The organism is Microbacterium sp. Cr-K32 (genome assembly GCF_000708345.1).
In the GTDB taxonomy this organism is placed as follows: Bacteria; Actinomycetota; Actinomycetes; order Actinomycetales; family Microbacteriaceae; genus Microbacterium; species Microbacterium maritypicum_A.
The window spans coordinates 1-112,144 of the sequence record NZ_JARD01000018.1 but is presented as its reverse complement, the minus strand read 5'-3'; the positions used below and the strand labels follow the sequence as shown (position 1 = coordinate 112,144).

Annotated in this window: 113 protein-coding genes and 3 tRNA genes (1 of these 116 cut by a window edge); 76 read left to right on the top strand and 40 right to left on the bottom strand. The window is 68.3% G+C overall.

Annotated features, from left to right (window positions below; all coding sequences use genetic code 11):
* Positions 1-712, bottom strand: partial view of a siderophore-interacting protein gene (locus tag GZ64_RS0108855; protein ID WP_021198087.1) — the 5' portion only. It extends 56 nt beyond the left edge of the window; the window shows 712 of its 768 coding nt (coding positions 1-712); the start codon lies at positions 710-712; its stop codon lies off the left edge, out of view.
* Positions 713-812: 100 nt separating this feature from the next.
* On the opposite strand from GZ64_RS0108855, the gene GZ64_RS0108850 reads away from it, so the two are divergent.
* Genes GZ64_RS0108850 through GZ64_RS0108835 form a run of 4 tightly spaced genes read left to right on the top strand, consistent with a single transcriptional unit; the run spans position 813 to position 4,631 of the window.
* Positions 813-1,808: a siderophore ABC transporter substrate-binding protein gene (locus GZ64_RS0108850; RefSeq protein ID WP_029259750.1), complete on the top strand. Its 996-nt coding sequence runs from the start codon at positions 813-815 to the stop codon at positions 1,806-1,808.
* A 48-nt stretch (positions 1,809-1,856) separates the two neighbouring features.
* Entirely contained in the window at positions 1,857-2,843 is a 987-nt protein-coding gene (locus tag GZ64_RS0108845) for an ABC transporter permease (RefSeq protein WP_029265990.1), read from the top strand.
* Positions 2,844-2,859: 16 nt separating this feature from the next.
* Positions 2,860-3,879, top strand: coding sequence for an iron chelate uptake ABC transporter family permease subunit (locus GZ64_RS0108840; RefSeq protein ID WP_029265988.1), 1,020 nt, complete (start codon positions 2,860-2,862; stop codon positions 3,877-3,879).
* On the top strand, positions 3,876-4,631 hold the full coding sequence (locus GZ64_RS0108835) for an iron ABC transporter ATP-binding protein (protein WP_021198083.1): 756 nt from the start codon (positions 3,876-3,878) through the stop codon (positions 4,629-4,631). The genes GZ64_RS0108840 and GZ64_RS0108835 overlap by 4 nt, the downstream gene beginning before the upstream one ends.
* A 14-nt stretch (positions 4,632-4,645) precedes the next feature.
* Here GZ64_RS0108835 and GZ64_RS0108830 read toward each other — a convergent pair whose 3' ends face one another.
* From GZ64_RS0108830 to GZ64_RS0108820, 3 genes are read right to left on the bottom strand one after another with little or no spacing between them, the layout of a single operon-like run.
* Complete coding sequence (locus GZ64_RS0108830) at positions 4,646-4,843, bottom strand: hypothetical protein (RefSeq protein ID WP_021198082.1); 198 nt, start codon at positions 4,841-4,843, stop codon at positions 4,646-4,648.
* Between the two features lie 22 nt (positions 4,844-4,865).
* The gene (locus GZ64_RS0108825) at positions 4,866-5,825 is read right to left on the bottom strand and encodes a DNA-3-methyladenine glycosylase family protein (RefSeq protein ID WP_029265986.1); all 960 of its coding nucleotides are present in this window, start codon (positions 5,823-5,825) and stop codon (positions 4,866-4,868) included.
* 43 nt (positions 5,826-5,868) lie between these two features.
* Positions 5,869-6,576, bottom strand: coding sequence for a winged helix-turn-helix domain-containing protein (locus GZ64_RS0108820; protein WP_021198080.1), 708 nt, complete (start codon positions 6,574-6,576; stop codon positions 5,869-5,871).
* A gap of 332 nt (positions 6,577-6,908) precedes the next feature.
* Between GZ64_RS0108820 and GZ64_RS0108815 the strand changes: the two genes are divergently transcribed.
* The 4 genes from GZ64_RS0108815 to GZ64_RS0108800 all read left to right on the top strand — a co-directional run bounded on the left by GZ64_RS0108815 (position 6,909) and on the right by GZ64_RS0108800 (position 12,163).
* Complete coding sequence (locus GZ64_RS0108815) at positions 6,909-7,217, top strand: GNAT family N-acetyltransferase (RefSeq protein WP_021198079.1); 309 nt, start codon at positions 6,909-6,911, stop codon at positions 7,215-7,217.
* A gap of 52 nt (positions 7,218-7,269) precedes the next feature.
* On the top strand, positions 7,270-7,752 hold the full coding sequence (locus GZ64_RS0108810) for a DIP1984 family protein (RefSeq protein ID WP_021198078.1): 483 nt from the start codon (positions 7,270-7,272) through the stop codon (positions 7,750-7,752).
* Between the two features lie 256 nt (positions 7,753-8,008).
* The gene (locus GZ64_RS0108805; protein WP_029265984.1) at positions 8,009-9,178 is read left to right on the top strand and encodes an exonuclease SbcCD subunit D; all 1,170 of its coding nucleotides are present in this window, start codon (positions 8,009-8,011) and stop codon (positions 9,176-9,178) included.
* A complete protein-coding gene (locus tag GZ64_RS0108800) occupies positions 9,179-12,163 on the top strand; it encodes an AAA family ATPase (RefSeq protein WP_029265982.1) in 2,985 nt (994 codons plus the stop codon).
* Between the two features lie 56 nt (positions 12,164-12,219).
* On the opposite strand, the gene GZ64_RS0108795 is transcribed toward GZ64_RS0108800, so the two are convergent.
* A complete protein-coding gene (locus GZ64_RS0108795; RefSeq protein WP_021198075.1) occupies positions 12,220-12,777 on the bottom strand; it encodes a phosphorylase family protein in 558 nt (185 codons plus the stop codon).
* Positions 12,778-12,885: 108 nt separating this feature from the next.
* On the opposite strand from GZ64_RS0108795, the gene nadE reads away from it, so the two are divergent.
* From nadE to GZ64_RS0108780, 3 genes are all read left to right on the top strand, one after another.
* Positions 12,886-13,704, top strand: coding sequence for an ammonia-dependent NAD(+) synthetase (nadE, locus tag GZ64_RS0108790; protein ID WP_029259755.1), 819 nt, complete (start codon positions 12,886-12,888; stop codon positions 13,702-13,704).
* 82 nt (positions 13,705-13,786) lie between these two features.
* On the top strand, positions 13,787-17,257 hold the full coding sequence (locus tag GZ64_RS0108785; RefSeq protein WP_029265980.1) for a TM0106 family RecB-like putative nuclease: 3,471 nt from the start codon (positions 13,787-13,789) through the stop codon (positions 17,255-17,257).
* Positions 17,254-18,048 (top strand): GNAT family N-acetyltransferase, encoded by a 795-nt coding sequence (locus tag GZ64_RS0108780; RefSeq protein ID WP_029265978.1) that lies wholly within the window; start codon positions 17,254-17,256, stop codon positions 18,046-18,048. Before GZ64_RS0108785 ends, GZ64_RS0108780 begins: the two co-directional genes overlap by 4 nt.
* Before the next feature lie 21 nt (positions 18,049-18,069).
* On the opposite strand, the gene upp is transcribed toward GZ64_RS0108780, so the two are convergent.
* Positions 18,070-18,702 carry a uracil phosphoribosyltransferase gene (gene upp / locus GZ64_RS0108775; protein WP_021198071.1) on the bottom strand — a complete coding sequence of 211 codons (633 nt, stop codon included), beginning with the start codon at positions 18,700-18,702 and terminating at the stop codon, positions 18,070-18,072.
* Positions 18,703-18,782: 80 nt separating this feature from the next.
* Here upp and tadA point away from each other — a divergent pair, with 80 nt between their 5' ends.
* The gene (tadA, locus tag GZ64_RS0108770; RefSeq protein WP_021198070.1) at positions 18,783-19,238 is read left to right on the top strand and encodes a tRNA adenosine(34) deaminase TadA; all 456 of its coding nucleotides are present in this window, start codon (positions 18,783-18,785) and stop codon (positions 19,236-19,238) included.
* Positions 19,239-19,250: 12 nt separating this feature from the next.
* Here tadA and GZ64_RS0108765 read toward each other — a convergent pair whose 3' ends face one another.
* Complete coding sequence (locus tag GZ64_RS0108765) at positions 19,251-20,222, bottom strand: cation diffusion facilitator family transporter (protein ID WP_021198069.1); 972 nt, start codon at positions 20,220-20,222, stop codon at positions 19,251-19,253.
* 59 nt (positions 20,223-20,281) lie between these two features.
* Here GZ64_RS0108765 and proC point away from each other — a divergent pair, with 59 nt between their 5' ends.
* Both proC and GZ64_RS0108755 read left to right on the top strand, forming a co-directional pair.
* Positions 20,282-21,121, top strand: a complete 840-nt coding sequence (gene proC, locus GZ64_RS0108760; RefSeq protein ID WP_021198068.1) for a pyrroline-5-carboxylate reductase — start codon at positions 20,282-20,284, stop codon at positions 21,119-21,121.
* A gap of 3 nt (positions 21,122-21,124) precedes the next feature.
* The gene (locus tag GZ64_RS0108755) at positions 21,125-21,412 is read left to right on the top strand and encodes a DUF1905 domain-containing protein (RefSeq protein WP_029259759.1); all 288 of its coding nucleotides are present in this window, start codon (positions 21,125-21,127) and stop codon (positions 21,410-21,412) included.
* 16 nt (positions 21,413-21,428) lie between these two features.
* On the opposite strand, the gene GZ64_RS0108750 is transcribed toward GZ64_RS0108755, so the two are convergent.
* The 4 genes from GZ64_RS0108750 to GZ64_RS0108735 all read right to left on the bottom strand — a co-directional run bounded on the left by GZ64_RS0108750 (position 21,429) and on the right by GZ64_RS0108735 (position 25,950).
* The gene (locus GZ64_RS0108750) at positions 21,429-22,955 is read right to left on the bottom strand and encodes a hypothetical protein (protein ID WP_231479856.1); all 1,527 of its coding nucleotides are present in this window, start codon (positions 22,953-22,955) and stop codon (positions 21,429-21,431) included.
* A gap of 47 nt (positions 22,956-23,002) precedes the next feature.
* Positions 23,003-23,779 carry an ABC transporter ATP-binding protein gene (locus GZ64_RS0108745; RefSeq protein WP_029259761.1) on the bottom strand — a complete coding sequence of 259 codons (777 nt, stop codon included), beginning with the start codon at positions 23,777-23,779 and terminating at the stop codon, positions 23,003-23,005.
* Positions 23,780-23,855: 76 nt separating this feature from the next.
* Positions 23,856-24,527: a potassium channel family protein gene (locus tag GZ64_RS0108740; RefSeq protein WP_021198064.1), complete on the bottom strand. Its 672-nt coding sequence runs from the start codon at positions 24,525-24,527 to the stop codon at positions 23,856-23,858.
* Complete coding sequence (locus GZ64_RS0108735; RefSeq protein WP_021198063.1) at positions 24,520-25,950, bottom strand: TrkH family potassium uptake protein; 1,431 nt, start codon at positions 25,948-25,950, stop codon at positions 24,520-24,522. The genes GZ64_RS0108740 and GZ64_RS0108735 overlap by 8 nt, the downstream gene beginning before the upstream one ends.
* Before the next feature lie 106 nt (positions 25,951-26,056).
* On the opposite strand from GZ64_RS0108735, the gene GZ64_RS0108730 reads away from it, so the two are divergent.
* Positions 26,057-26,467 (top strand): ArsR/SmtB family transcription factor, encoded by a 411-nt coding sequence (locus GZ64_RS0108730; RefSeq protein ID WP_029259762.1) that lies wholly within the window; start codon positions 26,057-26,059, stop codon positions 26,465-26,467.
* Between the two features lie 70 nt (positions 26,468-26,537).
* On the top strand, positions 26,538-27,248 hold the full coding sequence (locus tag GZ64_RS0108725) for a DUF2071 domain-containing protein (RefSeq protein WP_081859707.1): 711 nt from the start codon (positions 26,538-26,540) through the stop codon (positions 27,246-27,248).
* 194 nt (positions 27,249-27,442) lie between these two features.
* On the opposite strand, the gene GZ64_RS0108720 is transcribed toward GZ64_RS0108725, so the two are convergent.
* Both GZ64_RS0108720 and GZ64_RS0108715 read right to left on the bottom strand, forming a co-directional pair.
* The gene (locus GZ64_RS0108720; RefSeq protein WP_029259764.1) at positions 27,443-28,270 is read right to left on the bottom strand and encodes an ABC transporter permease; all 828 of its coding nucleotides are present in this window, start codon (positions 28,268-28,270) and stop codon (positions 27,443-27,445) included.
* Positions 28,267-29,160, bottom strand: a complete 894-nt coding sequence (locus GZ64_RS0108715; protein ID WP_029259765.1) for a daunorubicin resistance protein DrrA family ABC transporter ATP-binding protein — start codon at positions 29,158-29,160, stop codon at positions 28,267-28,269. The genes GZ64_RS0108720 and GZ64_RS0108715 overlap by 4 nt, the downstream gene beginning before the upstream one ends.
* Before the next feature lie 102 nt (positions 29,161-29,262).
* Between GZ64_RS0108715 and GZ64_RS0108710 the strand changes: the two genes are divergently transcribed.
* The 9 genes from GZ64_RS0108710 to GZ64_RS0108670 all read left to right on the top strand — a co-directional run bounded on the left by GZ64_RS0108710 (position 29,263) and on the right by GZ64_RS0108670 (position 34,299).
* Positions 29,263-30,195: a TetR/AcrR family transcriptional regulator gene (locus GZ64_RS0108710; RefSeq protein ID WP_029265969.1), complete on the top strand. Its 933-nt coding sequence runs from the start codon at positions 29,263-29,265 to the stop codon at positions 30,193-30,195.
* Positions 30,196-30,304: 109 nt separating this feature from the next.
* Positions 30,305-30,496 carry a helix-turn-helix domain-containing protein gene (locus tag GZ64_RS0108705; protein ID WP_017204627.1) on the top strand — a complete coding sequence of 64 codons (192 nt, stop codon included), beginning with the start codon at positions 30,305-30,307 and terminating at the stop codon, positions 30,494-30,496.
* A gap of 156 nt (positions 30,497-30,652) precedes the next feature.
* Positions 30,653-30,751, top strand: a complete 99-nt coding sequence (locus tag GZ64_RS19680; protein ID WP_003792170.1) for a 30S ribosomal protein bS22 — start codon at positions 30,653-30,655, stop codon at positions 30,749-30,751.
* A 78-nt stretch (positions 30,752-30,829) separates the two neighbouring features.
* Positions 30,830-31,132 (top strand): rhodanese-like domain-containing protein, encoded by a 303-nt coding sequence (locus GZ64_RS0108695; RefSeq protein ID WP_029265967.1) that lies wholly within the window; start codon positions 30,830-30,832, stop codon positions 31,130-31,132.
* Positions 31,129-31,425: a glutaredoxin family protein gene (locus tag GZ64_RS0108690; protein WP_029259768.1), complete on the top strand. Its 297-nt coding sequence runs from the start codon at positions 31,129-31,131 to the stop codon at positions 31,423-31,425. Before GZ64_RS0108695 ends, GZ64_RS0108690 begins: the two co-directional genes overlap by 4 nt.
* Positions 31,422-31,724 (top strand): Dabb family protein, encoded by a 303-nt coding sequence (locus tag GZ64_RS0108685; RefSeq protein WP_029259769.1) that lies wholly within the window; start codon positions 31,422-31,424, stop codon positions 31,722-31,724. Before GZ64_RS0108690 ends, GZ64_RS0108685 begins: the two co-directional genes overlap by 4 nt.
* Before the next feature lie 172 nt (positions 31,725-31,896).
* The gene (locus GZ64_RS0108680) at positions 31,897-32,715 is read left to right on the top strand and encodes a basic amino acid ABC transporter substrate-binding protein (RefSeq protein ID WP_021198054.1); all 819 of its coding nucleotides are present in this window, start codon (positions 31,897-31,899) and stop codon (positions 32,713-32,715) included.
* A gap of 34 nt (positions 32,716-32,749) precedes the next feature.
* Complete coding sequence (locus tag GZ64_RS0108675; RefSeq protein WP_029265964.1) at positions 32,750-33,547, top strand: amino acid ABC transporter permease; 798 nt, start codon at positions 32,750-32,752, stop codon at positions 33,545-33,547.
* Positions 33,544-34,299 (top strand): amino acid ABC transporter ATP-binding protein, encoded by a 756-nt coding sequence (locus tag GZ64_RS0108670; protein ID WP_029259770.1) that lies wholly within the window; start codon positions 33,544-33,546, stop codon positions 34,297-34,299. The genes GZ64_RS0108675 and GZ64_RS0108670 overlap by 4 nt, the downstream gene beginning before the upstream one ends.
* A gap of 98 nt (positions 34,300-34,397) precedes the next feature.
* Here the strand turns inward: GZ64_RS0108670 and GZ64_RS0108665 are convergent, their stop codons facing one another.
* From GZ64_RS0108665 to GZ64_RS0108640, 6 genes are all read right to left on the bottom strand, one after another.
* Positions 34,398-34,577, bottom strand: coding sequence for a YegP family protein (locus tag GZ64_RS0108665; protein ID WP_017828129.1), 180 nt, complete (start codon positions 34,575-34,577; stop codon positions 34,398-34,400).
* Between the two features lie 90 nt (positions 34,578-34,667).
* Positions 34,668-35,759: an ABC transporter ATP-binding protein gene (locus GZ64_RS0108660; RefSeq protein WP_021198049.1), complete on the bottom strand. Its 1,092-nt coding sequence runs from the start codon at positions 35,757-35,759 to the stop codon at positions 34,668-34,670.
* A complete protein-coding gene (locus tag GZ64_RS0108655; RefSeq protein ID WP_029265962.1) occupies positions 35,756-36,550 on the bottom strand; it encodes an ABC transporter permease in 795 nt (264 codons plus the stop codon). The genes GZ64_RS0108660 and GZ64_RS0108655 overlap by 4 nt, the downstream gene beginning before the upstream one ends.
* Positions 36,547-37,485 (bottom strand): ABC transporter permease, encoded by a 939-nt coding sequence (locus GZ64_RS0108650; protein WP_231479855.1) that lies wholly within the window; start codon positions 37,483-37,485, stop codon positions 36,547-36,549. The genes GZ64_RS0108655 and GZ64_RS0108650 overlap by 4 nt, the downstream gene beginning before the upstream one ends.
* A complete protein-coding gene (locus GZ64_RS0108645) occupies positions 37,482-38,621 on the bottom strand; it encodes an ABC transporter substrate-binding protein (protein WP_021198046.1) in 1,140 nt (379 codons plus the stop codon). Before GZ64_RS0108645 ends, GZ64_RS0108650 begins: the two co-directional genes overlap by 4 nt.
* 134 nt (positions 38,622-38,755) lie before the next feature.
* Positions 38,756-39,271 carry a GNAT family N-acetyltransferase gene (locus GZ64_RS0108640; protein WP_029259774.1) on the bottom strand — a complete coding sequence of 172 codons (516 nt, stop codon included), beginning with the start codon at positions 39,269-39,271 and terminating at the stop codon, positions 38,756-38,758.
* Positions 39,272-39,349: 78 nt separating this feature from the next.
* On the opposite strand from GZ64_RS0108640, the gene GZ64_RS0108635 reads away from it, so the two are divergent.
* Positions 39,350-40,180 carry a sulfite exporter TauE/SafE family protein gene (locus tag GZ64_RS0108635; RefSeq protein ID WP_081859706.1) on the top strand — a complete coding sequence of 277 codons (831 nt, stop codon included), beginning with the start codon at positions 39,350-39,352 and terminating at the stop codon, positions 40,178-40,180.
* 120 nt (positions 40,181-40,300) lie between these two features.
* On the opposite strand, the gene aspS is transcribed toward GZ64_RS0108635, so the two are convergent.
* On the bottom strand, positions 40,301-42,082 hold the full coding sequence (gene aspS, locus GZ64_RS0108630; protein WP_029259776.1) for an aspartate--tRNA ligase: 1,782 nt from the start codon (positions 42,080-42,082) through the stop codon (positions 40,301-40,303).
* A 136-nt stretch (positions 42,083-42,218) separates the two neighbouring features.
* On the opposite strand from aspS, the gene GZ64_RS0108625 reads away from it, so the two are divergent.
* Both GZ64_RS0108625 and GZ64_RS0108620 read left to right on the top strand, forming a co-directional pair.
* The gene (locus tag GZ64_RS0108625; RefSeq protein ID WP_331280734.1) at positions 42,219-42,599 is read left to right on the top strand and encodes a DUF5684 domain-containing protein; all 381 of its coding nucleotides are present in this window, start codon (positions 42,219-42,221) and stop codon (positions 42,597-42,599) included.
* Position 42,600: 1 nt separating this feature from the next.
* On the top strand, positions 42,601-43,230 hold the full coding sequence (locus GZ64_RS0108620) for a histidine phosphatase family protein (RefSeq protein WP_021198041.1): 630 nt from the start codon (positions 42,601-42,603) through the stop codon (positions 43,228-43,230).
* Between the two features lie 18 nt (positions 43,231-43,248).
* On the opposite strand, the gene GZ64_RS0108615 is transcribed toward GZ64_RS0108620, so the two are convergent.
* Positions 43,249-44,154: an NAD(P)/FAD-dependent oxidoreductase gene (locus GZ64_RS0108615; protein WP_029265957.1), complete on the bottom strand. Its 906-nt coding sequence runs from the start codon at positions 44,152-44,154 to the stop codon at positions 43,249-43,251.
* Positions 44,155-44,211: 57 nt separating this feature from the next.
* Between GZ64_RS0108615 and GZ64_RS0108610 the strand changes: the two genes are divergently transcribed.
* The 5 genes from GZ64_RS0108610 to ccsB all read left to right on the top strand — a co-directional run bounded on the left by GZ64_RS0108610 (position 44,212) and on the right by ccsB (position 48,948).
* Positions 44,212-44,616 carry a MerR family transcriptional regulator gene (locus tag GZ64_RS0108610; protein ID WP_029265956.1) on the top strand — a complete coding sequence of 135 codons (405 nt, stop codon included), beginning with the start codon at positions 44,212-44,214 and terminating at the stop codon, positions 44,614-44,616.
* 63 nt (positions 44,617-44,679) lie between these two features.
* Positions 44,680-45,330 carry a TlpA family protein disulfide reductase gene (locus GZ64_RS0108605; protein ID WP_029259780.1) on the top strand — a complete coding sequence of 217 codons (651 nt, stop codon included), beginning with the start codon at positions 44,680-44,682 and terminating at the stop codon, positions 45,328-45,330.
* A 16-nt stretch (positions 45,331-45,346) separates the two neighbouring features.
* The gene (locus GZ64_RS0108600) at positions 45,347-46,132 is read left to right on the top strand and encodes a cytochrome c biogenesis CcdA family protein (protein WP_029265955.1); all 786 of its coding nucleotides are present in this window, start codon (positions 45,347-45,349) and stop codon (positions 46,130-46,132) included.
* Positions 46,133-46,184: 52 nt separating this feature from the next.
* Entirely contained in the window at positions 46,185-47,969 is a 1,785-nt protein-coding gene (resB, locus tag GZ64_RS0108595; RefSeq protein WP_081859705.1) for a cytochrome c biogenesis protein ResB, read from the top strand.
* A gap of 4 nt (positions 47,970-47,973) precedes the next feature.
* The gene (gene ccsB, locus GZ64_RS0108590) at positions 47,974-48,948 is read left to right on the top strand and encodes a c-type cytochrome biogenesis protein CcsB (protein ID WP_021198980.1); all 975 of its coding nucleotides are present in this window, start codon (positions 47,974-47,976) and stop codon (positions 48,946-48,948) included.
* A 120-nt stretch (positions 48,949-49,068) separates the two neighbouring features.
* On the opposite strand, the gene GZ64_RS0108585 is transcribed toward ccsB, so the two are convergent.
* The 3 genes from GZ64_RS0108585 to GZ64_RS0108575 all read right to left on the bottom strand — a co-directional run bounded on the left by GZ64_RS0108585 (position 49,069) and on the right by GZ64_RS0108575 (position 54,469).
* The gene (locus GZ64_RS0108585; protein ID WP_231479854.1) at positions 49,069-49,659 is read right to left on the bottom strand and encodes a 2'-5' RNA ligase family protein; all 591 of its coding nucleotides are present in this window, start codon (positions 49,657-49,659) and stop codon (positions 49,069-49,071) included.
* Between the two features lie 131 nt (positions 49,660-49,790).
* The gene (locus tag GZ64_RS0108580; protein ID WP_029265949.1) at positions 49,791-51,671 is read right to left on the bottom strand and encodes a YhgE/Pip domain-containing protein; all 1,881 of its coding nucleotides are present in this window, start codon (positions 51,669-51,671) and stop codon (positions 49,791-49,793) included.
* Positions 51,668-54,469 (bottom strand): MMPL family transporter, encoded by a 2,802-nt coding sequence (locus GZ64_RS0108575; protein WP_029265946.1) that lies wholly within the window; start codon positions 54,467-54,469, stop codon positions 51,668-51,670. The genes GZ64_RS0108580 and GZ64_RS0108575 overlap by 4 nt, the downstream gene beginning before the upstream one ends.
* Before the next feature lie 131 nt (positions 54,470-54,600).
* Here GZ64_RS0108575 and GZ64_RS0108570 point away from each other — a divergent pair, with 131 nt between their 5' ends.
* Positions 54,601-55,224 carry a TetR/AcrR family transcriptional regulator gene (locus tag GZ64_RS0108570; protein ID WP_029259786.1) on the top strand — a complete coding sequence of 208 codons (624 nt, stop codon included), beginning with the start codon at positions 54,601-54,603 and terminating at the stop codon, positions 55,222-55,224.
* 42 nt (positions 55,225-55,266) lie between these two features.
* On the opposite strand, the gene GZ64_RS0108565 is transcribed toward GZ64_RS0108570, so the two are convergent.
* Both GZ64_RS0108565 and GZ64_RS0108560 read right to left on the bottom strand, forming a co-directional pair.
* On the bottom strand, positions 55,267-56,250 hold the full coding sequence (locus tag GZ64_RS0108565) for an o-succinylbenzoate synthase (RefSeq protein ID WP_029265944.1): 984 nt from the start codon (positions 56,248-56,250) through the stop codon (positions 55,267-55,269).
* A gap of 40 nt (positions 56,251-56,290) precedes the next feature.
* The gene (locus tag GZ64_RS0108560; protein ID WP_029265941.1) at positions 56,291-57,310 is read right to left on the bottom strand and encodes a GNAT family N-acetyltransferase; all 1,020 of its coding nucleotides are present in this window, start codon (positions 57,308-57,310) and stop codon (positions 56,291-56,293) included.
* Between the two features lie 119 nt (positions 57,311-57,429).
* On the opposite strand from GZ64_RS0108560, the gene GZ64_RS0108555 reads away from it, so the two are divergent.
* The 11 genes from GZ64_RS0108555 to GZ64_RS0108505 all read left to right on the top strand — a co-directional run bounded on the left by GZ64_RS0108555 (position 57,430) and on the right by GZ64_RS0108505 (position 67,228).
* Positions 57,430-57,762 carry a PadR family transcriptional regulator gene (locus tag GZ64_RS0108555; protein ID WP_029259789.1) on the top strand — a complete coding sequence of 111 codons (333 nt, stop codon included), beginning with the start codon at positions 57,430-57,432 and terminating at the stop codon, positions 57,760-57,762.
* A gap of 1 nt (position 57,763) precedes the next feature.
* A complete protein-coding gene (locus GZ64_RS0108550) occupies positions 57,764-58,723 on the top strand; it encodes a permease prefix domain 1-containing protein (RefSeq protein ID WP_029265939.1) in 960 nt (319 codons plus the stop codon).
* An 87-nt stretch (positions 58,724-58,810) separates the two neighbouring features.
* A complete protein-coding gene (locus GZ64_RS0108545; RefSeq protein WP_021198989.1) occupies positions 58,811-59,731 on the top strand; it encodes a 1,4-dihydroxy-2-naphthoyl-CoA synthase in 921 nt (306 codons plus the stop codon).
* A gap of 28 nt (positions 59,732-59,759) precedes the next feature.
* Entirely contained in the window at positions 59,760-60,914 is a 1,155-nt protein-coding gene (locus GZ64_RS0108540; protein WP_029259791.1) for an AMP-binding protein, read from the top strand.
* Positions 60,915-60,940: 26 nt separating this feature from the next.
* Complete coding sequence (locus tag GZ64_RS0108535) at positions 60,941-61,732, top strand: class I SAM-dependent methyltransferase (protein ID WP_029259792.1); 792 nt, start codon at positions 60,941-60,943, stop codon at positions 61,730-61,732.
* A gap of 61 nt (positions 61,733-61,793) precedes the next feature.
* On the top strand, positions 61,794-62,972 hold the full coding sequence (locus GZ64_RS0108530) for a sensor histidine kinase (RefSeq protein ID WP_021198992.1): 1,179 nt from the start codon (positions 61,794-61,796) through the stop codon (positions 62,970-62,972).
* On the top strand, positions 62,969-63,604 hold the full coding sequence (locus GZ64_RS0108525) for a response regulator (RefSeq protein WP_021198993.1): 636 nt from the start codon (positions 62,969-62,971) through the stop codon (positions 63,602-63,604). Before GZ64_RS0108530 ends, GZ64_RS0108525 begins: the two co-directional genes overlap by 4 nt.
* A gap of 103 nt (positions 63,605-63,707) precedes the next feature.
* Entirely contained in the window at positions 63,708-64,469 is a 762-nt protein-coding gene (locus tag GZ64_RS0108520; RefSeq protein ID WP_021198994.1) for an ABC transporter ATP-binding protein, read from the top strand.
* The gene (locus tag GZ64_RS0108515; RefSeq protein WP_029265936.1) at positions 64,466-65,926 is read left to right on the top strand and encodes an ABC transporter permease; all 1,461 of its coding nucleotides are present in this window, start codon (positions 64,466-64,468) and stop codon (positions 65,924-65,926) included. Before GZ64_RS0108520 ends, GZ64_RS0108515 begins: the two co-directional genes overlap by 4 nt.
* 18 nt (positions 65,927-65,944) lie before the next feature.
* A complete protein-coding gene (locus GZ64_RS0108510; protein ID WP_029265934.1) occupies positions 65,945-66,604 on the top strand; it encodes a 2-phosphosulfolactate phosphatase in 660 nt (219 codons plus the stop codon).
* A gap of 138 nt (positions 66,605-66,742) precedes the next feature.
* Positions 66,743-67,228 carry a DUF3054 domain-containing protein gene (locus GZ64_RS0108505; protein WP_029265931.1) on the top strand — a complete coding sequence of 162 codons (486 nt, stop codon included), beginning with the start codon at positions 66,743-66,745 and terminating at the stop codon, positions 67,226-67,228.
* Positions 67,229-67,235: 7 nt separating this feature from the next.
* Here the strand turns inward: GZ64_RS0108505 and GZ64_RS0108500 are convergent, their stop codons facing one another.
* The 4 genes from GZ64_RS0108500 to GZ64_RS0108485 all read right to left on the bottom strand — a co-directional run bounded on the left by GZ64_RS0108500 (position 67,236) and on the right by GZ64_RS0108485 (position 70,612).
* Complete coding sequence (locus GZ64_RS0108500; RefSeq protein ID WP_021198998.1) at positions 67,236-67,724, bottom strand: SprT-like domain-containing protein; 489 nt, start codon at positions 67,722-67,724, stop codon at positions 67,236-67,238.
* A gap of 46 nt (positions 67,725-67,770) precedes the next feature.
* Positions 67,771-68,298, bottom strand: a complete 528-nt coding sequence (locus GZ64_RS0108495) for a hypothetical protein (RefSeq protein ID WP_029259796.1) — start codon at positions 68,296-68,298, stop codon at positions 67,771-67,773.
* Positions 68,299-68,455: 157 nt separating this feature from the next.
* Entirely contained in the window at positions 68,456-69,316 is an 861-nt protein-coding gene (locus GZ64_RS0108490) for a spermidine synthase (RefSeq protein ID WP_029265929.1), read from the bottom strand.
* A 30-nt stretch (positions 69,317-69,346) separates the two neighbouring features.
* The gene (locus tag GZ64_RS0108485; protein ID WP_029265927.1) at positions 69,347-70,612 is read right to left on the bottom strand and encodes an LCP family protein; all 1,266 of its coding nucleotides are present in this window, start codon (positions 70,610-70,612) and stop codon (positions 69,347-69,349) included.
* Positions 70,613-70,762: 150 nt separating this feature from the next.
* On the opposite strand from GZ64_RS0108485, the gene GZ64_RS0108480 reads away from it, so the two are divergent.
* Genes GZ64_RS0108480 through GZ64_RS0108460 form a run of 5 tightly spaced genes read left to right on the top strand, consistent with a single transcriptional unit; the run spans position 70,763 to position 76,262 of the window.
* Positions 70,763-72,052, top strand: a complete 1,290-nt coding sequence (locus GZ64_RS0108480; protein WP_029265925.1) for a sugar ABC transporter substrate-binding protein — start codon at positions 70,763-70,765, stop codon at positions 72,050-72,052.
* A 15-nt stretch (positions 72,053-72,067) separates the two neighbouring features.
* Positions 72,068-73,042 carry a carbohydrate ABC transporter permease gene (locus GZ64_RS0108475; protein WP_029265923.1) on the top strand — a complete coding sequence of 325 codons (975 nt, stop codon included), beginning with the start codon at positions 72,068-72,070 and terminating at the stop codon, positions 73,040-73,042.
* Positions 73,039-73,872, top strand: a complete 834-nt coding sequence (locus tag GZ64_RS0108470) for a carbohydrate ABC transporter permease (RefSeq protein ID WP_017828171.1) — start codon at positions 73,039-73,041, stop codon at positions 73,870-73,872. The genes GZ64_RS0108475 and GZ64_RS0108470 overlap by 4 nt, the downstream gene beginning before the upstream one ends.
* Complete coding sequence (locus tag GZ64_RS0108465) at positions 73,869-75,380, top strand: glycoside hydrolase family 3 N-terminal domain-containing protein (protein ID WP_029265921.1); 1,512 nt, start codon at positions 73,869-73,871, stop codon at positions 75,378-75,380. The genes GZ64_RS0108470 and GZ64_RS0108465 overlap by 4 nt, the downstream gene beginning before the upstream one ends.
* A 15-nt stretch (positions 75,381-75,395) precedes the next feature.
* Positions 75,396-76,262: a MurR/RpiR family transcriptional regulator gene (locus tag GZ64_RS0108460; RefSeq protein ID WP_029259801.1), complete on the top strand. Its 867-nt coding sequence runs from the start codon at positions 75,396-75,398 to the stop codon at positions 76,260-76,262.
* Between the two features lie 102 nt (positions 76,263-76,364).
* Here GZ64_RS0108460 and GZ64_RS0108455 read toward each other — a convergent pair whose 3' ends face one another.
* Positions 76,365-77,285 (bottom strand): sugar kinase, encoded by a 921-nt coding sequence (locus tag GZ64_RS0108455; protein WP_021199006.1) that lies wholly within the window; start codon positions 77,283-77,285, stop codon positions 76,365-76,367.
* Positions 77,286-77,448: 163 nt separating this feature from the next.
* On the opposite strand from GZ64_RS0108455, the gene GZ64_RS0108450 reads away from it, so the two are divergent.
* The 6 genes from GZ64_RS0108450 (at position 77,449) to rpoC (ending at position 90,640) form a co-directional block, all read left to right on the top strand.
* Positions 77,449-79,122, top strand: coding sequence for an ABC transporter substrate-binding protein (locus GZ64_RS0108450; RefSeq protein ID WP_021199007.1), 1,674 nt, complete (start codon positions 77,449-77,451; stop codon positions 79,120-79,122).
* A gap of 88 nt (positions 79,123-79,210) precedes the next feature.
* The gene (locus GZ64_RS0108445) at positions 79,211-80,215 is read left to right on the top strand and encodes an ABC transporter permease (protein WP_017828176.1); all 1,005 of its coding nucleotides are present in this window, start codon (positions 79,211-79,213) and stop codon (positions 80,213-80,215) included.
* Positions 80,216-80,249: 34 nt separating this feature from the next.
* A complete protein-coding gene (locus tag GZ64_RS0108440) occupies positions 80,250-81,215 on the top strand; it encodes an ABC transporter permease (RefSeq protein ID WP_021199008.1) in 966 nt (321 codons plus the stop codon).
* Positions 81,212-82,936 carry an ABC transporter ATP-binding protein gene (locus GZ64_RS0108435; protein ID WP_029265918.1) on the top strand — a complete coding sequence of 575 codons (1,725 nt, stop codon included), beginning with the start codon at positions 81,212-81,214 and terminating at the stop codon, positions 82,934-82,936. The genes GZ64_RS0108440 and GZ64_RS0108435 overlap by 4 nt, the downstream gene beginning before the upstream one ends.
* Positions 82,937-83,181: 245 nt before the next feature.
* Positions 83,182-86,685, top strand: a complete 3,504-nt coding sequence (gene rpoB / locus GZ64_RS0108430; protein ID WP_021199010.1) for a DNA-directed RNA polymerase subunit beta — start codon at positions 83,182-83,184, stop codon at positions 86,683-86,685.
* 79 nt (positions 86,686-86,764) lie between these two features.
* Positions 86,765-90,640 carry a DNA-directed RNA polymerase subunit beta' gene (gene rpoC, locus GZ64_RS0108425; RefSeq protein ID WP_021199011.1) on the top strand — a complete coding sequence of 1,292 codons (3,876 nt, stop codon included), beginning with the start codon at positions 86,765-86,767 and terminating at the stop codon, positions 90,638-90,640.
* Positions 90,641-90,852: 212 nt separating this feature from the next.
* Here rpoC and GZ64_RS0108420 read toward each other — a convergent pair whose 3' ends face one another.
* Positions 90,853-91,443: a hypothetical protein gene (locus GZ64_RS0108420; RefSeq protein ID WP_029265916.1), complete on the bottom strand. Its 591-nt coding sequence runs from the start codon at positions 91,441-91,443 to the stop codon at positions 90,853-90,855.
* 87 nt (positions 91,444-91,530) lie between these two features.
* Here GZ64_RS0108420 and GZ64_RS0108415 point away from each other — a divergent pair, with 87 nt between their 5' ends.
* From GZ64_RS0108415 to GZ64_RS0108370, 10 genes are all read left to right on the top strand, one after another.
* On the top strand, positions 91,531-92,460 hold the full coding sequence (locus tag GZ64_RS0108415) for a PfkB family carbohydrate kinase (RefSeq protein ID WP_029265913.1): 930 nt from the start codon (positions 91,531-91,533) through the stop codon (positions 92,458-92,460).
* Between the two features lie 86 nt (positions 92,461-92,546).
* Positions 92,547-92,631, top strand: a tRNA-Tyr gene (locus tag GZ64_RS0108410).
* A 153-nt stretch (positions 92,632-92,784) separates the two neighbouring features.
* Positions 92,785-93,420 carry a DUF2510 domain-containing protein gene (locus tag GZ64_RS19440; RefSeq protein ID WP_051667905.1) on the top strand — a complete coding sequence of 212 codons (636 nt, stop codon included), beginning with the start codon at positions 92,785-92,787 and terminating at the stop codon, positions 93,418-93,420.
* Positions 93,421-93,459: 39 nt separating this feature from the next.
* Positions 93,460-93,951: an FBP domain-containing protein gene (locus GZ64_RS0108400; RefSeq protein ID WP_021199015.1), complete on the top strand. Its 492-nt coding sequence runs from the start codon at positions 93,460-93,462 to the stop codon at positions 93,949-93,951.
* 46 nt (positions 93,952-93,997) lie between these two features.
* Positions 93,998-94,798 carry an enoyl-CoA hydratase/isomerase family protein gene (locus GZ64_RS0108395; RefSeq protein WP_029265908.1) on the top strand — a complete coding sequence of 267 codons (801 nt, stop codon included), beginning with the start codon at positions 93,998-94,000 and terminating at the stop codon, positions 94,796-94,798.
* 117 nt (positions 94,799-94,915) lie between these two features.
* Positions 94,916-95,935, top strand: coding sequence for a hypothetical protein (locus tag GZ64_RS0108390; RefSeq protein ID WP_051667904.1), 1,020 nt, complete (start codon positions 94,916-94,918; stop codon positions 95,933-95,935).
* On the top strand, positions 95,932-96,732 hold the full coding sequence (locus GZ64_RS0108385) for an inositol monophosphatase family protein (RefSeq protein ID WP_029265904.1): 801 nt from the start codon (positions 95,932-95,934) through the stop codon (positions 96,730-96,732). The genes GZ64_RS0108390 and GZ64_RS0108385 overlap by 4 nt, the downstream gene beginning before the upstream one ends.
* Positions 96,733-96,853: 121 nt before the next feature.
* Positions 96,854-98,062 (top strand): M23 family metallopeptidase, encoded by a 1,209-nt coding sequence (locus tag GZ64_RS0108380; protein ID WP_029265902.1) that lies wholly within the window; start codon positions 96,854-96,856, stop codon positions 98,060-98,062.
* A 68-nt stretch (positions 98,063-98,130) separates the two neighbouring features.
* Positions 98,131-98,202 (top strand) — tRNA-Thr (locus tag GZ64_RS0108375).
* 35 nt (positions 98,203-98,237) lie between these two features.
* Positions 98,238-98,311, top strand: a tRNA-Met gene (locus GZ64_RS0108370).
* A 57-nt stretch (positions 98,312-98,368) separates the two neighbouring features.
* Here the strand turns inward: GZ64_RS0108370 and GZ64_RS19435 are convergent.
* Positions 98,369-99,079: an META domain-containing protein gene (locus GZ64_RS19435; RefSeq protein ID WP_051667903.1), complete on the bottom strand. Its 711-nt coding sequence runs from the start codon at positions 99,077-99,079 to the stop codon at positions 98,369-98,371.
* 161 nt (positions 99,080-99,240) lie between these two features.
* On the opposite strand from GZ64_RS19435, the gene GZ64_RS0108360 reads away from it, so the two are divergent.
* Positions 99,241-100,305, top strand: a complete 1,065-nt coding sequence (locus GZ64_RS0108360; protein WP_231479853.1) for a zinc-binding alcohol dehydrogenase family protein — start codon at positions 99,241-99,243, stop codon at positions 100,303-100,305.
* Here the strand turns inward: GZ64_RS0108360 and GZ64_RS0108355 are convergent.
* From GZ64_RS0108355 to GZ64_RS0108335, 5 genes are all read right to left on the bottom strand, one after another.
* Positions 100,294-101,082 carry a CPBP family intramembrane glutamic endopeptidase gene (locus tag GZ64_RS0108355; protein ID WP_021199032.1) on the bottom strand — a complete coding sequence of 263 codons (789 nt, stop codon included), beginning with the start codon at positions 101,080-101,082 and terminating at the stop codon, positions 100,294-100,296. The genes GZ64_RS0108360 and GZ64_RS0108355 overlap by 12 nt on opposite strands.
* A complete protein-coding gene (locus GZ64_RS0108350) occupies positions 101,079-101,906 on the bottom strand; it encodes a CPBP family intramembrane glutamic endopeptidase (protein WP_029265894.1) in 828 nt (275 codons plus the stop codon). Before GZ64_RS0108350 ends, GZ64_RS0108355 begins: the two co-directional genes overlap by 4 nt.
* 88 nt (positions 101,907-101,994) lie before the next feature.
* A complete protein-coding gene (locus tag GZ64_RS0108345) occupies positions 101,995-102,303 on the bottom strand; it encodes a hypothetical protein (protein WP_029259824.1) in 309 nt (102 codons plus the stop codon).
* 105 nt (positions 102,304-102,408) lie between these two features.
* Entirely contained in the window at positions 102,409-104,088 is a 1,680-nt protein-coding gene (locus tag GZ64_RS0108340; protein WP_029259825.1) for an MDR family MFS transporter, read from the bottom strand.
* Positions 104,089-104,727: a TetR/AcrR family transcriptional regulator gene (locus tag GZ64_RS0108335; RefSeq protein WP_021199036.1), complete on the bottom strand. Its 639-nt coding sequence runs from the start codon at positions 104,725-104,727 to the stop codon at positions 104,089-104,091.
* A 178-nt stretch (positions 104,728-104,905) separates the two neighbouring features.
* On the opposite strand from GZ64_RS0108335, the gene GZ64_RS0108330 reads away from it, so the two are divergent.
* The 5 genes from GZ64_RS0108330 (at position 104,906) to GZ64_RS0108310 (ending at position 107,242) form a co-directional block, all read left to right on the top strand.
* Positions 104,906-105,346: an Asp23/Gls24 family envelope stress response protein gene (locus GZ64_RS0108330; RefSeq protein WP_231479852.1), complete on the top strand. Its 441-nt coding sequence runs from the start codon at positions 104,906-104,908 to the stop codon at positions 105,344-105,346.
* A 59-nt stretch (positions 105,347-105,405) separates the two neighbouring features.
* Positions 105,406-105,579: a CsbD family protein gene (locus tag GZ64_RS0108325; protein ID WP_029259828.1), complete on the top strand. Its 174-nt coding sequence runs from the start codon at positions 105,406-105,408 to the stop codon at positions 105,577-105,579.
* 120 nt (positions 105,580-105,699) lie between these two features.
* Positions 105,700-106,266: an RNA polymerase sigma factor gene (locus tag GZ64_RS0108320; protein WP_021199039.1), complete on the top strand. Its 567-nt coding sequence runs from the start codon at positions 105,700-105,702 to the stop codon at positions 106,264-106,266.
* Positions 106,263-106,883, top strand: coding sequence for an Asp23/Gls24 family envelope stress response protein (locus GZ64_RS0108315; protein WP_021199040.1), 621 nt, complete (start codon positions 106,263-106,265; stop codon positions 106,881-106,883). The genes GZ64_RS0108320 and GZ64_RS0108315 overlap by 4 nt, the downstream gene beginning before the upstream one ends.
* Positions 106,883-107,242 carry a hypothetical protein gene (locus GZ64_RS0108310; RefSeq protein ID WP_029259830.1) on the top strand — a complete coding sequence of 120 codons (360 nt, stop codon included), beginning with the start codon at positions 106,883-106,885 and terminating at the stop codon, positions 107,240-107,242. The genes GZ64_RS0108315 and GZ64_RS0108310 overlap by 1 nt, the downstream gene beginning before the upstream one ends.
* 66 nt (positions 107,243-107,308) lie before the next feature.
* On the opposite strand, the gene GZ64_RS0108305 is transcribed toward GZ64_RS0108310, so the two are convergent.
* Positions 107,309-108,157, bottom strand: coding sequence for an SDR family oxidoreductase (locus GZ64_RS0108305; RefSeq protein WP_029265890.1), 849 nt, complete (start codon positions 108,155-108,157; stop codon positions 107,309-107,311).
* Between the two features lie 93 nt (positions 108,158-108,250).
* Here GZ64_RS0108305 and GZ64_RS0108300 point away from each other — a divergent pair, with 93 nt between their 5' ends.
* The 4 genes from GZ64_RS0108300 (at position 108,251) to truA (ending at position 111,625) form a co-directional block, all read left to right on the top strand.
* Entirely contained in the window at positions 108,251-108,616 is a 366-nt protein-coding gene (locus GZ64_RS0108300; RefSeq protein ID WP_021199043.1) for a winged helix-turn-helix transcriptional regulator, read from the top strand.
* A gap of 99 nt (positions 108,617-108,715) precedes the next feature.
* Positions 108,716-110,257, top strand: a complete 1,542-nt coding sequence (locus GZ64_RS0108295; protein ID WP_021199044.1) for an APC family permease — start codon at positions 108,716-108,718, stop codon at positions 110,255-110,257.
* Between the two features lie 2 nt (positions 110,258-110,259).
* On the top strand, positions 110,260-110,727 hold the full coding sequence (gene rraA, locus GZ64_RS0108290; RefSeq protein WP_029259832.1) for a ribonuclease E activity regulator RraA: 468 nt from the start codon (positions 110,260-110,262) through the stop codon (positions 110,725-110,727).
* Positions 110,728-110,770: 43 nt separating this feature from the next.
* Entirely contained in the window at positions 110,771-111,625 is an 855-nt protein-coding gene (truA, locus tag GZ64_RS0108285) for a tRNA pseudouridine(38-40) synthase TruA (protein ID WP_029265888.1), read from the top strand.
* Between the two features lie 120 nt (positions 111,626-111,745).
* Here the strand turns inward: truA and GZ64_RS0108280 are convergent, their stop codons facing one another.
* A complete protein-coding gene (locus GZ64_RS0108280; RefSeq protein ID WP_028501988.1) occupies positions 111,746-112,033 on the bottom strand; it encodes a WXG100 family type VII secretion target in 288 nt (95 codons plus the stop codon).
* Positions 112,034-112,144: the final 111 nt, after the last annotated feature.

The window sequence follows — 112,144 nt, the reverse complement described above, 5'->3', positions numbered from 1 at the left end:
CTTTCGCGGTGTCGACGCTCCAGCGCTCGAGCAGCGCTCGGCCGGGCTTCACGATCGACTGCTCGGCGGCGATAAAGACGAACGGGTCGGCACCGATCGCGTGCTCGGCGGTCAGCCCCTCGAGGAAGGCGATGAGGGCGGAACCGGAGGGCGCCTCGCCACGATGCAGCCACTCGATGTCGACGGGCGCGTCGATGTCGACCTCTCGGCCGGGGTTCACGGTCTCGATCACGATGCGTGCGGGCGTGCCGTCGGGGATCAGTGCGGCGAAGCGACGGATCGCCGGAATAGCGGTTTCGTCGCCCACGAGGAGCCACGAGCCGGGCTCACCGGACAGAACGGCCGCTCCGCGGGGACCGCCGACACCGATCGTCGATCCGAGCGGTGCCGTCGCCGCCCACGGCGCGGCGACGCCCTGGTCACCGTGCACGGCGAACTCGACGTCGAGCCAGTCCTCGCCCCAGGCGAGCGGTGTGTATTCGCGGCTGGGTGACGCTCGGAGCTCCTCGACGGATTCGGTGGGGCCCGCGGGGAAGAACAGGCGCATGTGGTCGTCGGAGCCGGGAGAGTCGAAGCCGGCGAGATCGGAGCCCGTCAGGCGCACACGCACGAAGTCGGGGGCCAGCCACTCGCGGGCGCTCAAGGTGACGTTGCGGAAGCGCAGCTCGAGGCCGCGACGCTCGATCGAGAAACCGGATTTCGTATCGCTCATAAAGTAAGGCTAACCTAAATGTGCCGAGGGGAGTCGCCCTCCACTCTCGGCTTCCGGCGCCGCAGCGTGCGCATCGATCCCGCAGAACAGGAGTCTCTCCATGTCCGTGCCCAGAACCCTCACCGCCACGAGCGCCGCTCTCGTCGGCCTCCTCGCCCTCGCCGGCTGCACCTCCGGCGGCTCGGCGGAACCGGAGAAGACCGAACCCGCAGCAGCGACCGTCACGATCGAGGACAACACCGGCACGCACGAGATCGCGACGCCTCCCACATCCGTCGTCGCGCTCGACAACCGCACCTTCCAGACGCTTTCCGACTGGGACGTCGAGCTCTCCGCCGGGGCCGTCGCGCTCATGCCGGAGACCGTGTCGTACGTGAAGGACGACGCGATCGTCGACATCGGACTGCACAGCGAGCCCGACCTCGAAGCGGTCGTCGCCGTCGAGCCTGACCTGATCATCAGCGGCCAGCGGTTCACTCAGCACAACGCCGCGATCGCCGATCTGGTCCCCGACGCCACGATCGTCGACCTCGAGCCGCGCGAAGGTGAGCCCTTCGGAGACGAGCTCAAGCGCCAGGTCACCGTCCTCGGCGAGATCTTCGGCAAGCAGGACGAAGCCAAGAAGCTCGTGGACGACTTCGACGCCGCTGTCGAGCGCGCCAAGGCGGCGTACGACGATGCCGACACCGTCATGGCCGTGAACACCTCCGGCGGACAGATCGGCTACCTCGCCCCGACCGTCGGACGCTCGCTCGGACCGATCTACGACATGCTCGGCTTGACCCCCGCGCTCGAGGTCGACGACGCGACCGACGACCACCAGGGCGATGACATCTCGGTCGAGGCGATCGCCGCCTCGAACCCCGACTGGATCCTCGTGCTCGACCGTGACGCCGTCTTCGCGGCCGACACCCCCGACTACGTGCAGGCCGCGGAGATCCTGGAGAGCTCCGAGGCGCTCGCCGGCGTCACCGCTGTGAAGCAGAAGCAGATCGTGTACATGCCCACCGACACGTACCTGAACGAGAGCATCCAGACGTACACGACGTTCCTCGACGACCTCGCCGACGCCCTCGAGAAGAGCGCGAAGAACTGAGGTACGGCGGCGGCATCCGGACGATCCGGGTGCCGCCGCCCCATCATCATGGTCTCCACCGACATCGCTCCGCCGCCCCGCTACGCCGGGCGGCTCTTCGACGTGAAACTGCTCATCGGCGTGCTGATCGTCGTCGTCCTGCTCGCGATCTCGCTCTTCACGGGTGTGTACGACGTCACCGGCGCGGACGACGGCGCCCAGATGTTCCAGATCACCCGAGTGCCCCGCACGATCGCCCTGGTCCTCGCCGGCGCCTCGATGGCCATGGCGGGCCTCGTCATGCAGCTGCTCACCCAGAACCGCTTCGTCGAACCGACGACCACCGGCACCACCGAATGGGCCGGCCTCGGGCTCCTGATGGTCATGATCCTCGTGCCGCAGCCATCGCTTCCCCTCCGGATGGCCGGCGCGGTGCTCGCAGCGTTCATCGGCACGATGGTGTTCTTCGCGTTCCTGCGCCGGGTGGCACTCAAGTCGTCCCTGATCGTCCCGATCGTCGGCATCATGCTCGGGGCCGTGGTCGGCGCATTGTCGACGTACCTCGCGCTGGCCACCAACTCGCTGCAGATCATCGGCGTCTGGTTCGCGGGCAGCTTCACCTCGGTGATGCGAGGTCAGTACGAGATGCTCTGGATCGTGGCTGTCATCGGGGTGATCGTCTTCATCGTCGCCGATCGGCTGACCATCGCGGGGCTCGGCGAGGAAGTCGCCACCAACGTCGGCGTGAACTACAACAGGATCATCCTGCTCGGGACGGTGCTGATCGCGGTCACCACCGGCGTCGTCACCGTCGTCGTCGGCAATCTGCCCTTCCTGGGGCTGATCGTGCCGAACATCGTCTCGATGGTGCGCGGCGACGATCTGCGCAGCAATCTTCCGTGGGTGTGCCTGCTCGGCATAGCGATCGTCACCGTGTGCGACATCATCGGACGCACGATCATCATGCCGTTCGAAGTGCCGGTGTCGCTGATCCTCGGGGTGGTCGGCGCCGTGGTGTTCGTCCTTCTCCTGCTCAGGCAGCGTCGACGTGGCTAGCGGGGGGACGGGCGACGTGACGACCACCGGCGTGCTCCGGTCGTCGGGCTCGTTCACGACCCCAGGGGCGCGCCGGCGTTACGCCGTGGTGCTCGGGATCCTCCTGGTCCTCGCGGCAGGGTCGGGCTTCGGTCTGCTCGCCTGGGCGAATCCGATGCCGGTCGGCTCCACCGGGTTCTGGCGGATCGCGCAGCATCGCGCCACCGACGTCACGGTGATGGCCCTCGTCGCGGTCGCTCAGGCCGTCGCCACGGTGAGCTTCCAGACCGTCACCAACAACCGCATCATCACGCCGTCGATCATGGGGTTCGAATCGCTCTATCGAGTCGTGCAGACCTCGACCGTGTACCTGTTCGGAGTGGCAGGGATCGTGGCGATCCAGGGAATCGGGCAGTTCGCGATCCAGGTCGCGATCATGGTCGGTCTCGCCGTCGCCCTCTACGGTTGGCTGTTGTCCGGACGCTACGGCAATCTGCAGATCATGCTCCTGGTGGGCATCGTGATCGGAGGCGGCCTCGGGGCGATCGCGACGTTCATGCAGCGCCTGCTCACACCCAGTGAGTTCGACGTGCTCGCCGCGCGTCTGTTCGGCAACGTGTCCAATGCCGACCCCTCGTACCTCCCGCTGGCGATCCCGCTGGTCGTCGCGGCGTCTGCGTTGCTGTGGCTCCGTTCGCGCCGGCTCAACCTCATGGCACTCGGCCCGGACGCTGCGCGCTCCCTCGGCGTCGATCATCGCCGCGAACTGTTCATCGTGCTGTTCCTCGTCGCCGTGTTGATGGCCACCTCCACCGCGCTGGTGGGACCGATGACGTTCCTCGGCTTCCTGGTGGCGACGCTCGCCTACCAGTTCGCCGACACGCACGACCATCGGCTGATCTTCCCCGTCGCGGTGCTCACGGCCTTCACGATCCTGGCCGGGGCCTACTTCGTGATGAAGAACATCTTCTACGCGCAGGGGATGGTGTCGATCCTGATCGAGCTCGTCGGCGGCACCGTGTTCCTCATCGTCATCCTCAGAAAGGGCAGACTGTGATCGCTCTCGACGGCGTCCGCCGCGAATACAGCAGCGAGGTCGCGATCGGCCCCGTCGACCTCGAGATCCCCGCCGGCGGAATCACCGCCCTGATCGGTCCGAACGGCGCGGGCAAGTCGACGCTGCTCACGATGATCGGGCGTCTGACCGGGATGGATGCCGGTGCCATCGAGATCGCGGGGCTCGACGTGGCCTCGACGAGATCGAAGGATCTGGCGAAGGTGGTGTCGATCCTCCGTCAGGAGAATCACTTCGTCACCCGCCTCACCGTTCGCCAGCTGGTCGGTTTCGGGCGCTTCCCGCACTCGAAGGGCAGGCTGAACCGGGCCGACGAGGAGATCATCAGTCAGGCGATCGACTTCCTCGACCTCGGCGCTCTGGAGGGGCGTTACCTGGACGAGCTCTCCGGCGGGCAGCGTCAGCGCGCCTATGTCGCCATGGTCCTCGCCCAGGACACCGAGTTCGTGCTGCTGGACGAGCCACTGAACAACCTCGACATGCGGCACGCCGTGCAGATGATGAAGCATCTGCGCCGGGCCGCGGAGGAACTCGGGCGCACGATCGTGATCGTGCTGCACGACATCAACTTCGCCGGGCACTACGCCGACCACATCTGCGCGATGAAAGACGGTGCGGTCGTGGAGTTCGGCTCGCCGGCGGCGATCATGACGGACGACGTGCTCACGCGGGTGTTCGACACCCCGGTGCGCGTGGTCGACGGACCGTCGGGCCCGCTCGCCGTCTACTACTGAGTCGGGGCGACCACTCAGAGCTCGATGCCGTGGTCCTCGTCGTTGACCCCGGCGTTGTTGCCGCGGCGCGACTCGTATCCGAGGAACCAGCCGAGCCACACGATGGCCGCGAGCAGGACGCCGAGCCAGACGTTCTGGAAGATCAGCCCGATCACGACGCCGACGATCAGCAGGCCGACGGTGACGAGGATGCGCAGCATGGAACGGGACATGTCACCAGCTTAGGTGCCGACATCAGCGGCGGCGATGGTCTTCGGGTGCGAGACGAGGCCCCCGGCGCGGTTCCTGCACACCACTCGCATAGATGAGGCGGACGACGCGTTGTCGCTGTCCGGCCCACGGCGCGAGGAGCTCGATCATCCCGGTGTCATCGGTGCGTGCACCCGTCAGCGCGTGGCCGACCTCATGGGCGAGGTGGTAGTCGCCGATACTGACCGCGTCCGGATCCCCGAGAGCGCGGATGCGCGTCTCCGCCGACGTCCAGACCCCCACGCCGGGAAGGCTCGTGAGCACGCGGTCTCGGTCATCCCCCGAGGCGGCGGCTCGGACGGCTCGGGAGATGCGATCTCCGCGCTCGGCTGCACGCACGATGGTGCGCGACTGGGGCGGCTCGACGCCGGCACGATGCCAGGCCCAGGACGGGATGCGATGCCACTGGTCGGGGGACGGCGCGGCGAACATCGGCCGCGGGGTGGGACCCGGAGCGGGTGCTCCGAACCGCGAGATCAGCCAGCGCCACGCGCCGAAAGCCTGCATGCCGGTCACCTTCTGCTCGATGATCGCGCACGCGAGCGCATCGAACACCTCGTCGGTACGCGTCAGACGCAGCCCCGGGTGGCGTCGTGCGGTGTCGGCGATGAGCGGGTGCAGGGAAGGATCGAAGTCGGAGGCGTCGTCGTGGGCACCGCAGAGCGCGGGCACCAGATCGAGGGCGATGCCCGATCCCGGGCCCCACGCGGTCGCGTGGACCTCGCCGCCGAGCATGCGCAGAGCGAGGGTCGTCGGTCCGAGGGGTGTGCGCAACGCGCGCCAGATGACGGTTCCGTCGATGACCATCGTCGGGTCGTTGCGACCGCGGCGGAGCATGCCGACCGTTCGGTGGAGATCGAGCTCGTGCGGCGGGCGGTAGACGGTCTCCTGAGCAGTGTCCGCGGGGGCGGCGTCCGCCGAGGCGGAGCGCGCTGTCAGGGTCATGCGCCCACCCTACGCGCAGCTGCTGACACCGGCTCCCGGCGACTCAGAAGCGGTCGGGCGAGGGGGTTCCGTGGCCGTAGCGGATGACGACGTCGGCGTGGCGGTCGAAGCGGTAGCCGATGCCGCGCACGGTGCGGACGATGTCCTCATAGCGACCCAGCTTCGCGCGCAGGCGGCGCACGTGCACGTCGATCGTGCGCTCACCGGGCGTCTCGTCGTCCTGGGCCTGCCAGAGCGCGGAGACCAGCTCGCTGCGTTCGATCGTGCGCCCCTCGCGGAGCACGAGGTACTGCAGCAGCTCGAACTCCTTGTATGTGAAGGCGGCGGACTCGCCGTCGATCAGCACGCGCTTGCGGGAGATGTCGACGGTGACGCCCGTCTCCTCGTCCGTGGTGTCCTCTTCCGCAGCGGCCTTGGTGCGCGCGATGGCACCGGGCTCCTGCAGAGCGAGACGGACCACGTCGAGGTCGCGGCCGCCCGATCCGTGCGGGGCGAGGGCGACCGTCGCGTGCGTCTCGGCTCCCGGGGCGAGCTCGGCGAGGGTGCGGCGCAGCGCGTCGACGAGAAGGGGGAGGCTGACGCCGGCTTCGGCGGCCTTGATCTCGTCCAGCCCGACGTAGAGGGCGAAGCCACGGGGTGAGCGCACGGCGGGAAGATCGGCTCCTGCGGCGGACAGGGGCGCGGCGGCTTCGTGCTGCGTGCGGATCGCGGCGGTGGTGGCGGGACGCTCGAGAAGTGCGGTGTTCGACATGATGATGAAGTCCTCAGGACGTGAGCCCGGATCGAGCGGGGCTCTGATGCGTTGCATGAATGACCGGCGGAGCCGGGAAGCGAGCAAGGGTGGATGCTCGGAGACGCTGACCTCGCAGATCGCGAGGAGTTCAGGTCAGGCGGGGTGGCTGTTCGTTCAGCGACACATTCGGCAACACATGCCAACGCGACCGGGCATCATCATCCCGGCAGTCCCGTTCGCCTCCTGGGCGGACAAAGGGCGTGCGTTGGTGGTCATGGGGGGATTATGTCCGATCGTGACGCCCCATGTCAAAACGCCCGGCGGCTCCGGGCGGGCGTAACGTGGTTCGAATGACGATCTCGCACACCGTCGGAGGCTTCATCCTGACCGACGAGAAGGACGCTTCGCGCTACACGCTCATGCGCGACGGGACGCTCGTGAGTGTTCTGGACTACCGGGACGACGGGCGCACCATCGCGCTCACCCGAGCCTTCACGATCCCGACTTTCCGGGGCAACGGCTACGCGGGAAAGGTCGTCGAGGGTGCGGTGGCCGACATCGAGGAGCGCGGTGATCGCAAGGTCGATGCCGTGTGCTGGTACGTGGCCGACTGGTTCACCGCGCACCCGGAGCACTCGGGTCTGCTGCGCTCCCGCTGACTCCCCGGTCATATGACGAACTGTTACGGTCGCTCCCTGCGAGGATGAGCTCATGAAACTCGCCGAGGCCCTCACCGCACGCGCCGACCTGCAGCGCCGCATCGAGCAGCTGCGGGCGCGTATCGTCGCGAACGCCCGCTACCAGGAGGGCGAGGAACCGGCGGAGGACGCGGCCGCGCTGATCGTCGAGGCCGATGCCGCGCTCACGCAGCTGCGCGATCTCATCCGCCGCATCAACGCCACCAACGCGCGCCTCGACCTGGGGGCGGACGGCACCATGACCGATGCGCTCGCCGCCCGTGATGTCCTGCGCCTGCGGCATTCGGTGCTGACCGATGCCGCGACCGCCGCCTCGGGGGCCAACGACCAGTTCCTCCGCCAGATGAGGTCGGAGCTGCGTCAGGTCTCCGCGCTGCCCGTCGCGCCGCTGCGCTCCCGTGCCGACGCCGTGGCTCAGGAGCTGCGCGAGCTCGACAATCGGATCCAGCAGGCGAACTGGTCGAACGACCTCGAGGAGGAGAGCGGAAGTCGGTAGTCACGACGAGGCGGGCACAACCCTCAGCCGGCGGGGCAAGCCGGCACCTGTCGGGCGGAGGGCAGCCCAGATATCGCATCGCGCAGCCCCGCACGCCGCACAGGTGAAGGTGCACACGGCATCTCGCATCACCGCGTGCCGATCATCGTGACGAGGGTGGGTCAGGGGACCTTCCGCTTCCTCCTCCGCAGGGCGTGAGAGCGGTGCTGCGGCACGCCTCGGATGAAATGTCGGAGGGGGTTCGTACGGTGTGAGTATGCGCATCCTGCACACCTCCGACTGGCACATCGGCCGGACGTTCCATGGCAACTCGACCATGGACGCCCTCGCCGAGGTGCTCGGGGCGCTCACCGCGCAGGTTCGCGAGAACGCGGTCGACGTCGTCGTCGTCGCGGGAGACGTCTTCGACTCCGCCACGCCCTCCGGAACCGCATACACCCTGCTCGGCGATGCGCTGGTGGCGCTGCATGAGACAGGGGCGCGGGTGATCGTGACCAGCGGCAACCACGATTCGGCCGCGCGCCTCGGCTTCCAGGCGCGGCTGCTCCGCGAGGGCATCCACGTGCTGACCGACCCGCTCGCGGTGGGAGCGCCTGTGACCGTCAACGATGCGCACGGGCCCGTGCACTTCTTCGGCATTCCCTACCTCGAACCCGCCATCGTGCGACAGCACTGGCCCGATGGTGACAGCTCCGGGCGCCCGTTGCGCACGCAAGCGCAGACCATGGCTCACGCGATGCACCTGGTCCGCGCCGGCATGGAACAGCACCCGGGGCGCTCGGTCGCGATCGCGCACTGCTTCGCCGCCGGTGTCGACGCCACCGCCGGGCTCGAACGCGAGGTGCGTCAGGGCGGCCTCGACGTCGTGCCGCTGAGCGTCTTCGACGGTCCTGACTACGTGGCGCTCGGCCACATCCACGGGCGTCAGCAGCTCAGCGATCGGGTGCGCTACGCGGGCGCTCCTCTGCACTACAGCTTCGGCGAGCAGCACAAGCCCCGCGGTTCCTGGCTCGTCGACATCGATGCCGACGGGCTCTCCGGAGTCGAATGGTTGGAGCTGCCGGTGCCGCGCCGCCTCGTCACACTCACGGGCGCGCTCGACGATCTCCTGTCGACCGAACTGGTCGCAGAACACGCGGGCGACTGGGTCTGCGCCGTCTACACCGACGCCGTGCCGCAGACAGAGCCGATGCGGCGTCTTCGCGAGAGCTACCCGTACTGCGCCATGGTGCAGCACCAGCCCTCGGTCACCGCCGAGGCGGACAAGCGCTCCTATGTGCAGCGTCTGCGCACCGCGGTCACCGATGCCGACCGCATCGAGGCCTTCCTCGAGCACGTCAGGGCGGGGCACGGAGCGACAGAGGCGGAGGGCGAGCTGATCCGCGCGGTGCTCGACGAGCGAGTTCGTGCCGAGGCTCTCGTCTAGATGCGTCTTCATCGCCTGGAGGTCGAGGGGTTCGGCCCCTTCCGGTCACGTCAGATCGTCGACTTCGACGCGTTCGCCGACGACGGCATCTTCCTGATCGCCGGACGGACAGGGGCGGGCAAATCCAGCATCCTCGACGCCGTCTGCTTCGGGCTCTACGGCGGAGTGCCGCGCTACGACGGTGGCGAGAAGCGGCTGCGGAGCGACCACTGCGAGCCCGACGATCCCTCCGAGGTCGTCGTCGAATTCAGCACGCCGACCGGCCGCTTCCGGGTGACCCGGTCGCCCGAGTACCTGCGCCCGGCCAAGCGCGGGGGAGGGATGACCAAGCAGGCCTCGGCCGTCGCCCTCGACGAGTGGACGGATGTCGGGTGGATCGGTCGTGCGGCACGGGCCGTCGATGTCGCCGGAGAGCTCGACGAGATCCTGCAGCTCAGCCGTGAGCAGTTCCTGCAGGTGATCCTGCTCGCGCAGAACCGGTTCTCGGAGTTCCTCCTCGCGGGCAGTCGAGACCGCCAGGCGCTTCTGCGCCGCCTGTTCGGCACCCAGAGGTTCGAAGATGTGCAGGCGCGGTTCGACGAGCGTCGTCGTGTGGCCGAGCACGCTCTGGGCGCCCGGCTCGCGACGGTCGAGGCCCGCGTCGAGGAGGCCGAGCGGCTGGTGTCCGCCGATGGCCTGTCAGGAGAGGGCGATGAGACCCCGCCCGAGACGGTTCGCGCCCCGTCGTCGATCGAAGATCGACTCGACGCCCTCCGACGTGCGAAGGCCCGCGCCCACTACCGCGCAGAGCGTCGAGCATCCGAGCAGGTCGACGCGGAGAAGCGGTCGGCCGCAGCCGACGAGTCTCTCGCCGTGGCGCGGGACGAGCAGCGGGCGCAGCGCGAGCGCGACCGCGCGAGGTCGGCGCTCGAACGACTCGAGGCCGAAGCGCCCCAGATCGACGATGCCCGCGCAGAGCTCGCTGCGGCCCGAGCCGCGGAGGCGCTGCGGTCGACGATCGCCGCAGTGGCGCGCGCGCATTCCGCGCTCGCGGTCGCCTCCCGAGACGAACAGGACGCCCACGCGGCGGGCGAGGCGCTCGGTCTCGACGTGGACGGCGACCTCGAGGCCTGGACGGCGGCGGCGACCAGAGAGAGCGGTGCCTGGCAACACGCGCGAGAACTCGAGGAGAGCGCGCCGACGCTCGACGCCGAAGTCCGCGCAGCGGAGGAGGCGGTCGTGGCAGCGACCGCGCGCATCGAAGCTGCGAACGTGAGGCGTGCCGCGCTTCCCGACGAGATCGCCGCGTTGCACACGCTGCGCGACGAGACCCGTCGCCTCGCCGATCGGGGGGAAGACCGGCAGGCCGCGCAGCAGGCGGCAGAGCTACGCCTCACGGCGGCGCACGAGGTGGAACGGCTGCGAATCGCCGAGATCTCCCTCGAGCAGGAGCTCTCGCAGGCCACCGCGCTGCACGCGGATACGCAGTCAGCTCTGGCGCGACTGCGTCAGCGACGAGCCGACGGCATGGCCGGAGAGCTCGCCTCGACGCTCCGCGACGAGCACCCCTGTCCGGTCTGCGGCTCGCTCGATCATCCGGCGCCGGCCACGCATTCGGATCCGGTCTCGCCCGAAGACATCGCCGCCGCAGAGGGCGCGCGAGATGCCGCATCGCAGAAGGAGCGTGATCTGGCGTCGAGCTCCTCGACGTTGCGCGCCGAACTCGCCGCCGTCACCGCCCGCGCCGACGGTCGGGATGTCGAACAGGCCGAGAGCGAGTACGCCGAGGCCGCTGCGGCACTCTCGAGCAGCCGTGCCGCCGCCGAGGCGCTGAAGACGCTCGACGGTCGCATGGACGAACTCGTCGCCCGTGTCGAACTCCTCGACGCCGAGCGGGAAGACGATGCCAGGGCTCTCGCAGAACTGCGCGAACGGCATGCGCTCCTCCGCCAGCGCAGCGCGGAGGCACACGAGCTGATCGCCGAGGCGCGGGGCGGTTTCGACACGGTTGCCGCACGGATGTCCGACACCGAGGCGAAGATCGCCGCGGCCCGCGCCGTGATCCATGCGATCTCGGAGCGGGCACGCAGGGTCGAAGCTCTCGCCGAAGCCGAGGCGGAGCGCGAGGCGGCGCTCGCAGACTCCGTGTTCGATGACGAGGCGGCGGCGGAAGACGCTCTACGCTCGGCCACAGAGCAGGAGGCGCTCGACACGCGGATCGCGCAGCATGCGGTGCAACGAGAGAAGGAACGGGCCATCCTGTTCGACCTCGAGTTGCGCACGCTGCCGGAAGAGCCGATAGACCTCGCGCCGGCCGAGCAGGCATCGGCGGACGCACGCAGCGTCTGGACGCGCGCGGTCGACGAAGCCGCCAGAGCCGCGGCAACCGCAGAGCGGCTCGGAGGGCTGATCGACTCGGCTTCGGACGAGCAGGCTCGCACCGCCGACGATGCCGCGGAGTTCGAGGTGCTGCAGAACCTCGCCGACACGATCGCGGGGCGAGGTGCCAACACCCGCAAGATGACGCTGGAGACGTTCGTGCTGGCCGCGGAGCTCGAGGAGATCGTCGAGGCGGCCAACCGTCGACTGCACGACATGTCCGCCGGTCGGTATCAGCTGCAGCACTCCGATGCGCTCGCTGCCCGCGGGGCGGCATCCGGACTCGGCATCGTGGTCTTCGACGCCTTCACCGGGCAGACCAGGCCGCCGCAGTCGCTGTCAGGGGGCGAGACGTTCCTCACATCGCTCGCCCTCGCCCTCGGACTGGCCGAGGTCGTGACCGCGCGCGCGGGCGGCATCCGTCTCGACACGCTCTTCATCGACGAAGGATTCGGTTCCCTCGACGGCGACACGCTCGATGTCGCCATGCGCACTCTCGACGAACTGCGGCAGGGGGGCCGCACCGTCGGAGTGATCAGTCACGTCGAGGCCATGCAGGAGCAGATCCCCGCCCAACTCACGGTGCGCGCACTGCCGAACGGACCGAGCGTCATCGAGGCGCGCTGACCCGAGACCGAGACCGAGATCGAGGCTGACGCGAGCGCGGGAGGGCGCCCCCTTCGTCAGACGCCGTACTCGCTGCGGATGAAGTCGCGCAGCTGCACGCTGCATCGTGCGACGGCCTCGCGCCAATCCGTCAGCGCACCGTCCTCGGCCTGATCGGAGACGGCGCGGAACACGCGGATCGGCACATCGAACTGTGCGGCGACCCAGATGAAGGCGTACGTCTCCATGTCGACCAGGGCAGCCCCCGACGGACGGATCACGGCGGTGACTTCGGCGTCCTCCACGAAGTGGTCACCGGTGGCGATCAGAACACCTTCCCTTCCGGTGCTGACGCGCGCCGGAAGGGAGACGTGCTGGCCACGGACGCCGTCGAGGTCGGTCACGTCGTGCTGGAATGCGGTTCCGACCTCATGCACGGTCGCCTCGAGAGCGGGGTCGATCGCGCCCGCCGTGCCCACGACCACGATCTCGTCGTAGACCCGGGCATCGAGCGCGCGGGTGAGCGCATACGTCGCCGGCAGCTTGCCGGGGCCGGTCACGAGTCGGTCGAAGCCGTCCAGCTCTTCCGGGAAGGCGGACAGTTCGGAATCAAGGGCAGCGACGAGGAGCTTCACCGCCCCATTCTCTCAGGACTTCACTGGCAGGAACGTGCGAACGCCGCGGCGTCACCCGTGCGTAACACAGAGGGGCGATACTGATTCGAGGACAAGACGGAGGATGACATGTCGTTGCAGCAGCAGATCTCTGAAGACCTCGGCGTCCGGCCGGAGATCGACCCGGAAGCCGAGGTCGAGCGCCGGGTCGGGTTCCTCGTCGAGTACCTTCGCTCGACCGGCGCGAAGGGCTTCGTGCTCGGCATCTCCGGTGGGCAGGACTCCACGCTGGCCGGACGCCTCGCACAGCTCGCGGTCGAACGGGTGCGGTCCGAGGGAGGCGAGGCGAAGTTCCTCGCCGTGCGTCTGCCCTACCGCGTGCAGCACGACGCGGCAGACGCCGAGGCCGCCCTCGAGTTCATCGCACCCGACTCCTCGGTCGAGGTCAACATCCAGAACGGTGTCGACGGGGTCGAGGAGGACATCGAGTTCGCGGTCACGAGCGACATCAGCGACTTCAACCGCGGCAACATCAAGGCCCGCGTCCGCATGGTCACGCAGTACGCCCTCGCCGGCCACGACGGGATGCTCGTCATCGGCACCGATCACGCCGCCGAGGCCGTGACCGGCTTCTACACGAAGTTCGGCGACGGTGCGGCTGACGTCCTGCCGTTGTCGGGGCTGAGCAAACGGCAGGGGCGTTCGCTGCTGCAGTTCCTCGGTGCTCCGGACCGCCTCGCGTTCAAGGTGCCGACCGCCGACCTGCTCGACGGCCAGCCCGGCCGTGCCGACGAGGACGAGCTGGGGCTCACCTACGAGCAGATCGACGACTTCCTGGAAGGGCGCGACGTCGAGCCCGAGGTCGCCGGCCGCATCGAGGCGAGGTACCTCGCGACGCAGCACAAGCGCCATCTTCCGGTGACGCCCGACGACACCTGGTGGCGCTGACCCGCTTTCCCGGGAGGCCCACGCTTTCGCCCGTGTCGGATGCCGCGGATAGTGTCGAAGCATCCGACAGAACGGGAGCATCGTGCGGATCGACACTCAGGCGCAGCGCGTCATCTGGAGCGCGAGCGACCTCAAGGCGGCCGCGGAGTGCGAGTTCGCGTGGTGTCGAGCGATCGACGCGAAGCTCGGAAGAGTGCCGGCGGTCGAAGAGCCGGAAGACGCGACCCTGAAGCGGGCCGCGGAGTTGGGCGATGTGCACGAGCAGAACGTGCTGGCCCGCTACATCGACGACCTCGGTGACGAGAACGTCCACCGCATCGAGAAGGTCTCTTCCGTCGATGCCGATGCATTGGCGGCTGCGGTCGACGAGACCATTGCCGCCCTCCGCTCGGATGCGGAGGTCGTCTTCCAGGCGGCTTTCGCGACCGAGGAGTTCGTCGGTTTCGCCGACTTCCTCCGCAAGGATCACGACGGCCGCTGGCGGGTGCAGGACTCCAAGCTCGCCCGCAAGGCCCGCGTCACGGCGCTCATGCAGCTGGCGGCATATGTCGACCAGCTCGATCGCCTCGGCATCCCGCGCTCCGACGAGGTCGACCTCATCCTCGGCGACAGCACGCTCAGCACGCACGCCGTCGACGATCTCCTTCCGCTGTTCCAGGTGCGGAGGGCGCGACTGCGCGCCCTCATCGCCGATCGACGCATCGCCGAGGGTGCGACGGGCGCGCCGCTCGCATGGGGCGATGATCGCGGCGACCTCCAGATCGTGGCCTGTGGCCGCTGCGCCACCTGCGAGGAGCAGGTGCTCGCGCATCGCGACCTCCTGATGGTGGCGCGGATGCGTCCGGTGCAGCGAGCACGTCTGCGGGCATCCGGCATCGAGACGATCGACGAGTTGGCCGTGGCACCCGACGCTCCCGCGGGCATGAACGTCGACACGTTCGAGACTCTCCGAGCCCAGGCGCGTCTGCAGCTGCGTGCTGACGCCGAGGGAGCACCGACATTCGACGTCCACTACGCGCAGGCGATCCACACACTCCCGCTGCCCAGTCACGGCGATATCTTCTTCGACTTCGAGGGCGACCCGCTCTACACCGAACCCGCTCCCGACGGCGAGGCGCTGTGGGGGATCGACTACCTCTTCGGCTGGGTCGACAACGCGGACCAGTACTCGGCGTTGTGGGCTCATACCTTCGCCGACGAGAAGCGGGCTCTCGAGATGTTCCTCGACTTCGTCAATGCGCGCAGGCTGGCGCATCCCGGCATGCACATCTACCACTACGCGCCGTACGAGACCTCGCACCTCGTGGCGATGGCCGCGCGGCACGGCGTGCGCGAGGGCGAGGTCGATCGGCTGCTGCGCGAGGGCGTGTTCGTCGACCTCTACCCGCTCGTGCTGCGGACCGTCCGGGTCGGCTCCCGGTCGTACTCGATCAAGAAACTCGAACCGCTCTACATGGGCGATGACGTGCGCACCAGCGACGTGCAGAAGGGCGACGACTCGATCGTGCAGTACGTCGCCGCTCGTGAGCTCGCGGCGGCGGGGGAGAAAGCCGAGGCCGACGCAGTGCTGGCCGACCTCGCCGATTACAACCGCTATGACTGCGTGTCGACACGACGCCTGCGCAACTGGCTCATCGACATCGCACGCCGGAAGGGCGTGACGCCCGCGCCGCCCGACGATGCCGACGAGGTCATCTACGAGCCGTCCCCCCGTTCCGTCGCGCTGCTCGCCGATGCGGAACGCGCCGTGGAAGACGGCGGCGACGGGCTCGTGCACCGTATCGCCGCCGCGGCCATCGACTACTTCCCCCGCGAGGCGAAGAGCTTCTGGGTGTCGCATTTCCAGCGGCTGCGAGAGCCGGTGACGATGTGGGACGGCACGCGTGATGTGGTGAAGGTCGATCGCCCGTCGTCGGTCGTGCGCCGCGAGTGGAGCATCGGCGAGGGACGACGTGTGATGTCGCGTGACATCGAGATCCGCGGCGAGGTATCGCCCGGCACGACGCTCGGCCCGGGTGCGCAGCCGTTCGCGCTCTACGAGGTCCCGGCCCCCTTCGACACCGAGGTGCCTTCACGCGCCGTCCACGTGCCGCACACCGTCACGGTGGTCGAGGTGCTCGACGACGGCTACCTCGTCTCCGAGTCGGCAGTGCAGGGTCAGACCTGGGACGAGCTGCCGCTCGCTCTCACCCCGGCGGCGCCTCCGCGAGTGGTCTCACTGCAGGGAGCGATCGACGAGTGGGCCGATGCCGTGCACGCGGCCGCGCCCGGCTTCCCGCACGACGCGGCGACCGACATCCTGCGTCGAATTCCCCCGCGCACGACATCGGGCGAAGCACTGCCCCCGGCCCGCGACGATACGATCGATGCCATCGTGCGTGGTGTGCTCGACCTCGACCGCAGCTACCTGGCGGTGCAGGGCCCTCCGGGGACAGGGAAGACCTATACCGGATCGCGTGTGATCGCGCGCCTGGTGAACGAACACGGTTTCAAAGTCGGCGTCGTGGCGCAGTCGCATGCGATCATCGAGACCCTTCTCGCGCGCATCGTCGCCGACGGCGTCGCGCCGGCGCAGGTCGCGAAGGCGCCGAAAGATCCCGAGGCAGAGCCGCCGTACACCGTGATCCCGAAGAACGGCATGGCATCGTTCCTCGCCGAGCATGCGGGCGAGGGGGCCGTCGTCGGTGGCACGGCCTGGGACTTCAGCAACACCCAGCGTGTCGATCGTGCCGGCCTCGATCTTCTCGTGATCGACGAGGCGGGTCAGTTCTCGCTCGCCTCGACGATCGCCGTCGCGGCTGGGGCGAAGCGGCTGCTGCTCCTCGGCGATCCGCAACAGCTCCCGCAGGTGAGCCAGGGCGCGCATCCCGAGCCCGTCGACACCTCGGCCCTCGGCTGGGTGATGGACGGCGACCCCGTGGTGCGGCCCGAATACGGGTACTTCCTCGCACGGTCGTGGCGGATGCATCCGTTCGTGGCTGGGCCGGTGTCGAAGCTCGCCTACGCCGGACAACTCGCCTCGGCGCCGGGAACCGAGCGCCGCTCACTCGACGGAGTCGATCCGGGGCTGCACGTCGTGCCGCTGCGCCACCGCGGCAACGCGACGCAGTCACCGGAGGAAGCCGCCGAGGTCGTACGACTCGTGCGCGATCTGGTCGGGAGAACGTTCACCGACAACGACCCCGACGCCTCGACGAGGCCGCTCACGCCGTCCGACATCATCGTCGTCACGCCTTACAACGCGCAGCGTCAGCTGGTGCTCGACGCGCTTTCCGACGCCGGCTTCCCCGACGTTCCGGTGGGCACTGTCGATAACTTCCAAGGCAAGGAGGCTGTCGTCTCCATCACGTCGCTCGCCGCCTCGAGCGGACGGGACGCTCCCCGCGGACCCGAGTTCCTGCTGCTCCAGAATCGGCTCAACGTGGCGATCTCCCGCGCGCAGGTCGTCGCCTATCTTATCCACTCGCCCGCGTTGCTCGACGATCTGCCGTACACGCCGGAGGGAGTGGCTCGGCTCAGCGCCTTCGCCCGCTTGGTCGGTGCGGCGGAATGAGCGAGCCGACGCACGCGCACTCGACAGACGAGATCCTGCGCGCGGCTGCGGCCTGGGTGTGGTTCCCGCGCGACAGCGAGCACGAGCGCAGTGAGCTGCTCCTCGTGCGGGATCCGTCGAGATTCGGCGGCGGAGTCCGCGGTTCCCAGGTGAGCTCCGTCCTCGAGCCCACGGAGATCGTCGACCATGCTCTGGAGCGGACGAGAGCGTGGGGCGCGTCGAGATTCACCTTCTGGACGAACCCCTCCGACCGTCCGGACGTCGAGGAGGAGCTTCGTCGGCGGGGAGCGGAGCATATCGACACGGTGGCGGTGTTCGCTCGACCGGTCGATGGCGCCGCAGCAGTCGATGTGCCGGACGACATCACCGTCGAGGTCGTGCGCACGCTGGAGCAGGTGCGTGACGTCGACGCGGTCAACGTGCCCGTGTGGCAGCAGGAGCCCCTCGACCCGCAGGGACTGCGGGCGGAGCTCGCCGAGGTGACGACGGCGCTCGAGACTCGCGAAGGCTTCCGGATTCTCGCGCGGATCGGCGGCCGGGCGGTCAGCACCGGCGGGTGCACGATCGACGGTGGATTCGTCCGGCTCTGGGGTGCTTCGACACTGCCGGAGTACCGTGGTCGCGGCGCGTACCGCGCGGTCCTCGCCGAACGCCTCCGAGAAAGCGCAGCCTGGGGAGCGACGACGGCGCTCGTCAAGGGGCGCATCTCGACGTCGGCGCCGATCCTGGCGCGCGCCGGCTTCACCCACTTCGGCGATGAGCGCGCCTACCGCCTGACTCTCGAGGCCTGACCCCGTCGGGGCAGGTCCGCGTCAGACCGTGCCGTAGAGCCGATCGCCGGCGTCGCCGAGTCCGGGCACGATGTACCCCTTCTCGTCGAGGCGCTCGTCGAGCGCGCCGAGCACGAGGGTCACATCGCGGTCGCCCGCCATCGCCTCGATCGCGGCGACGCCCTCCGGGGTGCCGAGCAGGCAGATCGCCGTGACGTCCTTCGCACCGCGGTCGAACAGGAACTGGATCGCGGCGGCCAGCGAACCCCCGGTCGCCAGCATCGGGTCGATCGCGAAGCACTGACGGTCGCTCAGATCATCGGGCAGACGCTCGGCGTAGGTCGTCGGCTCGAACGTGGTCTCGTCGCGCACCATGCCGAGAAAGCCGACCTCGGCGGTCGGGAGCAGCTTCACGAGGCCTTCGAGCATGCCGAGACCGGCACGCAGGATCGGCACGACGATCGGTCGCGGTTCCGAGATCTTCACGCCCGTCGTGGTGGTCACCGGGGTCGTGATCTCGATCGGGCTGACCTTCACGTTGCGTGTCGCCTCGTACGCGAGCAGCGTGACGAGCTCCTCCGTGAGCTGCCGGAAGACCGGCGACGGCGTGCGCGCATCGCGCAGTACCGAGAGCTTGTGAGTGATGAGAGGGTGGTCGGCCACGTGAACACGCATGGATACAGGGTAATGCGCCGCGCGGTCGGGCACGACATCGAAGCTCCGCCCGCGCTCGGCGGCTGTCGTAGGCTCGACGCATGACCGCTGCAGACGACCTCGCGATGCAGCGCGCCCTCGTGCTCGCCGCCGAGGCGGCCGCGGCATCCGAGATCCCCGTCGGCGCCGTGGTGATCGACGGGGGAGGGCGGATCATCGCCGAAGGGCGCAACACCCGCGAGGAGACCCACGATCCGACCGGTCACGCCGAGATCGAGGCGCTGCGGCGCGCGGCGGCGTCCGTCGGTTCCTGGAACCTCGACGGGCACACGCTCGTGGTCACCCTCGAGCCGTGCATCATGTGTGCCGGTGCCATCCTGCAGTCCCGCGTCGGCCGTGTGGTGTTCGGAGCCTGGGACGACAAGGCCGGCGCGGCCGGGTCCATGTACGACGTGCTGCGCGATCGCCGGCTGCCCTACCGGGCCGAGGTCATCGGCGGCGTCCAGGCCGACGCGGCCACAGCGGTGCTGCGTTCGTTCTTCGAGCAGCGTCGCTGAGTCGAGCTCCGCTCAGTCGGACGACTTCAGCACGAAGACGTCGGTCGAGGGCTCGGGGTCGATCGCCGGGCGGTACACGTCGGGCTCGATGTAGACGATCCGCGCCACCGGAACGGCCTCGCGGATACGGGCCTCGATCGCGTTGATGTCGTCGGCGGCCTCGCGCAGCGGCTTGTCGGCGTTCAGCGCGATCTTCGCGGCGACCATCAGCTCGTCCGGGCCGAGGTAGAGCGTCTTCATGTGGATGATCTTCTCGATCTCATCGCCCGCGTTGATCGCGTCCACGATACGGTCGTGGTCCGCCTGCGTCGCGCCTTCACCGACCAGGAGGCTCTTCGTCTCGACGCCCAGCACGATCGCGATCAGCACCAGCAGCACACCGATCATCACGGTGCCGAGTGCATCGAACATCGGGTTGCCCGTGATGAGGGTGAGGCCGACGCCGAGAAGGGCGAACGTGAGGCCGGTCAGCGCTCCCACGTCTTCGAGCAGCACGACCGGGAGCTCAGGTGCCTTCGAACGACGCACGAACGACACCCACGACTGGCCCTTCTCCCGCACGAGGTTGCTCTCGCGCACGGCGGTGCGCAGCGAGAAGGATTCGAGCCCGATCGCGACGACGAGCACGACGAGCGGCAGCCACCACCACGTCTTGTCGAGCTCGTGCGGATTCGTGAGCTTCTCGACGCCTTCGTAGATCGCGAAGAGACCACCGACCGAGAAGAGGATGATCGAGACGACGAAGGCGTAGACGTAGCGCTCTCGCCCGTACCCGAACGGGTGCGCACGGTCGGCCTCGCGTCGGGCCTTGCGCCCTCCCAGCATCAGCAGCAGCTGGTTTCCGGAGTCGGCGACGGAGTGGATCGCCTCCGCGAGCATCGAGGCAGACCCGGAGAGGGCCCAGGCGATGAACTTCGCGAGGGCGATGCCCATGTTCGCCAGGAACGCCGCGACGATGGCCTTGTTGCCTCCGGATGCACTCATGGGACGAGTCTAGAACCGCCCGCCCGAGGATGTCGGAGTGCCCGCCGTAGGATGACGACATGGCTGACTCGCTTCCTTCGCTCGCTTTCCTCGGTGCCGGCTCGATGGGTGGTGCGATCCTCCGTGGGGTGGTCGCCTCGGGTATCCCCATCGACGGCGGCATCGCCGCGACGAACCGCACCGCGGAGAAGGCGGAGGCATTCGCCGGGCTCGACGGCGTCACGAGCATCGCGCTCGCCGAGCGGCCGGACGGCAACGCCGAGGCGGTGGAGGGCGCCCGCATCGTGCTGGTCGGCGTGAAGCCGGCCATGGTGCCCGACCTGCTCCGCGAGATCGCCCCGCACCTCGCCGCCGACACGATCGTGGTGAGCGTCGCCGCCGGCGTCACGCTGCAGACCTTCGCCGACGTGCTCGGTGCGGATGCCCGCGTCATCCGCTCCATGCCCAACACCCCGTCGACCGTCCGCAAGGGGGTCACGGGAATCGCGGCAGGCGCCGCGGTCTCGGACGATGACCTGGCTCTGGTGCGTCGCCTCTTCCAGACCGTCGGAGCCGTGGTCGAGGTGCCCGAGTCGCAGATCGATGCGCTGTCGACGATCTCGGGCTCCGGTCCGGCGTACGTCTACCTGCTGATCGAGGAGTTCACGAAGGCCGCGGTGGGCATGGGGTTCGACGACGCCGACGCCCGCCTGATGGTCGAGCAGACGTTCATCGGCGCGACGGCGCTGCTCGACGCCTCGGGCGAGGACCCGACGGAACTTCGTCGTCGGGTCACCAGTCCGAAGGGGACGACCGAGCGTGCGGTCGCCGTGCTCCAGGACGCGCATCTCGAACGCACCTTCGCCGATGCCGCCGCTGCGGCTCTCGCGCGTGCCAGGGAACTCGCCGCCGGGGCGTGAGTGATGCGACTGCGGATCGAGGGCGCGATCTGGTACTGGCGCGGTCCCGCGCCCTTCCATTTCGTCACGGTGCCAGCCGCCGAGAGCGAGCTGATCCACGAGATCGCTTCCGTCGTCACGTACGGGTGGGGCATGATCCCCGCATCGGTCACTGTCGGTGAGACCACGGTGACCACCGCCCTGTGGCCGAAGGACGGCGGGTACATCGTGCCGATCAAGAAGGCGCTCCAGGACCGCGAGGGCGTCGGAGTGGGCGACGTGGTCGAGATCACCCTCGACATCGACGCCTGACGGGTTCCGGTCTCGCTCAGCTCTCGCTGGACACGTCGGCGAGCACATCGGGCCAGCGACGATCCAGGACCCTCCCGCCGAGCACGGTTCCACCCCAGATCGTCAGTCCGCCGAACGCGATGCCGCATGCGAGGCTGACCCAGCCGAGGGCGGGGTTCCAGATCGCCGCGATCGCGAATCCGAGTGCGGGGGCACCGAGGGCGAGCGTGATCGGACCGATGATGATCATCGCGAGCAACGACTGCACTCCTCCGGACGAGCCGCGTCCGAAGGGATTCGCCTCCGGGGCGGGTGCGCGTCCGGGGAGGAAGCTCCCCACCCATGCACCGGCGCCGCCGGCGATCGCCGTCAGGCCGAGAGCGGCGCCGAGACTGCCCGGCAGCAGGTCGGGACGTCCGGCGAGGAGGCAGGTCGCCACGCACAGCACGATCGTCACCGGAACCGCGATCAGCCCGAAGCCGAGCAGGCGTCCCGCGCGGTCGGCGGCACCGCTGACCCCGGTGAGGATGTGGATGGCGACGGCATCGTTGTCGTAGGCGATCGCCATCTGCACGATTGTTCCGGCGAGCAGGGCGTTGATCGCGGGGATCAGGGTGATGGCCGGGGCGAAGCCGATCGCCTCCTCCTGCAGACCGTTCATCAGCGCGATGCCGATGAAGATCGCCGGCAGCAGCAGGAGCATCACGATGTTGACCAGTTGGCGCGGATCACGACGGAAGTAGCGCAGCGACCGTGCGGCGATCGCCCCCATCGAGTTCGCCGGCAGCACCCGGTCGAGCAGACCGCCGGAACGCACCCGTCCGCCCCCGCTGCTCTGGATCGGCGAGACGAGTCGCGCGGCCAGCAGCCGCTGCGACGCGAACCACAGCACGACCACCGTCGCGAGGGCGATCAGCAGGCGGAGCGCGGCGGTGAGGATGTCACCCTGTGCGGCCGAGGCGGACACCCCGAATACGGCACCCACCGGTGTCCAGGCGGCGATGTCGGCGATGGTGGTGAACGCCTCTCCGACGTCACCGACCCTGGTCAAGGCCCCGATCCCCAGGTTGAGGATGAGGCCGGACGAGGCGGCGAGCAGCACGCCGAGGGTCAGCACCAGGTCGCGTGTGCTGCGGCGCGCCAGCCAGCCGGCGAGGAGGCCGCTCACCACGCGGGCACCGAGCACACAGGTGCTGACGGCCACCGGGATCATGATCACGGCGCTCAACAGAGCGGGCATGCTGACCGACCAGCCGAGCAGCATCAGCAGCAGGGCGACCGTGGTGCCGATACCACCGATGGTCGTGGCTCCGGCGACGACGAAACCCGGCAGCAGTGCGGGTGCGGTCACGGGCAGCAGAGCGAAGCGCTCCGGAGCGAGCGAGTCGTCGGCGCTGACCAGGATCGACCCGATCCACCACCCGAGCACGATCACCGAGCCGGTGAGCACGATGGCGGTGACGGCGCCGTCGGGCGCGGCGAAGCGCAGCGCGACGAGTCCGGCGGTGAGCCCGGCGAGGAGCCCGAGCGCCACCATGCCCGTGATGATCAAGGTGACGATCATCCAGGGATTGCGGGACAACTGATGGCGGAGCTGCCGCCAGCGCAGACTTACGAGGAGCGCAACCATGCGAGCGTCTCCGTTCCGAGGTCGTGCGCCCCCACGAGCGTGAGGAAGCGCTGCTGCAGGGAGAGGCCGGCTCGCACCTCGTCGAGCGGGCCGTGCGCGAGCAGGCGTCCCTCTGCGACGATGGCGACTCTGTCGCACATCGATTCGACGAGTTCCATCACGTGGCTGGAAAGCACGACAGTGCCGCCGCCGTCGACGAACGATCGCAGGATCTGCCGGATCGTCTCGCCCGACACCGGGTCCACGGCCTCGAGCGGCTCGTCGAGGATGAGCAGGCGCGGAGCGTGGATCAGCGCGCAGGCGAGTCCGATCTTCTTGCGCATGCCCGCGGAGTAGTCGACGACGAGCGTGTCGCGGGCGTCGGCGAGCCCGAGGGCCTCGAGCAGGTCGACGGTCCGGGAGACGACGTCCGCCTCGGCCATGCCGCGCAGGAGCCCGGTGTATCGCAGCAACTCGGCGCCGGTCAGTCGGTCGAGCATGCGGATGCCGTCGGGCAGCACGCCCATACGCGCTTTCGCCTCGGCGGGGTTCTGCCACACGTCCGCGCCGAGCACCCAGGCGGTTCCCGCATCGGGACGCAGCAGGCCCGTGGCCATCGCGAGGGTGGTGGTCTTGCCCGCCCCGTTCGGGCCGAGCAGCCCCAGCATGGATCCGGCCGGCACGTCGAGGGAGAGACTGTCGACGGCGACCTTCTGCCCGAACTGCTTGCGAAGCCCGCGAAGGGCGAGGACGGGAGGAGCCGCGGTGTGGTCGGTCATGGGTCCCATCCCATCACGACGACGCGGACCCTCACATCCGCCGCGAGGGGGAGTCGGCAGACCGGACGACGCGTCGTCAGCGGTCGAGGCCGGCGAAGCGCTCGATGTCGCTGTTGGTGCCCGAGACGATGATGAGGTCGTGGTTCGTCACGATCGTGTTTGCCTCGGCGTAGCGGAACGGCTTGCCCGGACTCTTCACCCCGACGACGGTGACCTTGTACTTGGATCGCACGCCGGACTCGTTCAGTCCGACGCCGCGGATGAACTTCGGCGGGTACATCTTGGCGAGGACGAAGTCGTCGTCGAAGCGGATGAAGTCGAGCATCCGTCCGCTCACGAGGTGCGCCACGCGCTCACCCGCTTCGCGCTCGGGGTAGATGACGTGGTTGGCGCCGACACGGGCGAGGATCTTGCCGTGCGACTGGGAGACGGCCTTGGCCCAGATCTGCGGCACCTTCAGGTCGACGAGGTTCGCGGTGATCAGCACCGACGCCTCGATCGAGGATCCGACGGCGACGACCGCGACCTGGAAGTCCTGGGCGCCGATCTGACGCAGCGCGTCGATGTTCTTCGCGTCGGCCTGCACGGTGTGCGTGACCCGGTCGGACCACTTCTGCACGAGTTCGAGGTTGTCGTCGATCGCGAGCACCTCGCGGTCGAGGCGATCGAGCTCGCCGGCGCAGGCAGCGCCGAACCTGCCGAGACCGATGACGAGGACGGGAGCGTCGCCCCGCAGGACTTCAACCAACGATCGGCCTTTCCACGGGCAGTGAGTAGTACTGCGTTCGCGATGTCGCGGCGACCGCCGCGGCGAGTGTCACTGTACCAACGCGGCCCATGAAGATGGTCGCGGCCATCACGTACGAGGCCGAATCGGGAAGTTCCGCGGTGAGCCCCGTCGACAGGCCGACCGTGCCGAACGCCGAGATCACGTCGAACAGCACGTGGCTGATATCGGCCTTGGTGATCTGGGCGATGACGATCGTCGACAGCGCGACGATCGTGGCCCCCCACGCGACGACGCTGAGGGCCACGCGCTGCACGTCGCTCGGGATGCGGCGGCCGAACGCCTCGACGGACTGACGGCCCTTGGCCTCGGACCACACGGCGATGGCGAGCACGGCGAGGGTGGTCACCTTGATGCCGCCGGCCGTCGACGCCGAGCCGCCGCCGACGAACATCAGCATGCTGGCCGCGAGCAGGGAGGACCCGTTCAGGTCGTCCATCTCGATCACGTTGAAACCGCCGGATCTGGTCATCGCCGAGAGGAAGAACGCCTGGAAGGTGGTGTCGGTGGCGTCCATGGAGCCGAAGGTCTTCGGGTTGTTGAACTCGAGGATGACGAAGACGGCCGCGCCCAGGATGAACAGGAGGATGGTCGTGACGAGGGTGAGCTTGGTGTGCAGGGACCAGCGCTTCACGTGCCAGACGTGCTTGGCGAGCGTGTAGATGACGGGGAAGCCGATGCTGCCGAGGAAGACGCCCACCATGAGGAGTGAGAGCACCAGGTAGTCGTCGGCGAACACCGCGACGCCGCCGTCGTTGGGAGCGAAGCCGGTGTTCGTGAACGCCATCGCCGCGAAGTAGGGCGCCTCCCAGAGCGCCGCGATCGGGTCGACCCCGGCCATCACGAGCGCGGGATAGAGGAGGATCGCGAGCGACGCTTCGATGATGAGCGCCGAGACGGCGACGGTGGTCAGCAGCTGGCCGACTTCGCCGAGCCGCACGGTCTGGCTCTCGTTGACCACGCCGCCGTGCGCGCGCATCGGATTCGTGTCGCCGGCGGCCATCAGCTTGGCACGCAGGCCGAGGCGCTTCGAGATCAGCATGCCCATGAGAGACGCGAGGGTGAGGACACCCAGGGCGCCGATGTTCACGCCGAGGAACACCACGACGTGTCCGAAGGGGGACCAGTAGTTGGCCATGTCGACCGTTGCGAGTCCGGTGACGCAGATGGTGGAGACAGCGGTGAAGAGGGCGTCGCTCAGCGGCGTGACCGTGCCGCTCGCGGAGGCGATCGGCAGGGAGAGGAGAACCGTGAACACGAGGATCAGCAGCGCGAAGACGACGATCGCGAAGCGCGACGGCGACGAGGTGACGAGGTGCTTGACCCATCCGGCCGCACTCTTCAGGCTCTGCCGCGGGGACGACGCCGAAACGATGCCCGACATCGCTGCCCCCTCTGGTTTCTCCTTCGGTCGCGCCGAGCGACCGCACGGCGCCTGTCGCCGAGCCTTCGTCATGGTACTCCGTGCCGGGGACGACTACCCTGAACTCATGACGGACATCTTCGACGTGATCGCAGACGGTACGAGGCGAGACATCCTCCAGCTCCTGCTGCGGCGCACGACCGAAGGGGAGGCCGGCACCAGCGTCAGCCAGATCGTCGCCGATCTGGGCATCAGCCAGCCCACCGTGTCGAAGCACCTGAAGGTGCTGCGCGACGCCGAGCTGGTCACCGTGCGCGAAGACGGTCAGCGCCGTTTCTACAGCCTCGCGGTCGAGCCGCTCGAAGTCGTGGACGACTGGCTGGTGCCGTTCCTGGTCGACGCCTACGGCGACAGCGCACCCGACATCGATTACCACGCGGTTCCCGAAAGCGCGGCGCATGCCGCCGAGGTCGTCGGACGGGCGGCCGCCTCCGCGAAGCACGTCGTCGCGAACGCGCTCAAGCGGCTCGGAGCGTGACGGTTCGAGCGACGCCGAACGACCGCATCAAAGGCTTGTAGCTATTTAGCAAAGCTGTTAAATTCTAGGCATGAACCTCCTCATGCGCACACTTCGCGGCCGTATGCGGCGCCGTCTGCTGCTGACGTATCGGGTCGATCCGTCGGTGGCCGGCGAGATGATCCCCGCCCCCTTCCGCCCGCAGCTCATCGACGGGAGCGCGGTCGGCGGGGTGTGCCTGATCGCGCTGACGGAGCTGCGTCCCGGTTGGCTGCGACCGCGGTGGGGCATCTCCACGGAGAACGCCGCGCACCGGTTCGCGGTCGAGTGGGACGAGAGCGGGACCACGCGCACTGGCGTCTACGTGATCGAGCGGCACTCCTCGGACATCGTGCCCGTCATCGGCGGGGGTCGGTTCTTCCCCGGCGTGCAGCGGCGCGCGCGGTTCGACATCGACGAGACCGACTCGCGAATCCAGGTCCGGATGCAGGCGTCCGACGCGAGCGTCTCCGCAGACATCGAGGTGTCGGAGGAATGGGAGAGCTCGCTCTTCCCGACAGTGGGCGACGCTTCACGGTTCTACCGGGCTGGCGCCACCGGCTGGTCGCCGCGACGCGACGGCAGGGGAGCGGAGGCCGTAGAGCTGTCCGCGGCGCGCTGGGCCGTGGAGGCGGGCCGCGTGAACGAGGTCAGGTCGTCGTTCTTCGACGGTCTTCCGCAGGGCGCCGCGCAGATCGACAGCGTTCTGGTGATGCGCGATCTCCCCGTCAGCTGGCGGAGACCCGCAACGACTCGCCCCTGACGACAGGGGGGCTTGTCATCAGGGGCGAGGTGCGGGTCCCCACACCCGGGGCGGACTCGGCGGTGCCGGCACGAGCCCTGCGTCAACAGTCCCAGCGGCAGATGAGCGAAAGCCGCAGAACGCCTATGTCTCCGCTGGGATGTGGGCTCCGCGGGGATATGTCTTCGCGGGGATGCCCGCTGCCGCGGGTCCGCTCAGCGTCGCCCGGCTTTGCGGCGGAAGAGCCACGCACCCCAGGCGACTGCGATCGCGAGGATGACGACGCACCAGCCGATCGCCCACCACGCCTCGCTCTGCACGGGAGCATCAGTGAGCAGCCCGCGGATCGTCTCCACGATGGGTGTGATCGGCTGATTCGCGGCCACCGGCTGCAACCACTCCGGCATGCTCGCCACCGGGACGAACGCACTGGACAGGTAGGGGAGGAAGAGCAGCACGAAGCCGTAGCCGTTCGCCCCTTCCGGGCTTCCTGCGGCAAGGCCGATGGCGGCGAACAGATACGTGATCGCGAGGATGTACAGCGCGATCAGGGCGGCGAGCCCCACCCACTCCCCTGCGCTCGCGCTCGGACGGAAGCCCACGAGCACTCCCACGCCGATCACGATCGCCGTGGCGATGAGGTTGCGCAGCACGCTCGCGACGACGTGCCCGGTCAGCACCGCCCCCGCTCGCAGCGGCATCGTGCGGAACCGGTCGATGATGCCGGTGCGCATGTCGTTCGCGACATACACGGCGGTGGAGGAGGCTCCGAACCCCGCGCAGGTGAGGATGATGCCGGGCACCACGTAGTCGACGTAGGCGCCGGACGGATCGATCGCTCCGCCGAACACCCACGTGAACATGAGCATGAGCATGACGGGCAGCATGATCGCCATGAGCAGCGATTCGCCGTCCCTCAGCGAGTGGCGCAGGCTGCGACCGACGAACACCGCCTCGGCGGTGAGGCCTCGCAGGCGCGGGCGCGGTGAAGGGGCGGGGAGGGCAGATGCCGCGGAGCGAGGGGCGGCGAGGGTGATGTTCATGCGAGCTCCTTCACGGGGTGGTCGATGGGGGCGGCCGCGGTGACGGCGAGGAACACGTCGTCGAGGGTGGGGCGGCGCAGGGTCACGGTGCCGTCCTCTCCGTCTTCGTCGAGCAGGTCGAGCGCTCGCCGGAGGTCGGCGACCGTGCCATCGGTGGGGATCTGCCGGTGAAGCTCGCCGCGGCGGTCGTGGAGTTCGACGGTGTCTCCGCCGACGCGCGCCTTCAATGCGGCAGGCGTGCCGAGGGCGGCGACCCTGCCGTCGTGCAGCACGGCGATGCGGTCTGCCAGCTGATCGGCCTCCTCCAGGTACTGGGTGGTGAGGAAGACCGTCGTCCCCGCGTTCGCCAGCATGCGGATGATGTCCCACAGCCTGCGACGGCTGCGGGTGTCCAGACCCGTGGTGGGCTCGTCGAGGAACAGCACCTCCGGCGTCACTACGAAGCTCAGGGCGAGGTCGAGGCGACGTCGCATTCCGCCGGAGAACGTGCGCACCATGCGGGAGGCGGCATCCGTGAGATCGAACTGGTCGATCAGGTCGGCGGCACGTCGTCGCGCGGCTGCCCGTCCGAGCCCGGCGAGCCGCGCGAACATGACGACGTTCTCGGACGCGCTCAGTGCATCGTCGACGGCTGCCGCCTGGCCGGTGAGGCTGATCCGTCTCCGGACCTCGATCGCCTGCGTCCCGATGTCCCAGCCGGCGACCCGCGCCGAGCCGGCGTCTGCCGCGGTGAGGGTGGTGAGGATGTTGATTGTCGTGGTCTTGCCGGCGCCGTTCGGCCCGAGCAGGGCGAAGACCTCGCCGCGGGCGACCGCGAAATCCAGTCCGTCGACGACGGTCTTGTTCCCGAAGGCCTTGCGCAGCCCCTGCACCTCGATGGCTGTCTCCATCAGGCGCTCCTTTCTGTGTATGTAGAAAACTGTGTATCACCAACGCAACTGTGTATGACCGTAACACACTGTTTAGCTAATAAACAGAAGTAGGATGAGCGCATGACTGAGACGGAGCCGCCGGAGCTGCCACGCGGGATCGCGCTGGCGTGGGGTGTCGCCGCGAACCCGCAGCGTGGTCCCAAGCGCGAGATGAGCGTCGAGAAGATCGTCGACGCCGCCGTCGAGCTGGCGGATGCCGAGGGGATCGGCGCCGTGTCGATGGCCGCGGTCGCGGCGCGGCTCGGATTCACGCCGATGTCGCTGTACCGATACGTGACGGCGAAGGACGATCTGCTGCTGCTGATGCAGGAAGAGGCGACGGGGCTGCCGCCGCAGAGCCACCTCGAGGCCGACGGCTGGCGCGGACGACTGATCGCCCTGTATGAAGAGCAGGTCAAGCTCTACCTGCGCCATCCCTGGATGCTGTCCCTGCCGATCACCGGATCGCCGATCACCCCGAACAGCTCGGCCTGGCTGGATGCCGGGCTCGCCGCTCTCGACGGCACCGCGCTGACGACGGAAGAGCGCATGGCCGTCGCGCTCGCGGTGACCGGGCATGCCCGCTGGTGCGGGATCGTGCAGGCCGGCTACACCGAGCAGTCCCGCGGCACGGGACTCACCCCCGATGAGGTGGCCGCGAACGAAGCCGCTCTCTTCGATCGGGTGATCACGGCCGAGGAGTTCCCCGCGCTCCGTCGCGCGATCGAAGACGATGTGTTCACCTCGACGGCCGATCCGTTCCGGTTCGCCGTCGAGCGGACCCTCGACGGGGTCACGGCGTACATTGCGGGCCTCGACCGCGGAGAGATGCACGCCGAGGCGGCGGAGTGGATCGACATCGACCCGGCCGAGGTGTCCGGGGATCGTCGGCTCAAAGAGGCGCAGAAGGCGGTGCGCGAGGCTGAGAAGGCTCTGCGGGCGGCCCGCAAGATCGAGCGTCAGGCATGGCGGGAGGCCAGGGAGCGGTCGGCGAAGGTGAAGAAGTCCGGCTGAACCTGAGTTCTCGCGGTCTGTCGCACCTCACTGATCACACGAGTCACAGAGGTTTACACGCGTCCCAGCTACCACATAGAGTGTGCACATCGAGAAAGGGGTACGTGGGATGCCCGAGGTTCCTGACGTCCGATTCCTCACGGTTGCTGAGGTCGCAGAGCTCATGCGCGTGTCCAAGATGACCGTGTATCGGCTGGTCCATGCGGGGGAGTTGCCGGCCGTCCGTTTCGGGCGCAGCTATCGCGTACCCGAGTCCGCTGTGGCTGATGCGCTGCAGCGCCCGATCGCCGACGTCGGCTGACGTCGATCGCCTTCTCGTGCTCCGCCGCCGGTGGGCGGTCGATGCGTGTGACAGGCGACGCCTTCGGGTTTGCTAGACTGACCCGAGGCATTTTCCGTGCCCGTACCCGGGTGTCCGATTTCGGCGACACCCAGCCACTGACTTAGTGAGGTTTCCGTGGGTTCTGTCATCAAGAAGCGCCGCAAGCGCATGGCGAAGAAGAAGCACCGCAAGCTGCTTCGTAAGACTCGCCACCAGCGTCGCAACAAGAAGTAAGCGACCAGACACGAGCGCCTGTCTTCGGACGGGCGCTTTGTGTCTCCGGCCGCATCTCCGTCCCGCCGAGAGGATGTCATGAAGTCGATCACCGTCACCGAGCTCGCCAAGCGCACCGGTATCCCGCTCATCGATGTGCGGGAGGTGGACGAGTTCGCTGCCGGCCATGTGCCGGGGGCCGTCAACATCCCGATGTCCGAGATCGGCAACCGGCTGGAAGAGCTGCCTGCCGAGGCGTTCGACGTCATCTGCCAGGCAGGCGGGCGCTCGGCTCGTGTGGTCGAGGCTCTGGAGTCGCGCGGTTACGACGCCACGAACGTCGAGGGCGGCACCGGCGAGTGGATCGCCCAGGGCCGCGCGGTCGAGGTGCCGTCGGCGTGACCACGCTGACTCTGATCGGCAAGCCCGACTGCCATCTGTGCGACGTCGCCTCCGACGTCATCGATGCCGTCGTCGCCGATCTGCCCGACGCCGCCGCCGAGCAGATCGAGATCGTCGAGGCGTCGATCCAGGACGATCCCGCGCTGTACGAGCTGTGGTGGGAGAAGATCCCGGTCGTGCTGATCGACGGCGAGCTGCACGCGCATTGGCGCGTCTCGCCCGACCGGCTGCGAGAGGCGCTCGAAGACGCACTCCGTGGTGAATCCCCGACCGAACTGAAGGAAGCCCTGTGACCATCCGCCATGTCGTGACCTGGAAGCTCGCCGCCGAAGACGCCGCCGAGCGTGGTGCCCAGGCTGCCGAGGTCGCTCGCCGGCTGAACGCTCTCGACGGTGTCGTCCCGCAGCTCCTCTCCATCTCCGCCGGCGCGAACGTCGCCTATCCGGAGGCGAACTGGGACGTCACGCTCGTCGCGGACTTCGCCTCGGTCGCGGCGATCGACGAGTACCAGGTGCACCCCGCGCACGCCGAGGTCGCCGCGTACATCCGATCGGTCGTCGCCTCGCGCGTCGCCGTCGACTTCGAGGTCTGACACCGCGTCGCACCGACCCAGGAACTCGGTTTCCACGTGTGATCGGGGCGTACTTGCAACACAAACGTAATGCGCGCGGATGCCGATGTCATTGGTCACGCGACGAGCCGCATGTTTAGATGAACTCCTACCCGTCAGCGGGCCTCCGTGCCCTCGACTCACAGGAGCCGACATGCCTCGTCGCAACCTCATCGCCGGCCTCGCCCTCGTGGCGACGGCCACCCTCGCGCTCGCCGGCTGCGCCACCGGATCATCCGACGCGGGAAGCAGTGACGCTCCCGCCGCCGACGACAAGTACGGTCTCGTCGAGGCCGGAACGCTCACCGTGTGCTCCGACGTCCCCTACCCGCCGTTCGAGGTCGAGGACCCCTCCAGCGAGACCGGCTACTCCGGCTTCGACATCGACCTGCTCAGTGCGATCGCCGAGAAGATCGACCTGAAGCTCGCCGTGCAGGACGTGGGCTTCGACGCGCTCCAGTCCGGCACCACGCTCGCCGCCGGCACGTGCGACATCGGTGCCTCTGCGATGACCATCACCGACGAGCGCAAGGCGAACATCGACTTCTCCGACCCGTACGTCGACTCGCTGCAGTCGCTCCTCGTGCGCGCCGACTCGGACATCAAGTCGATCGACGACCTCGACGGCAAGAACGTCGGCGTGCAGCAGGGCACCACCGGCGAGACCTACGCGGGCGAGAACGCTCCGGGTGCGCAGCTGGTGCAGTACCCCTCGGACGGTGAGCTGTGGCCGGCCATGCAGGCGGGTCAGATCGACGCCATCCTGCAGGACCAGCCCGTCAACTACGTGCACGAGCAGGACGACCCCGACTACAAGATCGTCGAGACGTACCCGACCGACGAGTCGTACGGCTTCGCCTTCGCCAAGGGCGAGAAGGACGAGCTGCGCGACGCGGTCAACAAGGCGCTCAAGGAGCTCCAGGACGACGGCGGATACCAGAAGATCTACGACGAGTACCTCGCGGCCAAGTGACCGGCGGGGTCGGTAGAGCGGGAGGTCCTCGACGATGGCGTTGAGGCGTACCACCAAGAGCAAGCTGTATCGCTACACGGTCTACGTGGTGCTGATCGTGATCGCCGTCTGGGCGATCGTGAGCACCGACTGGGCGAAGATCGGCCCGCTGTTCTTCAATCCTGAAGTCGCGGCGAAGATGTTCCCCGGGATCATCACGACCGCGTTGGTCAACACGCTGTGGTTCACGGCCGTTGCCTTCGCCGGGGGGCTGCTGCTCGGAGTCGTGCTGGCACTGATGAAGCTGTCGACCATCGCGCCGTTCCGGTGGATCGCGACGTGCTGGATCGAGTTGTTCCGGGGGCTCCCCGCGATCCTCACGATCTTCGGCATCGCGTTCATCCTGCCGATCGCGCTGGGCGTGCCCGGCACGAAGCTGGGCGGACCCGTCGTGCTCGGTCTCATCGGTCTCGTCCTCGTCGCCTCGGCATACATGGCCGAGACGATCCGTGCGGGCATCCAGGCCGTTCCGAAGGGCCAGACCGAGGCGGCGCGCTCGCTCGGCATGTCGCCCATGAAGACGACGTTCTGGATCATCGTGCCGCAGGGGTTCCGGATCATCATCCCGCCTCTGACCAACGAGTTCGTGCTGCTGCTGAAGGACACGTCGCTGCTCTTCGTGGCGGGTTCGTTCATCTGGTCGAAGGAGCTCACGACCTTCGCCCGCGATGCGAGCACGCAGAACGCGAACGGAACGCCGCTGATCATGGCGGCGATCCTGTACCTGATCGTGACGATCCCGCTCACGCGCTTCAGTGCGTGGCTGGAGCGACGGATGTCGAGGCAGCGATGATCACCGACCTGATTGATGTCCACGCCCCCGCGATCGACGTGCAGGGGCTCGTGAAGTCGTTCGGCGACAACGAGGTGCTCAAGGGCATCGACCTCACCGTCACCAAGGGCGAGGTCGTGTGCGTGATCGGACCTTCGGGCTCGGGCAAGTCGACGCTGCTGCGTTCGGTGAACCTGCTCGAGGAGCCGACCGGCGGCAAGGTGCTGATCGAGGGGATCGACATCACCGACCCCGACGTCGACATCGACCGCGTGCGCACCCGCATCGGCATGGTCTTCCAGAGCTTCAACCTCTTCCCGCACCTCGATGTGCTGGGCAATCTCACGATCGCCCAGCAGCGCGTGAAGAAGCGGTCGAAGAAGGAAGCCGAGCTGATCGCGCACGCCATGCTCGCCCGGGTCGGTCTGGCGGAGAAGGCCGACGCCTACCCGGGGCACCTGTCGGGAGGGCAGCAGCAGCGTGTGGCGATCGCCCGTGCACTGTGCATGAACCCCGACATGATGCTGTTCGATGAGCCCACCTCGGCGCTCGACCCCGAGCTGGTCGGCGAGGTGCTGCAGGTCATGCGATCGTTGGCCGACGAGGGGATGACGATGCTCGTCGTCACGCACGAGATGGGATTCGCACGCGAAGTCGGATCCCGCCTCATCTTCATGGACGGTGGGCACATCGTCGAGGAAGGCGACCCGCGCGAGGTTCTCGGCAACCCTCAGCATCAGCGCACGAAGGACTTCCTCTCGCGCGTGCTCTGACCCGAGATCTGGTTCGCCGACACCTATCGCAATCGCCGAGACCCCCTGTTGCAGACGTCTGCAACAGGGGGTCTCGGCGTGAAGCGTGGGTATCGAGCTCAGTCGGCCTCGACGACCTCGGCGTCTGCGGCGTTGCGACGCACGGAGTCGATGCCGTTCAGGGCGGCGGACTTCGACGAGTAGCCTTCGCTGATCGCGATGACCTCGCCGTTGCCGGCCTTCAGACGGAACCGGTACTCGCCGGACTTGTCGGTGTACAGCTCGAACGTGCCTGCCATGAGGCGTCCTTTCTCTCTCGGATGGAGGGAACCCCGCCCCTCGGGCCTCACGCTAGCGCTCGGGTCAGGCCCGGGGGAAGAGCGATGGGTTCAACCGCGCGGGTGCACGGCGACAGGCTCGGGAGCGATCGCGATGCGCACCCGATCCCCGAACGCGGGGTGGGTGCCCGGCGCATGCTGCACCCGGACGAGCTCACCGGATTCGGTGCGGACGAGCGTACGACGCATGCTGCCGAGGAAGGTGCTCTCCTCGACCAGGGCATCGGCTGCGGCGTCGGCCTCGGATGCGAAGTAGACGTTCTCCGGTCGCAGATACACGTCGACCGGCCCGTCCGCCCGTGACTGGAGAGGAAGCCGCTGCCCCCAGACCATCACATGATCGCCCTCGGCGACCCCGGATACGACGCTGGACAGGCCGACGAAAGCCGCGACTCCGGCGGTCGAGGGCATCGTGTAGAGCTGTTCGGGGGAACCGATCTGCTCGATACGACCGTCGTTCATCACGGCGATCCGGTCGGAGACGGCCAGCGCCTCCTCCTGGTCGTGGGTGACGAACACGGTCGTGATGCCGAGGCGCAGCTGGATGCGGCGGATCTCGTCGCGCAGCTGCACGCGCACCTTCGCGTCGAGCGCGGAGAGCGGTTCGTCGAGAAGCAGCACCTTGGGCTCGGTCACCAGCGCACGGGCGAGCGCCACCCGCTGCTGCTGTCCGCCGGAGAGCTGGTGCGGAAAGCGATCGGCGAAGTCGGCGAGTCCGACCAGCGCGAGGGCATCGACGGCGCGGCGCGAGGCTTCCGCCTTCGCGATCCCGCGCCGGCGCAGGCCGAAGGCGGTGTTCTCGGCGACCCGCAGGTGCGGGAAGAGCGAGTACGACTGGAAGACCATCCCGATGTCGCGCTTGTTCGTGGGCACTCGGGAGACGTCTCCGCCGCCCAGGAGCACGGCCCCCTCGTCCGCACCCTCGAGACCGGCGAGCACACGCAGCAGCGTGGTCTTGCCGCAGCCGGAGGGGCCGAGGAGCGAGACGAACTCCCCGGGGGCGATGTCCAGGTCCACACCGTGCAGCACCCGGTTGCCGCCGTAGCTCTTGACGATGCCCTGCAGCTCGACGCGCGTTCCCTCGCCCGCCTGCGAGAGCAGCAGGTTGTCCTTGGTGCGCGGCAGCGCGTGGTCGAGGGTCATGAGCGGGCCTTTCCGGTACCGCGGGCGACGCGGCCGATGACGAGGAGCAGGAGGAAGACGAGCACCAGCGCGAGCAGCGTGAAGATCGCCGGCGCATAGGGATCCTGTTTGTTCACGACGACCATGGCGGTCTGGAACACCTGGCGGTTCAGGAGCGAGGCGATCGTGAACTCGCCGAGCACCACCGCGATGGAGATGAGCGATGCGGCGAGCAGCCCCTGGCGGAGGTTCGGAGCGAGCACCCGGAGGACGACCGTCGGCCAGCTGGCGCCGAGCGACCGTGCGGCCTCGGCGAGGGTGCGCAGGTCGGCGGCATCGATCGACGCCTGGATCGAGCGGAACGCGAACGGCAGCACGGTGATCCCGTAGGCGAAGGCGAGCGTCCAGGTGCCGGTGCCGAAGGCGCGACCGATCTGCAGGTAGATGGGAGCGAGGCCGACCACGAGCACGATGGCGGGGATGGAGATGGGCAGCAGCACCGCGAACTCGAAGGCGGGCTTGAGCTTGGGGAAGCGCAGGTTCACCAGGATCATGGTGGGGGCGAGCAGGAGCAGCACGATGGCCACCGTGACGACGGCCAGGATCAGGGAGTTGCCCAGGCCCGCCCAGATCGGCCTCAGGGTAGCGGCCGCCGCGGGGTCGAACAGCGCGATCCAGCGGGCGAACGACAGCCCGCCCTCGGGGTCGCGCAGCGTGAAGAGGAACGTCGACACCAGGGGAACGGCGAAGAACGCACCGACGAGGATGCCGATGACCCCGCGGGTCGCGAGGGAGGGACCGAGCCGGTTCACGACTGCCACCTGGCCGCGCGTCGTTGCACGAGGGAGTACAGGGCCATCACGATCCCGACGATCACGATCATGCCGAGCGCGAGGGCGCCGGCGAGGTTCTCGCGGCCGAGGACCGTCTCGCTCGTGAGGGCAGTGCGAATCTGCAGCGGCACGATCTGCGCTCCCTGACTGGCGAGGGCGGCGGCGGTGGCGTACGACGAGAACGAGTTCGCGAACAGCAGCAGCAGGCTGGCGAGGAACGACGGCGCGAGCACCGGGATGCCGATACGCAGCCAGAAGCTCGCGCGGGTGCCGCCGAGTGTGAGGTTGGCCTCGGCCCACTGCGGCTTGAGCGCGGCGAGGGCGGGCATGAAGGTGATGACCATGAGCGGGATCTGGAAGTAGAAGTAGGGGAGGACGAGACCGGGCAGCTCGTACAGCCAGGTGCCGTTCTCGAAGATGTTGACGCCGAACGAGTCCTTCAGGAAGACCGTGACGACACCCTGGATGCCGATGGTCGCGATGAAGGCGAACGCCAGCATGACGCCACCGAACTGGGCGAGCACACCGGCCGCGGCGTCCACAGCCGAGCGCGTTCGGCCTTCGGGGTCCATGCCGAGCAGGGCGTAGCAGACGAGCGCACCGACGAGCGCACCCACCACGGCGGTGAGCAGCGAGAGCCCGGCGGAGTTCGCGAAGGTGTTCAGCACGACGGGATCGGCGAGGGCCGACATGTTCGACCAGGTGAAGGAGCCGTCCTTCGTGAAGAAGCCGGAGCCGATCGACAGGATCGTCGGCACCGCCAGGAAGAGCACGACGTATGCGGCGAACGGGACGAGCCCGAGCCAGGCGAAGGACGGAGCGGACCGCCGGGCCCTCGCGTGCGGCGAGGACCCGGCGGAGGTGGTGGGGGCGGATGCCGCGGCATCCGCCCCCGTTGCGGTGAGGGTGGTCACTGGACCGCCGAGGCCCACTTCTCGCCGAGCAGCGTGCCGGCGTTCGTCGACTGCTCCTCGGTCGGGACGACCGTCTCCTCCGGTGCCTCGGGGAGTGCCGCAGCGAGGTCGGCGTCGATCGTGCCGGCGTCGGTCATGGCCTCCATGCGCACCGGACGGGCGCCGCCCTTCAGCCAGAGGTTCTGCACCTCGTCGCTGTAGAGGAACTCCTGCCACAGGCGGGCAGCAGCCGGGTGCGGGGCGTCGGCGTTGATGGCCTGGTTGTAGTACCCGGCGTAACCGGTGCCGTCGAACACGACGACCTTCCAGTCCTTGTTGTCGGCCGTGTGCGAGGCGTTCAGGTAGTCCCAGTCGAACACGACGGGGGTCTCGCCGCTCGCGATCGTCGCGGTGGTCACGTCGACCTTGAGCAGGTTTCCGGCCTTCTGCAGCTCGGAGAAGAAGTCTATGCCCGGCTGGAAGTCGTCGAGCGTGCCGTCGGACTGCACGGTGGCGAGGCCGACGGCGGCGAAGGCCGCACCGGCCTGGGTCGGGTCGCCGTTGATCGCGACGGCGCCCTTGTAGTCGGCCGAGAGCAGGTCGGAGAGTTCGGCCGGAGCGTCGAACTTCGACGAGTCGTAGCCGATCGACATGTACCCGCCGTAGTCGCCGACGAAGAGGCCGGTGGGCTCCTTCAGCTCCTCGGGGATGTCATCCCACGTCTGCACCTTGTACGGCGCGAAGACGTCGGTGTTCTGCAGGGCGACCGTGAGGCCGATGTCGAACACGTCGGGCGCGGTGTCGAGTCCCTCGTTCGTCTTCGCGGCCTGGATCTCCTCGGCGCTCGAGACGTCGGGGGAGGCCTCGTTGATGGTGATCTCGGGGTACTTCTCGGCGAACAGGTCGAGGATCTCGCCGTAGTTCGCCCAGTCGCGGGGGAGCGCGATGACGTTGAGCGAGCCTTCGGCCTTGGCTGCAGCCTCGAGGTCGGCGAAGGTGCCGAAGTCGGTGACAGAGGTCGCGGCGGAGGCGTCGACGTCGGAGCTGCCTCCGCCGGTCGCGTCAGCTGCGCCGGAGCAGGCCGTGAGTGCGAGTGCGGCCGTGGTGGCCAGGGCGATGCCGGCGCCGATGCGCGCGCGGCGGGTGAAGCGAGCCATGAGTGTCCTCTCGGTGTCCGGCGCTGTGAGCCGGTTTCGGGTTGCGAGAGGACACTATGAGGCGCAGGTTGCCGCCCGTCGCGGGTCTGGTGAACGGACGGTGGCGAGCCGGTGGCCGAACAGGGCCGCGGAGCTCAGCCCTGCGGCACGCTGTACTTGAAGCCGCGGTGCGAGCCGATGTAGCCGAGACGCTCGTAGAAGCGGTGCGCGTCGGTGCGGGCGGCATCGGAGGTGAGCTGCACCATGGTCGCGCCGACTGCGGGGGCTGCGGCTTCGCCGACCCAGCGCATCACGGCAGAGCCGATGCCCGACGAGCGCAGTGTGCTCTGCACCCGCACCGCCTCGACGAGCAGCCGCCGCGCGCCGCGGCGCGCCATCCCGGGGATCGAGGTGAGCTGCAGCGTCGCGACGATCGCGCCGTGGAGCTCGACCACGAGCAGATCGTTCGACGGCTCGGCCAGGATCTCGACGAGCCCGCGTGCGTACGCGGGACGATCCTCGTCGGACGCCACATCGCCGCGGGCCGCGCTGATCGGGTCGTCGGCGAGCAGTGTGATCACGGCATCCGTGTCGTCGACCGTCGCACGGCGCAGGAGCGCGGTTCCGATACGCGATTCGAGCGGCTGGGGCAGCGGGAGGGCGTCGAGCATGCCTCCAGTCTGCCAGCGCCCGCGTCCGGTGCGAGCGCGGATGCGGGGGTCGTGCCGACTCTCTGGAATCATGGCGAGGTGGATATCGGCGCCGTGCTCGGACTCGAGCAGCTCACGTGGGGGGTGCTGCTGCTCGTGGTGATCGCCGCGTTCTGCGCCGGCTGGATCGACGCGGTCGTCGGCGGGGGAGGGCTGCTGCAGCTGCCGGCCCTGCTGCTGATCCCCGGCATCTCCCCGGTGCAGGCGCTCGCCACCAACAAACTCGCCTCGGTGTTCGGCACCGCGACCAGCAGTGTGACCTACTACCGACGAGCCAGGCCCGACCTGCGCACTGCCGTGCCGATGGCGATCATCGCGTTGATCGGGTCCTTCGGCGGAGCAGCCGTCGCGACGGTGCTGCCGCCGGCCGCGTTCAAGCCGATCATCGTGATCGCGCTGCTCGCGGTGGCGCTGTTCACCGCGTTCAAGCCGCAGATGGGCGCGGCGACCCAGCTGCGGTTCGACGGGCACAAGCACCACATCATGGCGGGTGCCGCGGGGCTCGGCATCGGCTTCTACGACGGCATGATCGGACCCGGGACCGGCACCTTCCTCGTGATCACCCTGGTCGCGCTGCTCGGCTACGACTTCCTGCAGGCGAGCGCCAAGGCCAAGATCGTCAACCTCGCGACGAACGCGGGTGCGCTCATGCTGTTCATCCCGCACGGTGCCGTGCTGTGGCTGCTCGGCGGCATCCTCGCAGTCGCGAACGTCGCCGGCAGCTACCTCGGCTCGCGGATGGCGATCTCGCGCGGGACCACCTTCATCCGCGTGGTCTTCCTCGTCGTCGTCATCGCGCTGATCGCGAAGCTCGGCGTCGACGTGTGGAACGAGAACATCGTGCCCGCGTTCGCGGCGCTCTCGTCCTAGGCTCGAGATGCTCTGCGGCGCGCGGCCTGGGGGATCAGGCAGAAACGCCGGATCAGGCAGGTTCTTCGCAGAACCGCCTGATCCGGCGTGTGTGCCTGGGCTCGCGCGAGGCGGTGGGCGTCAGGCCTCGTCGTCCTCGGGCTCGTAGTCGACACCGGCCTCGGCGCGCTGCGCGTCGGTGATCGGTGCCGGGGCGGAGGTCAGCGGGTCGAAGCCGTTGCCCGACTTCGGGAACGCGATGACCTCGCGGATCGACTCGGTCTTGGTCAGGTGCTGCAGCACGCGGTCCATGCCGAGTGCGATCCCGCCGTGGGGCGGTGCGCCGAACTTGAACGCGTCGAGCAGGAAGCCGAACTGCTCGTCGGCCTGCTCGTCGCTGATGCCCATGACCTCGAACACACGCTTCTGCACGTCTTCGCGGTGGATGCGGATCGAGCCGCCACCGAGCTCCGAGCCGTTGCAGACGATGTCATACGCGTAGGCGAGAGCGGAGCCGGGGTCGGTGTCGAACGTGTCCTGGAACTCCGGCTTCGGGCCGGTGAACGCGTGGTGCACGGCCGTCCAGGCCCCCGCGCCGACGGCGACGTCGCCGGAGGCCACGGCGTCGGCTGCCGGCTCGAACATCGGAGCGTCGACGACCCAGGTGAACGCGAACTCGTCGGGGTTCAGGTAGCCGAGGCGGCGGCCGATCTCGACGCGCGCGGCGCCGAGGAGTGCGCGGCTCTCCTTAGTGGCACCGGCGGCGAAGAAGACGCAGTCTCCGGCTTCGGCGCCGACGAGGTCGGCGAGCCCGGCCTGCTCGGCCTCGGACAGGTTCTTCGCGGCGGGGCCACCGAGCGTGCCGTCCTCGTTGAACAGGACGTAGGCGAGGCCGCGTGCGCCGCGCTGCTTGGCCCAGTCCTGCCAGGCGTCGAGCTGCTTGCGCGGCTGCGAGGCGCCGCCGGGCATACGCACCGCACCGACGTACTCGGCCTGGAAGACGCGGAACGGGGTGTTCTGGAAGTACTCGGTCGCGTCGACGAGCTCGAGGCCGAAGCGCAGGTCGGGCTTGTCGGAGCCGTACTTGGCCATGGCGTCGGCGTAGGTCATGCGCGGCAGCGGGGTCGCGACCTCGACGCCGATCGTCGCCCACATCGCCACGATGAGCGACTCCATGAGGGTGATCACGTCTTCCTGGTCGACGAAGCTCATCTCGATGTCGAGCTGCGTGAACTCCGGCTGCCGGTCGGCGCGGAAGTCCTCGTCGCGGTAGCAGCGCGCGATCTGGAAGTACTTCTCGACGCCGCCGACCATCAACAGCTGCTTGAACAGCTGGGGGGACTGCGGCAGGGCGTACCAGCTGCCGGGGCTCAGACGAGCGGGCACCAGGAAGTCACGGGCGCCCTCAGGCGTCGAGCGGGTGAGGGTCGGGGTCTCGACCTCGGTGAAGTCGTCGGCGTGCAGCACGTCGCGGATCGCCTTGTACACGTTCGAGCGCAGACGCAGGGCAGCGGCCGGGGCCGGGCGGCGCAGGTCGAGGTAGCGGTACTTGAGGCGGGCTTCCTCGCCCACGGTCTCGGTGTCGGCGAGAGCTGTGGAGACCTGGAAGGGCAGAGGCGCGGACTCGTTCAGCACCTCGACGTCGGTCGCGATGAGCTCGATCTCGCCCGTGGGCAGGTTCGGGTTCGCGTTGCCCTCGGGGCGCAGCGAGACCTCGCCGGTCACCTTCAGCACGAACTCGTTGCGCAGCGGGTGGGCGATCTCCTCGTCGCGGATGACGACCTGGGCGATGCCGGAGGCGTCCCGCAGATCGATGAAAGCGACTCCTCCGTGGTCACGACGGCGATCGACCCAACCCGAGAGGGTGACGGTCTGACCGATGTGCTCGGCTCGCAGAGAGCCTGCCGAGTGGGTGCGAAGCACGGAGTATTCCTTCTGATCTGGGAAATGGGGAACCCGCCCATTCTACGGGGGCGGTCGGGAGGTCTTCGGCCCGGTCACCCACTCCCGGGCCGGCATATCAGTAGGATCGCCACGACACAGCTCTTACACAGAAAGGGTGCACGTGGACAACAACGGCATCTCCGATCTCTACGCATCGATCTTCTCCGGTACCACGGGCCTGATCGCGCTCGTCTTCTACATCCTCGTCGCCATCGGGCTGTGGAAGGTCTTCACGAAGGCCGGATACCCCGGCATCCTCGCGATCATCCCGATCGTGAACCTCGTCTTCCTGGTGAAGATCGCCGGATTGTCCGGCTGGTTCGCACTGCTCTACCTCATCCCGATCGCGAACCTGATCCTCGCGATCATCGTCGCGTTCAAGCTCGGCGAGCGCTTCAACAAGGGCGGGGTCTTCTCGTTCTTCCTGCTGTTCTTCTTCCCGTACATCGGGTACCTGATCCTCGGCTTCGGGGATTCGCGCTACAGCAAGGCGTGAGATGACGGCGTCCCGGTTGCACCTCGTCCGACACGGCGAGGTGCACAATCCGGCCCGCGTGCTCTACGGTCGTCTTCCCGACTACCACCTGAGCGACGCGGGCCGGGGGATGGCCGCAGCGGCCGCCGGCCATGTGGCGGCGCTCGACCGTCCCGTCTCCGCGCTCTATGCGTCGCCGCTCGAACGCGCGCAGGAGTCGGCAGAGCCGTTCGCCGAGCGCTTCGACCTCGTGCCGGAGATCGACATCCGTCTGATCGAGCCGACGAACGTGTTCGAGGGGACGCAGATGCGTCGCTCGCTGATGAATCCCATGAACTGGTGGCACCTGCGGCAGCCTTCGCTGCCCAGCTGGGGCGAGCCCTACTCGTCCATCGCGGAGCGGATGCTCGGTGTCATGGACGAAGCCTGGGACGCGGCGCCCGACGGCGACGTCGTGATGGTGTCGCACCAGGCGCCGATCTGGATCACCCACCTCCGCGTCGCGGGGCTTCCGCTCCGGCACGATCCGCGCACCCGACGCTGCGCCCTGTCGAGCGTCACCTCGTTCGAGCGCGTCGGCGATGTCTGGCGCGAGGTCGCGTATGCCGAGCCTGCGGCGACCGGCGGCGCCGTCGACGTCGGCGCGGTCTGATCCGCGATTCGGGCGTGATCAGTGCTCAGCGGCCAGCAGCGACTGGATGATGCCGACCGCTGCGAGCTGACCGGCAGCCGCGGCCAGCAGCACTGAGGCCATGGGCCCGGGAAGGGTCGCGCGGTGCGCGAGGTCGCCTGCAGCGAAGACGCCGGGGCGCGAGGTGCGTCCGAACTCGTCGATCTCGATGCACCCGGAGTCGAGCATTCCCAGTCCGAGCTGGGCGGCGAACGGCGACCGCTGGCGCATCTCCCCGGCAGAGATGAATACGCCGTCGACGACGCTCTCGTCGGTGTCCGTGTGAACGCGGACACCTCCGTCGACCTTCTCGACGGAGGTGACCGGCGTGCGGCGCACCTGCGCGCCTTTCGCCTCGAGAGTTCGGATCTCGTCGTCTGCGAACTCCTCCCCGACGGGTGCGACGGTGATGTTCCCGGCGATCCGACCCAACAGGCCGATGAGGTGCTCGGCCCGAGGTGCGGCGCCGATGATGGCGATGTCCCTGCCGGCATGCTCGTGTCCGTCGCAGAACGGGCAGCTGAAGGCGAATGTGCCCCACAGGTCGTGCAGCCCCGGGACATCGGGAAGGTCGTCGGCGACGCCCGTGGCGAGGATGACCCGACGTCCCTCGACGACGGTGCCGTCGGACACGCCCACGACGAACGCGCCCTCGACGCCCGAGACGCTCGTCGCCGCCGCGTCGCGGATCTCCACGTCGTCGTACTCCGCGAGCTCGGCGCGGGCGGTCGCGCGCAGCGCCGACGGTGGCATCCCGTCCGCGCCGATCATGTTGTGCATGTGCAGCACGGTGCCGTTGCGGTACTCGCCCGAATCCAGGAGCAGAGTCGAGCGGTGCATCCGTCCGAGGGTCAGGGCGGCCTGGAGTCCTGCCGGTCCTGCGCCGATCACGATGGCGTCGTACATGGGGGTCCTTCCGGTGGCGGGGTTGCTTTCCCCGTCAGTCTGTGACTTCATGTCAACATGAAGTCAAGCGATGCGCACCCCTGGTCCGTCGGCGACGTGGCCGAGCGCTTCGAGCTGCCGACGAACGTGCTGCGGCACTGGGAGTCGGTGGGGCTGCTCACTCCTCCGCGCGACTCCGCAGGGCGGCGGCGCTACGGCGAGGATGAGGTCGTGCGCATCGCCGTGATCCAGCGCAGCAAAGCAGCGGGGATGAGCCTCGAACAGATCGCGGTGCTGCTCGACGACGGGAGCGCCGGGCGGCACCAGGTGTTGCAGCAGCACCTGGACGACATCGATCGCCGTATGGAGGAGATGCGTCGATCGCGGGAGATGACCGAGCACGCGATGGGCTGCCGCGCGCACGACATCGCCACCTGTCCGCGGTTCCGGGCGGGCGTGGACGACGTCCTGGCGCGCTTCTGATGGGCCTCCGAAGGGTGCTCGTTTCCGGCTCGCGCATAGGAAGCTCTGCGTAAACTCGGAGTCGTGCCAAGCGATTCGACGGTCCGTCCGATCCGCAGCGGCCGCTCCTCCCGCACACGGCGCTCGCGCCGTGCGGTCGGTGCCGCGCTCGCTGCGGTGCTCGCCATCGGTCTGAGCGCCTGCGCTCCCGATCCGGTCAGCGAATCGTTCCTGAACGGCGAGAACACCGGTTATGTCGCCGCCGACGGGGCGATCGTCGAGATCCCGGTCTCCGAGCGCGGTGAACCCGTCGTCTTCAGCGGAGTGACCGAGAAGGGCGAGGAGTTCGACAGCGCCGACATCGCCGGACAGGTCGCTGTCGTCAACTTCTGGTACGCCGGCTGCGCGCCGTGCCGCCTCGAAGCAGCCGATCTGGAAGGTGTCTGGCAGGACTTCCGCGATCAGGACGTCGCGTTCATCGGCATCAACACCCGTGACCAGGCGGACACGGCAGTGGCCTTCGCGAACGAGTACGGTGTCACGTACCCGAGCCTGATCGACGTCGACACCGCCCAGGCCAAGCTCGCCTTCGCGAAGGAGACGCCGATCGCCGCGACGCCGACGACCCTCGTGCTCGACAAGCAGGGCCGGGTCGCCGCGCGCATCATCGGCCCGATCGACGGCAAGTCGATCCTCTCCACGCTCGTCAAGGACGCCCTCGCGGAGACGTCGTGACCACCCGGGGAACGTCGTGAATCCCGAAGCGATCATCGGATCCGGGGCCCTCTGGATCGCGATCCCGGTGGCGATGCTCGCGGGACTCGTCTCGTTCCTCTCCCCGTGCGTGCTCCCGCTCGTCCCCGGCTACCTCGGCTTCCTCGGCGGTGCCGTCGCGCCTCGGTCGACCGCTGCTGCCGGTGCGGAAGGCGGGACGAAGACGCAGACCACCGAAACCGCGACGAGGGGGCGGCTCGTCGGGGGCGTGCTGCTGTTCATCCTCGGGTTCACGATCGTCTTCATCCTCTACACCGTGCTCGGCGGAACGGCCGGGGTCTTCCTGCTGCAGTGGGGCGACCTCATCACCCGCATCCTGGGCGTGGTCATCATCGCGATGGGCCTCGTGTTCCTCGGCCTCTTCGGCTTCGCGCAGAAGGAGTTCCGCTTCCACGTCGACTCCAAGGCGGGGATCGTCGGTGCGCCGCTCCTCGGGGTGGCGCTCGGGATCGGCTGGGCACCGTGCATGGGGCCGACGCTCGCGGCCATCCTCGCCCTCTCCTTCAACGCCGGCGATCCGGTGCGCGCAGGTTTCCTCGGCCTGGCCTATTCGCTGGGCCTCGGGATCCCGTTCCTGCTCGTCGCCCTCGGCTTCGGCTGGGCGACGAAAGCGGTCGGCTTCCTCCGCCGCCACGTCCGGGTCGTCAACATCGTCGGCGGCGTGATGCTGATCCTGCTGGGCATCCTGATGGTGACCGGCCTCTGGACCGACATCATGTCGCGCCTGACGGCGGTGATCGGAAGTGTCATCCTCCCGCTCTGATCGCTCCACGACGTCCACCAGCTCCGACAAGAACCCCCGCACTGAGAAGGCCATGACCAAGAACAAGGGTGCCGCGAACAGCGACTCCAGCGATCCGCTCCGCCCGTCCGACCACGTCGACGGCGACGACTCGATCACCCAGCCGCGGCTGGGGTTCGTCGGCTGGCTGCGCTGGGGCTGGCGTCAGCTGACCTCGATGCGCACGGCGCTCATCCTGCTGCTCGTGCTCGCGATCGCCGCGATCCCGGGCTCGATCTTCCCGCAGCGGATGGCCGACCCGAACGGCGTCACGCAGTGGGAGCGCGACAACCCCGACCTCTTCCCGGTGCTCGACGGGCTGAAGCTGTTCGATGTGTACCTGTCGCCGTGGTTCTCGGCGATCTACCTGCTGCTGTTCGCTTCGCTCGTCGGGTGTGTGATCCCGCGCATCAAGCACCACGCCAAGGCACTGCGCGCGCGTCCGCCGCGCACTCCCGCTCGACTGCAGCGGCTCGAGGACTACCGTGCGATCACGCGCGATCCGTCCGCGGACTCGGGCACCAGGACCGGTGACGCCGAAGCGGAGGCGGCCGCGTCCATCGACGTCGCGACGAAACAGCTGAAGGCCCTCGGTTACCGGGTGGAGCGCTACGACCGCGGACGCACGTTCTCGGTCTCCGCCGAGCGCGGCTACTGGCGCGAGACCGGCAACCTGATCTTCCACCTCGCGCTCGTGGGCGTGCTGGTCACGGTCGGCATCGGCGGCGGCTTCTCGTACACCGGTCAGCGCGTGCTGGTGGAGGGGGAGACGTTCGCCAACACGCTCCTCGACTACGACTCGATGAACCGCGGTCGCTTCGTGGGTGACGATGCGTTCGCCCCGTACTCGATGCGCCTCGACTCGTTCGATGTGACGTATCAGCCGTTCGGCGAGCCCGGCTCCGGACAGGCCGGCGACTTCTCCGCCAACGTCACGGTGCAGGAGAACGGGGAGGAGCGCACGGGGTCCGTCAAGGTCAACGAGCCGCTCGGGGTGGCCGACGACGACGTCTTCCTGCTCGGCAACGGCTACGCGCCGACCGTGACCGTGCGCGACCCCGAAGGCAACGTGGTGTTCACGAACAGCACCCCGTTCCTCCCGCAGGACAACAACATGACCTCGCTGGGCGTGCTCAAGGTGCCGGACGGGCTGGCCGAGCAGGTCGGCCTGGTCGGATTCTTCTACCCGACGACGGGTGTGCTCGAGAGCGGCGCGTTCTTCTCCGCGTACGGCGACCTCACGAACCCGACGCTCACGCTCGACGTGTACACGGGCGACCTCGGCATCAACGAGGGCGTGCCGCGCTCGGTCTACGTGCTCGACACCACCGGGATGACAAAGCTCACCGGCCGCACCACCGACGTGAAGTCGATCGAGCTGGCCCCCGGACAGACCGCGCAGCTGCCCAACGGCCTCGGCTCGGTGACCTTCGAGGACGAGTCGCCGGCCGGCGCGACGGATGCCTCTGAGTCGGTGAAGCGTTTCGCCTCGCTGCAGATCCACCGCGACGAGTCCGGAGTGTGGGTGCTCGGCTTCGCGCTGCTCGCCCTCGGCGGCCTCATGATCGCGCTGTTCGTTCCGCGCCGACGCGTGTGGGTCAAGGCCACGGCGCACGATGGCGAGATCGCCCTCGAGTACGCGGCCCTCGCGCGAGGGGAAGACCCGACGCTCGCGGCAGCCGTGGAAGACCTCGTCGCCGGTCACGCCCGACTGCTCGATGCGGCCGGGGGCACCACGGCGCGCCCACCGATCGATGATCCCGCGGACGAGTCCGCCGAGCCGGAAGCCCCGGCAACCGACACCCGGAAAGTAGACTGACACCATGCTCGAGCTCAACGTGATCTCGCCGGTCCTGCTCTGGACGGCGATCGCGATCTACGCGGCGGCCTTCGTGGCGTACGCCTTCGATCTCGCGCGGCGCTCGCAGGCGACGGCCGATGCGCAGAACGTGCGCGAGTCTGTGCTCGTCGGGGCCGGTGGCGGCAGCATCACCGCATCCACCGGCGCTCCCGTGGCAGACGCCGCTCCGCAGCGATACGTGATGGCCCGGATCGGCACCTCCCTGACCGTGCTCGGTTTCCTCTTCCACCTCGCCGCCGCGGTCACCCGTGGCATCGCGGCAGGCCGGGTGCCGTGGGCCAACCTGTACGAGTTCGCGATGATGGGCACGCTGCTCATCATCGCGGTGTACCTCGTCGTGCTCACTCGCATCGACCTGCGCTTCCTCGGTACCTTCATCACCGGCCTCGTCGTGGTGCTGCTCGGCCTCGGTGCGACGAACTTCTACGTCGATGTCTCGCCGCTGATGGACCCGCTGAAGAGCGTGTGGCTCGTCATCCACGTGTTCGTGGCCTCGGTCGCGACGGCGTTCTTCGCCCTCGCATTCGCCCTGTCGGTGATCCAGCTGATGCAGTCGCGACGTGAGCGACTTCTCGGCGAAGGCGCGAAGAAGACCGGGCCCGGCTTCCTCCGTACCTTCCCGAACGCCGTGCGCCTGGAGAGCCTGGCGTACATGTTCACCATCATCGGCTTCATCCTCTGGACCTTCACGCTCATCGCGGGGTCCATCTGGGCCTACTACGCCTGGAGCCGTTTCTGGGGCTTCGACGTCAAGGAGACCTGGACCTTCGTGATCTGGGTCATCTACGCCGGATACATCCACGCCCGTGCGACGCGCGGCTGGCGCGGCAACCCCTCGGCCTGGCTGGCGATCGTCGGGTTCTCCGCTGTGATCTTCAACTTCACGATCGTGAACGTCTTCTTCAAGGGCCTGCACGCCTACTCCGGCCTGAGCTGAGTCTGCCTCCGGCTGCGAAAACGGAGACCTCCCGGCTTCGTCCCGGCGCGTCTGAACAAGACACGTGGGGCGGGGTGCGGGAGGTCTCTGTTTTGGCCGAGGGGCGAGCTGGGCCGAGGGTCAGCCGCCGAGAGGGAGGACCTCGGCGTACTCGATGCCGTCTTCGTACCAGACCAGCTCTGCTTCGGCGATGACCTCGGTGGGCGCGGGTGAGAGCGGGCGGACCTCGGCTTTCACGAACCGCGACCAGTCGGCCGCGTCGAGGGTCTTGCCGTAGAGCACCGACAGGTGGAACGTCCAGTCGGCCAGCGGGAGTTCGCCGAGGCGGCGGTAGTCCGTGGCGTCCAGCGCGGCAGTCAGGGTCGAGTATGCCGAGATGAGCGAGGCGCTCCGGGCGAGGCGCACGATCAGGATCTGCCAGGGCAGGGGGAACTCGTCGACGGCCTCGGCGCTCACCTCGATCGGTTCTTGCTGTGCCGCCCAGGTGCGGATCAGCGCGGCGAGTTCCTCGCGCCGCTCGGGCTCAAAGAACCCCCGGAGCGTGACGTGTCCGGTGTGCGGACGCCGCGCCGGGATACCGAGGCGATCGAGCGCGGTCTCCTGGATCTTCCGATAGACCTCGGCGACCGCACCGGAGGGCCGGAGCACGAGGTACTGCTGCCCCTCGAGGCTCGCGAGTTGGTCGGGGGTGTCCATGAACGGTCGACGCATGTCAGGATCCTAGGTCGCGGGCGACGCGTGCCGAAACGGAAACGGTCACAGGTGCGGCCCGGCGCGTCATATGTCGACGCGCCGGGCCGGGCACGGGTGGTCTCCGTTTTGGCAGGGAGGTGCGGACGACGTCAGGCCGTGGCGAGGACCGCCTTGGCCGAGGTCGTGCGTCGCAGCGTCACCGCGAGCGTCGTGGCCACGAGCGACAGCACGCCCCAGACCATGAGTGCCGCGACCGCGGAACCGCTCGGCGTGATCAGACCCGCGAAGGCCGGAGCCGTCGGGAGAGCGGCCCCGATGCCAGCCAGCCAGTCCGGCACGGTCGAGATCAGGCCGGTCGCGACCGCGAGCACTCCGACGAGGGCGGAGATCCAGCGCCCGACGCCGCCGAACAGGGCGACGAGGACCTGGTTCACGGCGGCGAACACCACACCGGCGAGCACGGCCGTGCCCGCGAACGCCCACCAGGTGCCGGCGTCATAGCTCGCCACGATCTGCACGATCAGTGACACCAGCAGGCCCTGAGCCGCGCCGATCAGCGCGGCCGGGGCGAAGGCCCGCAGCGCGAGAGACGCGGATGACCGGCGCGAGGTGAGGGTGCGAGCGGTGTGCGCGCGCATCACCACGAACGACGCCAGACCGCCGAACCAGAGCACGACCGCCGCGAGCAGCGGGATCGCCGTCGGGCCGAAGATGGTGTTCATCGACGAGTTCGATGACACCGGGTCGGCGATCACCGAGGCGAGCGACTTCGACTCGGAGTCGCTGAACGAGGGCAGGGAATCGGATGCCGTGCGCAGCCCGCCTGCGAGGTCACCTGTGCCGGTCGCCAGGGTGTCGAGCCCGGTGGTCAGTTCGGTGGCTCCGTCGGCGAGGGCGGTCGCTCCGCCGGAGAGCTGGGTCGCGCCGGAGGCGAGGCCGCGGGCGCCGGTGGCCGACGCTCCGATGCCCTGGTCGGCGAGCTGGGTGAGGCCGGACGACAGCTGTGTGGCGCCGGCGCCGGCCTGGGCCATCTGGGGGGCGATGGCTCCGGGGAGCGCTGAGAGCTGCCGAACACCGGCATCGGTCTTCGCTGCCCCCGTTGCCAAGGCAGTCAACTGGTCGCAGTATGCCGCGGTCATGACCAGAGGATCGCAGTTGTCCGCAAGCGCTTTGATCCCTGCCGCGAGCTGCGTGGTGCCATCCGCGAGTGCGAGCGCACCAGGCGCTTGCTTCTGCAACTCCACCGCACCGGCCGTCAGCCCCGATCCGATCGCACCCGCGCCGGCCGCAGCCTCGCGCGTCTTGCCCGCGATCGTGTCGAGCCCGGAGGCGAGCGACGATGCCCCCGTCCCGAGCTCACCCGCACCGGAGGCCAGCTTCGTGGCGCCTTCGGGGATCGCTGCCGCTCCGGTGGCGGCATCGCGCGCGCCGTTCGCGAGCTTCACGGCGCCGTCTGCCGCCTCGCCGATCTGGTCGCCGATCGTGGTGAATCCGACGAGGATGTTCTCGGTCGTCGCCTCGGAGAGCATCGTGCCCATGGTCGAGGCGGCGACGTCCGCGATCTGCCCGGTGATGAGGTCGTCGGCGACGAGTCCGTCCTCCGGGGTCGTGACGGTGATGGTGGCCTGCTCGGCCTTTCCTCCGCCGTCGGAGATCGCGGTACCGGCCGAGGTGGCGGCGGACGAGAAGTCCTCGGGGATGGTGATGACGGCCTGGTAGGAGCCGTCGGCGAGACCGTCGGCAGCGTCGTCCTTGTTCGAGATCACCCACGTGAGGTTCGAATCGAGGTCGTCCGACCCCTCCACGAGACCCGAAGCCAGCTGGCGTCCGAGGGGAGTCATCTGACCGTCGATGGTCACCGGCTCGTCGAGGTTGACGATGGCCGCGGTCATCGAGTCCAGGCGTTCGGTCGGGTTCTGCAGCGCCGCGACGAGGATGCCGCCCACCGCAGCCGGCAGCAGCAGCACGCCGAGGATGGTCAGCCAGGTGATGGGCTTGCGGGAGCGCGCGCGCTCGATGGGGAGGGTCATGCGGTCACCTCGGTGGAGTCTGCGGTACTCCGGCGAGGAGCACGCGTGGCGAGAGTCTGGGGGTCGGGCCATCCGGCCTCGGCGAGGACGGCCCGTGCCGAGTCGGCATCGGAGGCGGTGGCGAACACCGCGAGCGTGCGGGAGGCCGCGGCATCGCGCAGCATGGCCGTCGCCTGGTCGCGCTGGCCACCTGTCAGGCGGTCGAGTCCGTCGATCACGACGATCTGCGACTTCCCACGGAGCGCTTCGGAGAGGTCGCCGAGTGCGGCATCCGCGTCGTCGACCAGCACGCAGCCGACGTGCGCGCGCACCCAGGCCGCACGGCCGGGGAGCAGGTGTCCCGCGACGCGGAGCTTCCCGTCCGTCGGTACGAGGCGTCCGGCGACGGTGAGGGCCAGGGCCCGACGAGTCCGCAGATCGCCGCCCGTCGCGATGACCGCACCGCCCTCAGCGATGCGCATCGACAGGCCCTCGACGAGCGGCGCATCTGCGCTGATCTCGAGGTCGTCGGCCGCGACGACCGATCCGTCGCCGGGCCAGGCGGCCAGGTGGCGTTCGCGTTCGACCGCCTCGCCTTCCACGTCGACGCGGGGGAGGATCTTCTCCAGCCAGCGCGGGAGCTCCCAGGCACGCTCGCCCAGGATCGCCATGAGGGCGGGGATCAGCGTCATGCGCACCAGGAAGGCGTCGAATGCGATACCGGCGGCGAGGCCGAGTGCGATCGGTTTGAGCGACGAGTCGCCCTCGGGGACGAACGCGACGAAGACCGCGAACATGATGAGCCCGGCCGCGGTGACGACCTTCGCCGAGCCGGTGAAGCCGCTGCGCACGGCCCGGAGCGCGGCGGCCCGCCGGGTGGCACGGTTCGGGCTCGTCGCGTCCTTGTCATGCACGAAGTCCTCGCGCATGCGGGAGACCAGGAACACCTGGTAGTCCATCGCGAGACCGAACAGCACGCCCATCAGGATGATCGGCATGAAGCTGATGATCGGCCCGACCTTGGCGACGTGCAACAGATCGGCGAACCAGCCCCACTCGAACACCGCCCCCACCACGCCGAAGGCGGCGACGATCGACAGCAGGTAGCCCACGGCGGCGGTGATCGGCACCCAGAGCGAGCGGAACACGATGGTCAGCAGGATCAGCGAGAGGCCGATCACGAAGATGCCGAACGGCAGGAGCGCGTTGCCGAGCTGGTCGGAGATGTCGATGCCGACGGCCGTGAACCCGGTGACCTTGAGGTCGATGCCGAACTCGTCGAGCCACTCGTCGTGATGGCTGCGCAGCTCGCGCACGAGATCGGCGGTCGCCGGGTCGTCGGGGGCGGTCTCCGGGATGATCTGCACGATACCGGTGTCGGCCGTCTCGTTCGGCGTCGCGAGGGCGACCTCCTTGACGCCGGGGACCTTCGCCACAGCATCGCCGAGGTCTTCCATCAGGGTGAGCGGATCGGTGGAGGTGACGATCGTGCCGGTGAGGATCAGTGGACCGTTGAAGCCGGGGCCGAACTGCTCCCCGACGAGGTCGTAGTTCTGGCGGGCCTCGGAGTCCTTCGGGAGCACACCGGCATTCGGCAGCGCGAGGTCGAGGCTCAGCGCGGGAACGGCCACGATCCCGAGTCCCAGGACCACGGCGAGAGACACCAGCACGGGGTGCTTCATGACGCCGCCGACCCAGCGGGCGCTGCCCTTCACCGGGGCCACGACGGCCTTCGGCTCCTCCGAGGAGTCGGGCGCGGCGCCCTTCTTCGTCTTCGGCGTCCTGACCTTCTTCGGGCGGCCGACGACCCTGCCCTTCATGAAGCCGAGCAGGGCCGGGGTGAGGGTCACGGCGATCGCCACGGCGACGGCGACCGCGGCGGAGGCGGCGATGCCCATCGTGGTCAGGAACGGGATACCCGCGAAGCCGAGGCCGATCAGCGCGATGAGCACCGTGACGCCCGCGAACACGACAGCGGAGCCTGCGGTTCCTACGGCGCGCGAGGCGGACTCCTCCGGGTCCACGCCCGCGCGCACCTGATCCTGATGTCGAGCCATGATGAACAGTGCGTAGTCGATGCCGACCGCGAGCCCGAGCATGAGCGCCAGCAGCGGGGTGGTCGAGGAGACGGTCGCGAACGCGGTCGCGGTGAAGATGCCGGCCATCGAGATGCCGACGCCGAGGATCGCGGTGAGCAGGGGGAGGCCCGCCACCACGAATGAGCGGAACGTGACGATCAGCACGAGCAGGGCGATGAGCAGTCCGACCGCTTCGGTGAGGGTGACGCCGGGGATGGAGATCGCGAAGAGGTCGCCGCCGAGGGAGGTCTGCGAGCCCGCGGGGAGCTCGGCGTCGAGGTCGCTCACGACCGAACGCAGCGCATCCTTCGTCTCGTCCGAGACGTCGGTGGACTCGCCGTCGAACTGCACGCGCACGATGGCGGCGGTGTCGTCGTCGTTGATCATGCCCTTGACCATCTCGTCGTACGGCGAGGTGGCCGCGAGAACACCATCGAGGTCGCTCAGCTCGTCGACCGCGCCCTCGATGTCGTCTCGGTACTCGTCATCCGTGATCTTGTCGCCGTCGGCCGCGACCACGATGAACTGCGCGTTCGTGCCACTCACCTGCGGGAACGAGCGGGAGAGCTGCTCGAGCCCCGCCTGCGACTCCGTCCCGGGGATGGAGAACGTGTTGTCGGTTCCCGCGCCCAGCACGAGCGCTCCGGCGCCGGCGATGCCGAGCGCGAGCAGCCAGGACACGAGGACCCGCCACGGGTGCCGGAAGGACCAGCGTCCGAGCGAGGACAGGAGTGTGGACACGCGTTCCTCCGAGGGGTGCGGGGTGGATACACAGGTGTATCCAATACATAGATGTATCGTAAGGTGACCCGCCCGGCCAAGCCTGTGTGCGGGGTGTGAATCATGCGAGAGTGAAGGGTCAGGAGGTTTCGATGTCGACACCCGCAACCCGCAGCCGCGAGAACACGCGAGCCCGCCTGCTCGAGGCGGCGGCGCAGGTCTTCGCCGAAGTCGGGCTCGATGGAGCGTCGGTGGAGGCCGTCTGCGAGCGTGCCGGTTTCACCCGCGGTGCGTTCTACTCGAACTTCGAGTCCAAGGACGAGCTGTTCCTCATGCTCGCCGCCAGCGTCTCCGAGGTGCGCGTGAACGCGGTGCGCACCCGCGTCGAGGAGCTGACGGCCGCCGGCGCCCTGGTCGAGGGGTGCGATCCGATCGACCTCGTGCAGCAGATCATGGAGCTCGGCGGAGACGATCGTCTCGGTGTCATGCTGCTCAGCGAGATCCGTATCCGTGCACTACGCGACGCGAAGTTCGGCGAGGCCTACCTCGCGCAGGAGCGCGAGATGGTCTCGAGCATCGCGCAGATCGTCGACGACATCGTCACCGCCGGCCTGCTGCGCCTTCGCCTTCCGGCCGAGACGGCTGCCCGCATGCTCATGATCATCTGGGAGGGCATGACCGTGCGCGGCGCCATGGCGGGCCAGGATGACGCCCAGCTGCGGCACTCCGGTGGCGAAGAGCTCGGTCGTCTGGTGCAGCTGCTCATCGAGCAGTAGTCCGCAGGTTCGCCGGGGTGGAGGTGGAGGGGTCCACCCCGCTCAGTGCGCGCTGTTCGAGAGCTCGTAGTGGCAGCGGGCGAGTCGGGCGAACCACCACTCGCGACGCTCGTCCGAGGCGGCGAGACGGTTGAGGGACTCGGCATCGGGCGTCACGCGGCCGACCGGGATCGTGCCGTCGACGGGACGCAGGTCCGCCACGTCGTCGAGGAAGAGCGACGCCGTGCCGAGCCCGCAGTCGTAGTCGAGCGACGGGAGCGCGGCAGCGAGTGCGGCCCCCTGTGACAGGCCGACCGCCGTGTCCAGCGCACTGGAGACCACGACGGGCAACCCCGCGGCGGTGACGATCTGCAGGGCGTGGGTGATGCCGCCCAGCGGCTGGGCCTTGATCACGAGCAGATCCGCAGCAGAGGCACGTGCGACCGCGAGCGGGTCGGTCGACTTGCGCACGCTCTCGTCGGCCGCCACCGGGATGCCCATGTACTTCACGCGCCGGCGCAGTTCCGCCAGCTCCGGCACCGTCGCGCACGGCTGTTCCACGTACTCCAGGTCGTATTCGCCGAGCGCGTGCACCGCGTGCTCGGCCTCGTCGACGTTCCACGCGCCGTTCGCGTCGACGCGGACGCGTCCCTCCGGCCCCATGACCTCCCGCACGGCGCGCACTCGCGCCACGTCGTCGGCCAGGGTCTGGCCCGGTTCGGCGACCTTGACCTTGGCCGTGCGGCATCCGGGGAACCGTGCCAGCAGCTCGGGCACGCGCGCCGCATCGATCGCCGGCACCGTGGCGTTCACGCCGACCCGGTCGCGCAGCGGCTCCGGCTGCGCACGCCACGCATAGTCGATCGCGGCGGCGAGCCACGTCGCCGCCTCCGCATCCTCGTACTCCACGAACGGGGAGAACTCCGCCCACCCTTCCGACCCCTCGAAGAGCAGGGCCTCCCGCACGTCCACGCCACGGAAGCGGCTGTGCATCGGGAGGGCGACGACCCTGGCCGAGTCGAGCAGGTCTGCGAGTGGCGGGATCATGTGCCCATTCTGTCCCCGCGGAGTCTCTGAGCGCCGCACGTCAGGCCAGGTGTTTCTGCAACTCGCCCATCCGCTCGGTGGGGGCGAACCCGAGCAGGGTGTTGACGGCGAGCATGTGGGCGTTCGACTCGGCGTTGTAGGTGTAGACCGCCCGTGCCTGCGGCGCCGCGTGCTGCAGCAGGCGGAGATTGGCGATCTTCACCGCGGTGCCGAGGCGGTGGCCGCGATCCGAGCGACGTACGAGTGTTCCCCACTGGTAGGCGTTGCCGTCGTCCCCCGATACGACCAGCTGCGTGTAGGCGACCGCCTCGCCCTGCGGGTCGAGGGCGATCGTGCCGATCGACAGGCGGTTCTGCCGGACGAGGAGGTCCTCGTGCTCGCGGATGCTCTCCACATCGGGCTTCGCGGGTTCGATGTCGAGATCGCCACTGGGTGCCTCGGTGTCGATCGAGGCATCGAGGATCGCCCAGCCTTCGACGACATCATCCGGTACCGGTCCGACCCAGCTGCGGATCGTGTAGCCCTGGATCGCGGCGGCGATGTCGGCGTCGATGCCGTCGAGCACGGTCGGCGCGACGGGGAGTGCGAGCCTGTTCTGCACATCGCCGAGCGCGAGCGCGTAGCCGTGTCGACGAGCGAACTCCCGGCCAGGGTCGCCGGAACCGTCGGAGCCGAGCTCGTACCGCCACGAGGTGTCGCCCTGCGCGGTGGTGCGTCCGGCGGCCGCGGCTTCGCTTTCGAGGAACGCGAGGGCGGCGGACCCGACTCCGCGCCGTCGGTGCGCGAGGGGCACATCGATGTCGAGGTAGGCGACGTGCGTGTTGTCCTTCAGCGGGAGGGTGAGGCTCGCGGCACCCACGACGAGGCCGTCGTCGTGCAGCAGGAAGGCGCGCCGCTCGTTGACCCGTGACTCCTGCTGCAGCTCGCTGCGGGTCTCCTCCCGGGACCAGACGGGGATGTCGTCCCCGCGGTCTGCGCGCTCGGCGGACGCATAGGCGTCCCACCAGGCATCCACCGCAGCGGCGTCGAACGGGTCGATGCGCGTGATCTCGAGCGTCATGTCTCCACGGTACTTTCCCGCCTCGACACTTTCCCGTCTCGATGCTCTCTCGTCTCGCCTTGGATCGCGCATAAATGTGTGATTGACAATGGTGTGCGACGCACAGTAATGTGATCGTCATGAACGAGACGCTCGACACGCACCTGCAGGAACTGCGGCGCGGCACCGTGGTGCTCGCCTGCCTGCAGCTGCTGCGCACGCCGGGGTACGGCTATTCGCTGCTCGAGCAGCTCGAGCAGCGCGGCTTCGCTACCGACGCGAACACCCTCTATCCGCTGCTCCGCCGCCTGGAGAAGCAGGAGTACCTCACGAGCGAGTGGAACACCGACGAGGCGCGGCCCCGCAAGTTCTACCGCACCTCCGACGCCGGCATCCGCCTCGCCGACACCCTCACCGACGAATGGCGATCACTCACCACCGCGATCGCGTCCCTCACCGCAGAGGAGAACTGACATGACCACGACGTTCACACTCACCGAGCGCTACATCAGCGCGACGATCCGCAGTCTGCGCCCCGACGCCCAAGCCGACGTCCGCGCTGAGCTCGAGGCCTCCATCGCCGACGCGATCGAGGCCAGGGTCGAGCAGGGGGAGGCACCGGAGTCGGCAGAGCGCGCAGTGCTCACCGAACTCGGCGACCCGGGAATCCTGGCCGCAGGCTACGCGGATCGCCCGCTCTACCTCATCGGGCCGCGCTACTTCCTCACCTGGTGGCGGCTGCTGAAGCTGCTGCTGATCATCGTTCCGGCCTGCGCCGCGTTCGGCATCGCGATCGCGAAGCTCATCGAGGGCGCAACCGTCGGAGAGGTGGTCGGCGCGATCGTCGCCGTCACCCTCTCGGTCGTCGTGCACGCGTGCTTCTGGGTGACCCTGGTCTTCGTCGTGCTGGAGCGCACCGGCGCCGACACGGGGGAGAAGTGGGACGTCGACCAGCTGCCCACGCCGACCGAGAACGGCGCGGCGCGCAGCGACATGATCGCCTCGCTCGTCTTCGTGGGCATCCTCATCGGCGCGGTGCTGTGGGACGCGACGCGCGGGTTCTTCCCGACCGGTGCTGACCCGATCCCCGTCCTGAACCCCGAGCTCTGGCCGTGGGGGATGACCCTGCTCTTCGGAATCATGATCGCCGACGCCCTCCTGGCCGTCGCCGTCTACGTCCGCCGCCGGTGGACCGTCGGACTCGCCGTCGTCAACACCGCGCTCTCGATCGCCTTCGGTGTCTGGGCGGTCGCGCTGCTCGTGCAGGGCGAGCTGTTGAACCCGGAGTTCGTGCAGTTCGTGTTCGTCGACAACGGCGTGGAGGGTGACACTCTGCGGGTCCTCGCGGTGGTCACCGGCGTCGGTATCGTCGCCGTCCAGGTGTGGGCCATCATCGACGGCTGGATGAAGACCTGGCGGGCGCGTCGCGTCTGAAGGCAGAGCCGGACGTCGCACGCGCCGCTCCCTTCCGGAGCGGCGCGTGCGATATGTCGGGGAGGGCGCGAGGAATAGGCTGGATACGTGACCACCGCCTTCGTCTCCGATCTGTTCGACCCGGCCGAATGGGTGCTCGCGCCCGGGGCGGAGGACTACACCGACATCACCGCTCACGTCTCGCGAGACGGCGGTGTCGCACGCATCGCGTTCAACCGGCCGGAGGTGCGCAACGCCTTCCGTCCGCACACCGTCGACGAGCTCTATCGCGCACTCGACATCGCCCGGCAGGATGCGCGCATCGGCGCGGTGCTGCTCACGGGAAACGGACCGAGCCCGAAGGACGGCGGCTGGGCGTTCTGCTCGGGCGGCGACCAGCGCATCCGCGGTCGTGACGGGTACAAGTACTCCGACGCGGAGACGGCGATCGTCGACGGGGCGAGCCGCGCAGCGGTCGGCCGCCTGCACATCCTCGAAGTGCAGCGCCTCATCCGCTTCATGCCCAAGGTCGTCATCGCGGTGGTGCCGGGATGGGCTGCCGGTGGCGGACATTCCCTGCACGTGGTGTGCGACCTCACCATCGCCTCAGCCGAAGAGGCGCGCTTCAAGCAGACCGATGCGGATGTCGGCAGCTTCGACGCCGGCTACGGCTCGGCGTACATGGCCCGTCAGACCGGTCAGAAGTTCGCCCGTGAGGTGTTCTTCCTCGCCGAGGAGTACTCGGCGCAGCGTGCCTACGAGATGGGCGCCGTGAACCGGGTGGTGCCGCATGCCGAGCTCGAGCGCGAGGCGCTGAAGATGGCGCGCACCGTACTCACGAAATCTCCCACGGCGATCCGCATGTTGAAGTTCGCCTTCAACGCGGTCGACGACGGATTGGTCGGCCAGCAGGTCTTCGCGGGGGAGGCCACCCGCCTCGCCTACGGCACCGACGAAGCCGTCGAGGGCCGCGACTCGTTCCTCGAGAAGCGCGACCCGGACTGGTCGTCCTTCCCCTGGCACTACTGACCAGGGCAGCCCAGAGTCGGAGACGCGCATGACCGCCCTGATCCCCACGGATGCCGAAGATCCGGTTCGCCTGCGAGATGCCCTGCAGCGCGCGCTCGACGGCGGTCCGGCGCTGGGGCTCGGGATGGTGGCCGGCGCCCCGGAGGACGTGGCGGACGGCCTCGCCGCCGTGATCGCGACCTCGGGGTCGAGTGGGGTGCCGAAGCGGGTCGCGCTCAGCGGGGAGGCCCTGCGGGCGAGCGCCGAGGCCACGGCCGCGCGGATCGGGAGCGGTCGCTGGCTGCTCGCCCTTCCCGCCGGCTACGTGGCGGGACTGCAGGTGCTGGTGCGCTCGATCATCGCGGACACGCAGCCCGCGCGGATCGAGGGCCGCTTCTCGCCGACATCGTTCGCCGAGGCGACCCTCGAGATGCTGCGGCTGTCGCCAGGGGCCGGGGTCCCGGACCTGTTCACGTCGCTCGTTCCTGCGCAGGTCGCGACTCTGCTCGATGCCGCGGACGACACCGCCGTCCGTGCCGCATTGACGGCCTACCGGGCGATCCTGGTGGGCGGGCAATTGCTCCCCGAACCGTTGCGCGAGCGTGCCGCCGATCTGGGGGTGCGTCTGGTGCGCACCTACGGTTCGACCGAGACCAGCGGCGGCTGCGTCTACGACGGCGTTCCTCTCGACACGGTCGGCGTGCGCACGGTCGACGGCGAGCTGCGTATCGCGGGCCCCATGCTCGCCGAGGGATACCTCGGTGACGGATCGCTGACCGCGCGCACGTTCGTGCGCGACGAGCACGGCATCCGCTGGTACCGGACCGGGGATCTCGGTCTCGTCGAAGACGGTGTTGTCCGGGTGCACGGCCGTGCCGACAACGTGATCGTGTCCGGAGGGATCAACATCTCGCTCGATCGTGTCGAGCGGGTCGTCCGCCGGATCGCGGGTCTGCACGAGGCGGTGGTGGTCGGCGTGGAGGACGAGCGCTGGGGCGAGGCGTCCGTGATCGTCGCGGCCCGGGGCGAGGTGCTGCGTCGCAGCGAGTCGGAGCAGCTCGAGCAGGCGCGCGACGCGGTCGAGGACGAACTCGGCAAGCATGCCCGACCGGGCCGTCTGATCATGGTGGACGAGATCGAGGTGCTGTCCTCCGGCAAACCCGACCGCGAGGCCATCCGCCGCATGGTCGCGCAGCTGCACTGAGGGCGGGCTCTGCCAGACTGAACCGCATGGCCTCGTACACGCATGGACATCACGAATCCGTCCTCCGCTCGCACAACGTGCGCGACATCGCGAACTCGGCCGCGTACCTCCGCCCCCACCTCACGTCCACGACCCGCCTTCTCGATGTCGGCGCGGGCCCCGGCAGCATCACGGTCGACTTCGCCGGCATCGTCGCGCACGTGACCGCGACCGAGATCGACGAGGATGCGCTGTCGCTCTCCCAGGGACTCGCGGCCGACCGGGGCCTGACGAACCTCGACTTCTCTGTCGAGGACGTGCACGCACTGGGCTTCGCCGACGACTCCTTCGACGTCGTGCACGCGCATCAGGTGCTGCAGCACGTCGGCGACCCGGTGCAGGCATTTCGGGAGATGCGCCGCGTCACTGTTCCCGGCGGGATCGTCGCCGCGCGCGATGCCGACTACGCGGGCTTCCTCTGGTTCCCCGTGCTGCCCGAGCTCGACCGCTGGCTGGCGCTGTACCGTGCGGCCGCACGAGCCAACGGCGGCGAGCCGGACGCCGGTCGCCGTCTGCTGTCCTGGGCGCGGGCCGCAGGCTTCGCCGATATCACCGCGACGGCCTCCACGTGGTGCTACTCGTCACCCGCCGAGCGTGCCTGGTGGGGTGGGATGTGGGCCGACCGCATCCTCGAATCCGCCCTCGCGCGGCAGCTCGTCGACAGCGACATGGCCACGCGCGCCGATCTGCAAGAGATCAGCGATGCGTGGAGGCGCTGGGCCGACGACGGCGACGGCTGGTATCTGGTGCCGCACGGCGAGATCCTCGCCCGCGCCTGACGGACGCGGATACATCCCGCGACGGATGCCGGCGCGAGGGCCCCTCGCGTAGCGTGGGGGAGTGATCCGCCCGCTCTCTCGTACGGCGCTGACCCTCGACATCGTCGGGGCGGCGCTGCTCTTCCTCGTGCTCGTGCCGATGTCGCTGGTGTTCTACGGGCCCGGAACGGGGAACACCGCGATCGGGGGAGCAGCGGTCGCTGGCATTGTCATCGCGAGCGTCCTGATGTCGGGCGGCGTCGCCATCGGCCGGCTCGCCCCCGGGTGGGCGCTCGTTGCCGCATGGGCCGGCGCCGTGCTGCAGATGCTCTCCGGGTTCGGACCGTTGCCGATCGACATCGCGATCCTGCTCGTGCTGTACGCCACCTCCGCCTGGGGCACACGCCGCGTGCTCTGGTGGGGATTCGGTTCGGCGCTGTTCGGTGGCCTGGTCGCTGCCGTGTTCATGGTCATCGTCAACGGCGTCGCCTTCGGCACGGGCAGCGGGTGGGAGAAGGTCAGCGCGGGCACGCTTCTGCTCGTCGTCTCCGTCATGGCGCTCGGGTTCGCCTGGGTGTGCGGGCTGCTGTGGCGCGTCGTCCTGCGCGCTCGCCGCACCCGGTCGGCCCAGCTGCAGGCGGAGTCGCTCGCCGCGGAGGAGCAGGAGCGGGTGCGGATCGCGCGCGACATGCACGATGTGGTCGCCCACTCGCTCGCGGTGGTGATCGCGCAGGCCGACGGGGCCAGGTACGCGGCCGCGGTGAAGCCCGAACTCGCGACCGAGGCGCTCGGCACCATCGCCCAGACGGCGCGTGGCGCCTTGAGCGACGTGCGGATGCTGCTCACACAGCTGCGGCACCGGCAGGGCGACGGCCCGCAGCCCACGCTCGCCGACCTCGAAGCGCTGTTCTCGCAGGTGCGGCAGGCCGGAATCGAACCGCGGGTCACCGTCGACCCGATGCCGCCGGGGGAGCCGCCGGCGGCCATCCAGCTCGCGGTCTACCGCATCCTGCAGGAAGCGCTCACGAACGCGATCCGGCATGGGGACGGCGCGGTCGACGTGCACCTCGCCTGGCTCGCGGACCGCGTCGACGTCGATGTGCGCAACACCGTCACGGGGGAAGCGACGGTGTCTCCCGGCGGGCACGGTGTCATCGGCATGCGCGAGCGTGCGCAGCTCGTCGGCGGTAGTCTGCAAGCCGAGCGCCGAGGGGCACAGTTCGTCGTCCACGCCACGCTCCCGATCGGAGTCTCCGAATGATCAGAGTCGTGCTCGTCGACGACCAGGCGCTCTTCCGTGCCGGGATCCGCATGCTCGTCGCCTCCCAGCCCGACCTCGAAGTCGTCGGAGAAGCCGGCGACGGCAAGGAGGCGCTCGAGGTCGTCCGCACGACCCGGCCCGACGTGGTGCTGATGGACATCCGGATGCCGGTCATGGACGGGCTCACGGCGACCGCCGAGATCCTGGCACGCCCGGAACCGCCGCGCGTCGTCATGCTCACGACGTTCGACCTCGACGAAGCGGCGGCACGGGCCATCCGGCAGGGCGCGAGCGGCTTCCTCCTCAAGGATGCCGATCCGGAGTTCCTGCTCGCCGCGATCCGCACGGTGCACTCGGGCTCGAGCGTGATCGCCGCCGCCGCGACACGCGACCTGTTCGAGCACTTCGCCGAAGCACCCAAGCCCGTGCCGCCGCAGTACGCCGACCTCACGGACCGCGAGCGGGAGATCTTCGCGCTCGCCGCCCGGGGGCTCTCGAACGCCGAGATCGCCGGCCGGGAGTACCTGAGCGAGGCGACCGTGAAGACCCACATCAGCCGCATCCTCAGCAAGCTCGCGCTGCGCGACCGCGTACAGCTGGTGGTCTTCGCGTTCGAGCACGGCCTCGCCTGAACGCCGTTCCGCGGGCGGAGTCCGCGGATCATCCTTGCGATGTATGCGGAAGGGTCCCCGGGGGCGATGACCGGCGAGGTACCGCGGAAATAGCGTCGGATGCATGGAGATCACGACCACCGACCTGGGGCTCGCCGCCCGCGTCCAGCACCTGAAGAAGACCTACGGCTCCGGTGAGGGCACCGTCCATGCGCTGGACGACGTCAGCGTCGGCATCCGCCGGGGACAGTTCACCGCCATCATGGGGCCATCGGGCTCCGGCAAGTCCACCCTGATGCACATCATGGCGGGGCTCGACAGCCCCACCGAGGGACGGGCGTGGATCGGTGACACCGAGATCACGGGGCTCGGAGACATCGATCTCACGATTCTGCGTCGTCGCCGGGTCGGCTTCATCTTCCAGGCCTTCAACCTCGTGCCGACGCTCGACGCTCTCGGCAACATCATGCTGCCGTTCGAGCTCGACGGTCGTCGTCCGAGCGCGATCGAGAGGGCGCGCATCGACGGACTGATCGAGACGCTCGGGCTCGGCTCGCGTCTCTCTCACCGCCCGCATCAGCTGTCCGGCGGGCAGCAGCAGCGTGTGGCGATCGCCCGAGCCCTGGCCACGGCACCGGATCTGGTGTTCGCGGACGAGCCCACGGGCAACCTCGACTCGAAGACCGGACGCGAGGTGCTGCGTCTGCTCGCCACCGCGAGCCGTGAGCACGGCCAGTCCATCGCGATGGTCACGCACGACGCGATCGCGGCGAGCCACGCCGACCGCGTGCTCTACCTCGGTGACGGACGCATCGTCGCCGACCACCCGCGTCAGACCGCAGAAGAGATCTCGGCCTACATGCTCGCCGCCGAGGTGGCAGCATGACCGCCGTCGCCACGGTCGTCCCCGAGACCCGCGCGACCGGTCCTCGACTGGCCTGGCTGCGAGACCGGGGGATGGGCGCGAGCGTCCTGGTCGCCGCGCTGTCCGCCGCGTTCGGAGTGCTCCTGGTCGAGATCACGGCCTACATCGGCGCCGTGCTGCAGGCCGATCCCTTCATCGGCGACAGCGGGACGCTCGCGTTCGTGGTCGCACTGCTGTCGGTGCTGCTGACCGTGGTGGCGATGTACGTCGCCGCGATCGTCACCGCGAACACCTTCTCGACGATCATCGCCGGACGCACCCGTCAGATCGCGCTCATGCGTCTGATCGGGGCGACCGCGCGCTCGCAGCGGGCCGAGGTCGGCACGCAGGGGCTCGTCGTCGGGCTGCTCGGGGCGGCGATCGGCATGCTCGCGGGTCTCGTGCTCGCGGTCGTCGGGGTGCAGGTCGGCGGGCAGCTGATCGCCAACGCCCCGACCGACTTCTCCCTCGTGCAGCCATTCGTGGCGCTGCCGGCGATCGGCGTGGCCCTCACGACCTGGGCGGCGGCATGGGCTGGTTCCCGCCGTGTGCTGTCGGTGACGCCTCTGCAGGCGCTCGGCGGGTCTGTCGAGCGCACGCACGACGACGTCTCCGGCACGCCGGGTCGGCACATCGGCGCCTGGGTGCTGTTGATCGCCGGTGCCGCGCTCCTCGTGGGTGGTGTGCTCGTCGGTCTCGTCACACCGCTCGGGGTCGTCGTCGCCTTCTTCGGCGGTGTGCTCTCGTTCACGGGCCTGGCTCTCGGATCCGTGCTGTTCATGCCCCCGGTCCTGCGACTGGTGGGGCGGATGTTCGGATCGAGCGCGACGGCTCGTCTCGCGGCCGAGAATGCGCTGCGCTACCCGGAACGCTCGTCGAGGATGGCGATCGGCGTGGTCATGGGCGTGACCTTGGTGACGATGTTCGCCGTGGCCCTCGAGTCGGCCAAGCGGCTGATGATGAGTCAGACCACCGGAGAGGTTCCTGCGGCGTTCTTCGCCCCGATGGACGCCTTCGCGGCGGTGATGATGGTGCTGGTCGCCGTCTCGGCCGTGATCGCGGCGGTCGGGCTCGTGAACCTGCTCACTATCGGCGTGGTGCAGCGTCGTCGCGAACTGGGGCTGCTGCGCTCGATCGGGCTGTCCAATCGCCAGGTGCGACGGATGGTGCTGCTCGAGGCGACCCACATCACGGTCGCCGCGACGCTGACGGGACTCGTGCTGGGCGTGGTGTACGGCTGGATCGCCGCGCAGTCGCTGCTCGGATCGGTGCCGACCCTGCCGGACTTCGTTCCCGCGGGACTCATCGCTCCGCAGATCCCGTGGATCCCCGTCGCCATCATCGTCGTCGCGACGGCGGTGCTGACGCTGGTGGCGGCGGCGACGCCCACCCGACTGGCGACCAGGGTGGCCCCGGTCGAGGCGCTCGCGGCGGACTGACGCCTCTAGGCTTGTCGGATGCCGTCGCCGTTCGATCAGTCCACCTACCAGGTCCGCCTCGACTGGGGCACCGCGGGTCTCGCCCGCCTCGCCGATGCCGACGTCGTCGTGGTCGTCGATGTGCTGCGGTTCTCCTCCACGGTCATCGATGCCACGGCGTCCGGCTCTGCGGTCGCGCTCGCGGACGCGGAGGGGTGGTCGCGGAACGGGGCGGCCGTTGTCGCTGCGGCTCCCTCCGAGGCGACGGTGCTCGTCGGCGGCATCCGCAACGCGGCGGCCGTCGCACGGGCCGTGCAGACCATCCAGGAGCGACGGCAGGCACGCACCTCTGTCGCGGTGATCGCGGCCGGCGAGCTGGATGAGGCGGGTGCGCTGCGGTTCGCCGTCGAGGATCAGCTCGGGGCCGGTGCGATCGTCTCGGCGCTCTCGGATCGGGGTATCGACCACACGGCTCCGGACGCCGCGGTCGCCGCCGAGGGCTTCCACGCCCTGCGCGGCGCGGTGCGGCACATGATCGGTGCGAGCGGATCCGGCCGTGAGCTCGCCGCCGGCGTCGTCGCGACCGCCCGCATCGAAGCATCGGGTCTGATTCCGACCTCCGTGGCGGATGCCGCCGTCCTCGATGCGGTCGACGTCGTCCCGGTGCTCCACGAGGGATCGTTCGTCCGCTTCGACTGATGCGCATGCCCACCCCGTTTGGAGGATTTCTCCCCGACGGGCGGACGCGCGGCCGCAGGACATCCTCCCGACACGGAGATCTCCGCCGGTTACCGCGGGGCAGGCACCGGCACGGCCGCGGGCACGTAGGGTCGTGGCATGAGGTACCTTCCCGCTGTCGTCGTCGATGTCGTGCTCGTGCTGATCTTCGCCGCGATCGGTCGCGCGTCCCACGATGAGAACCCTGCGGGGTTCCTGCTCACGGCATGGCCGTTCCTGATCGCTCTGCTCGTGGGCCATCTCCTCGCCGCGCTGCTGCCCGGCCGTCCCCGTCGTCCCTGGTCGCTGCCATGGGGTGCAGTGGTGTGGGCCGTCACGGTCGCGGGTGGGATGCTCATCCGTGTGCTCAGCAGCGACACGGCGGAGCTGCCGTTCATCATCGTGGCGACGCTCGTGCTCGGGGCGTTCCTGGTCGGTTGGCGCGCGATCGCAGCCCTGCTGCGTCGTCGGCGCAGCGCTGCCGATGTGACCGTGGAATCCGGCGCGGGGGTCGATTCCGGCGCAGTGGTCGATTCCGGCGCGGCCGTCGAACCCGGCGCAGCACTGACGACCGATGCGGAGAGCCGCGACGACCCGAAGGGCTGAGCCGCGGTCAGCGCGGCATCTGCGCGGCGAGGCGCACGTCGGTCGAGATCTCCCGTCGGGTCCAGGCGAAGAGATGGCGGGAGTCGAATGTGCGCGAGCACCGGGCGCACGATGTCGGTCTCGTCGGGCGGCGGTGCCGGTAGGTGACGTGACCTGCGGGGCAGCTGCCCACCCAGGGGGCGAGCTCCTCGGCCGTCTCACCGTGGTGGGTCGTTCCCCCGACGTAGCCGAGATCACGGGCGACGCGCTTCCACGCGGGACCATGCGCAGCGGCGTGACCGGCGAGGGCGTGCGCGACCTCATGCAGCAGCACCTGATGGATGTCGTCGTCTTCGAAGCGTGCGGCGAGATAGCGGGACACGGTGATGCGCTTCTTCGTGTAGTCGCACTGCCCGGCCCGCCGCTTGGCGTTGTCGAAGCCGAACGACCAGCTGTCGTCGAGGTGCAGCGTGATCAGTGCTTCGCCCCAGACGCGCACACGGTCGAGTTCCGCCATGCGATCAGGCTAAGCCATGCCGCCGACATCGCGGTGGCACGAAGACTCAGCCCGCGATGAGCTGCGGCGGGCGGCGCCGCTCAACAGCCTCGATGGCCAGGAGCGCCGTCTCGAGCTCGCTGTCCTCCGCACCCGACTCGCGCCGGAGGAACAGCGACTGCTTGAAGCTCTCCCTGGCGGTCTCGTAGTCGCCTGCGTCGTAGGCGTTCTTGCCGTGGTGCTGGTACGCGAACGCGGCGATCGACAGCCAGCGCTGCCCCTCCGCCTCGGTCGCGCAGGTCGAGAGCTCCTGTTCGGCTGCGGCGTGCGCGCCCCGATACTGCAGGATCGTGGCGTGCAGCACGCGGGCGCGCAGAACGTCCTTCCGGGTGCCGGCCATGCGCGCCTGACGCACCGTCTCATCGGCCAGCGCGAGCGCCTCGTCGAGGCGGTCGAGCACTTTCAGCAGCCACACGCGCTCCAGCAGAGCGGGCAGGCTGCGCTGCGAATCGATCTCCGCGAGTCGTGCCTCGCACTCGTCGAGATCGACCTTCTCGCGGAGGGTGTCCTGGTCGTATCCCCGGATCAAACTCATTGCTCTCCTTCCGCAGCGTCCCCCACCAGTCTGCCTTCCGGTGACGGGGTCGTCGGGGCGGCGCGCCCTGGTCTCCGCATCCTCTCTGCGACACACGGCGCCCCGGCGCTGCTGTCACCGATCGTGCCTCTCCTCGGACGCCGGAGACGCTCGTGGCTCAGCGCAGGAAGAGCGAGGCGTCGGGCCGCGGGGAGGCGATGGCGTCGGCGTCGGTCACGATCCGTGCCCCGTGGAAGAAGGCGTCGGCCTCGGCACCCTGCGCGATCTTCGCGGGGTGGGGACCGGCGGCCAGGATGCGCGGCAGCCATTCCGTCGGCAGGGGAGCGGCCGAGGCTGCGACGACGAGGTTGCCGAACCGCCGGCCCTTGAGCACCTGTGTGTCGGCGAGGATGCCGATCTCGGGGAGCACGTGTGCGATGGTCGCGGCCTGTCGGCGGGCGAAGGCGAGACCGGGGCCGTCGGCGACGTTGACGAGAAGCACGCCGCCGGGCGCCAGCAGCTCCGCGAGCTCACGGTAGAACTCGACGCTGGTGAGGTGGGCGGGCGTCTGGGCTCCCGAGTAGACGTCGGAGACGACGAGGTCGCAGCTGGCCTGTAGGCCGCTCGGCAGCTTCGCCACGCCCTCGCGGGCATCGCCGATCCTGATCCGGATCGCCGCCCCTTTCGGCAGAGGAAGATGTTCCCGCACCAGCTGGGCGAGGGGGGCCTCGAGCTCGATCACCTGCTGGCGCGAACCGGCACGCGTGCTCTCGATGTAGCGCGGGATCGTCAGCGCACCGGCGCCGAGATGCACGGCGGTCAGCGGGCCGGGCGGCAGCTGGTCGATCACCGCCCCCATGCGCACGATGTACTCGAAGTGCAGGTGCGTCGGGTCGTCCAGATCGACGTGCGACTGCGGCGTGCCGTCGACGATCAGCTCGAAGCCGCTCGTGAACTCCGACGGGATGATGCTGGCGATGCCGCCGTGATCCAACCGGACCTGGGGATGCTCGGTGTCGCGCGATCTCGTCCGGCCCATGGGCACGAGCCTACGCGCTGGCGGTGCGGCTCAGCGCTGCTTTCCGTTCGCGCACGTCTCCTGTTCCGCCGTCTGTCCGGAGATCGCCGAGTCGAGCGTCGCGCGCGGTGCCGGGGCGTCGGTCGCCGGAGCGTCGGTGGCGGGAGTCTCCGTCACAGGAGGTTCGGCGCCCGGTGCGGGCTCCACGAGCTCGACGCCTCCGTTGTTGCTGACGTCCCCGGTGAGCTGCACGGGCTGCCCGGCCTTCAACGCGTCCCAGATGCTGGCCGCGGCGTCCCGGTTCGGGACGACGCGGTCGGAGTCGTCGGGGTCGGTGAACACCGGATACTGCAGGAAGACGAATTCGGAGAACGGCACGTCCTTGACCGAGAGGGCGAGCTGTGCGAGTCGGACGGGGTTGCCCAACTCGTCGCTGGGGTCGATGTTGTCGACGATCGTGTCAGCGAGCCCGAGCACCTTCCCCGGGTCGGAGAGCACCTCGTCGCTCATGATCTTCTTCACCAGGCGCGACATGTACTGCTGCTGGTTCGACACGCGCGCCATGTCGCTCTCGTCGCCGACGCCGTGCCGGGTGCGGATGAACTGCAGGGCTTCGTAACCCGAGACGGTGCGCAGTCCCGGTTCCCAGTCGAGGGCCGTGTGCCGGTCGCGGATGCCATCGCCACCGATGCACACCTCCACACCGCCGATCGCATCGGTCACCTCCATCACGCCGTCGAAGTCGATCTTCGCGGCGAAGGGGATCTCGATGCCGGTGAGCTCGGTGACGCTCTTCGCCACACACGACATCCCGGCGTTCTGATAGATCGAGTTGATCTGCGACTTGCTCGTCTCCGAGGCGACTGATCCGTCTTCTCTGGTGCACTCGGGGGTGGGGATCATGAGGTCGCGGGGGAGCGAGACGACCGTGACGTTGCGGGGCTCCGCCGACACGTGCACCAGCAGGTTCACGTCGTTGAGGATCCCCCCGTCGGCTTCGGAACAGCGCTCGCCCAGCAGGCCGGTCGACACCTCACCGCATTCGTCCGTGCCGATGATGAGCATGCTGAACTCGCCGGGGTACGCGCTGATCGAGGGCGGCTCGACCTCGGGCGCCCCTTCCAGGGTGACGGCGCCCTCATTAAAGCGGTTGAAGTAGTCGGTCACGACGAAGGCAGCGACCGCGATCGCGGAGACGAGCACGATGCCCAGGGTGATGCCGGCGATCTTCAGGATTCCTCTGGCGGGCCGGCGGGAGGGGAGCGTCGCGTGGCGGGCGACCGTCGAACGGTCCTTGTCAGGGGTGCGGCGAACCATCCGGGGAGCCTACCGGGAGAAGCTGATGTTACGGCCGCATGACGATTGTGAGAGGAACTTGCAGGCAATTAGTTAGTCGTGGATACTTTTTCCTAACCCCCGGTGAGTACCCGATGCTTGCCAGGACTTTTCAAAGAGGAGATCCCCGCAATGCACAAGCGCATTCTCTCGGCCGTGGCGCTCGGCGCCGTGGCCACGCTCGCTCTCGCCGGTTGCGCCGGCGGCAGCGACACCGGCTCCACCGACGGCAAGGGTCAGGAACTCACCGTCTGGATCATGAAGGGCACGAACCCCGATGCCTCCGCCTTCTACGACAAGGTGTCCGACGCCTTCGAGAAGGAGACCGGCGCGACGGTCAAGATCGAGGAGATCCAGTGGGCTGACGCCCACGACCGCTTCGTGACCTCCATCGCCGGCGACACGACCCCCGACATCGCCGAGACCGGCACCACCTGGACCGCCGAGTTCGCCGACGCCGGTGCGCTCGAGCCGCTCGACGAGTACGTCGATGCCGAGAAGGGCCTCCGCGACGACCTCGTCGAGGGCCTCGAGGTCGCCGGCACCTACGACGGCGAGCTGTACGGCATGCCGTGGTACGCGGGCGTCCGCTCGCTCGTCTACCGCGCCGACGTGTTCGAGGAGCTCGGACTCGAGGCCCCGAAGACGTGGGACGACATCGTGGCTGCGGGCGACGCCATCAAGGCCGCCAAGCCCGACATGCTGCCCTTCCCGGTCCCGGGCGACGCCGAGTTCCAGGTCTACCCCTGGGTCTGGGGCGCCGGCGGCGAGATCGCCACGAAGGACGGCAAGACCTGGACCAGCGAGCTGGACAGCACGGAGTCGCAGGCGGGCATCGAGTTCTACACGGGCCTGGCCACCGAGCACGGCTTCTCCTCCGCGGGTGCGACCACCTGGAAGGAGACCGACCTCCGTGACGCGTTCACCCAGGGCAACGTCGCCATGATGCTCTCGGGCTCGTGGACGCCGAAGTCGCTCGTCGAGGCGAACCCCGACCTCGAGGGCAAGATCGGCGCGGCCGTCATCCCGGGCGAAGACGGTGGCATCGCTCCGTCCGTGCTCGGCGGATCGCACCTCTCGGTCTTCAACACGACCAAGAACGCCGACCTGGCGTGGGAGTTCGTCAAGCTCATGACCACCGGCGAGTTCGCCGAGCAGTGGTCGGACGAGACCGGGTACTTCCCGGGTGTGCAGTCCGCGATGGAAGAGGCCCTGGCCTCGACCGACCCGCTGGTCGCACCGTTCGCCGAGCAGATGGTCGACGGCGGAGCATCCGTCCCGGTCACCCCGAACTTCGGTGCCGTGCAGGCGAAGAAGACGACCAACTCCATGATCCAGGCCATCCTCAGCGGACAGAAGGACGTCGCGACCGCGACGAAGGACGCCGCCGCCGAGATGACCGAACTCCTCAACCAGAAGTAAGGAAGCATCCCTTCCATGTCGATGGTGCAAGCGCCACTGCCGGCCACGAAGGCGGAGTCCACCTCCGCCTCCGTGGCCGGCGGCCGGAAGCGACGCGGTCTCTCGATCGTCGCGGCCCGCCCCTGGCTCCTTCTCGCGCCCGGGCTGGCCATCCTCGCGGTGCTCATGCTCTGGCCGCTCGTCCAGGTGTTCATCTACTCGCTGCAGGACTACGGTCTGCGCGAGATCAACACCGGTGAGAACAACTGGATCGGTCTCGACAACTACGTCGAGGCGCTCACCAACCCGACCCTCTGGACGGTGGTGCTGCCCAACACCGTCGGGTTCGCCGCCGTGGCCGTGTTCGTCACGGTCGCCGTCGGCACGCTCGTGGCGCTCCTGCTCGCACGCCTCGGCACCACCTGGCGCGTCATCGTCTCCAGCTGCATCATGGTCGCCTGGGCGATGCCCGCCGTGACCGGAACCTATGTCTGGACTTTCATCTTCGATGCCGACCGCGGCATCTTCAACTCGGTGCTGCGTGACCTCGGTCTCATGGACGACCCGGTGAACTGGTTCACCAACCAGTGGTCGTTCTACGCCATCGTGCTCCTCAACGTGGTGCACCACGGCTTCCCGTTCGTCGCCATCACGGTGCTGGCCGGCCTGCTCGGTGTCTCGAAGGAGATGCTCGAGGCCGCCGCTCTCGACGGTGCCGGCGCCTGGCGTCGATTCTGGAAGATCATCTTCCCCACGCTCAAGCCCGTCTTCTCGGTCGTGATCATCCTGTCGACCATCTGGGACTTCAAGGTCTTCGCGCAGGTGTACCTGATGCCCGGCGGTGGGGGTGGCAACCGTCAGGTGCTCAACCTCGGCGTCTGGTCGTATGTGGAGTCCTTCGGCCAGAACCGCTACGGCTTCGGTGCGGCCCTCGCCGTGCTGCTCACGCTGGTGCTGATCGGCATCACGATCGTCTACATCCGCTCCCTCATGAAGGAGGACGAGCTGTGAACCCGCGTCCGAGGCTCCGCTCCCGCATCGGAATCGGAATCGCGGTCGCCGCGGTCCTGATCTTCACGCTGTTCCCCGTCTACTGGATGGTCTCCAGCGCGTTCGACGGCAAGGCCTCCAGTGGTGGGCAGTCGCTGCTCCCGCAGGAGTTCACCTGGGACAACTTCGCCTTCGTGCTCACCGACGGCGGATTCGGCACCTACCTGCGCAACTCGGCCATCGTGGCGCTCGTCACGGTCCTCGTGAGCGCCCTCGTGTGCCTCCTCGCGGCCGTCGCGGTGGCGCGATTCAAGTTCAAGTTCCGCACCACGATCCTGATGATGATCCTGATCGTGCAGATGGTGCCGCTCGAGGCGCTCGTCATCCCGCTGTTCCTGCAGGTGAAGAGCCTCGGCCTGCTCAACAGCATCCTCGGCCTGATGGTCGTCTACGTCGCGCTGTCGCTCGCGTTCGGCATCTGGATGCTCCGCGGCTTCGTCGCCGCCGTTCCGGTCGAGCTCGAAGAGGCCGCATACATCGACGGCGCGAGCTGGTGGCGCATGTTCCGCTCGGTGCTGCTGCCGCTGGTCATGCCCGGCCTCGTGGCGACCAGTATCTTCAGCTTCATCACCGCCTGGAACGAGTTCATCTTCGCGATGACGATCCTGGGGGCTCAGACCGACCAGTACACGGTCTCGATCGGTCTGAAGTCGTTCTTCGGTCTGCACTCCAACGATTGGGGCAGCATCATGGCCGCGTCGACGATCATCACCGTGCCCGTCATGATCTTCTTCGTGCTGGTGCAGCGCAAGCTCGCCTCCGGCATGGTGGCGGGAGCGGTGAAGGGATGACCGACGACCTCGAACGCCTCGCGAACGGCGTGCTGTGGCCGGGCTTCTTCGGCACGGAAGCTCCGGAGTGGCTCCGCGACGAGCTGCGCGACGGACTGGCCGGGGTCGTGTACTTCGGGCAGAACGTCGGCGCGCGTCTTCCCGCCCTCAGTGCCGCGATCCTCGACGCGAACCCCGACGCCCTGATCGGCATCGACGAGGAGGGCGGCAGCGTCACCCGGCTCGAGTCCGCCACGGGCTCGACGGTTCCGGGTGCCGCCCAGCTCGGTCTGCTCGACGACCTCGTCGCGTCGGAGAAGACCGGCGCCGAACTCGCGCGTCGGGTGCGCGCCGTCGGGGCCAACGTGGTGCTCGGTCCGGTCGCCGACGTCAACACCGATCCTCGCAACCCGGTGATCGGCGTGCGGGCCTTCGGCGCTGACGAGGCGCTCGTCTCACGGCACGTGGTGGCGACGATCGACGGTATCCAGGACGGGGCGGTGGCCGCCTGCGTCAAGCATTTCCCGGGCCACGGCGACACCCACATGGACTCGCACCACGCGCTCCCCGAGATCACTCTGGATCTCGACGAGTTCGAACGGGTGCACCTCGAACCCTTCCGTGCCGCGATCGATGCCGGTGTGGATGCCGTCATGACCGCGCACATCGTGGTTCCGGCGTGGGGCGAGCAGCCCGCCACCCTCAACCCGCGTGTGCTCGGCATGCTGCGCGACTGGGGCTACGACGGCGTCATCATCACGGACGCCCTCGACATGGCCGCGATCCGTGAGACGGTCGGACTCGGCGGGGGAGCAGCCAAGGCGCTCGCTGCCGGAGCCGACCTCCTCTGCATCGGGAACCCGACGAATCCGGGTGATGCCGCTCTTCCCGACCAGGACGAGCAGGACTTCCGCGCCGCCAGAGACGGGATCGTCGCCGCGCTGCGCGACGGTTCGCTCTCGCGGGCGCGTGTCGAGGAGGCGGCAGCCAGGGTCGCATCCCTCGCCGCCAAGCTCCGCGTCGCTGCGGAGCAGACGCACGAGCAGATCGAGGCCTTCGACGCGGCGGAGATCGTGCGCCGCGTGGTGACCGTCTCCGGCGACGCCCCGCAGGCGACGTCCGAACTCGCCGTCATCGACGCACGTCGACGCTCGACGCTCGCCGTCGACAGCGCGGGGTCGTACGTCGCGAGTGCGCTGGCCGGAGATGGCCTGCGGGTGCGCCTCGACGTGGCATCCGCCCCGGTCTCCGAACAGGACCGCGTGATCGACGAGGTCTCCGCAGCCGCAGGCACGACGGTGCTGCTGATCGATCGTCCCGACACGGACGCCGCGCAGCGTGCACTCGTCGAGCGCGCCGCTGTGCGTGATCCTCGTGCTGTCGTCGTCAACGTCGGCCTCCCCACGGCGAATCCGCTGCCGCTGCCGACGATCGAGGTCGCCGCAGCCAGTAGGCTCGGTGCGCAGACGGCGCGTGAAGCACTCCTGGGACGGTTCCCGGTGCAGCAGAGGATGACCAGCGCCGGCTGAGACGGGATTCCCTCCATGGACGACGACGTTCTCGCTCGGGTGCGGCGCTCACTTCCCAAGGTGAGCGCCGCCGAAGCGCGCGTCGCGGAGACGATCCTGGGAGACCCGACACTCGTCGTCGACCTGGCGATCAACGATCTCGCCCAGCTCTGCCACACGTCGCTGTCGACGGTCGCCCGGTACGCCCAGGCGCTCGGATACAGCGGGTACCGGGAGCTCAGGGTCGCGGTCGCCCGCGCGGTCACCCTGGAACAGGCGCAGCAGGCCCGGTTCGGTCTGGACACCACGGCGATCGATCCCGACGACGGTCCAGCGGCGATCGCCGCCAAGCTCGCTGCGCAGGAGATCGACGCCATAGAGAAGACCGCCCTGGCGCTCGACCCTCTCGCCCTCGATCGGGTCGCCCGCGCCGTGGTCGACGCGCGGCACATCGACCTCTTCGGTCAGGCGGCGTCGTCGCTGACGGCGCAGGACCTGCAATTGAAGCTGTCACGTATCGGATGCTCCGTGTCGCACTCGGCGGACCCGCATCTCGCGGTCACGACGGCTTCGCTGCGGACAGCCGACGATGTGGCGATCGCGTTCTCCCACGGCGGAGAGACCGCGGAGACGCTGCGTGCCCTCGAAGTCGCGCGCGATGCCGGAGCCCTCACCGTGGCGGTCACCAGCGCACCGGACTCGCCGCTGGCGCTCGCAGCGGATGTCGTGCTGCTCACGCACGCGCACGAATCGCCGTTCCGGATGGCCGCGATGTCGAGCCGTATCGCTCAGCTCGCGCTCGTCGACGTGCTGTTCGTGCGTGTCGTGCAGCACCGCGGCGAACCGGTTGCGGTCTCGCTTCAGCGGACCCACGACGCCGTTCCCACACGACGCCGCACCTGATGATCGGTATCCGCCTCGTCGGGCGGAGGCCGCTGCGTGAGGCGGAGTTGTGGGCGTAGCTGTTCCTCCCCGCGGGGATCTCTCCGTCCGCGGCGACGCGCCTCAGTCCACGTGATCGCGCGTGCTCACCAGGGCACGCGTCGCGATGCGGTGCCCTCGGGCGACGCTCCCCGCCAGCGACAGGCCGGTGAGGATCCCGGCGAGGAAGCCGGCCGCGAAGGCATCTCCGGCCCCGATGGTCTCCACCACGGGTGCGTCCAGCGCGTCGCTCTCGGCGGTCTCCGTGCGGTCGAACGCCACGGCCCCGCTCGAATCGGTGACGAGCAGATACCGCGGCTCAGGGAAGAGCGCACGCAGCTGCTGCGGATCGCTCGTCCCGAACACGGCTTCCGCGTCGGGCCTGGTGCAGAACACGACGTCGGCCCGGCGTGCGAAGTCGGAGACGATCCTCCTGCCCTCCGCCTCGCGGCCGCGCCAGAGCGCCGGGCGCCAGTTCAGGTCGAAGCTGAGCAGCCGGTCGGATCGTCGATCCGCGAACAGGGCCTCCTGGGCCGCGAGCGCCGAGGCAGAGAGCGCCGGCGTGATGCCCGAGGTGTGCACGAGTGCGGCATCGGCGAGGAGGGCGGATGCCGCCGGTGTGGTCAGCGTCTGCGGTGAGAGGGCTGCGGCGGCGGAGCCGGCACGGTAATAATGCATGGTGCCGTCGACCGCTCCGTCGTCACGGGCCGAGAGTTCTTTCACGTAGAGGCCGGTGGGCGCGTCGCCGTCGACTTCGACCGCGGAGGCGTCGACGTCATGGGCGTGCAGCTCGGCGAGGAGGAAGCGTCCGAATCCGTCGTCGCCCACACGGGAGAGGACCGAGGTGCGGATGCCCGCCGAGGCCAGGGCGATCGCGGTGTTCCACTCGGCGCCCGCGAGGGAGCGGTGGAAGGTCCGGCAGTCCTCGAGCGGACCGGCAGTGGCGGCGACGAGGGCGACCATGCCCTCGCCGAAGCAGACGGCGAGCGGGGTGGTGTCTGGCACGATCTGGACACTACCGGATCGGCGCGGGCTGCGCCGATATCGGATTGCAACATGGATGCGTTTGGCATCTGAGGATCTGCTGGGTACCGTCGAGTCATCACCGTCCCCGAGGCGAAGAAGCCTCGGGACGCGCAACGAAGCGCCCGACAGGGAAGGTCACACAATGCACCAATCAGTCAAGCGTCGGCGAGGACTCATCGCCGTAACCGGAGCCACGATCGCTGCGCTCGCCCTCGCGGGCTGTGTCGCCAGCGAGCGTGGTGACGAAGGGTCTGAAGGTTCCGGCGACGTCGACGGCACGTTCGTCTTCGCCGCCTCCTCCGACCCGGCGAGTCTCGACCCCGCCTTCGCGCAGGACGGCGAGAGCTTCCGCGTCTCGCGTCAGATCTTCGAAGGTCTCGTCGGCACCGAGCCCGGTACCGCCGACCCGGCACCGCTCCTCGCCGAGTCGTGGGAGTCGTCCGAGGACGGCATGTCCCATACCTTCGAGCTGAAGAAGGACGTCACGTTCCAGGACGGCACGCCGTTCAACGCCGAGGCCGTCTGCGTGAACTTCGACCGCTGGTTCAACTGGACGGGGCTCGCCGCGTCCGAGGCCTTCGGCTACTACTACAACAAGCTCTTCAAGGGGTACGCCTCGAACGCGGCGGACGCCGTGTACAAGTCCTGCACCCCCGACGGCGAGAACTCGGTCACGATCGAGCTGAACAAGCCGTTCGCCGGCTTCGTCGCCTCGCTCTCGCTGCCGGCCTTCGCCATGCAGAGCCCCTCGGCGATGCAGGAGTTCGGCGCGGATGAGGTCAGCGGCTCCGCCGAGGCCCCGCAGCTCTCCGAGTACGCGATGGGTCACCCCGTCGGCACCGGGCCCTACGCCTTCGAGGAATGGGCACCGGGCGAGCAGGTCACGCTCAAGTCGTATGACGGGTACTGGGGAGACAAGGGACAGGTCGACGAGATCATCTTCCGCACGATCGACGACCCGACCGCTCGCCGCCAGGCGCTCGAGTCCGGATCGATCGACGGCTACGACCTGGTCGGCCCCGCTGATACCAAGGCGCTCGAGGACGACGGCTTCACCATGGTGTCGCGTCCGCCGTTCACGATCCTCTACCTCGCCTTCAACCAGGCGGTCCCGGAGCTGCAGGACCCGAAGGTCCGTGAGGCCCTCTCGTACGCGGTCGACAAGGATGCGCTGATCAGCCAGGTGCTGCCGGAGGGCACGCAGAAGGCGATCGAGTTCGTGCCCGAGGTCGTCAACGGATACAACCCCGATGTCACGACCTACGACTACGACCCCGAGAAGGCCAAGTCGCTGCTGGCCGAGGCGGGCTACACCGAAGCGAACCCGTTGAAGCTCACCTTCAACTACCCGGTCAACGTCTCGCGTCCCTACATGCCGGACCCCGAGCAGATCTTCACGGTGCTGTCGTCGCAGCTCTCCGAGGTCGGCGTCGAGACCACCCCGGTCTCGGAGGAGTGGGTCGAGTACCTCGACCGCACCACCGGCACCTCGGACCACGGCATCCACCTGCTCGGCTGGACCGGCGACTACAACGACACCGACAACTTCGTCGGCGTCTTCTTCGGCCAGCAGAGCTCCGAGTGGGGCTTCGACAACCCCGAGCTGTTCCAGAAGTTGAACGAGGCGCGCGGCGTCTCCAACCTCGAGGACCAGACGGCGCTCTACGAGGAGATCAACGAGATGGTCGCCCAGTTCATCCCGGGCGTCCCGCTCGCGCACCCGGCGCCGACCCTGGCGTTCGACCCGCGCGTGAAGAGCTATCCCGCCAGCCCGGTGAACGACGAGGTCTTCACGGACATCGTCCTCACCAAGTAGGCCTGACCACCTGATACGACGCTCTCCCGGTCCCGCGCATTCGGCGGGACCGGGGGAACGGCGTACCTTCTGATCGACGGAGATCTTCGTGCTGCGCACCATCGGCAGGCGACTGCTGTTCCTCATCCCCACCCTGTTCGGGCTCAGCATCCTGCTGTTCGCCTGGGTCAGGGCCCTCCCCGGCGGCCCCGCGGTCGCCCTGCTCGGCGAGAAGGCCACACCCGAGGCCGTCGCGAGAGTCAACGAGCTCTACGGCTTCGACAAGCCCCTCATCGAGCAGTACTTCATCTGGATCGGACGCCTCCTGCAGGGAGACTTCGGCACCTCCATCCAGACCAACCGACCGGTGACGGAGGAGTTCCTCCGCCGGTTCCCCGCGACGCTGGAGCTGAGCGTCATGGCGCTTATCTTCGCGGTGGGCATCGGCATCCCGCTGGGGTACTGGGCCGCCCGCCGCCACGGGAAGTTCACCGACCACGCGTCGGTGGTGCTGAGCCTGATCGGCATCACCATCCCGGTGTTCTTCCTCGCGTTCATCCTGAAGTACGTCTTCGCGGTCCAGCTGGGATGGCTGCCGTCGGACGGGCGCCAGAATCCACGAATAGACGCGACCCATCCCACCGGGTTCTATGTGTGGGACGGCATCATCACCGGCGAGTTCGATGCCGCATGGGATGCGATCCTGCACCTGATCCTCCCGGCACTCGCGCTCGGTACCATCCCGCTCGCGATCATCGTCCGCATCACCAGGGCCAGCGTCCTGGAAGTGCAGAACGCCGACTACGTGCGCACCGGCCGCGCGAAGGGTGTCGGATCGCCGACGTTGCGAAACCGCTTCATCCTGCGCAACGCCATGCTCCCGGTGATCACCACGATCGGCCTGCAGACCGGGCTCCTGATCTCGGGGGCGGTGCTCACCGAGACGGTGTTCGCCTTCCCCGGAATCGGCTCGTTCCTGGCGAGAGCGATCTTCACCAGGGACTTCCCGGTCCTCCAGGGTTTCATCATCTTCATCGCGATCGCGTACGCGCTGATCAACCTGGCGGTCGATGTCTCCTACAGCTTCATCGACCCGAGAGTGAGGGTGCAGTGATGTCCCTCCCCATCGTCCGAAAGGAGGCGGTCGCATGACCATCGCGCTCCCGCCCGCCCAGGGCCCCTCCGCGGAGAGCGGCGGCAGCATCGACACCGTCGCCATCGCCCAGGCCGATCTGAAGAACGGCTCCGGCGGCTTCTGGCGGGACGTGTTCCGCCGCCTCCGCCGAAACCCGACGGCATGGATCGGCGCGGCCATCGTCGTGGCGTTCCTGCTCATCGCCGCGCTCGCGCCCCTGATCGCTCCCTACCCGGAGACGGCGCTGCCGGGTGCGAAGTACATCACGCCGACCTACATCCCGGGACCGGGGGAGCTGCCGCAGTTCCCGCTGGGCCTCGACCGCTTCGGCGGCGACGTGCTGTCCAAGCTCATCTGGGGCGCGCAGGCGTCTCTCATGATCGGCGTCATCTCCACGGCCATGGGCCTGGTCGGCGGCATGATCCTCGGCCTGCTCGCCGGCACGTTCGGCGGCTGGGTCGACACGCTCATCATGCGCATCGTCGACATCATCCTCTCGGTGCCGAACCTGCTGCTGGCGGTGTCGATCGCCGCGATCCTCGGGCAGACCCCGTTCGCCATCATGATCGCGATCGGGGCCTCCCAGGTGCCGATCTTCGCCCGGCTGCTGCGCGCCTCCATGCTGCAGCAGCGCTCCAGCGACTACGTGCTCTCGGCGCAGACGCTCGGTCTGGGTCGCGGCAAGATCACCATGTCGCACGTGCTGCCGAACGCGATCGGACCCGTGATCGTTCAGGGCACCCTGACGCTCGCCACCGCGGTCATCGATGCGGCGGCGCTGTCGTTCCTCGGCCTCGGCGGCGGACGGCCCGAGACGGCGGAGTGGGGGCGCATGCTCACCTACGCGCAGGCCGAGCTCGCCATCGCGCCCTGGCTCGCCTTCCTCCCCGGTATCTGCATCGCCGTCACGGCGCTCGGCTTCACCCTGCTGGGTGAAGCGCTGCGCGAGGCGATGGACCCCCGGACGAGGGCGCGATGAACGCGCGGGACGACGGTGCCGTGAGCGCCGCGAAGGAGAAGCAGATGTCGACCGAACCGTTGCTGTCGGTCCAGGGACTGGCCGTGGACTTCGCCACCATGGACGGCGTCGTGCACGCCGTCGAAGGCGTCGACCTCGAGATCCGTCCCGGCGAGACCGTCGCGATCGTGGGGGAGTCCGGCTCGGGCAAGTCCACCACCGCGATGGCCATCATCGGACTGCTCGCCGGGGGAGGCCGGATCGCGTCCGGCAGCATCCGGCTCGACGGCAAGGAGATCTCGCGGTCACCCGAGCACGAACTGCGCACGATCCGCGGTCGTGACATCGGTCTCGTGCCGCAGGACCCGATGTCGAACCTGAACCCGGTGGCGAAGATCGGCACGCAGGTGGCGGAGACGCTGCTCGCGCATGGCCTCGCCACCCGACAGAACGTGCAGGCGAAGGTGGTCGAGGCGCTGACCGCCGCGGGCCTTCCCGATCCGGCGCGGCGGGCGAAGCAGTACCCGCACGAGTTCTCCGGCGGCATGCGCCAGCGTGCGCTCATCGCGATCGGTCTGGCGTGCAAGCCGCGACTGCTGATCGCCGACGAGCCCACCAGCGCGCTCGACGTCACGGTGCAGCAGACGATCCTCGATCAGATCGGGCAGATGACGCGCGAGCTGGGCACGGCGGTGCTGCTCATCACGCACGACCTGGGCCTCGCCGCCGAGCGTGCGGAGCGGGTGATCGTGATGCACCGCGGCAAGGTGGTGGAGCAGGGCGATGCGCGCCAGATCCTGGAGGACCCGCAGCATCCGTACACGCAGTCGCTCGTGAAGGCGGCCCCGTCCGTCGCGGCGGCACGCCTGCGGCCCGAGGCCTTCCGGACCCGGGAACGGGCGGCCGATGCCGATGCTGTCGCCGATGCCGATGCCGTCGTTGAGGCGGCCCCCGCGGACAACATCGTCGAGATCGAGAACCTCACCAAGGTGTACCCGGTGCGGGGCCGCGGCGAGGATTTCGTGGCCGTCGACGACGTGTCGCTGGTGATCCCGCGCGGGGAGACGGTCGCGATCGTGGGCGAGTCCGGTTCCGGCAAGACCACGACCGCGCGGATGCTGCTGAAGGTGATCGAGCCGACGAGCGGGCTGATCCGCTACGAGGGCAAGGACATCGCGTCGCTGAGCCGGGCGGAGACGAAGGAGTTCCGGCAGCAGGTGCAGCCGATCTTCCAGGATCCGTACTCGAGCCTGAACCCGATGTTCACGATCGAGCGCCTGATCGCCGAGCCGCTGGAGTTCTACAAGCGGGGGAGCGGCGCCGATCGGCGCAAGCGCGTGCGGCAGCTGCTCGACGACGTGGCCCTGCCGCAGTCGATGCTGCGGCGGTATCCGTCCGAGCTGTCCGGCGGCCAGCGACAGCGTGTCGCGATCGCCCGTGCCCTGGCCCTCTCGCCCGATCTGATCGTCTGCGACGAGCCGGTGTCGGCGCTCGATGTGCTGGTGCAGGACCAGATCCTGAAGCTGCTCGGCGACCTGCAGCGGGAGTACGGCCTGAGCTACCTGTTCATCTCGCACGACCTCGCGGTGGTGCGGCTGATCAGCGACTACGTGTGCGTCATGAAGGACGGCAGGCTCGTGGAGGCGGCGACGTCGGAGGAGATCTTCACGAATCCCCGTGACCCGTACACGCGGCGTCTGCTGGCGTCGATCCCCGGCAACGAGCTGGGCATCGCGTCCTGAGATCACCTCCTCCGATCGCCGGGCCGCATGTGTTCCGGTCCGGCGATCGGAGACTCATACCGCAGCTTCCGAGATTGGTCAAGGACTGCGCTTGCCATGTCGCATAATCGTGCGTATAGTTAGTAGTTGCGCTCGTTTCTCCCTGCCCTCATATGGTGGTCGGCATCTGTCGAGTTCCCGGGCGCACACTCCACCTGACGACAAAGGAATCGAGAAGCCCTGCGGGGCTCACGGAGGTTATTCCCTTGGCTGCTGCTCGCAACGCATCCACATCCACCACCACCAAGAACGGACGCGGAGCTTCCCGTCTTTCGTTCGCCAAGATCTCCGACACGCTGACGGTCCCTGACCTTCTCGCCCTGCAGACCGAGTCCTTCGGTTGGCTGGTCGGCAACGACGCCTGGAAGGCGCGCGTGGCCGAGGCCAAGAAGCAGGGTCGCACCGACGTCAACGAGAACAGCGGTCTGGGCGAGATCTTCGAGGAGATCTCTCCGATCGAGGACCTCGGCGAGACGATGCAGCTGTCGTTCACGAACCCCTACCTCGAGCCGGAGAAGTACTCGATCGAGGAGTGCAAGGAGCGTGGCAAGACCTACGCCGCTCCGCTGTACGTCGAGGCCGAGTTCATGAACCACCTCACGGGTGAGATCAAGACCCAGACGGTCTTCATGGGCGACTTCCCGCTGCAGACCGACAAGGGCACGTTCATCATCAACGGCTCCGAGCGCGTCGTCGTGTCGCAGCTCGTGCGTTCGCCGGGTGTCTACTTCGACAAGACCCCCGACAAGACGTCCGACAAGGACATCGTGTCGGCGCGCGTCATCCCGAGCCGTGGTGCATGGCTCGAGTTCGAGATCGACAAGCGCGACCAGGTGGGCGTGCGCGTCGACCGCAAGCGCAAGCAGTCGGTCACCGTCTTCCTCAAGGCACTGGGCATGACCAGCGAGGAGATCCTCGCCGAGTTCGCCGGCTACACCTCGATCGAGGAGACGCTCGCGAAGGACACGATCGTCACCAAGGAAGATGCGCTCCGCGACATCTACCGCAAGCTCCGTCCGGGCGAGCAGGTCGCCGCCGAGGCCGCCCGCGCGCTCCTGGACAACTTCTACTTCAACCCGAAGCGCTACGACCTGGCCAAGGTCGGTCGTTACAAGATCAACCACAAGCTGGGCCTGGACCAGCCGCTGACCTCCTCGGTGCTGACCGTCGAGGACATCGTGGCCACGATCAAGTACCTGGTGCGCCTGCACGCCGGCACCGAGGAGACCTTCACGGGCATCCGCGGCGGCAAGAAGGCCGAGATCCGTCTCGCGACCGACGACATCGACAACTTCGGCAACCGTCGCATCCGCGCGGTCGGCGAGCTGATCCAGAACCAGGTCCGCACCGGTCTGTCCCGCATGGAGCGCGTCGTCCGCGAGCGCATGACCACGCAGGACATCGAGGCGATCACCCCGCAGACCCTGATCAACGTGCGCCCCGTCGTCGCCGCGATCAAGGAGTTCTTCGGAACGTCGCAGCTGTCGCAGTTCATGGACCAGAACAACCCGCTCGCCGGTCTGACGAACAAGCGTCGTCTCTCCGCGCTGGGCCCGGGTGGTCTCTCCCGTGACCGCGCCGGCGTCGAGGTCCGTGACGTCCACCCCTCGCACTACGGCCGCATGTGCCCGATCGAGACGCCTGAAGGCCCGAACATCGGTCTGATCGGTGCTCTCGCGACCTTCGCGCGCATCAACTCGTTCGGTTTCATCGAGACCCCGTACCGCAAGGTCGAGGGTGGCGTCGTCACCGAGCACATCGACTACCTCACGGCTTCCGAAGAGGTCGACTTCAACATCGCGCAGGCCAACGCGCCGCTCGATGCCAAGGGTCGCTTCATCGAGAGCCACGTGCTGGCGCGCCCCAAGGGCGGCAGCGGCGAGGTCGACATGTTCCTCCCGGAGGACATCGGCTACATCGACGTCTCCCCGCGCCAGATGGTGTCGGTCGCGACCTCGCTCGTGCCGTTCCTCGAGCACGACGACGCACAGCGCGCCCTCATGGGTGCCAACATGCAGCGTCAGGCTGTGCCGCTGCTGCGCAGCGACTCGCCGCTCGTCGGAACCGGTATGGAGGGCTACACGGCCATCGACGCCGGTGACGTGCTCACCGCCGACAAGGCCGGTGTCGTCTCCGAGGTCTCCGCAGACCGCGTCGTCGTCATGCTCGACGAGGGCGGGACGCAGGAGTACCACCTCCGCAAGTTCGACCGCTCCAACCAGGGCACGTCGTACAACCAGAAGGTCGTCGTCAACGCCGGTGAGCGCGTCGAGGTCGGAGAGGTCATCGCCGATGGCCCCGCCACCGAGAACGGCGAGCTGGCCCTCGGAAAGAACCTCCTCGTCGCCTTCATGACGTGGGAGGGTTACAACTTCGAGGACGCGATCATCCTGAGCCAGGACCTGGTGAAGGACGACACCCTCTCCTCGATCCACATCGAGGAGTACGAGGTCGATGCCCGCGACACCAAGCTCGGCAAGGAGGAGATCACCCGTGACCTCCCCAACGTCAGCCCGGAGCTGCTGAAGGACCTCGACGAGCGCGGCATCATCCGCATCGGCGCCGAGGTCCGCCCCGGCGACATCCTCGTCGGCAAGGTCACGCCGAAGGGTGAGACCGAGCTGTCGGCCGAGGAGCGTCTGCTCCGCGCGATCTTCAACGAGAAGAGCCGCGAGGTCCGCGACACGTCCCTGAAGGTGCCTCACGGCGAGCAGGGCACGATCATCGCGGTCAAGGAGTTCAACGCCGAGGACGGCGACGACGAGCTCGGCTCCGGCGTCAACCGCCGCGTCGTGGTCTACATCGCCCAGAAGCGCAAGATCACCGAGGGTGACAAGCTCGCCGGCCGTCACGGCAACAAGGGTGTCATCGCGAAGATCCTCCCGATCGAGGACATGCCGTTCATGGCGGACGGCACCCCGGTCGACATCGTCCTGAACCCGCTCGGCATCCCCGGTCGAATGAACTTCGGCCAGGTCCTCGAGACCCACCTCGGGTGGATCGCGAAGCAGGGCTGGAAGGTCGAAGGCACTCCGGAGTGGGCAGCCCGTCTGCCGGAGCAGGCATTCGAGGCCGCTCCCGGCACGAAGGTCGCCACCCCGGTGTTCGACGGTGCGAGCGAGGAGGAGATCGCCGGTCTCCTCGACGCGACCATCCCGACGCGCGACGGTGTCCGTCTGATCGACTCCAGCGGAAAGGCCCAGATGTTCGACGGCCGCTCCGGCGAGCCGTTCCCGGCCCCGATCTCGGTCGGCTACATGTACATCCTGAAGCTGCACCACCTGGTCGACGACAAGATCCACGCACGTTCCACGGGTCCGTACTCGATGATCACCCAGCAGCCGCTCGGTGGTAAGGCGCAGTTCGGTGGACAGCGCTTCGGTGAGATGGAGGTGTGGGCCCTCGAGGCCTACGGCGCCGCATACGCGCTCCAGGAGCTCCTCACGATCAAGTCCGACGACATCCTCGGCCGCGTCAAGGTGTACGAGGCGATCGTCAAGGGCGAGAACATCCAGGAGCCCGGCATCCCCGAGTCCTTCAAGGTGCTCATGAAGGAGATGCAGTCGCTCTGCCTGAACGTCGAGGTCCTCTCGGCCGACGGCACGCTGGTGAACCTCCGCGACACCGACGATGAGGCGTTCCGCGCCGCAGAAGAGCTCGGTATCAACATCTCCAGCCGCTTCGAGGCCGCCTCGATCGACGAGATCTAATCCTTCGGGGGCCCGGGACACGCGTTCCGGGCCCACCGAAGCAGACTTCTCAAAAAGAATTTCCGACACAGGAGAACTAGTGCTCGAGTCCACAACTTTCGATGAGCTTCGCATCGGCCTGGCGACCGCAGACCACATCCGCGCGTGGTCCTACGGCGAGGTCAAGAAGCCCGAAACCATCAACTACCGCACCCTGAAGCCGGAGAAGGATGGTCTCTTCGGAGAGCAGATCTTCGGCCCGTCCCGCGACTGGGAGTGCGCCTGCGGCAAGTACAAGCGCGTCCGCTTCAAGGGCATCGTCTGCGAGCGCTGCGGCGTGGAGGTCACCAAGAGCTCCGTCCGTCGTGAGCGCATGGGTCACATCGAGCTCGCCGCTCCCGTCACCCACATCTGGTACTTCAAGGGCGTGCCCTCGCGTCTGGGCTACCTGCTCGACATGGCGCCGAAGGACCTCGAGAAGGTCATCTACTTCGCCGCCTACATGGTCATCTCGGTCGACGAGGAAGCTCGTCACCGCGACCTGGGCACGCAGGAGAACAACATCCGCCTCGAGCTGAAGACGCTCGGCGACCGCCGCGATGCCAAGATCGCGGAGCGCCTGGCCAAGCTGGAGGAGGAGCTCGCTGCCCTCGAGGCAGAGGGTGCCAAGGCCGACGCCAAGAAGAAGGTCAAGGACGCCGCTGAGAAGGAGATGTCGCTCATCCGCAAGGGTGCCGACGAGGCGATCCTGAAGCTGGAGCGCGTGTGGGAGGACTTCCGCACCCTCGAGGTCGGTGCTCTGCGCCCGGAGGACGACGTCTTCCACGAGCTGCAGGACCGCTTCGGCCAGTACTTCGAGGCCTACATGGGCGCCGAGTCGATCCAGCGTCGTCTCGCGGCGTTCGACCTCGTCGCCGAGGCGGAGAACCTGCGTCTGCAGATCTCCGAGGGCAAGGGCCAGCGCAAGATCCGTGCGATCAAGCGCCTCAAGGTCGTCAGCTCGTTCCTCGAGACCGGCATGAGCCCGGCCGCGATGGTCCTCGACGTCGTCCCGGTGATCCCGCCGGAGCTGCGCCCGATGGTCCAGCTCGACGGTGGCCGCTTCGCGACCTCCGACCTGAACGACCTGTACCGCCGTGTGATCAACCGCAACAACCGTCTTCGTCGTCTGATCGACCTCGGTGCCCCCGAGATCATCGTCAACAACGAGAAGCGCATGCTGCAGGAGGCCGTCGACGCACTGTTCGACAACGGTCGCCGTGGTCGTCCCGTCACCGGTACCGGCAACCGTGCCCTGAAGTCCCTCAGCGACATGCTGAAGGGTAAGCAGGGTCGTTTCCGCCAGAACCTGCTCGGAAAGCGTGTCGACTACTCGGGCCGTTCGGTCATCATCGTCGGCCCGCAGCTGAAGCTGCACCAGTGCGGTCTGCCCAAGCAGATGGCTCTGGAGCTCTTCAAGCCGTTCGTGATCAAGCGACTGATCGACCTCGGTCACTCGCAGAACATCAAGGCGGCCAAGCGCGCCGTCGAGCGCACCCGTCCTGAGGTCTGGGACGTGCTCGAGGAGATCATCCGCGAGCGTCCGGTGCTGCTCAACCGTGCACCCACCCTGCACCGTCTGGGCATCCAGGCGTTCGAGCCTCAGCTCGTCGAGGGCAAGGCCATCCAGCTGCACCCGCTCGTCTGCGCGGCGTTCAACGCCGACTTCGACGGTGACCAGATGGCTGTCCACCTGCCGCTGTCGGTGGAGGCTCAGGCCGAGGCCCGCGTGCTGATGCTCGCGTCGAACAACATCCTGAAGCCGTCTGACGGCCGTCCGGTCACCCTGCCTTCGCAGGACATGATCATCGGTCTGCACCACCTGACCACGGTCAAGGAGGGTGCTGCCGGTGAGGGTCGTGCGTTCGGTTCCGTGGGCGAGGCGATCCTGGCCAAGGACGAGGGTTCCCTCGACCTGCAGGCGAAGATCCGCATCCGCATCCCCGGTCTGACCTTCCTCGAGGGCGAAGCTCCCGAGGGCTACGAGCGTCACGGTCTCGTCGACGCCTCGCTGGGTCAGGCGATCTTCAACGACACGCTGCCCAAGGGCTACCCGTTCGTCCGCGAGCAGGCCGACAAGAACAAGCTGTCGCAGATCGTCAACAAGCTGGCCGAGGAGTACCCCAAGGTCGAGACGGCTGCCTCGCTGGACCGCATCAAGGACGCCGGCTTCTACTGGGCAACGCGCTCCGGTGTGACCGTCGCCCTCAGCGACATCCTCACCCCGCCGAACAAGGCGGAGATCGTCGCCGGCTACGAGAAGCAGGCCGCGAAGGTCCAGTCGCAGTACGAGAAGGGTCTGACGACCGACTCCGAGCGTCGCCAGGAGCTCATCAAGATCTGGACCGAGGCCACCGACGAGGTCCAGGCCGCCATGAAGGCGAACTTCCCCGAGGACAACACCATCAACCGCATGGTGTCGTCGGGTGCTCGTGGTAACTGGCTGCAGATCCGGAACATCGCCGGTATGCGTGGTCTGGTGAACAACCCCAAGGGTGAGATCATCCCGCGTCCGATCATCTCCTCGTACCGCGAGGGTCTGTCGGTTGCGGAGTACTTCATCGCGACGCACGGTACCCGCAAGGGTCTGGCCGACACCGCTCTGCGTACCGCCGACTCGGGTTACCTGACCCGTCGTCTGGTGGATGTCTCGCAGGACGTCATCATCCGCGAAGAGGACTGCGGCACGTCGAAGGGCCTCGAGCTCCCGATCGCCGCTCCGAACTCGCAGGGTGAGCTCGTGCGCGACGCGAACGTCGAGAACTCGGTGTTCGCTCGTACGCTGGCCTCCGATGTCGTGAGCGAGTCGGGCGAGGTTCTCGCCTCGGCCGGTGACGACGTGGGTGACGTGCTGATCGACAAGCTCGTCGGGCTCGGTGTCGAGAGCATCAAGGTGCGCTCGGTCCTGACCTGCGACTCCGCCGTCGGTGTCTGCGCGCAGTGCTACGGCCGTTCGCTCGCGACCGGCAAGACCGTCGACATCGGCGAGGCCGTCGGCATCATCGCGGCCCAGTCGATCGGTGAGCCCGGTACCCAGCTGACGATGCGTACCTTCCACACGGGTGGTTCGGCATCGGCGGATGACATCACGCAGGGTCTTCCTCGTGTGCAGGAGCTCTTCGAGGCGCGTACCCCCAAGGGCGCGTCGCCGATCGCCGAGGCCGATGGCCGCATCGCGATCGACGAGACCGACAAGGGCAAGAAGGTCATCCTCACGCCCGACAGCGGTGACGAGCCGGTCATCTACCCGGTGCTGAAGCGTGCGACGCTTCTCGTCGAGGACGGGCAGCACGTCACGGTCGGTCAGCCGATCCTGGTGGGCACGCTCGACCCCAAGGAGATCATGCGTGTCATGGGTGCTCGCGAGGTGCAGCGTTACCTCGTCGGCGGCGTCCAGGGCGTGTACCGCTCGCAGGGTGTGCCGATCCACGACAAGCACATCGAGGTCATCGTCCGTCAGATGCTCCGCAAGGTCACCGTCGTCGATCACGCCGACACGACCCTGCTCCCGGGTGAGATGGTCGACCTCAAGCGCTACCAGTCGATCAACCGCGAGGCTGTGGCAGAGGGCAAGCGTCCCGCGTCCGGCCGTCCGGAGCTGATGGGTATCACGAAGGCGTCGCTCGCGACCGAATCGTGGCTGTCGGCCGCCTCCTTCCAGGAGACGACCCGCGTGCTCACCGAGGCTGCGATGCAGGGCAAGCGCGACCCGCTGGTCGGTCTCAAGGAGAACGTCATCATCGGTAAGCTCATCCCCGCCGGAACCGGTCTCTCGAAGTACCGCGACGTCACGGTCGAGGCCACCGAGGAAGCCAAGAGCGAGCGCTACCCGAACCGGATCTTCGCATCCGACGGTGCGTACGCCGACGGTGACTTCGGCTACGTCGACTTCGACGCGTTCTCGACGGACGACATCACCCCCGGTACTTACAACTGATCGAGGCGAGAGCCGCAGTACTGAGTACTGAATGACGCAGAAGGCCCCAGGCGACTCGCCTGGGGCCTTCTGCGTGCCCGGCGGTGTGCGACGTGGCGCGAGTGCACGGGAAGCTGCCGAGCGCACGGGTGACGTGTGTCGCCGAGCCGTGCACTCGTCGAGAAGCCGTGCAGTCGGCGGAGGACCCTGACACGCGCGGAGCGCGTTGGACGTCAGCCGAAGATGTGCTCCACGATGCTCGAGGTGTAACCGGTCGGCGCAAGGTTCGTGTAGCGCGTGTCGATGAGCACATCATCACGCCAGAACAGCGTGCGGCCGTCGGTCACGGGGTACTGCTCGTTCGGCCAGGTCTTCTCGCAGCGCGTGCCGCCGTCCGGCGTGAAACAGGAGAAGCCCTCGTCGTCGGCGAGCGCATTGAGCTTGTCGAGCGCGGGCCCGCGGTTCATCCGCGAGATCGTCGTCGTGAGTCGCGTGGTGTCTGCACGCGGGTCCGCCCAATTGCAGGTGAGGGCACCGTCAGCGCCCACTCCCGAAGGCCCGAAGGCGGCGTCGTTGAGAGGGATGTCGCCGAGTTCGGCCAGCACGGCTTCCGACAAGATCGCACGACAGTCGGTCGGCAGGGCGACGGGAGCGGTCGTCGGGGTGGGGGTGGGCGACGGGGTGCTGGTCTCCTCACTGCCTGCCGTGTGGCCTTCCGTGGGGCTGGGCGAAGGGTCCCCGCCATCGCCTGCCTGCGGGGTGCAGGCCGTCAGAACGACGAGGAGGAGGAACGCGGCGGCAGCGCCGGCGAGTCGGGGCTTCATGTCCACACCGTACTGCTCGTCGGCGGCGCGACGGGAGAGGAACGCGATGCAGCCCGTCGGTGCACGGCGCCACGATAGTGTCGGCGGGTGAGCAATCAGACTTCTTCCGCCGGTTCCGTTGTCGTGATCGGCGATGCCTTGATCGATGAGATCCGCGACGATTCCGGCGTCCGCGAGCTCGTGGGCGGTGCGGCACTCAACGTCGCCGTCGGACTGCGGCGGCTGGGAGTCGAGACGACGCTGATCGCCATGGTCGGGGAGGACGAGGCAGGCGCGCACATCCGCGAGTACCTGTCCGACCACGGTGTGCGCCTGATAGGGAGTGAGGCCCCCCTCGGCTCGTCCCGCGCGATCGTGCAGCGGGCGGCCGACGGCGAACCGCAGTACGTCTTCAACGAGGCCGCCCAGAGACGCAGCATCCGATACTCCGACGACGCTCGTCAGGCGATCGCCGACGCCGGGCTCGTCGCGATCAGCTGCTTCCCCTTCGATGTGCCGGCAGAGGTCGACGCACTGAGCGATGCCCTGGGAGACGCACGCGTCGCGATCGATCCCAACCCGCGCGCCGGGATGCTCAGCGACCGGGAGGAGTTCGTCCGCGGATTCGAACAGCTCGTGGCTTCGGCTGCCATCGTCAAGGTCGGTGCGGATGATGCGGCGATCCTCTACGACGGTGACCTCGACGCGCTGCGCGCGCGCCTGCGGGACCTCGGTGCTGCGGCCGTCCTCGCGACCGCGGGTGCCGACGGCGCCACGATCGACGCGGATGCCGGCATCGTCTCCGCCCCCATCGCGCAGCTTCCCGGCGCGGTGATCGACACCGTCGGAGCGGGGGATGCGACTCTCGCCGCCGTCGCAGAGGGCCTGGTCACAGCGTCTCCGTCCGACCTGGGGGAGTGGCGCGCACTGCTGCTGCGCGCGATGGATGTCGCCGCCGCGACCTGTCGCGCAGAGGGCGGACTCCTGCGGACGCCCGAGTCGCTGGAGGCCTCCGGTCGCGGCGTGAGTGGCAGCTGACGGTCCGATTTCTTGCACCCGCCTCCGACAGGTATGCTTGTCTCTCGTGCCCCCGGTTGGCTGTCGAAGTCGGACGGGTGCGCTCTGGCGAGTTACCCAAGCGGCCAAAGGGATCTGACTGTAAATCAGACTGCTCTGCATTCGGGGGTTCGAATCCCTCACTCGCCACCATCCATCACCTCCGCGGAAGACTGCGGAAATCCGAAGGCCCACGCGATCACCGCGGGGGCCTTCTCTCATCCCCGCCCCCGGACGCCGCCACCATGAATAGGGTGGTCACATGCTCCAGACGATCCGCGCCCGCGTCGACCTCGGAGAGCGATCATGAGCGCCCCCGCCGGGTGGTACACCGATGACCAGGGTGCGACGCGATGGTGGGACGGATCCCGATGGGATGGCGAGGCGCCGACCCCCGTGACGTCGGGGGAGTCCCCGTCGGTCCCGGAGGGAACGAGCGCGAACACCGTATGGGTGTGGCTGATCGTGCTCCTCCCGGTGCTCAGCGCGATCGCCGCCATCGGATACCTGGTGCAGATGCAGCAGGGGATGTTCGACATGCTCGCCGTCGTCCCGCTGGACGGCTCGTCGTCCCTCGACGTGGAGAGATTCATCGCCGCGGAGATCAACGCCTTCCTCACGCCGTGGTACCTGGTCCTGACGCTGTCGGGCTGGACGATCTACGGGCTCTCCGTCTGGTTCGCCGCCCTCGATGCCCGCGAGCTCGCCGGCCGAGGGTTCTCCCGACCTTTCCCCTGGGCGTGGACCTTCTTGTCCTCTCTCGTCTACGTGATCGGTCGTCATGTCGTGGTCCGTCGACGGGGAGGACGGGGGTCAGCACCGCTGATCGTGATGATCGCCATCCAGGTCGTCTTTCTTCTCGCGGCGTCCGTCTGGGCATCGGTGTTCGCGGCTCAGCTGTTCGAGACGGTCTTCTCGATGGTCACGATGCGGCGGATGTGACGTGGCCCCGCGAGTGCGAACGGTTCATAGACTGGACTGATGCGACCGCTCACCGAAGCCGAAGTCCGGGCCTCGTTCGTCAATGCGGATGCCGACGAACTGCGCCTCATGGAGATGCCGCACGACTTCCTCCTCGTCGACTGGGACTATCTCGACTTCTTCGCCTGGCAGGATCCCGGCGCGAGTCGCCGTGGCTATGTGCTGATCCCGCACGACGAGGAGATCGTCGGTATCGTGCTGCGCGCGACGGATCCCGGACGTGCGCGTTCGGGCATGTGCAACATCTGTCACACGATGCAGCCCGGCAATCAGGTCGCGCTCCTCTCCGCACGTCGGGCGGGGGAGGCGGGGAAGCGCGGCGACTCGTTCGGCACCTACATGTGCGCCGACCTCTCCTGCCACGAGAACGTGCGTCTCGCCCACCCGCTCGCACCGAACGAGGTCAGGACTCCGGGGCAGGTCGACTTCCGCCTCGACGGCACGCGTCGCCGCATGGAGAGCTTCGTCTCGCAGGTCTGGGAGCGGGTCTGATCGCGGTTACGCTGGTCCCACACGTCCTGCGCTCGAAGGAGAAGCCATGAGTGATGCCATCCTGTTCGCCGTCGAAGAGGGATTGGCACAGCTGACGCTGAACCGCCCCGCTCGCCTCAACGCCTTCAACGCCGACCTCGCGCACGCCTGGAAGGACGCGACGGCCGAGGCGACGTCGAGATCCGATGTGAAGGCGATCCTGATCGATGCCGTCGGTCCCGCTTTCTGCGCCGGGGGCGATGTGATCGACATGGCGACGACGATGGGGGCTTCCGGCGCAGAGATCACCGCGCTCGCCGAGGTCATCAACGCCGGCATCCGCTCGTTGACGGAATCGGGGGTGCCCGTCGTCGCCGCTGCCCACGGCACCACGGCCGGCGGCGGTCTGGGGATTCTGCTGTGCAGCGACTATGCCGTGGTCGGCTCGCGATCGAAGCTCGGCAGCCTCTACGCGAACATCGGTCTGACCCCGGATCTGTCGGTCTCCGCTCAGCTCGCCCGTGCCGTCGGTCAGCGCCGTGCCCTGCAGCTCGTGCTGCAGGATCGACTGCTGTCGTCGGCGGAGGCTGTGGACTGGGGTCTCGTCGCCGAGGCCGTCGAAGGTGCGGACGCCGTCTCCGAGGCGGAACTGGTGCGTGCTCGCGGTGAGGAGATCGCGCGATTCTGGTTGGCGGGCGCCGCAGACGCCTACGGCCAGGCGAAGCGGCTGGTGCGATCGCAGCCGGAGCGCACGTTCGTCGAGCAACTGAGTGAGGAGGCGCGTTCGATCGGAGCAGCCCTGGAGACGCCGGATGCGCAGGCCAGAGTCGCAGCCTTCGCCGCAGCATCGGCGAAGAAAGCCGGCTGACCTCTCCTCCACAGAGGCAGAGATCGGGAAAGGTCTTCGGCGACGAGGGCGGCGCCCGTGGCATCTGCGGGCGCGCGTGGCAGGATGAAGGCATCGCCGCACGACGAGAGGATCGCCATGTCCCAGCCGGACATCACCACGCATCAGACGCAGGGTGAGAAGAAGAACATGTCGCTGCTCATCAGGGGTTCCCTGTGGATCGCCATCGGGGCTCTGATCGCCGCGGCGCTCGTGTGCGTCATCTGGGTGCTCATCGGCGATCAAGATGGTCTGATCGGCCGGGCGTTCCTCACGATTCTGCTGCTCGCAGCGTTCGCCGGCATCGCGATCCTCGAAGCTGGTCTCGCGCCGAACCGTCCCGACTGGCTCCAGCTGGCGAGCATGGTGAGCTGGATCATCGCGCTCCTCGTCGGAGCCGTGAAGATCTGGCTGCCGGAAGACGGCTTCTACTTCGGTGCCGAGCGCTTCTTCCAGCTGCTCCTCGTGATCGGCATCCTTCAGCTCGCCCTGCTGCACGTGCGCCTGTTCACTCCCGCGGCGCAGCGATACGTCACAACATTCACGCGGGTCATCTACATCGTCACCATCACGTTCCTCGCTGGCCTCGTCGGCATGCTCGTGTTCTTCCTGGCGTTCCCGAACACGTTCCACTACGGCGAGCTCTACTGGCGTATCGTGGTCGCGCTGACGATCCTGGTGGCCGTCGGCACGACGCTGATCCCACTGCTGAACGCGCTCTTCGCTCCCAAGAAGAAGACGCCCGCCGATCGCGCTGTGGCCTCGCCGCCGTCCTGGCCCACCTACGCAGACGGCATCACCCCGCTCCCGGCGCTTCCCGACGCATCGCCCGACTGGAACGCCTACTACACGGGTTACCCGACCGTCGTGCCGCCGCAGCAGGCGCTCGCCGCAGCGCCGGTCTCGAGTTTCCCGGTCGCGCCACAGCCCACATCGCCACAGCCCACATCGCCACAGCCCGCTGCTCCGCAGTTCACGCAACCGGTCGCCTCGCCGCAGGTGGCTCCGGGAGAGCATCCGGTGCCACCGGCGCCGGCCGCGCAGCCGACGGCTCCTCCGCAGGAGACCTTGCCGGCCTTCCCTCCGCCTCCCCCCGCCCCGCAGCGGCCTGCCCAGTGACACTCGAACTCGAGCTCGAGCTCCTCGAGCTCGCGAGTGAGATCGCGGAAGAAGCCGGACGGCTCGCGCGCACGCGTCGACAGGAGGGGGTACGTCTGGCGGCCACCAAGTCGTCGCTGGCCGATATCGTCACCGAAGCCGATCGTGAGGTCGAGGCGCTCATCCGCGAACGCCTTCGGGCCGCGAGGGCCGACGACGGTTTCCTGGGGGAGGAGACCGGTGCCGAGGCCGGCAGCAGCGGGATCACGTGGGTCGTCGATCCGATCGACGGCACCGTCAACTATGCATACGGCATCCCGGCGTACAACGTGAGCATCGCCGCCGTCCGCGGCGATCCCGATCCGGAGACCTGGGAAGCACTCGCCGGTGCGGTCAACGCCCCCGCGCTCGGCGAGATGTTCACGGCCGCCCGCGGCCAGGGCGCGTGGTCGAACGGCGACCGTCTCGAGGTGACCGGAGAGACCCCGGCCGGAGCGCTGCTCGCCACGGGGTTCGGCTACGACCCGACCACGCACGAGGGCGACATCGCCACCGTGGGGCGGGTGATGCCGATGGCCCGGGATCTGAGACGCATGGGAGCCGCAGCGCTCGACCTCGCCTTCGTCGCGGCGGGGCGACTGGACGGATACTTCGAGCGGGGGCTTCGTCCGTGGGACTTCGCCGCCGGCGCCCTCCTCGTCGAAGAAGCGGGTGGCGTGGTGTCGCGCATCGACATCGACTCCCCGCGTCCGATGCTGCTCGCGGGCGGGGTGGAAGTGCACTCGCGACTGCGCGCCATCCTCGACCAGAAACATTGAACGATTCATGGCATTCCCAGACTGATCGAGATATGGTTTATGCGATCGTTACTTTCGCCACCCGAAGGTGAAAGTCAAAGTTTGCGCCCCCCGAGCTTGACGCACGACCGAGAGAAACGCTTTGCCCTTCGAGACTTCCCAGGCTGCCTCTGCGCCCACGCGCCGGTCCAGCCGACTCCGCACTGCGGCCTCTGAGGCCCCCGCGGCGGGACCGACGGCACCCATCTCTGCCGCCGAATCCGCCGCCGCGCCCACTGCCGCCGCCCCCACTGCCGCGGTCGACGCCACTGCCGTCGCCCTGGCCGCTGTCGCCCCGCTTTCCCGGCGTGCCGCCCGTCAGCGCCCCACGGCCGACGACGTCGCCGCCGAGCCGCTGGTCGAGCCCTTCATCGCTCCGAACCCGGAGCAGATCATCGCCGATGTTCCCGACGTGCCCGGCGACGACGCCGACGCGTTCGAGCGTGCGTCCCGCGCGTTCCGTGTGACCGGTTCCGTTCCCACCGTCTCCGCAGCCGACCGTGCGCGGGCGCAGTCGGCGCGCGCCTCCGACGACGAGCCCGTCGCCGCCATGCATGTGGCCGCCCGTCGTCCCCGCAACATCCGCAAGGCCGTGACTCTCAGCGCGACCGTCGGGGTGATGAGCCTCGCCGGTCTCCTCGCGGTGTCCATGACGCTCCCCGCCGAGGCGGTCGCCGGCGTGCAGGGTGCTTCGGCGGCATCGATGTCGCTGGTGTCGTCCTCCGCCGGAGAAGCGAAGGACACGGCCGAGGGTGAGATCCAGGCGTTCGTCGCGCCATCCGGTGTCGAGAGCGAGGCGCTCACCCGCGCCGATGACTTCAGCACGGTCTCGCTCGCCGAGGTCGCCGCGGAGCAGGGCATCAACTATTCGGGCGAGATCTTCACGAACGACCCCGACGCCGCGATCCAGTGGCCGTTCCTCGTCGGCGTGGGTATGAGCTACGGCTACGGCATGCGCAGCGGCCGCCTCCATGAGGGCATCGACTTCGTGCCGGGCAACGGCGCGCCGATCCAGGCCATCGCCGACGGCACGGTCCGCATCGCGACCGAACAGGGCGGTGCCTTCGGTGTCACGGTCTACATCGACCACGTCATCGATGGCCAGGTCATCACGAGCCACTATTCGCACATGCAGTACGGGTCTCTGAACGTCAAGGCCGGCGACACGGTGACGGTCGGCACTGTCGTCGGCAAGACCGGAAACACGGGCCGTTCCTACGGCGCCCACCTGCACTTCGAGCTCATCGTCAACGGATCGACCATCGACCCGATGCCGTGGCTCAAGGAGAACGCGGGTCGAACGTCGTACTGACCGGCTCGATTTCATGAGGACGCCACAGTGATGGTATTCTCGTACGGTTGCCCCGCGAGGGGCAGCACGCCCCGATAGCTCAGTGGCAGAGCACTTCCATGGTAAGGAAGGGGTCGTCAGTTCAATCCTGACTCGGGGCTCGCAAGCATTCTTCTCACGCGGACGGATGCCTCGCGGCAGGGTAGCTCAGCTGGTTAGAGCGCACGACTCATAATCGTGAGGTCGCGGGTTCAAGCCCCGCTCCTGCTACAGAACGAAACCCCGGTTCGCCGGGGTTTTTCTGGTTCCCGGGGTGCGATCCGAGCCTCAGCGCGCCGGTTGCAGGCCTCCGATGGGTGAGTCCATATCGCCGTTGACGTACATGTACCCGTCGACGATGTCGGCCGAGCGACCGACGCTCAGCCAGGTGTCGACGCCGTCGCACACGTTCGTCGTCTGGGGGATGAGCGCTTCCAGGTCGATCCTGCCGGAGGAGTCCTGCGTCCATCGGCCGCTCAAGTCGTTGCATCCGTCGTTGCCGTCAACCGTGCCGTCGGCGGAGAACCGCAGGTACGGGGTGCCGCCGACGCTCGCCTCCCAGTCTCCGACGGGGTCGGGGAGCGGCGGTGGCGTCTCGACCGGAATCTCGCCGCTCGCGATCCGGTCGTTCCGCTCGTGCATCGGGGCCAGGCCGACCTGGAACAGGATGCTGGTCACGATCGCCGACAGCAGGACGAGGACGACGCCGAGCAACGGGCCCCAGTACGCGGGCTTCCTCGTGCGTCGGGACACCACGGCGACGACCACCGCCGCGAGGACCGAGGCCCCGATCGCCCACGGATAAGCGGCGCGGGCGCCGAAGGCGAGATCCAGATCGCAGTCGCCTTCGCAGCCGACAGCGCTGAACGACTCGAGGATCTGCGCAAAGTACGTCACGAGGAGGATCAGAGGGATGAGGATCCACAGGCTGACCGCGAGTCCGCGCCGATCCGACCGTTCCTGGTCCGCTGTTCCGACCGAGGAGTTCGCCGCGCGCATGCCGTTGAATGTAACAGCCTCGCTGCTGGGTATCGCGATTCGGCGCTCCTTGCGGCGGGAACGCTCCGCCGAGGTCGCCCATCTCCACGATGCAGGCCAGTATCTTTTGGATAGCAGGAGCGCTTGCGGGTAACTAGAGTGCTTCGGATAGCGTGACGCGCATGACAACCATGAACACTCCGAACTCCGCCTCCTCGTCGCATCCTCTCCCCAAGCGCATGCCCGCGATCGGCGCCCGCGGTCGGCGTCCCGTGACCGATCCCACGTCCCTCAGCGACATCTCGCTTCCCGTGCCGAACCCCGTCGGTCGAGATCTCCTCGTCGAGGTGCAGGGCGTGTCGGTGAATCCCGTCGACGTGAAGGTGCGCGCCGGCGCTCCCACGTCGGGTGCGCCGCGGATCCTCGGATATGACGCGGCGGGAGTCGTGGTCGCCGTCGGTGACGAGATCACGCGTTTCGCGGTGGGGGATCGCGTCTACTACGCCGGGCAGATCGACCGCCCCGGCACCGACGCCCGATACCACCTCGTGAACGAGAACATCGTGGGTCATGCGCCGCACACGCTCTCGGTGGCCGAGACGGCCGCTCTGCCCCTCACCGTCATCACCGCCTGGGAGAGCCTGTTCGACCGCCTCGCCCTCACCCGCGAGAGCGAGGGCGTGCTCCTGGTGATCGGCGCCGCAGGGGGCGTCGGATCGTTGATCATCCAGCTCGCGAAGGCGCTCACCCGTCTCGAGGTCGTCGCGGTGGCCTCTCGGCCTGAGACGGCGGAGTGGGTGCGGAAGATGGGCGCAGATCACGTCGTCGGCCGTGACTTCACCAGCGAGGTGTCGGCGCTCGCTCCGACCGGTGTCGACTACGTGTTCACGTCGTTCACGCCCGGCAACGTCCGCGCGATCGCCGACGTCATCCGTCCACGAGGACAGGTGGTCTCCATCGACGAGACAGGGGGCAGCATCGACGCGCTCAAGACGAAGAGCGTCACCTGGCACTGGGAGCTCATGTTCACCCGGCCGGTCACCGACCCCGCCGATCACTACCAGCATGACCTGTTGGAGAGCGTCGCCGCCCTCGTCGACGACGGCACCCTCCGCACCACGGTCACGACCCACCTCACCCCGCTGAACGCCGAGACCATGCGTCGGGCGCACGAGATCGTCGAATCGTCCCGCACCATCGGGAAGGTCGTCGTGACCGACTGGCCGGAGGCAGACCTACTGCAGTGAGGCCGACCCGAGCGCGGGGGTGCGCTCGTCCACTCCGCGGATCACGACCCAGACGATCGCGACACCGACGATCCCCACCAGCAGGTAGAGGAGGTTGGCGATCACGGAGACCCCGCTCGGCGTGCCCACCCCCGCGGCGAAGACCGAGAAGTCCCACACGCCGTGCAGCACCATCGCCCAGATGAGCGATCCGGTCACCCGGCGCAGGATGTAGAGCGCCGTCCCCATGAGGAAGGCGGTGCCCACCTGGCTGACGGTGCCGGCGAACGGTGCGCCGAGAAGCACGTTGACGAAGTGCATCACCGCGAAGAGGGCCGAGGAGAGGAGCCACACCCAGACCTCGGCGAACCGGGATCGCAGAGCCGTGAGCAGCAGTCCGCGGTGCACGATCTCTTCCGTGAAGCCGACCAGGAGGAGCACGAGCGAAGCGCCGAGGAACGCACCGCTGTACGCGCTCCAATCGGTACCGGCGAGATTCAGCACGGCGGCCACGGCGACCAGGATCGGTACGAAGATCGGCCAGGTGTGACGGCTGCGCTGCGCCTCGTGGATCGCCGGACCCCACCAGCCGAGCAGGCTCGTGGTGATCGCGAGGAGAATCGTCGCGACGATGAGGGAGAGCCCGGCGCCGAAGAAGAGGTTGCCGGCACTGTCGCCCCATGTGTCGTAGGGGATCCCCGTGGACTTCTGGATCGCGAACACCACGACGATGTAGCCGACCCAGATGACCAGGCCGATCCATACCCGCGGCTGCACGCGGAGCGACGGCGCCGTCATGCGGGGCGCGTCTCGGAGAAGGACGGCTGGGCGTCGCCGACGCGACCGCGGATGAAGAAGATCAGCACGAACCCGGTGATGATCACCGCGATGTTGCCGAAGGCGGCGAAGGCCGTGAGTGCACCGTCCGCGGGATACGCGGACTGCAGGAAGATGCTCGGGTCCGTGCTCGCGTGCAGCAGGATCGGTGCGATCAGCGTGCCGGTGACGCGAAGGGCCAGATACATCAGGATGCCGAAGGCGAAGGTGTACAGGACCTGGATCGCGGTGGTCAGCAGAGGCTGTCCCGAGAGCAGGTTGCCCGCGTGGAGGAGGGAGAACAGCGTGGCCGAGATCACCGCGACGACGATCTCGCGGTAGCCGGCCTTGCGCATCAGGGTCACGACCAGGCCGCGGGTGAGGACCTCCTCCGTCAGCCCGATCAGGAGTCCGGTGAGCAGCCACGTGAGGACGACGTCGACGCCGACAGCTCCATAGTCGATCGTGGCGAACCGGAGGATGTTGAAGAGCAGGACGACGACGATCGCGATCCACATCCAGCCACGGCCGCGGATCGGCTGCCGCGCGAAGAGCTCGCGCCACCATCCGACCGACAGGGTGAAGAGCGCCAGGATCACGGCTCCGATGATCTCGGGCAGCAGGTAGAACACCGCGACACCGGCTGTGCCCGCCGGGTCCTGGACCTGCTCGGCGAGAGGGGTGAAGACCAGTGACAACAGCTGGAACAGGGCGAAGTAGACGGCGGTGAGCAGGAGGGCTCGCCACCAGCCGCCCCTCTCCCAGAAGGTCTTCCAGAAGGATGCGATGGGTGCGGGTGACGACACGGGGACTCCAGGCGAGGTGGGGGACGGCCTACTGCTCGTCAGTCTGGCGCAGACCGACATATCGCGTCCACCTGATCATCACGGCGTGTCAGCGTGGTGCAGACCTTCTGCCGTGCGCGCCGCGGGCCGGGGGCAGGTGGGGGATCGGGATGGGGCGCGTTGCACGGGAGGAGTCCTGGAACCGCCGCACGGCCTCGAGGACGTCTTCGGCGGAGGAGTACCGCAGGGCGAGCGGGAGGTCGCGGCGCCACAGCACCTCCACCTCGGTGGGGGCATCCTCGAAGATCGTGCAGACGACTCTGCGGTGGTCGTTCTCCGGGTACTGCAGATCGTGGATCGCCCAGTCGCTCGCGCTCACCTCGACCAGCGTGAATCTCCGGTCTGGATCGTGCTCCATCATTCTCCTCGCTGCCCCCACGATGAACACTGCTCGATCGGGACGCGAAAGGGGAGCCCCTTGACAGAGAGCCGCCCCTGCCCCAGGCGGGCAAGGGCGGCTCGCTCAGCGCGCGACGGGCCTGGAGCCGGGGTCCGTCGGCCCGGCATCGGTCGTGGCGTCGGCGACGGCCGCATCCGACCGTCCGCCCCCGCGCTGCTCGGCCTCCAGCCGCTCCGCCTCGTCACCGCTGATGGCCTCGCCGCGTGCGACCAGTCCGGCCTGATCCGACAGCGGGATCTGCTTGAGGAACAGCGAGAGCAGGAGCGCGAGCACGATGAATGGGACGAGATACCAGAACACCGGCGCCAGGGCGTCCGCATAGGCGGTGACGATGCCCTCTCGGACCTCGTCGGGCAGGGAGCTGAGCGTCGACGGATCGATCGTCGACGCGGCCTCGGAGGCCGCCTCGGGTGAGGCGCCGGCTCCCGCGAAGACGCCGAGCAGGTTCTCGGTGAGCCGCGTGGTGAATATCGTGCCGAACACCGCCGTGCCGAGGGAGGCGCCCACCTCGCGGAAGTAGTTGTTCGTGCTGGTCGCGGTGCCGATCTCGCCGGCTGGGACCGCGTTCTGCACGACCAGCACGACGACCTGCATGATGAGGCCGAGACCGGCGCCGAACACGAACAGGAACACGCAGATCAGCCAGATCGGGGTCGACGCCGACAGCGTGGTCATCGAGACCATGGCGATGCCGGTGATGATCGTGCCCAGGATCGGATAGATCTTGTATCGGCCGGTCTTCGAGATCGCGATGCCCGAGAAGATCGAGGTCCCCATCAGGCCGACCATCATCGGGATCATCAGCAGACCGGATTCCGCGGCAGAGGTGCCGGAGGACATCTGCAGGAAGGTCGGCACGAATCCGATCGCCGCGAACATGCCGATTCCGAGGACGAGTCCGATCGCGGTGGCGTTCACGAAGATCGGGTTGCGGAACAGGCTCAGCGGGATGATCGGGTCCTGCACTCGCGACTCCGTGATCACGAAGGCGGTCGCTGCGACGACGAGTCCGGCCCCCCAGGCCCAGGTGGCGAGCGAATCCCAACCGAACTCCTTGTCTCCGCCGAAGTCGGTGAAGAAGATGAGGCACGTCGTGGCGATGGAGAGGAAGATCACCCCGAAGATGTCGATCGGCTTCTCGGCCTTCTTGCTCGGCAGCTTGAGCGCGACCAGGGCGATGATGAAGGCGGCGATGCCGACCGGGATGTTGATGTAGAACGCCCACTGCCAGGTGAGGTGGTCGACGAAGTAGCCACCGAGCAGTGGACCGGCGACAGCCGAGAGGCCGAAGACGGCACCGAGCGGTCCCATGTACTTGCCACGCTCATTGGCGGGGACGATGTCGGCGATGATCGCCTGCGACAGGATCATCAGACCACCACCGCCGAGACCCTGCAGTGCGCGGAACACGACGAACATCCAGAAGTCGCTGGCGAACGCGCAGCCGACCGAGGCGAGGGTGAACAGCGCGATCGCGACCAGGAAGAGGTTGCGCCGACCCAGCACGTCGCCGAACTTGCCGTAGATGGGCATCACGATGGTGGTCGCGAGCAGGTAGGCGGTGGTGATCCACACCTGGTGGTCGACGCCGCCGAGCTGCCCGACGATCGTCGGCATGGCGGTGGAGACGATGGTCTGGTCGAGGCTGGAGAGCAGCATGCCCGCGATGAGGGCGCTGAAGATGATCCAGATGCGGCGCTTCGTGAGCAGGAAGGGCGCATCCTTCGTGGCGGTGACGGACATTCAGTGGGCTTTCTGTGACGGCGCGTACAGCGATCGGGCGAGGTCGAGGCGTCGGGTGATGAGGTCGGCGAACGACTCGATGGACTGGTGATGCAGGAGCTGGTCCATGCTCATGCGCACGAGCGCGCCGACGGTGTGCACGACCACCTCGGCGCGCAACTCCGCGTCGGCCGTGTCGTCGGTCTGATCGGAGCCTTCGGCGTCGACAGTGCGGCGCAGGATCAGGCCGACATCGCGTCGTTCGTTCTTCGCGATCTGCTCGAATGCAGCCTTGAGCAGACGCGGCTCCTGCTCGATCACGGCGAACATCGCCGGGGCGTCTTCCACGGGATTGAAGAGCTCGAAGCGGCTGATCGTCAGCTGGATGAAGTCGTCGATGAGGTCGCCGCGGCGGGCGGCGAACTCCTCCTCGAGCGCCTCCTGGCGGGAATCGATCGTCGCGAACCCGAAGACCGCGTTCTCCTTGCTCTCGAAGTAGTTGAAGAACGTGCGACGGGAGACCCCGACCTCGGCGCACAGCTCCTCGATCGTGAAACCGGCGAAGCCCCTCTCCGTCGTCAGTCGCCGCGCGGCATCGGTGAGGGCGCGGGAGGTGTCCCGCTTGCGTTGCTCCCGCAGTGAATCTGCACTCTCGCTCATGGAGTGCAATATTGCACTCTCAACCTTGGAGTGCACTGAGAGTGGTGCGTTGAGCCTTCACGAGAATCTTTTCGACCGATCTGTGACATCTGCCCTCCGGCATACGTCTTAGTGATGGCGTCGCCGACCGCGACCTGCGCACCGCACTGCGGGCGGCACACGGATGAAGGAGCTCACGATGACGAACACGACGGGTGGCATTCAGCCCGAGATCCAGGTCGTCACTCCGGTGCAGGGGGCTGCAGTGGGGACGACCACGATCGAGGATGCGGTGATCGCGAAGATCGCCGGCATCGCTGCGCGTGACGTCAGTGGGGTCCACATGCTCGGCGGGGGCGCCGCGCGAATGGTGGGCGCGATTCGGGATGCGCTCAACACGACCGACCTCTCGCAGGGGATCAGCGTCGCGGTCGGCGAAGCACAGATCACGGTCGATGTGACGATCGTCGCGGAGTATCCGGTGTCGCTGCAGAAGGTCGCCGACGATGTGCGCGCAGCCATCCACCGGGACATCGTCGAGCTGGTGGGCGTGCAGGCCGTCGAGGTCAACGTCACCATCGACGACGTGCACGTGCCCTCCGACGATGACAACGACACGGACGACGCGCCGACCGCATAGGGCGCCTCGTCGAAGACGCGGTCCCGAACTCCGGGGCCGATATGGGAGAAGGAGAAGCCATGAGTGCTGAAGACAAGATCAAGGCCGCTGCGGAGAAGGTCTCCGGCAAGGCGAAGGAGACCGTCGGCAAGCTCACCGACAACGACAAGCTCGTCGCCGAGGGCAAAGCCGAGCAGGCGAAGGGCGACGTCCGCGACGCCGCCGAGAACGTGAAGGATGCCTTCAAGAAGTGACGAGGCGGGGAGAGGCCGCGCGGCCTCTCCCCGATCCTTCCCAGGTGGGTGAGAAATGATCCGATCCGGTGGGGCGACTGTTCCGAACCTCTCAGGGGATCGGGTCGAGGGGTGGGGTAGATGGAAGACGAACGCTTTCGCACAGCGCTCGAACATGCGGACGACGGCATCGTCGCCGGCCGCGCGATGGATGGCGACGTCGCGGCGTTCGCGGTTCTCGTGCGCAGGTACACGCCCATGATGCGGGCGTACACGCAGCGGATGCTGAACGCATCGGCCGATGTCGACGACATCGTCCAGGAATCCTTCGTCACCGCCTGGCAGCGGTTCGGCGAGCTCGACGACCCGACCAAGGTGAAGAGCTGGCTGATGCGGATCGTCAGTCGGAAGGCCGTCGATCGCATCCGTGCGACCCGACCGGCCGTGGACATCGACTCGATCGACCGTCCCGCCCCGCTGCACGCGTCGCCGACCGCGGTCGTCGAAGCGCGCGCGGGCGTCGCGGCGCTCGGTGCCGCCCTGCGCGAGCTGCCGGATGCGCAGCGCGAGTGCTGGGTTCTGCGGGAGATCGGCGGGTACTCCTATGAGGAGATCTCCGAGGAGCTCGACATCCCCGTCTCGACGGCCCGCGGACTGCTCGCCCGAGCACGGAAATACATGATCGTACGGATGGAGGAGTGGCGATGACCGACGACAGAGAGAGTCCCGACGTCCGCCGGCTCGGCCTGGAACCGACCGATCTCGACGGGCACACGCTCGACGAGCTCACCGACTATCTCGATGCGGGGCGACAGCCCGCAGATCGCTCGATCGACGAGTCTCCCGGTTGCCAGCTCGCACTCGACGCACTGACACGGCTGCAGGGGCTCGGTGCCGAGCTCATCGCTGCGGAAGCCGCTGCCGAACCTCCGGTCGACGAGAACTGGGTCGATCGCATCCTCAGTGGCATCGCCATGGATGCGCGCGCCGGAAGGCGCATCCCGTTCGAGTCTCCGGATCCGCAGGTGGATCTCGCGATCACCGAGGGTGCGGTGCGAGGACTCATCCGGTCGGCGGAGAACGCCGTGCCCGGCCTTCTCATCGGACGGTGCCGACTCGACGGGGACGTGACCCGACCCGGGACCCCGATCCGTGTCGAGATCGATGCGAGCGCGCTGCACGGACAGTCCATCCCGAAGGTCGCCGCCGAGCTGCGAGCCGAGGTGGATCGTGGTCTGCGTGCACACACCGAGTTGAACGTCGTCGCGATCGACATCGCGATCAGAGACATCCGGGAGGTGTCGTCGTGGGCGGGGGAGAGCTGATGGATGCACAGGAGCGCGGCGAGCTCGCCGCAGCGATCGAGGCGGTCGTCCGGTCGACGCCGGGCGTCCGCAGCGTCTATCGGTCCGGGTCGTTGATCTCGAACCTGCTGCGTGCGGGGGCCGAGGCGATCGGCGTGCGCACGAACGAGGAGCCGATCGTCTCCGTCGCCGGGAACGGTGACGGTGTGGTCATCGAGGCGACCCTCGGTGTCGACTCCGCAGCGCGTTCGGCGGAGATCCTCCACGCCGTGCAGGCGGCCGTCGATGCGGTGCTCGCGGAGCGCGGCGTCCGCCGTGAGAGCATCACCCTCACCGTCGCTCACGTGCAGGTTCCGGTGCAAGCGCACGCGGCGACCTGACCCAGCGAGGAAAGCCACCGCGTGCCGCCGTCCGGGGGGACGACGGCACGCGGTCTCCCCGCGGGATCAGGCGGAGGCGGCGCGCAGCCCCTCGACGAGCGGGGTCGTCGGGCGGCCGATCAGACGTGCGAGCGTGCCGTCGGTGTCGCCGAGGGCGCCGTTCTTGATTCCGGCGTCGAGCGCAGCGACGAATCCGGCCGTACCCTCGTCGAGGCCGGCGCCGCGGAGCGCGGCGATCTGGTCGTCGAAGCCGAGCGGGACGTACGAGACCTCTCGTCCCGTCACCTCGGCGAACGCCGCGGCGAGGTCGGAGTAGTTCCAGGCGACGTCGCCGCCCAGCTCGTAGACCTCGCCGATGTGCCCGTCCTCGAGCGCCACTGCGGCCGCGGCTTCGGCGAAGTCCTTGCGGCTCGCCGAGGCGACACGTCCGTCTCCGGCGCCGGCGGCGAGCACGCCCGTCTCGGCGGCGCGCGCGAGGTCGGCGGCGTAGTTCTCGGTGTACCAGTTGTTGCGGAGGATCACCGCGGGCAGTCCCGCGGCCGCGATGAGCTCTTCGGTCGCCTTGTGCTCCGGCGCCAGGATCAGGTCGCTCGTGGTCGCCTTCGGGGCGCTCGTGTAGACGAACTTGGAGACGCCGGCGGCCTTGGCGGCCTCGATGACCGCCTGGTGCTGTGCGACGCGCTGGCCGACCTCGGATCCGGATACCAGCACGACGGTGTCGACACCCTCGACGGCAGCGGCGACGGATGCGGGGTCGGTGTAGTCGAGGGGGACGACGCGCACGCCGAGATCAGCGGCCTTGGCCGTGTCGCGGGCTCCGGCGACGATCGACTGCGGAGCGGCTCCGCGCTCGAGCAGGCTGGCGATGATGAGGCGGCCGAGGTTGCCGGTGGCGCCGGTGACGAGGATGGTCATGAGGGTCCTTTCTTAGGTGACACCCTCGACAACCCCGGGGTGGGCGTCCGGCATTCCAATCCGACGGTACCCACTTTGAAGTAAGGTACCCACATGACGGTTAGTTTCGCGCAGATAAAGGAATCGACTCCATTCGTCTTCGATCAGAATTGTGGAACGCGGGTCGTCCTCGATCACATCATGAGCAAGTGGGGAGTTCTCGTGCTCTCCTGCCTGTCCGACGGCACCCACCGTTGGGGTGCGCTGCGTCGGGAGGTCGGCGGGATCAGTGAGAAGATGCTCGCGTCCACTCTGCGCACGCTCGCGGACGACGGGTTGGTCCACCGGGAATCGCTCCCGACCGTGCCCCCGCACGTGGAGTACAGCCTGACGCCGCTCGGTCGCGATCTGATGGAGCGGATGCTGCCCCTGATGGAGTGGGTGGCCGATCATGCTGACGCCATGCTCGAAAGGACCTGAATCGACGGAATCCGTCGTCAAGGCGCATCTTGTGCTTCGGATTCAGATGGTCGAAGAAACCCATTGACGCGATAACCGTGGTGGCTCTACTGTTCTGACATGGCAGCAACGACGCCGATTCATCTGGAACGACCCGACGGCAAGGGTCTGGCTGCGGGAACACTGGGACTCTGGGGGTCGACCGTCATCGGTCTCGCCTCGACGGCCCCGGTCTACTCGCTGGTCGCGACGCTCGGTTTCGTGGTGCTCGCCGTCGGCGCGCAGGCTCCGATCGCCTTCATCATCGCCTTCGTCCCGATGCTCCTGATCGCCTTCGCCTATCGCGAGCTGAACAACGCGGTGCCCGACTGCGGCACGACCTTCACTTGGGGGACCAAGGCGTTCGGCCCCTGGGTGGGATGGATGGGCGGTTGGGGTGTCGCGGTCGCCGGCATGGTCGTGCTCGCCAACCTCGCCCAGATCGCCTCGGTCTACTTCTGGTCGCTGATCGGACAGGACCTCGAGAACAACGACTGGCGCGTCGTGGTCGTCGCCGTGCTCTTCATCGCGGCGATGACGTGGGTCAGCTGGCGCGGGGTCGAGATCGGCGAGCGCATCCAGAACATCCTGCTCGGGATCCAGTACCTGGCGCTCGCGATCTTCGTCGTCGCGGCGCTGTGGCAGTTCTTCGCCGGCACCGCCCCGAACCCGACCCCCTTCGACTGGGAGTGGATGAACCCGTTCGCGTTCACCGACTGGTCGGGCTTCACCGAGGCCATCCTGCTCGCGCTGTTCATCTACTGGGGATGGGACACCTGCCTCGCTCTCAACGAGGAGACCAAGGACCCGAAGCGCATCCCGGGTCGTGCCGCGCTGCTGACGACCGTGATCCTGCTGTTCACCTACGTCGCCGTGACCATCGCGGCCATGATGTACGCGGGTCTCGGCGAGGACGGCACGGGCCTGGGCAACGAGGCGAACGCCGACGACTTCTTCCTGGCGATCAAGGACGGGCTGCTCGGCCCGTTCGGATGGGTGCTGGTGGTCTCGGTGATCATCTCGGCGATCTCGTCGACCCAGACCACGATCCTGCCGACGGCCCGCGGCACACTCGCGATGGGTGTCTACCGTGCCCTGCCCGCGAAGTTCAAGGACGTGCACCCGACCTACAAGACCCCGTCGTTCTCGACGATCGTCATGGGAGTGGTCGCCTCCGTCTACTACGTCGGGATGACGCTGATCAGCGACAACATCCTTCAGGACTCGATCCTCTCGCTCGGTCTCGCGATCGCGTTCTACTACGCCATCACCGGCTTCGCCTGCGTGTGGTACTTCCGCAAGGACCTGACGTCGTCCGCCCGCGAGTTCTTCTTCAAGGGCCTGTTCCCGTTGCTGGGCGGACTCATGCTCACGTGGGCGTTCCTCCAGTCGGCGATCGACATGTGGGACGTCGACTACGGCTACACGGTGCTGTTCGGCATCGGCGGCACTTTCGTCATCGGTGTCGGATCGCTGGCCTTCGGCCTGGTGCTGATGTTCGTCTGGTACCTGTTCCCGCGGTCGAAGCGGTTCTTCCGCGGCGAGAGCCTGAACCGCGAGACCGAGGTGATGGTGCCGGACGAGCCTGCGGTGACGATCCGTTCGATCGACGGAGGCATCTGAGGATGCCGGTCGCGACGGCCGACCTCTACGACCAGCTCGGAGAGGGGATCCAATCCCTTTCGCTGCAGTTGCGCTCGTTCGGGCGCAGAACGGCATTCGACGGGCCGATCCGTACCGTCCGCTGCTTCGAGGACAATGCGATCGTGAAGTCCGTCCTCGCGAGCCCCGGCGAGGGGGCCGTGCTCGTCGTCGATGGCGCCGGATCGCTCGAGACGGCGCTCATGGGCGATCTGATCGCGGCATCGGCCGTTGCGAGCGGGTGGGCGGGCGTGGTCATCAACGGGGCGATCCGGGACAGCGTCGCCATCGACGCGCTCGACCTCGGGGTGAAGGCTCTGGGCACCAATCCGCGCAAGAGCGCCAAGCTCGGCGCGGGTGAGCGCGACGTGACGCTCGTGATCGCCGGAGTGGTGTTCCGGCCCGGGGCCCACCTCTACAGCGATGAGGACGGGATCCTCGTCGAACGCTGAGGGGCGACCGGTGGAGGAGAAGTGCGTGTCCTAGGCTTGCTCCGTGCGCATCCGGCTCGACATCGCCTACGACGGCACCCACTTCCGCGGGTGGGCGAAGCAGCCGACTCTCCGCACCGTGCAGGGCACGTTGGAGGCCGCGCTCGCCCGGATCGTCGGATCCGACGTGCAGTTCGTGGTCGCGGGGCGCACCGACGCCGGTGTGCACGCAAGCGGCCAGGTCGCGCACGTCGACCTGGATGAGAGACAGTGGGCGCGCATCGAGGCCCGGCAGGGACGCGCGCCGCTGGAGCCCGCGGAGACCATCGCCGGTCGCATGAGGGGCGTGCTCGGCGCCTACTCCGACGTCACGGTCACGCGGACGTCGATCGCCCCGGAGGGGTTCGACGCCCGATTCTCTGCGGTGTGGCGTCGCTACCGATACCGTCTCGCCGACGCGCAGGCCGGTTTCGATCCGCTGCGCCGCCACGACACGACCACGGTTCGCGGGCGGCTCGACGATCAGGCGATGGATGCCGCCGCGCGTACGCTCATCGGGCTGCACGACTTCGCGGCGTACTGCAAGCCCAGGGAAGGGGCGACGACGATCCGCACCCTGCTCGACTACCGCTGGGAGCGCGATGCCGATGGCGTGCTCGTGGCGAAGGTCAAGGCCGACGCGTTCTGCCACAGCATGGTGCGCGCACTGGTCGGCGCCTGCGTGGCGGTGGGGGAGCGGCGTCTCGATGTGGACGACCTGGTGGTGCTGCGTGACGCGCTGACGAGGACGAGCGAGTTCAAGGTGCTGGCCGCGCGAGGCCTGATCCTCACCGAGGTCGGGTATCCGGCCGACGCGCTGCTCTCGGCGCGGGCGGAGCAGACCCGCGCGCGACGCGATGACACGCGTGGCAGCGACTGAAGGCGTCGGCGCGCCCAGCAGCACTCGACCTCCCGCGCGGACGCTCGGTGTGAGAGCGGCGCATACGACGAAGAGGGCCGACCGTCGTGGTCGACCCTCTTCGTGAAACCGTGCCGTGTGTCAGCTGCCGGCGAGCTGCTGGTCCAGGTCCTGGATCGCCCGCATCATGCCCAACAGCGACTCGGACATGTCGTTGATGCCGTCGACCGCGGTCTTCAGACCCGTCGTCAACTCCGTGTACCCCTCACCGAACTTCCCCGACGCATGCTGCGTCTTGAAGTCCTCACCCAGAAGAGTGTCCACCTGACCCTTCAACGTGTCCAACTGACCCTGAATGTCATCACGAGCCTGCGACAGCGACGACGCCACCTGCTCCATCTCCGCATAAGACGCACCGAAATCGGCCATCGTCCACACCTCCGCCAATCGAGAGAACCGGACCCCTCCGGCCCGAACAACACCCACCCTACGGCGCACCCACGAACACCGTCGATGGGGACAACTCCCCATCCCCGCACA

Coding starts and splice junctions, on each gene's coding strand:
- GZ64_RS0108850 (WP_029259750.1), top strand. CDS start 813: ATGTCCGTGCCCAGAACCCTCACCGCCACGAGCGCCGCTCTCGTCGGC.
- GZ64_RS0108845 (WP_029265990.1), top strand. CDS start 1,857: ATGGTCTCCACCGACATCGCTCCGCCGCCCCGCTACGCCGGGCGGCTC.
- GZ64_RS0108830 (WP_021198082.1), bottom strand. CDS start 4,843: ATGTCCCGTTCCATGCTGCGCATCCTCGTCACCGTCGGCCTGCTGATC.
- GZ64_RS0108825 (WP_029265986.1), bottom strand. CDS start 5,825: ATGACCCTGACAGCGCGCTCCGCCTCGGCGGACGCCGCCCCCGCGGAC.
- GZ64_RS0108820 (WP_021198080.1), bottom strand. CDS start 6,576: ATGTCGAACACCGCACTTCTCGAGCGTCCCGCCACCACCGCCGCGATC.
- GZ64_RS0108815 (WP_021198079.1), top strand. CDS start 6,909: ATGACGATCTCGCACACCGTCGGAGGCTTCATCCTGACCGACGAGAAG.
- GZ64_RS0108810 (WP_021198078.1), top strand. CDS start 7,270: ATGAAACTCGCCGAGGCCCTCACCGCACGCGCCGACCTGCAGCGCCGC.
- GZ64_RS0108805 (WP_029265984.1), top strand. CDS start 8,009: ATGCGCATCCTGCACACCTCCGACTGGCACATCGGCCGGACGTTCCAT.
- GZ64_RS0108800 (WP_029265982.1), top strand. CDS start 9,179: ATGCGTCTTCATCGCCTGGAGGTCGAGGGGTTCGGCCCCTTCCGGTCA.
- nadE (WP_029259755.1), top strand. CDS start 12,886: ATGTCGTTGCAGCAGCAGATCTCTGAAGACCTCGGCGTCCGGCCGGAG.
- GZ64_RS0108780 (WP_029265978.1), top strand. CDS start 17,254: ATGAGCGAGCCGACGCACGCGCACTCGACAGACGAGATCCTGCGCGCG.
- upp (WP_021198071.1), bottom strand. CDS start 18,702: ATGCGTGTTCACGTGGCCGACCACCCTCTCATCACTCACAAGCTCTCG.
- tadA (WP_021198070.1), top strand. CDS start 18,783: ATGACCGCTGCAGACGACCTCGCGATGCAGCGCGCCCTCGTGCTCGCC.
- GZ64_RS0108765 (WP_021198069.1), bottom strand. CDS start 20,222: ATGAGTGCATCCGGAGGCAACAAGGCCATCGTCGCGGCGTTCCTGGCG.
- proC (WP_021198068.1), top strand. CDS start 20,282: ATGGCTGACTCGCTTCCTTCGCTCGCTTTCCTCGGTGCCGGCTCGATG.
- GZ64_RS0108755 (WP_029259759.1), top strand. CDS start 21,125: ATGCGACTGCGGATCGAGGGCGCGATCTGGTACTGGCGCGGTCCCGCG.
- GZ64_RS0108750 (WP_231479856.1), bottom strand. CDS start 22,955: ATGATCGTCACCTTGATCATCACGGGCATGGTGGCGCTCGGGCTCCTC.
- GZ64_RS0108745 (WP_029259761.1), bottom strand. CDS start 23,779: ATGACCGACCACACCGCGGCTCCTCCCGTCCTCGCCCTTCGCGGGCTT.
- GZ64_RS0108735 (WP_021198063.1), bottom strand. CDS start 25,950: ATGTCGGGCATCGTTTCGGCGTCGTCCCCGCGGCAGAGCCTGAAGAGT.
- GZ64_RS0108730 (WP_029259762.1), top strand. CDS start 26,057: ATGACGGACATCTTCGACGTGATCGCAGACGGTACGAGGCGAGACATC.
- GZ64_RS0108725 (WP_081859707.1), top strand. CDS start 26,538: ATGAACCTCCTCATGCGCACACTTCGCGGCCGTATGCGGCGCCGTCTG.
- GZ64_RS0108720 (WP_029259764.1), bottom strand. CDS start 28,270: ATGAACATCACCCTCGCCGCCCCTCGCTCCGCGGCATCTGCCCTCCCC.
- GZ64_RS0108715 (WP_029259765.1), bottom strand. CDS start 29,160: ATGGAGACAGCCATCGAGGTGCAGGGGCTGCGCAAGGCCTTCGGGAAC.
- GZ64_RS0108710 (WP_029265969.1), top strand. CDS start 29,263: ATGACTGAGACGGAGCCGCCGGAGCTGCCACGCGGGATCGCGCTGGCG.
- GZ64_RS0108705 (WP_017204627.1), top strand. CDS start 30,305: ATGCCCGAGGTTCCTGACGTCCGATTCCTCACGGTTGCTGAGGTCGCA.
- GZ64_RS0108695 (WP_029265967.1), top strand. CDS start 30,830: ATGAAGTCGATCACCGTCACCGAGCTCGCCAAGCGCACCGGTATCCCG.
- GZ64_RS0108680 (WP_021198054.1), top strand. CDS start 31,897: ATGCCTCGTCGCAACCTCATCGCCGGCCTCGCCCTCGTGGCGACGGCC.
- GZ64_RS0108675 (WP_029265964.1), top strand. CDS start 32,750: ATGGCGTTGAGGCGTACCACCAAGAGCAAGCTGTATCGCTACACGGTC.
- GZ64_RS0108670 (WP_029259770.1), top strand. CDS start 33,544: ATGATCACCGACCTGATTGATGTCCACGCCCCCGCGATCGACGTGCAG.
- GZ64_RS0108665 (WP_017828129.1), bottom strand. CDS start 34,577: ATGGCAGGCACGTTCGAGCTGTACACCGACAAGTCCGGCGAGTACCGG.
- GZ64_RS0108660 (WP_021198049.1), bottom strand. CDS start 35,759: ATGACCCTCGACCACGCGCTGCCGCGCACCAAGGACAACCTGCTGCTC.
- GZ64_RS0108645 (WP_021198046.1), bottom strand. CDS start 38,621: ATGGCTCGCTTCACCCGCCGCGCGCGCATCGGCGCCGGCATCGCCCTG.
- GZ64_RS0108640 (WP_029259774.1), bottom strand. CDS start 39,271: ATGCTCGACGCCCTCCCGCTGCCCCAGCCGCTCGAATCGCGTATCGGA.
- GZ64_RS0108620 (WP_021198041.1), top strand. CDS start 42,601: ATGACGGCGTCCCGGTTGCACCTCGTCCGACACGGCGAGGTGCACAAT.
- GZ64_RS0108615 (WP_029265957.1), bottom strand. CDS start 44,154: ATGTACGACGCCATCGTGATCGGCGCAGGACCGGCAGGACTCCAGGCC.
- GZ64_RS0108610 (WP_029265956.1), top strand. CDS start 44,212: ATGAAGTCAAGCGATGCGCACCCCTGGTCCGTCGGCGACGTGGCCGAG.
- resB (WP_081859705.1), top strand. CDS start 46,185: ATGACCAAGAACAAGGGTGCCGCGAACAGCGACTCCAGCGATCCGCTC.
- ccsB (WP_021198980.1), top strand. CDS start 47,974: ATGCTCGAGCTCAACGTGATCTCGCCGGTCCTGCTCTGGACGGCGATC.
- GZ64_RS0108585 (WP_231479854.1), bottom strand. CDS start 49,659: ATGCGTCGACCGTTCATGGACACCCCCGACCAACTCGCGAGCCTCGAG.
- GZ64_RS0108580 (WP_029265949.1), bottom strand. CDS start 51,671: ATGACCCTCCCCATCGAGCGCGCGCGCTCCCGCAAGCCCATCACCTGG.
- GZ64_RS0108570 (WP_029259786.1), top strand. CDS start 54,601: ATGTCGACACCCGCAACCCGCAGCCGCGAGAACACGCGAGCCCGCCTG.
- GZ64_RS0108565 (WP_029265944.1), bottom strand. CDS start 56,250: ATGATCCCGCCACTCGCAGACCTGCTCGACTCGGCCAGGGTCGTCGCC.
- GZ64_RS0108560 (WP_029265941.1), bottom strand. CDS start 57,310: ATGACGCTCGAGATCACGCGCATCGACCCGTTCGACGCCGCTGCGGTG.
- GZ64_RS0108555 (WP_029259789.1), top strand. CDS start 57,430: ATGAACGAGACGCTCGACACGCACCTGCAGGAACTGCGGCGCGGCACC.
- GZ64_RS0108550 (WP_029265939.1), top strand. CDS start 57,764: ATGACCACGACGTTCACACTCACCGAGCGCTACATCAGCGCGACGATC.
- GZ64_RS0108540 (WP_029259791.1), top strand. CDS start 59,760: ATGACCGCCCTGATCCCCACGGATGCCGAAGATCCGGTTCGCCTGCGA.
- GZ64_RS0108535 (WP_029259792.1), top strand. CDS start 60,941: ATGGCCTCGTACACGCATGGACATCACGAATCCGTCCTCCGCTCGCAC.
- GZ64_RS0108525 (WP_021198993.1), top strand. CDS start 62,969: ATGATCAGAGTCGTGCTCGTCGACGACCAGGCGCTCTTCCGTGCCGGG.
- GZ64_RS0108520 (WP_021198994.1), top strand. CDS start 63,708: ATGGAGATCACGACCACCGACCTGGGGCTCGCCGCCCGCGTCCAGCAC.
- GZ64_RS0108515 (WP_029265936.1), top strand. CDS start 64,466: ATGACCGCCGTCGCCACGGTCGTCCCCGAGACCCGCGCGACCGGTCCT.
- GZ64_RS0108510 (WP_029265934.1), top strand. CDS start 65,945: ATGCCGTCGCCGTTCGATCAGTCCACCTACCAGGTCCGCCTCGACTGG.
- GZ64_RS0108505 (WP_029265931.1), top strand. CDS start 66,743: ATGAGGTACCTTCCCGCTGTCGTCGTCGATGTCGTGCTCGTGCTGATC.
- GZ64_RS0108500 (WP_021198998.1), bottom strand. CDS start 67,724: ATGGCGGAACTCGACCGTGTGCGCGTCTGGGGCGAAGCACTGATCACG.
- GZ64_RS0108495 (WP_029259796.1), bottom strand. CDS start 68,298: ATGAGTTTGATCCGGGGATACGACCAGGACACCCTCCGCGAGAAGGTC.
- GZ64_RS0108490 (WP_029265929.1), bottom strand. CDS start 69,316: ATGGGCCGGACGAGATCGCGCGACACCGAGCATCCCCAGGTCCGGTTG.
- GZ64_RS0108485 (WP_029265927.1), bottom strand. CDS start 70,612: ATGGTTCGCCGCACCCCTGACAAGGACCGTTCGACGGTCGCCCGCCAC.
- GZ64_RS0108480 (WP_029265925.1), top strand. CDS start 70,763: ATGCACAAGCGCATTCTCTCGGCCGTGGCGCTCGGCGCCGTGGCCACG.
- GZ64_RS0108475 (WP_029265923.1), top strand. CDS start 72,068: ATGTCGATGGTGCAAGCGCCACTGCCGGCCACGAAGGCGGAGTCCACC.
- GZ64_RS0108465 (WP_029265921.1), top strand. CDS start 73,869: ATGACCGACGACCTCGAACGCCTCGCGAACGGCGTGCTGTGGCCGGGC.
- GZ64_RS0108460 (WP_029259801.1), top strand. CDS start 75,396: ATGGACGACGACGTTCTCGCTCGGGTGCGGCGCTCACTTCCCAAGGTG.
- GZ64_RS0108450 (WP_021199007.1), top strand. CDS start 77,449: ATGCACCAATCAGTCAAGCGTCGGCGAGGACTCATCGCCGTAACCGGA.
- GZ64_RS0108440 (WP_021199008.1), top strand. CDS start 80,250: ATGACCATCGCGCTCCCGCCCGCCCAGGGCCCCTCCGCGGAGAGCGGC.
- GZ64_RS0108435 (WP_029265918.1), top strand. CDS start 81,212: ATGAACGCGCGGGACGACGGTGCCGTGAGCGCCGCGAAGGAGAAGCAG.
- GZ64_RS0108420 (WP_029265916.1), bottom strand. CDS start 91,443: ATGAAGCCCCGACTCGCCGGCGCTGCCGCCGCGTTCCTCCTCCTCGTC.
- GZ64_RS19440 (WP_051667905.1), top strand. CDS start 92,785: ATGAGCGCCCCCGCCGGGTGGTACACCGATGACCAGGGTGCGACGCGA.
- GZ64_RS0108400 (WP_021199015.1), top strand. CDS start 93,460: ATGCGACCGCTCACCGAAGCCGAAGTCCGGGCCTCGTTCGTCAATGCG.
- GZ64_RS0108395 (WP_029265908.1), top strand. CDS start 93,998: ATGAGTGATGCCATCCTGTTCGCCGTCGAAGAGGGATTGGCACAGCTG.
- GZ64_RS0108390 (WP_051667904.1), top strand. CDS start 94,916: ATGTCCCAGCCGGACATCACCACGCATCAGACGCAGGGTGAGAAGAAG.
- GZ64_RS19435 (WP_051667903.1), bottom strand. CDS start 99,079: ATGCGCGCGGCGAACTCCTCGGTCGGAACAGCGGACCAGGAACGGTCG.
- GZ64_RS0108360 (WP_231479853.1), top strand. CDS start 99,241: ATGACAACCATGAACACTCCGAACTCCGCCTCCTCGTCGCATCCTCTC.
- GZ64_RS0108355 (WP_021199032.1), bottom strand. CDS start 101,082: ATGACGGCGCCGTCGCTCCGCGTGCAGCCGCGGGTATGGATCGGCCTG.
- GZ64_RS0108345 (WP_029259824.1), bottom strand. CDS start 102,303: ATGGAGCACGATCCAGACCGGAGATTCACGCTGGTCGAGGTGAGCGCG.
- GZ64_RS0108340 (WP_029259825.1), bottom strand. CDS start 104,088: ATGTCCGTCACCGCCACGAAGGATGCGCCCTTCCTGCTCACGAAGCGC.
- GZ64_RS0108335 (WP_021199036.1), bottom strand. CDS start 104,727: ATGAGCGAGAGTGCAGATTCACTGCGGGAGCAACGCAAGCGGGACACC.
- GZ64_RS0108330 (WP_231479852.1), top strand. CDS start 104,906: ATGACGAACACGACGGGTGGCATTCAGCCCGAGATCCAGGTCGTCACT.
- GZ64_RS0108325 (WP_029259828.1), top strand. CDS start 105,406: ATGAGTGCTGAAGACAAGATCAAGGCCGCTGCGGAGAAGGTCTCCGGC.
- GZ64_RS0108320 (WP_021199039.1), top strand. CDS start 105,700: ATGGAAGACGAACGCTTTCGCACAGCGCTCGAACATGCGGACGACGGC.
- GZ64_RS0108315 (WP_021199040.1), top strand. CDS start 106,263: ATGACCGACGACAGAGAGAGTCCCGACGTCCGCCGGCTCGGCCTGGAA.
- GZ64_RS0108310 (WP_029259830.1), top strand. CDS start 106,883: ATGGATGCACAGGAGCGCGGCGAGCTCGCCGCAGCGATCGAGGCGGTC.
- GZ64_RS0108305 (WP_029265890.1), bottom strand. CDS start 108,157: ATGACCATCCTCGTCACCGGCGCCACCGGCAACCTCGGCCGCCTCATC.
- GZ64_RS0108300 (WP_021199043.1), top strand. CDS start 108,251: ATGACGGTTAGTTTCGCGCAGATAAAGGAATCGACTCCATTCGTCTTC.
- GZ64_RS0108295 (WP_021199044.1), top strand. CDS start 108,716: ATGGCAGCAACGACGCCGATTCATCTGGAACGACCCGACGGCAAGGGT.
- rraA (WP_029259832.1), top strand. CDS start 110,260: ATGCCGGTCGCGACGGCCGACCTCTACGACCAGCTCGGAGAGGGGATC.
- GZ64_RS0108280 (WP_028501988.1), bottom strand. CDS start 112,033: ATGGCCGATTTCGGTGCGTCTTATGCGGAGATGGAGCAGGTGGCGTCG.